The organism is Chromatiaceae bacterium, from assembly GCA_016714645.1.
GTDB lineage: Bacteria > Pseudomonadota > Gammaproteobacteria > Chromatiales > Chromatiaceae > M0108.
Genome location: JADKCI010000004.1, coordinates 344,209 through 459,551 on the forward strand (window position 1 = coordinate 344,209; position 115,343 = coordinate 459,551).

Genomic DNA, 115,343 nt, shown 5'->3' on the forward strand with positions numbered 1-115,343 from the left:
CGGGTCGTTTCCGGTGGGACTACCGTTGAACACGGCAGCCTGGATGGTCCATTCCGGATCTGGAGTCAGAATCACCTGGATAGCCGGTACGGGGTTGGGATAGGTCGGACCCGCGCCAGGAAGATTGGCGGACCAGATACCCAGCCATCCCCAGGAGCTGTTGACCAAAAAATCCGAAGAGGCATTCGTATTAAAGTTGATATCCGCCTCGATTTGCCCCAGCTTGATGGCTAGCCGACCATCGAAAAACTCTTGTTGAAACCAGAGTTCCCCAAGCTTTGTAACCGAAGGGGTATATTCGACGTTGGTAGGGGTTAAAAAAGCTCCCAAGTTACTCTGTTCGGCAATGCCTTTGCCCTGAGTCACATAGCCTGAAAGATGTAGGCTGGCGCCACTCCAACCGAACAGCTGCTCAAGATCCACGTCAACTTCGGGTACCAGCAGACCATCGTAGTACCATCCCTGTTGGTTGCCACCCGTATTCCCGAGGAGATCGGAGATTTGGGTGATGTCTATTTCAAGGCCGGATTTTCTTAGCTTTTCACGCCAGCCGCCCCAATCCCCGGATAATGTCGAGTCGAAGTATGCGTCCTCGGGTGGGGATGGGTGGGTATCGGCATGGAGTGCATACGAATAAAGTAGGGGGCAAGCAAACAACGGCAAGACGTAGGTCATGGCAAGCGAAGATGGGTGTTTGCGCATTGATTGTTCTCTTTATTGAATTCCCGAACGGCGTTGCCGTCAGGCCCCGCGAAATTCCATGACCACCGCTGGCATATTATCCTGAATGGAAGTCTTTCCGGTAAAGCGTCGTCAACAAAACAACAAGTTCCCCTGGCAGATTTTGCTGGCGCTGGTGCTGGCGGCCGGGTGCGTGAGCCAAGCAGGCGAAGTGTCCGCAAGCCCATCGCTATCCAGCGCGTCGGTCGCGAGCGGCGGCACTGATACGAGCAGCCAGGGTGGCGGCAGTGGCCTGGATCCCACCACAACGCCTGTCGCCCGGAACGGTCAACTCTCCGTGGTCAGGACCCAGCTCGTCAATTCCGACGGCGTGGCGATCCAACTGCGTGGCATCAGTACCCACGGCCTCCAGTGGTACGGCTGGGGCTCTTGCATCAACGACTCTGCCCTCGATGCGCTGGCCAGCGACTGGGGCAGCGATATCCTGCGCGTCTCGCTCTATGTGCAGGAGGACGGCTACGCGACCGACCCAGGCGGTTTCACCGCCCAGGCCGACACCATCATCGACGGGCTCATCGCGCGCGGGCTGTACGCGCTCATCGACTGGCACATCCTCACCCCGGGCGATCCCTGGTATAACCTCGAAGGCGCCAAGACCTACTTCGACCACATGGCCAGGCGTTATGGCGCCACGCCCAACGTCCTCTACGAGATCGCCAACGAGCCCAACGGTGTGGACTGGGCGAGGATCAAGGCCTACGCCGAGGGGTTGATTCCCTTCATCCGCGCCCGCGATCCCGATGGCATCGTCATCGTGGGCACGGAGGATTGGTCGTCGTTTGGGATTTCCGGCTCCAGCGGCCCGGAAGCGGTGATCAACAACCCCCTGACTTTCGACAACATCCTATACTCGTTCCATTTCTACGCGGGCTCGCACCATCGGGTGTATCGTGACGCACTCGCGACCGCGGCGGCGAGCTTGCCGGTGTTCGTCACTGAGTGGGGCGCCCAGAGGTTCACGGGGGATGGCCCCAATGACTTCGCGAGTGCCCAGCAATACCTCGACTTCCTGGCCCACAAGAAGATCAGTTGGACCTACTGGAACTTCTCCGACGATGATTACACGGGTGCCGCGCTGGTACCGGGCACCTGTCCGGAGGGTCCCTGGTCCGGAGACCACCTCAAGCCAGCGGGCGCTTGGGTGCGGGAGCGGCTCCTGCGTCCGGCGGATACCGTTCAACCCAAGTAACCATTGCCCCAATAGTAAGGAGGATGCCCATGGAAATTCTGGAACACCATGAAAAGATTCACGAGGCAGGCCATGGCCATCATTTCCTGCTTGATACCCGCGAGGAGTCGCGCAACGTCCCGGTTGCCTTGATCCTCCAGAAGGACATTCTGATTACGGTGCGAAGCGAGGAGTTGCCGGTGTTTCGCCTACAGCGCGCGCGGGCGCGGACCCGTCCGGGCTATGTCAGCAAAGGGGCCGATGCATTGCTGGACCTCTATGCCGCGGATGTGGAGTACGCGGCCCATGCCCTGGAAAACGTGTACGCCGAACTCGATCGGGCGGGCAGGCAGGTTCTGGGCTCCCATGCCAGCGACCAGGAGGCGTCGGAGATCCTGGCGGTGATCACCAAGGCCGAGGATCTCAACGGCCTGACTCGCCGCGACGTGCTCGATACCCGTCGCGCCTTGTCCTTCATGATGCATGAAAAATTTCTTTCCGAGGTCCAGTATGCCGATGTGCACGAGATCCTGCGCGACATCGAATCACTCGATGGGCACACGGCGTTCCTGTTCAACAAAATCAACTTCCTGATGAATGCCACCGATAGAGCCATCAATATCAATCAGAACCGGGAGATCAAACAACTCACCATCCTTATTGTCATTTTCATGCCGATCAATGTGATCTCGGGCATGGGCGGTATGTCCGAGTTCTCGATGATGACGGAGGGGATTCCCTGGCCGGTCGCCTATGCCGCCTTCGCCGCGGCCATGGTGATCATCGGCATGCTGACCTATACCGGGCTACGGATTTTCGAGGGCCGCCGAGCGCGCAGACGGTGACGGGTTCAGATAGGCAACCCGACTCGCTAACCTTCAACCATCGGCTAGAAAGCGTGTGTATCCCCAAGGCCGACAGGCCAACTCTATATACCCAGCGCTGGTCACTCGCCGGCCTATCGCAGGAGGGCCGGGTGGGGGCTGGCGGGGGTGTCGACAGCAGGGATACTGTCGTCAAGCCTACAGGGACGTATTCACGGTGTCCCCCGCCAGACACTACCCGGCCCGGAACACCTGAAACCCGGGTGTGTTGGATATATCGACCAGCGGTTCCTGTCGGTTTAGGGGATTTTCCTTGGGGCAAGAGGTCAGAAAGAACCGCTCCGTGAAGAAGGCGACAGTTACGGAGATACCAGGTCATCCCGAGGACAGTATGGCTGCACGCCCAGCGCTGCCGGCTATCACCCTGGCCGCCATCGGGGTGGTCTTCGGCGACATCGGCACCAGCCCGCTCTATGCCTTGAAGGAAATTTTCAACGGCCACCACCCCATTCCGGTCACCCCGGAAAACATCCTGGGCATGCTCTCCATGGTCTTTTGGTCGATCATGGTGCTGGTCTCGATCAAGTATCTGATGATCATCATGCGCGCCGACAATCATGGCGAAGGCGGCTCCCTTGCGCTACTCGCCCTGGTGACCGAACGCGCCAGAAATCCGCGCATGGCCTGGGCCATCACCCTGGTGGGTATCTTCGCCGCCGCCCTCTTCTATGGCGACAGCATGATCACGCCGGCGATTTCCGTCCTGTCGGCCGTCGAGGGTCTGGAGATCGTGACCACCCGGTTCGATCCCTATGTGATGCCGATCACCCTCATCATCATCACGGGGCTGTTTGCCATCCAGAAGCGCGGGACGGGTGCCGTCGGCCTCTTGTTTGGACCGGTTATGATCGTCTGGTTCGGCATTCTCGGCCTCCTTGGGGTAGTGGCGATTAGCCACCATCCGGGCGTCCTGATGGCGCTGCTACCGACTTATGCCATAGGCTTCATTCAGACCCACCCCTTGATGGCCTTTCTCGCCCTGGGCTCGGTGGTGCTGGCGGTCACGGGTGGGGAGGCGCTTTACACCGACATGGGCCACTTCGGTCGGTTACCGATTCGCCTGGCCTGGTTCGGTTTCGTGATGCCGGCTCTGGTCCTCAATTACTTCGGGCAGGGGGCTTTACTGCTCGCCGAACCCGGCGCCATCGTCAGCCCCTTCTTCTACCTGGTGCCGGACTGGGCGCGGGTACCCATGGTGGTGCTGTCCACCCTGGCCACCGTGATTGCCTCGCAAGCCGTGATCTCCGGGGCCTTCTCCCTCGCCCGCCAGTCGATCCAGATGGGACTGCTGCCGCGGATGCGGGTCGTACATACCTCGGGCTATGAAGAAGGACAAATCTATGTGCCCTTCACCAACTGGACCATTTGCCTGGCTGTCCTGGCCCTCGTCATCGGCTTCGAGAATTCGTCGAACCTGGCCTCGGCCTATGGCCTCGCCGTCACGGGAACCATGCTGATCGATACGCTTCTCATCGCCTTTGTCATGGTCTGGCTGTGGCGTTGGCACAAGCTGGTCGTGGTGCTCATTGCCGGCCTGCTGCTCACCATCGACATTGCCTTTTTTGCCGCCAACGCCATCAAGATTCCCAGTGGTGGCTGGTTCCCCCTCGCCATCGGCATCCTGGCCTTCACGGTGCTTACCACCTGGCGCCGTGGCCGCCGTCTCGTGGCCAACGAAATGGCCGAGCGGAGCGTCCCGATGGAGGAGTTTCTGCAATCGATTGGTGACGTGCATCGCGTCTCGGGCACGGCCGTGTTCCTGACCAGTTCCAAGGAGGGCGTACCCTCGGCCCTGCTCCATAACCTCAAGCACAATAAGGTGCTGCACGATCGGGTGGTACTCCTCACCCTGGAAACCACCCACACCCCCTACGTCAGCGCCATGAGCCGCGCGCAATTGCAGCCGATGAGCCAGGGCTTCAAACGCATCATCCTGCGCTACGGTTTCATGGAGAGTCCGGACGTGCCCGCGGCCTTGGCGCAATGCCAACTTCTCGGCGAACGTTTCAATCTGATGGACACGACCTTTTACCTCTCCCGGGAATCCATTGTGTTAACCAGGACCCAGCACATGTGGCCCTTGCGCGCCCGCCTCTTCGCCTTCCTGACCAAGAATGCCACCAGTGCCAGCGACTTCTTCCAGATCCCGGCCAACCGCGTCGTCGAACTGGGGTCGCAACTGGTGATCTGAAGCCCCCGCCCGTTACAAGCCGGCCGCCGGCGTCACGCCCTGGGCTTGCAAGGTCGTCGGCATGGACAGGTATTGGATCGCCTTGCCGCCAAAATCGACCTTGTTCAGGTCCACCTTGCGGATGGTCAGGTCGCCATAGGTGCGGAAGTAGGCGATGCGGTGCTGGAGGTCATAGACCGTTGCCCATTCCGTCTTGTCGTAGGTAAGCGTCGGTGCGCCGCCCGTCCGCGATGGGGTCTTTCCCACCACCGCGCCGAGGGGGATGTCCACCGCGTTCAGGAAGTGGAAGGCCAGGTTGGACCCTACGCCGCGGTCGCCACGGGGACGGCCGAAAAGGCCAGGGCCGTAGCCTTGAGGAAGCGGCTGGGCGGGGTGTAGTCACCAGGTAGCCCCAGTAATCCCGTGCCCTGACCGATGGGCTGGACCTCGACGGCCCCGAGCTTAAGGCCATCGACGTTGATGCGACAAGGGCGGCCAGCACGGTACGGCGGAGGGGTTTAGAGGGCCTGACGAGTCTCTTTTGGGTGCGATGAAGGGGATGGATGCAGGCGGAAAGGCGTCACTGGCCACTCATTAAGGGATCGACCAGGGGTGCGCACCGGGTTGACTGTCGGTAGCGGGTAAAAAAAGGGCTGTCATCACCAGGGCCATATTGAGGTGATCTGCACAATCCTGTCGGGTATTTCCAGCAAGGCCGCCAGTTCATCGATGTGGATGTCGGGCAGGCCATAAATATCATCAAGCAGTTCCTCGAGCCCATAGAGGTTGTAATCAGGCAAGTCTTCATCAGTCATCTGCTTCACATCCGGGACCTTGGTTCCAAGCGAATGCCCAACAATATTATCGGACGCAGCATGAGACCCTCATGACTGCCTGCGGTTCCTCAATGAGTCACCGGCTGATGAAATCCGCTTGAATAATCGATGACATCATGAGATTTCTTGTTCGTGGTAGTTCAGGATTCTTCCGTCATCACTTGATGCAACCGTATGAACTGCGCTTCCAACTCAGCCAGATATCGCTCGGCGGTGCTCAAGTCTCCGGCCCTGGCCGCCTTCTCGATCTCGAAAGCCACCTCCCGCAGGCTCTCACCGCCCACGTTGGCCGAGGCGCCCCTGAGGGTATGGGCCTGGCGTTCGGCCCCCGGCGCGTCCCCGGCCTCAGAGAGTCCTTCAGGGCAGTGATCCGCCGCGGGATGTCCTCCAGAAGGCTTGCGACCACCCTGCGGGCCAGTTCCGCATCACCCATCAGCCGGGCCCCTCATACCGGCACGGTCGAATACTTAGGTTGCCGGGCCGCTGACCGCATCACTGCCGGGGCCGCCGTCATCCGTCACGATGGTGCGTTCCTCCGTGTCATGGGGCAGCCATTGGCCGAGTGCTGCCGCCAGCGCCTGCCGCGCCACCGGCTTGGTCACGTAGTCATTCATGCCCGCCTCCAGGCAGCGCTCACGGTCGCCCTGGAGGGCGTGGGCGGTCATGGCGATAATCGGCAGGGTGAAGGAGGCAGGAACCCGGCCGGCCTCGGCCGCCGCGCCCTGCAGGTTGCCGCATTGAGCCTGCCACCTGATGAATTCATCACGCCGGATTTGTTGCGTGGCCTCGATCCCATCCATCACCGGCATCTGCACGTCCATCAGCACCAGGTCATAGGGCAGCAGTTCCAGGGCCTGGAGCGCTTCCGCCCGTTGGCCACGGCATCCGCCCGCAGACCCATTTGCTTCAGGATGCCCAAGGCCACCATCTGGTTGGTGATGTTGTCCTCGGCCAGCAGAATGCGCGCCTTGCGGCCCGCGAACCGGTGCGAGGTCTCACCGCCCGGTGGGTGGGTGGCGCTGGGAGGTGGCGTGGGCGCCACCTCCGGGTGATGCGTCAGCGCCAGGGCCAGCGCGACCTTGAGCTCCTGATGCCGAATCGGCTTGGTCAGATAGGCCGCACAACCGATCTCATGGCAGTGTCCGGCGTCTTCCCGCCGGCCCAAGGACGTCAGCATCACCATCCGGGTGGCGGCCAGCCGCTGATCGGACTGAATCATTCGGCCCAGGCTTTCGCCATCCATGCCCGGCATCTGCATGTCGATCACGGCTATTTGGCAGGGGTCCTGCTCGTCCAGCGCCCGATTGAGGGCCTGGAGCGCGCCGGGGCCATCTGCCGCCTCCAGCGGGCGCATGCCCCACGCGGTCAGTCGGGTGGTCAGCATGTTGCGGTGGGTGGCGTTATCCTCCACGATCAGCACCCGCACCCCCGGCAATGCGGCGGGCGGCATACTGGCCAAGTGGGCCCCCGTCTGTTTGCCGAGGCGGACGGTAAACCAGAACTCCGAGCCGGTGCCCTCCGCACTGGTGACGCCGGCCTCGCCACCCATCAGCCTGGCCAGTTGTCTGGAGATGGCCAGGCCCAGCCCGGTACCGCCGTACTGGCGCGTGGTCGAGGCATCCACCTGGCTAAACTTGTCGAAGAGCAGGCCGATCTTGTCGGCGGGGATGCCGATGCCCGTGTCGCGCACCGAGAAGCGCAGCACGACCTGCGCTTCATCCTCTTCCAGCAGCGAGACGCGGATCGCCACCTCGCCGGCCGGGGTGAACTTGACGGCATTACCCGCCAGGTTGTTGAGGATCTGGCGCAGCCGTCCCGGATCACCGCGCAGCAGCGTGGGCACCCCGGATCAGCGGCGCAGCGCATCTCCAGCCCCTTCTCGTGAGCCCGCAAGGCCAGCGTGGGCGGCGAAATCTTCCAATAAATTGGACAGATCGAAGTCCAGCCTCTCCAGGTCGAGCTTGCCGGCCTCAATCTTGGAGAAGTCGAGGATGGCATTGATCAGGCTCAGCAGGGATTCACCGCTGGTGCGGACAATCTCCGCGTAGCGCCGCTGCTCCGCGTTTAACGCCGTATCCAGCAACAGTCCGGTCATGCCGATGACGCCATTCATCGGGGTCCGGATCTCATGGCTCATATTGGCCAGGAACTCGCTCTTGGCGGCGCTGGCCCGCTCGGCCCGCGCCGCCATTGCGTTGGCCCGGGCCGTGGCTTGCTCGAGATCCAGGTTGGTCTCGCGCAAGGCCGTCTCCTGGGCGCGGATGCCCGCGTCGGTATGGCGCAGCAGGACATAGATGAAGCCCAGCAAGAGCGTCAGCAGCACCGCACCGCCCGTGCCGACCAGCGTCAAGAGGCGCGCGAAGGCCGCCTCGGCGGTCGCGACGTCTTGCGCGATCAGCAGCTCGCCGATCCCGGTGCCGGCGGCGTCCCGCAAGGGGGTGGAGGAGACCAGCCAGTCCTTCCCGTCGCAGGCGATCTCCCGGGCGGGTTGGTCTGGGTGGGCCGGGTCCTCGGTAACATCATCCGCCCGGGAGGCGAGGGCCTCGGGCAGGCGGCCGAGGGAGGCGTAGCTCACGACGTTCCCGGGCAGTTGGTCCCAGTGGGCCTCCCGCCCGAGCATCCGCATACCCTCTTCCCAGGTTTGGCGGACGAGCTGCGCCTTGCGGATCACCACGGCCAGATGGGCGCCGGATTCGGTGGTGATCGCCTGCAGCACGTCCTCGATCTCCTTGCCCAGTTCCACATAGCCGACCAGCGCCCCGTCGGCGTAGACGGGCTGCACCACCCGCAGGGTGAAGGTGCCCAGCGGGCTCAACTCGATGCCGGAGGTGGTCTTGCCGGTGCGTTCGGCTTCCCGCGTCGTGAAGCGCTCGATCCGGTCGCCATGTTTCTCCGGCTGGTGAATCCGCAGGAGGCAGACGCGGTTGGCGGCGAAGAAGGAGAAACGCGTCAGGTGGTTCTCCCGGTGCAGCGTCTCGAACAGGGGCTGCCAGTCGGCCAGGAGGCGGTCCGCATCACCCGCGCGCAGGGCCTGCTGCACCGCGTTATTGACGGCAAGCAGCTGGGTAACCATGGCCAGGCCGGAGGCCTGCTGGTTCAGGCTAATCCGCAGATCGTGGGCCACCTCGGCGGCACGGTTGACGATGGCCGCGGTCAGTTGTTGCTGATGCTGGCGCCAGAGGAGCGCCCCCGCCCCCGCCATCAACACCACCACCATGATCGCCAGGGGCGGCAGCAGTTGCGCCAGGACCGGCTTGGGCGTGGCGGCGACGCGCCGGGTAGCCGACAGCGCGACCATCACACCGATGAAAATGATCAGCATCAAGCCCACGGGCAGGGCTATTCTGGCGGCGACCTCCCATTGCCAGTCGCGGGCATCGATGTCCATGCCCAGCACGGCGAGCAAATCGCCGCTGCCCTTGTAGGCCCCGGCGCAGATAATCAGATCATCCACCCGCTCGACATAGGTGGTCTTGGGCTGGATCTTCTGGGTCGCCGGATTCTCGTATGGGTAATCGACCCAACCGCGGCCCTTGGTCAAAGCGATGTCTTGTATCTCCTTGCGGAAAGAGTTGCCCCCGGACCCGTCCTGTTGGTCGCGCAGGTTCTGGCCCACCCGTTCCGGTTTCACCGGATGGGCCTGCAGGGTCATGCCCTGGTCGTAGGCGAAGACGTAGAGGCTTTTCCGGCGAAACTCGCCCTGCGGGTCGTTAGCCTCCTGGAGAAAACGCTCGCGGCCCTGCTGCCGGTAGAAGGCCACGGCCTTGCGCACCAGGGCCTGAGCGTCGTCCGGGGTGACCAGGCCGGAGAGCGCCGTCGCCGTATCGGTGATCGGGATCAAACCCGAGACCCAGGTGCCCCACCGGTCGGTGACCGGCCCTTCGACGGCCTCGACCCGGTCCACGAACACGCGGTGAGCCACCGCCGAAACTTCGTCATAGCTCTGCCCGGGGGGGGAATAGCTCTCCGAGCCGGCCGGCTCACTGTCCACGAAGAAAAACACCGTACCCTCCGCCTTGCGACCCATCAGATAGACAAACCGGCATTGCGGGCTGGCGGCGCAAATGGCGGCCAGTTGTTCCTTGAGGCGCAGATATTCGCGGCTTTCCAGGTCCGCCGGCGTGCCGGTGAGCGCTTGGAGGTGCTCAACATTGACCGCCTGTACCGCTACCCGCAGCCGCTGCAGCAGGTCGGTGCGCAGCGCGCGGTCGGCCTGCACCACCGTCCACCAGGTGAACAGCGCCCCCAGGGTGAACATGGCCAGCAGTAGCGCCGCCGTCAGATGCGGCTGGTTCATACCCTGAAAACGGCTGGTCGCTGGATCAATCATGGTAAGGGCTCGGCCCGGGTCGGGGGTACCTCAGCCTGCCGGGGCGAGCCCCCCCATGGCGCGGGCCTCGTCGGCCACCGAGCGGTCGCGGTCTCGGCCCGGGGCTGTTCCGCAACGGCGCGCGGATAATCACCGTGGTTTAAGTAACTCAGGTTGAAGGAGTCGCTGGCGACCGCGCTCCACGGGACCAGGGGGTTGGCCACGCCGTTGCGAAATCTCGGGATCAATACCCTGTCACCCCGGGGCTGGTCCGGCATCAGGCCGCCCGCCTATCCAGGAAGTGCTGTAAGACAGCGTTGGTGGCCGCCAGCAAACGCTGGAATTCGGGGAAAACCTCGGCCCCCCGGGCCAGGTTGCCCACCCGCCCACTGTTCTCGAGCTGGAAGGCGACCTCATGGAGTGGCTCGTTGCCGATGTTGCCCGTGGCGCCCTTGATGGAGTGGGCGTGGTTGCGCAGGGCCTCGGCGTCGCCCCGTTCCAGGGCCGCGGCGATCTCGGTCAGGAGGTACGCCGACTCGCCCAGGTAGACCTCGGCAATCTCCGCGGCTAGCTCATCGTCGTTATCCAAGCGTTCCAGCAGGTCCTCGATGCGGAAAACCCGCTCGGGTGGGGCGGCAATCTCCGGCGGGTCCACTTTCCCGTCCGCGTCCGCCGCGGCGTCCTTCAGGTGATACGCCAGGGTGGCGGCCAGAAGCTGACGCTGCACGGGTTTGGTCAGGAAGTCGTCCATGCCCGCCCCCAGGCAACGTTTCCGGTCGTCCGCCGTGGCGAAGGCGGTCATGGCGATGATGGGCTTGTGCTTGCCGGTGCCGGCTTCGTGGAGGCGGTACAGGCGGGTCGCCTCCAGGCCATCCATTTCCGGCATCTGTACGTCCATCAGCACCAGGTCGTAGGGTACGGAATAGAGGGCGTCGAGGGCCTCCTGGCCGTTACTCACCGCATCCGCACGGTAGCCGAGCTGCCAGAGTATGGCCAGGGCGACTATCTGGTTGGTGACATTGTCCTCGGCCACCAGGATGCGGAAGGGCCGCCCGGAGGCGTGTCCGTCGGCGACCGCCGGCTGGCGCGGCTGGGTGCGGTGGCGGTTGCGCGGCGGGGTGCGTTCCTCGAACAGGCGCAGCAGGGTGCGCTGCAGGGCATTGCTTTTGACCGGCTTGGGCAGAAAGGCGGCGAAACCGGCGTGCTCCAGGGCCGCGGCGTCGCCGATCTGGTTGCGCGAGGAGAGCATGATGAGCTTGGGCGCACCGAATTCGTCGTTGGCCAGGATGGTCTTGCCGAGCGTCAGGCCGTCGGTGTCGGGCATCATCATGTCCAGGATGACGATCTCCACCGGGTGCTGATCGGCGACAGCCTCCTTGAGGCGCAGGAGCGCCTGGTCTGCATTGTCGGCCTGGTGGACCACACATTCGTAGGCCCCCAGGTACTCGCGGAAGACGCGCAGGTTGGTGGCGTTGTCGTCCACCACCAGGACGTGCTTGCCGACCAGGAGCTTGCTGCCAGGGTCGAGGGGCTTGACCGTGGCGTCAACTTTGAAGGGCAGGGCGAACCAGAAGGTGGACCCCTTGCCCGGGGTGGAGTCCACCCCGATGGACCCGCCCATCATCTCGGTGAGGCGCTTGGAGATGGCCAGGCCCAAGCCGGTGCCGCCGTAGCGCTTGGTGGTGGAGGCATCCACTTGAGAGAAGGAGCGGAACAGGCGGTTGCGGTGCGCCTCGGGAATGCCGATGCCCGTGTCGATGACCCGGAACAGCAAGTCGCAGTGCCCGGGGTCGGACCCCTCGTCGACCCGCTTGATCTCGATGGCCACCTCGCCGCGTTCGGTGAACTTGATGGCATTGCCCGTGAGGTTGACCAGGATCTGGCGCAGTCGCCCGGAGTCGCCGCGCAGACGTACGGGGATCTCGCGGGGCAGCAGGCAGGTGAACTGCAGGCCCTTTTCGTAGGCGCGCTGGGCCAGGATGTCGGCCACGTCCTCCACGGTGGTGCGCAAGTCGAAACCGGCGACCTCCAGTACCACCTTGTTGGCCTCGATCTTGGAGTAGTCGAGGATGTCGTTGATAACGGTGAGCAGGGCATCGCTGGAACTGCGGATGATCTCCACAAACTCGCGCTGCTCCTCGTCCAGGGCCGTGTCTAGGAGCAGCCCGGTCATGCCGATGACCCCGTTCATGGGGGTGCGGATCTCGTGGCTCATGCTGGCCAGGAACTCGCTCTTGGCCTGGTTGGCCGCCTCCGCGGCCTCCTTGGCCGCCACCACGGCCTCCGTGGCGCGCCGGCGCTCGCTGACATCGCGGATGCTGGAGCGCTGGCCCAGGCAGGTCCCGTCGGTGTCGTAGATGGGCTGCCAGGACAGGGCCACCCACAGAATCTCGCCGTGCTTGTGGACCAGGCGGAACTCCAGGTCGCTGCCCTGGCTGACGCTATAGCTCTTCAGGGCCTCGCGCAGTATCGGGCGGTCCTCCGGGTAGACCATGGGCAGCGGGTATTCCTGCATGTGCAGGCACTCTTCCACCCGGTAGCCGGTGAGGCGCTCCACCGCCGGATTGACCCACAGCAGTCGGCCCTGAGGGTCAGTCCAGTTCTCCCAGTCGTAGGTGAAATTGGCGATGGCGCGGAACTCCCGTTCCCCCTTGGCCAGGGCCGCCTCGGCGCGCAGGCGCTCGGCGATCTCTTTCTCCAGGGCGCGGTTCTTATCCTGGACCTCCTGTTCGCGGCGCGCCGATTCGGTGAGGTGGGCCTCCAGGGCGGCGGCATGCAGATTGAGCTGAAAGACCATCACCAACCCCCCCAGGACCAGGGCCGCCAACAAACCCAGGCCGAGCATCTGTTGCCAGGGCTGGAGGTTACCCTCCACCTGCGATACCGGCGCGATCTCCACCAGGTGCAAAGGGGTCCCCTCCACCGGGGCGACCGAGGCCAGCATGGGGACCGGGCCGTTGGGCCGCTGGGCGGTATAGTGCAGGGCCTCGCGGGGGGGTGGGCCAGACGGGATGCGCAGGCCTTCCAGCAGGGGGTTCGGTGCCCTCCCCACCGGTTCGAGGCCCGCGGCGGTGGCGCTCACCAGCAGGGGCGCGAAGGCCTCGGTCGCATCGCCATGGGTGAGCATGGCGCGGTAGAGGTCCTGGGGGTTTAGCCAGGCCAGGATCTGACCGGCGTACTGCTCCTTGAGGTAGTAGGCGCTGGAGACCAGCAGGGCCCGCCCCCCGTCCTGGGTCAGGATCGCGCCTTGGCGCAGGTGGGGGTCGAGAAAGCTCTTGAACTGGCGCGGGTCTGGGTCCTCGGCGTCCGCCAGGGTATCCGCCAGGGTATCCGCCACGGTGTCGCCATTGGCGTCGATGAGCAGGATGCGGCGGTAGATGGGTCTGCCGTCGATCTGTTTACGTTTGATCAGATTTTCGAAGCTAATATGGACGTAACGCTTGTCCGCCTTCTCGGTAATGCCGATGTCCTTGGCCTTATTGTCGAAATAGACAAAGAGTGGCGGGGCCAGGGCGAGGTTTTGCAGGTCGTCACGCCGCTCGGCGAAGAAGTACTCCAGGGCTCCGGCGCGCCGCTCGGTCTCCTGATGGACCTTGTCGCGCAACAGGTCCTGCAATCGGGCGGTGGCCTGGAAGTTGCTGTAGAGCAGGAAGGTGACATAGCCCAGCAGGGCAATCCCCGAAAGAACCGTAGCGACGGCATGCTTTTGCGACAGCTTGGCAGTGGGTTTGTCGGTCATGGCCTGAGGTTCGATCTCATGGGGGCTGGTCTGTCACGGTCCGGAGGGGCCCCGCGCGAGCCTTGAATGGCCGGGGATCGCACCTGGCTGGGCCCCGGGGGGGTGCTGGGTTGTGCCGCGGTCGCCACCGGGTCGGGGTGGTGTCGGTCCAGGGCAGCCGGGGGAGTTATTGCTTGACTGGGAGGAAGTTCGGGAAGTAGTCGCAGACAAAGGGGTAGTACTTGTTGACCAGTTCAGCGAAGCTGCCATCGGCGCGCATTTCGGCGAGCATCTTGTTGAACTCGTCGCGCAGCTTTGGTGAGTCCCGGCGGAAGGCCGGGGCCATGTCCTGCTCCTCGCTCACCGGGCCTATGATCTTGATCTCCCCAGGCCATTTCTGAAGGGCGACCAAGGCGTCGGGGACATCGAGCAGGGTGAGTTCGGACTTGTTGGCGATCATGGCCGGGGCCAACTCGTTAAGGCCGCCCTCGAACAGAGAGATCTTGGCGCCGGTCTTCTCGATGTCGTAAAGGCGCGGGTCCAGGCAAGTATCGACCTTGCCCATCAGAGACTTGTCCTTGAGCACTGACTTGGTGGCGAGGATGTCGTCCGCCAGGGACCGGGTGGGGCGGATGGGCGAGATCGCGGAGTCGGCCCGCGACACCAGCCACACCTGGTTGGGGAAGGTCACGCCGCCGAAGAGCACGGCCTGTTGTCGCCAGGGGATAATGGTCACGCCGTTGGCCAGCACATCACCTTTGATGGGGACCTCGGCCAGTACCTCGAACTCGTTCCCATGGGCCTTGATCTCCTTACCGGTGAGGTCGCCGAAGGCCAGCGGCCAGTCGGTTTTGACATATTCGTAACGTACCCCGATGCGCTTGGCGAAGCGCTGCATCAACTCCACGTCCATGCCATCGCCGGCACCGGTGACGAAGTTGGCGTAGGGGATGCCCAGGTGGCGCAGGACGCCGGCGTCCTTGACCTCGTCAAGGTCGATGGCGGCGGCCAGGGCCGCGGGTACCGTCAGGATGGCGGCCAGGGCCAAGAGGGTGGCGGCCGCAAAGTGGCCAAGGTGGGCTTGGGGGCTGGCGGTCATCGAGTCCTCCACAGCGCGTGCTGGGTGAGTGGTGAGGCAGGGAGGGAGGGGTAAGGGGACGGAATTCCAACCGTTTGGCGGACGATAACACCCCAGCAAGACTCGCCGCAAGGTCCCGCGCGAGCCAACCAGAGCTGCCCCCATGACGCCCCCTACCAAAGCCGTATCCAGCGCCTCCGCCGCCGGGAGGCCATCCTGCCGCGCGCCACCACCCTGCTGGAGAGTGCCTGGGTATCTCGGGTCGTCAGGTCTAAGTCGCCCGTACCAAGGCTGTCGGGACCCGGATCGGAGCGATCAGGAAAATACTCATTAAATCATTATACTAGGGGCCGCTACTTCATTACGCTAACGCCTCGGCGCCTTGAGCAGGGCGTCTTGGCCACCCTGATGGAACTCGATCCGTCTTGGCGCCGGACTTGGTCGGGTCGAAGCCCCGCAATGGGACCGAGAACTGGTGGGCATACGGGTCCCGGTCACCCACCAACTGCCGCGCCAGCGCCTAGAGATTCTGCTCGGCGCGGCGGATCGACTCCTGGAAGCAACCGGCGCCAGGTTGTTCAGTACCCGTACGTCGCCGCCCGGGCCCTCGGCGCCCATGGTGTATGAAGTGGGATAACATACAGGAGGGACCCGATGGCGGTGGTCGGGAAAAAGACGTAACGCAACTTGCCGCCAGACTTGTGGAGTGTCTGCCCGAGCACCATCCTTTACCGACCCTTCGCCTTAGTCACCTTTCCGAATTGAACATGATTTCGATACGGACAGCCTGACCTCGACGGTATGTTCGCGGCGGTCATCCACTAGCGGGACCTTAGAGTCGTTTCGCTCGACTCCATCCACCGTCACCCGCGTCCCGCCTTCTCCGCCGGCCACTTGGGTCACGGCGATCCGGTAGAGCGTCTCCCGATAACGGTAACGCAACTTGAACCCGGCCCAATCGGCGGGTAGGCAGGGCACGACATACAGGGTATCGTCCTCGAGCCGCAGCCCCAGCAGGGATTCCAGGATCAGCCGATACATCCAACTCGCCGAGCCGGTATACCAGCTCCAGCCGCCGCGCCCGATATGCGGCACGACGCCATAGACATCGGCTGTGATGACATAGGGCTCGACCTTGTAGGTTGCGATGTCCTCGGGCGAGCGCCCGTGGTTGATCGGGTTAATCATGGAGAAAAGCTCCCAGGCCTTCGCCGCATCGCCCAGGCGCGCGAACGCCATCGTTGCCCAGATGGCTGCATGGGTGTACTGCCCGCCATTCTCGCGCACGCCGGGCACGTACCCCTTGATATAGCCCGGATTCAAATCGGAGGTGTCGAAGGGCGGATCCAGGAGTTGAATCAACCCGGCATCCCGGCGTACCAGGTGTGCATCCAGCGCCGCCATCCCCGTGCGTGCACGCTCCGGATCGCCGGCCCCGGAGAGCACCGACCAGCTTTGCGCGATGGAATCGATCCGGCATTCGTCCTGACTCGCCGAGCCCAGCGGGGTACCGTCGTCGAAATAGGCGCGCCGGTACCAGCCGCCATCCCAACCATGCTCCTCGATGTTCGTGCGCAACCGGGCGGCCTCTGTCAGGCAGCGCTCCACGAAGGGCTCGTCGCCCTGCAGGCGCGCCACCGCGCAGAACTGTGTGAGCACCTCGTAGAGGAACCAGCCCAGCCAGATGCTCTCGCCCCGGCCCTGGATCCCGACCAGGTTCATGCCGTCGTTCCAGTCGCCGGATCCCATCAGCGGCAGTCCATGTTCGCCGAATCGCAGGCCGTGCAGGATGGCGCGTACGCAGTGCTGGTAGAGACTCGCCGATTCCTCGGACTGACCCGGGAGATCGTAGTAGGAGTCGTCCTGCCCGCTGACCAGGCGGCCCTCCAGGAACCGGGTCGTTTCATCCAGCACCTCGGTATCCCCGGTGGCCAGGACATAGCGGCAGGTCGCCAGCGGGAGCCAGAGATAGTCGTCGGAGCAACGGGTGCGTACCCCACGGCCCGAGGGCGGATGCCACCAGTGCTGGACATCGCCTTCCGGAAACTGACGTCCGGCGCACAGCAGCAGGTGCTCGCGCAGCAGTGCGGGCTCGGCATGGACGAGTGCCATCGCGTCCTGCAACTGGTCGCGGAATCCGAAGGCGCCGCCCGACTGGTAGTAACCGCTGCGCGCCCACAGGCGGCAGGCCAGAGTTTGATAGAGGAGCCAGCCGTTGGCCAGGACGTCGAGCGCGGGGTCCGGGGTGTCCACCTGCACGGCGCCCAGGGTATGCGTCCACTGCGCCTGGATCGCCTCCAGCGCGGAGCGGGCGGCGGACGCCCCGCGGTAGCGATTCACCAGTGTGCCGGCATCATCGGCACCACGCCGACCGGCCACGCCCAGCCGGAAGACGATTTCATGGGTTTGCCCGGCGGCCAGATCGACGCTCACCTGGAGCGCGGCGCAGGCATCCAGACCGGCACCAACCTTTCCGGAAAGCCGCAACCGCGTCAGCGCGGCCGGTGCCCCGAGGGTTCCGTTGCGCCCGATGAATTCAGTCCGGTCGCCGCTGACGGTCCGGGTAGGATCGTCCACGTCGAAAAAGGCGCGGCGGTCGGCAAATTCGGTGTTGTAGGGGTTATGCGCGAAGAGCGCGCCGCTGATCGGATCGATCTCGGTGATGACGTGCAGGGCCGACTTGGGACGCAGATCCCCGAGCACCCACTCCACATAGCCGGTCGCGGACAGCCGGCGCGCCTGATTTGACCGATTGCGCAGCTTGAGCACCGAGAACTTGATCGATGCGTCCACCGCGACGTAGACCCACAACTCCGAGGCGATGCCATCCTCGGTGTGCTCGAAGACGCTGTAGCCGAAGCCGTGCCGGCTGACGTATTCCGACGCACCGCCGACGGGCAGCGGCGTGGGTGACCAGAGGTGACCGCTCTCCTCGTCGCGCAGATAGAAGGCCTCGCCGCTCGCGTCGCTGACCGGGTCGTTGTGCCAGGGCGTGAGGCGGAACGCGTGGGCATTCTCGCTCCAGGTATAGGCCATGCCGCTCGCCGAGACGACCGTCCCGAAGTGCGCGTTTGCCAGGACATTGACCCAGGGTGCGGGTGTCGTCCGGCCGGGCGCGGTCGTGATGAGGTATTCGCGCCCGTCGGGGGTGAAGCCGCCCAGCCCGTTGTCGAAGAGGCGCTGCGCGGGACCGTCCGGCTCCGCGTCGCCGGCCGATTTGGGCTCGACGCCGCGACTCCATCCCGCAAAACGGCTGCGGGTTGGGCGTAGGAGCGGGACAGGCGCTTGCGGCGGAGCGCGCCGACCGAGCTGTTCGACCAGATTACCCCGTGTATCACTGAGGATGACCCGTGCCACGGTCTGGAAGAGGATGCGGTCCTCGTTGGAGATCTGATCGGCCGGGCGGACGAAGATGCCGCCGGGTCGGTCGATCACATGCGCCTCGGCGCCCGCGGCGATCAAACCCAGGATCCGATCCTGGAGCTGCTGGCGGTAACCGGCGCGATCCTCGTTCCAGATCACCAGATCCACCGTCAATCCCTTCAGGCGCCAATAGGCATGCGCCTGTACCAACTGATGGACCAGCTCGATGTTCTCCGGGTCGCCGATCTGCACCAGCACCAGCGGGACATCGCCAGAGACCGCATGGCTCCAGAGCCCGGATTGTCCGCGCCGATTTTGAGCGAGCACGCTCGGCTTGGCGCGCAGCGAGGCATTGGCATAGAGGATCGAGCTGGCCAGGCGTCCATAGAGCTGCACGTCGGACTGGCTGGCATTGATCTGGCGCAGCACCACCTGGCTGTGGGTCCAGGCCAGATCGAAGACGCGATCGGCGAGGCGCTGATCCCGGTATTTCTCGACCAGGCTCATGGCGACCTCGCGACTGTCGCCGATGCCGGTGACCCGATCGATGGTAACGAATTGATCCAGATCCAGGGTGATGGCATAGCGGATCACGGCCACGGGATCCAGCACCGAGCCCGCGCTGCCCGAGAGGGCCTCAAACCCGTGCATCGCCTGCGGATCGGCGACGGTGCGGTCGCGCCCGATGAAGCGCATCCGGTCCGTTTCATAGGAGGGCGCGCCGCAGTCGGCCCCGCGCACCACCATCAGGTGAAACATCCAGGGCGAGGACTCCTCCCGCGAGCGTGGCCGGCGGGTGCAGAGGATCGCCGGTTGCGGGTCGAGCAGCTCGGTCTGCACGAAGAGGTTGCTGAAGGCCGGATGCGCCGCATCCGCGGCGGGCGGGGCGAGCACGACCTCGGCGTAACTGGTGACCTCGATGACCCGGCGGTTGCGCGAGCGGTTGGTGATGCGCACCCGGCGCAGCTCGATGTCGTCTTCCGGCGAGACGGCGATCTCGGTATAGGACTCGATCCCCTGATCGCGACGGCGAAACTCGGCGCGACCCTCCGAGAAGATGGCCTCGTAGCTGTCCGGCTGTTTGAGCGTCGGCTGATAGGCGGTCGACCAGAAGTCGCCGCTCGCCAGGTCGCGCACGTAGCAAAAGGTACCCCAGTGGTCGCGGGTGGTGTCTTCGTACCAGCGAGTGACGGCCAGATCCTTCCAGCGACTGTAGCCGCCGCCCGCGTTGGTGACCATCACGTGGTAGCGGCTATTCGACAACAGCTTCACCTCGGGGATTGGCGTATTGGGGCTGGTGAACACGCGCATCTCCGCATCCTGACTGCTGGAGGTGGCGCGGATGTCGGTGGGCTCGCCGGTCGCGTGCAGATAGAAGGAGGGTGTCTTGGGGATGCGCTCCTGCAGCAGCAGAGCGGTCGCCTGAAACATCGGTGCCGCCATAAAGCGTCGCTGCATCGGACGGTCCAGAAGCAGATAGGCGAGCGACAGAAAACTCATGCCCTGGTGATGGGCCATGAAGGAGCGCACCACGGCGCTCGTCTGCCCGCGGGGGAGCCGGGACGGCGTGTAGTCGATCGCCTCGTAAAAGCCGTAGCGGCCTTCGAAACCGCTCGCGGTGAGCCGCTGGAGATTCCGGCACGCCGCCTCGGGCGCCACCATCAGCGCGAGCGCGGAGGCATAGGGTGCAATGACCAGATCCTCGGCCAGCCCGCGTTTGAGACCCAGGCCGGGCACGCCGAAGGCGCGGTACTGATAGTTCAGATGGAGATCGACCGTGTTGTAACCGGATTCGGACACGCCCCAGGGGACACCGCGCAGTGTGCCGTACTCGATCTGTCGGGCCACCGCCGTCCGATAAGTCCGGTCGAGCAGGGTGTTGTCGTAGGTTGGCATCACCAGCAGCGGCATCAGGTATTCGAACATGGAGCCGCTCCACGACAGGAGCGTCGACTCGCCGGCAGCGACGGTCAGCAGGCGGCCCAAGGCAAACCAGCTCTCCTGCGGCAGATGGCCCTGCGCTATCGCCACGAAACTGCCCAGCCGCGCTTCCGAGGCCAGCAGGTCGTAGAAGCTCGCATCCTGCCGCCGCTCGCCGACGTTATAGCCGATCGCCAACAGATGACGCGACGGGTCGTACAGGAAGTCATAGTCGGCCTGGGCCAGCTCGCCGGCTTGGAGGGCCAGGTGTTCGAGCGCGGCGATCCGCTCGCGGGCTGCACCGTCTGCATCCCGGTCCGCTTCGAGCCTGGCGAGCTGCCGGAGCGTCAGGGACAGATCGTGAGACCCTTCCGCTCCGACCGACACTGGGGTCGCCAGCGAGGGCGCAAGCAACAGCAGATCGTTCAGGAGGGCGCGGCATTGACGGTCCAACGCCCATGCCCATTCGTTCGCGGCGCCCTCGGTGTGCGCATCCAACGCCTGCGCCGCAGCCTCGGCTGCCGTTGCTAATGACGCGAGATACTGACGAGCCGTCGCCAGCGTGGCGGGCGGCGACTGCGAGGCCGACTTCAGGATCTGCCGCAATGGCATGAGCGCTGGGTGCGGGACGTCATTGCGATGCGGTTCGGGACCGGCTTCGAGCGTGTCCGCCAGAATCTCGAAGCTGTCCTCGATTCCCTCCAGCCAGCGAGGGTTGAGAACGGGGGCGTCGATCAGTGCGAGCAGACCAGGCTGCAAGGTCAGCAGATGACCCGCGAGGTTGCCGCTGTCCACCGACGAGATATAGAGCGGGGCGAGCGGCTTGAGTGTCTGGGTGTCGTACCAATTAAAGAAATGGCCGCGATAGCGCTCCATGCCAGCCATCGTGTCCAGCGTGTTAGTCGTGCGCTCGATCAGTCCTGAGACCGGCAGATAGCCGAAATCATAAGCGGCCAGATTCGCCAGCAGCGACATCCCCATATTGGTCGGCGAGGTGCGATGCGCGACCACGGCCACGGGATGCTCCTGATAGTTGTCCGGCGGCAGCCAATGGTCCTCCGGCCCGACGAACCGCTCGAAGAAGGCCCAGGTCTTGCGAGACAGGTTGCGGAGAAAGCGCACTTGGTCGATCGTCAGGCGGGCCTCGCGACGCGTCAAGGGGCGACTGATCCACCAGGCAATGGTGGGCGCGGTCAGCCAGAGCAACAGGATCGGCCCCGCGACGATCAGCAGGGCCGGGTTGAGCCAGGCCAGTGCCGAAGTCGTGACCAGGGCCAGCAGGGGTGCAATCCACATCGCCCTGTGAACGGTGACGATGCCCCGACGCGAGCGATCCAGGTCGCCCGACGAGGTCCATTCCAGCAGGTGTCGATGGCTGACCCGCATCCGCCAGAGGGTGCGGACCGTGGCATCCAGGCTGAAGTACCCCTCGTAAGGGAGACAGGCGACGGTGAAAAGCGCCTGGGCCAACTGCCGGACCGCCGTGCGGAGCGCGGCGGCAAGGTGATCACGCCAGCGCACGTCGCCCGGCTTTTGCAGGCCGTTCAGGAGTGCGGTCAGCAATGACGGAATCAGGGAGATGCCGAGCACCGCCAGGGTCCATAGCCCAGGGGACGCCGTGAGCGTCCAGCCCAGCACGAACAGCAGAGTCAGGGCCGCCGGCACGAGACTACGCCGCAGATTATCGGCCAGCTTCCAGCGCGACAGCGCCGAAAGCGGGTTCTGCCGCGGGCGTCCGTCGAGACCGGGAACGCGCGGCAACAGCCAGCACGCGATTTGCCAGTCGCCGCGAATCCAGCGGTGGCGTCGGCTCACGTCCGCGCTGTAACTCGCGGGATAGTCTTCGTACACCTGCACATCGGAGACCAACCCCGACCGTGCATGGCAGCCTTCCAGCAGGTCATGGCTAAGGATGCGATTTTCCGGAAACCGGCCTTCGAACGCCTGCTCGAAGACATCGACATCGTAGATGCCCTTGCCGATGAAGGAGCCTTCTTCGAACCAATCCTGATAGACATCGGAGACGGCGTGGGTATAGGGATCGATGCCGGCGTCGTCCCCGTGCAGCCGCGCATACCGCGATTGGTTGGCGCCGGGCAGACTGACGGCCACCCGCGGCTGCAGAATACCGTAGCCCTCCGAGACCAACTGCCGATCGCGGTCGTAGTGTGCCCGATTGAGCGGGTGTGCCAGGGTCCCGACCAGCTCCCGGGCCGCATCGCGCGGGAGTTGGGTGTCGGTGTCCAGAGTAATGACGTAGCGCACACCAAGCAGGATCCTCGTCTCGCCTACGATCGTCGCGAAGCGATCGGCGGCCCCGCCGCGCAACAGGGAGTTAAGATCGGCGAGCTTGCCGCGTTTGCGCTCGTAACCCATCCAGATCCGTTCTTGCGGATTCCATCGACGCGGGCGGTGGAAGAGGAAAAAGCAATCGCCGCCGTCGCGTGGGTATTTCTCGTTCAGGGCCTCAATCCCTTGGACGGCCAGCCGGAGCAGTGGCTCGTCTTCGGGCTGCGTCTGCGCCGGTGCATCGCGAAAATCGGTCAGGAGTCCAAAGAGCAGGCTGTCGTCCCGATTAGCCAGGAACCGGACCTCCAGCCCCTCGAGCCGCGCCTCGATGTCCACCGCGCCGGTGAGCATGGTCGGGGTCACCACCAGGGTGCGCGATTCCGACGGAATGCCGTCGGAAAAATCCAGGCTCGGCAGCGGATAGGGTGTCGCGAGCAAGGTGGCCAGCCAGTTCACCAGCGCCACCGCGAGCTGACTGGTGCCCAGCACGGCGGGCACCGCCAGGAGCAGTAGTAGCCAATTCGACAGGCTGTCGGGCTGCGCCAGCAGCGCCCCGGTGAAGAACACCGTCAACAGGAGGATCGCGCCCAGATAGAGGAACAAGGGAAACCGCCGACCCCGTCGCTGCAGCGACTCCAGGCTACAGAGGCGGGCCCGCGCCCGGTGCTCCAGTCGCGGCAATCCGCGATCGATCAGATAAAACCCCACATGCGCCGCGCGCTCGCCGGCGTCGTTCCCGACCGCGCCTTCGCGCGCCAGCTCGACCGCCCGGCGCGCCACATCCGCCTCGGACAGGGGGCTGTTCTTCGCGACCTTCTCCACGACGTGGCGATAACGGTCGCGGGTGGCAAAATCCATCCGGCCGTAAATCCCGCCCGGATCCTCGCGCAAGGTCTGCTCGACCAGGCTCATGGATTCCACAAACTCGCGCCAGTCCGTCGCCCCGAGGAAACGCAGACTGCCGATGCTATTGCCGATAGAGACCTGGTCGGCGGCCTGTTGCTGGTTCTCGACCTGCACCAACTGCTCGATGGTCAGGCCCGACTCGGCGAGATGATGCTCGATCCAGGTCAGCGGCAGGGCCAAGGCGGAGCTCTGCCCCTGCAGTCGACGCGCCAACTCCGCGACAAAGGCGCTCGACAGGGGCGGGGTCGGGCGCGCCATGTCGGCGATCACCAGGATCAGATTTTTGGGGTCCTGCTCGACCATCGCCATCATCCGATCGGCCCAGCCATCGGCCATGTTCTGGTCGGTTCGGCTGGCGGCGATGAGGACCGCGACACGGCGCAAATTCTCGATTAGCGCCAGTCGCAGCATGATCGGGATGGCCCACAATTCGCCCAGCCGCAGGGTGGCGACCGTCTGATAGGCCGCGACGAAACGGTTGAGGTTCTCCGGATCTACCCGACCATCGCCATGGGCGATGATCTCAAGCGCGAGGTCATAGACGCGCGGCAGTCCGGCGGATGGTCCCTGGAGCAGGCGCGGCAGTTGCCGGCTGTAGCCCTTAGGAAGATGTCGCTTTGCGGTGCGGATCTGATCTTCGATCAGATAAAAATTGTCGAGGAGCCATTCGCCGGCCGGCGCGATCCGACGGTTCTCCGTGACGGCGGCCATGAGTAATCGGCAGACGCCGATCAGGATGGTTTCGTTCTCGGTCAGGCGAGCGAGCAGAGAATCCGGCGGATGTCCGGGCATCAAGGCGTGGGCATCGGCCAGGCGCTTGCCGTGCTCTTCCATCTGCACGGTGCTGAAGAGCTCCGAGCGCAGCGGTGGCTCATCGCCGACAAAGCCTTTGATCGAACCCTTGCCGGGAAGCCATCGCCTGAATTGGAGCAGGGTATCGCGAATCGCCAAATGACCCTCCTTCAAGTTTCCCGTCTCCGATAGCTTGAGGATTGTGCTGATAAGACTCCGGGTGAATTACTTGTAATGCGATTTGAACGTATTGAAAGAATCCTTGAATGCCTCCCAGACATGCTCGGCTTCCGCTTTGACCTGCGCCCAGTTACTTTCGGTAGCCGCCTGCATCTCCGCTAGTTTTAGCTCGCCTGCCGCACGCGTAGCACGCAATGCCACGAGTTGCTCCTCGTATTTCACCTTGGCATCCTCCCTAATTTCATGCGCCTTCTCCTGGAGCGTGTCGATTTCGGTATTCCAGGCATCCAGTTGCGCTTTCATTTCCGCAACGGATTCGTCTTTTTTGATCATGGTTCTTGCTCCTGTTCCAGACTGTAGGTGTAAAGTGTCTCGTTCATCGAGGTGACAATGGCCGAAAACCGACTTTACGGGAATTAAATTTCTCCGGACGGGAGACCGGGTTTCGGTCTCTAGAGCGGTCGAGCTCAGACGTTCCTCGGCACGAACAACAGCAGCCCGCCGACCACGATCGACGCCACACCGGCCCAGATCGGAATGTTGACCGTCTCGCGGTCCTGGACCGTCAACTCGAGTGGCCCTATCTGGGCCTGCGTGGTTTCCTTCGTATAGCTGAAGCCGCCATATGCCAAACCCAGGCTGCCGCCGATGATCAATGCCACGCCTGCAATCTTGAGTGCGTTCATTTCGTCTCCCGAAATAGATAAAACTGTGTTCTAGTCAGATTGCGGGGCGATCCCTCGGCTCCCAGTCGAAAAGGGCGATGCGTGTTGAAGATTTAGGTTGACACGGCATCACCGGCCTGGTCTGTACGCCATCGCACATAATGACGAGGGTCGGCAGGTTATGTTTGTTAGCGCACTGAATGATCAGGTTTTCCGACGTAACCTTTGAAGTGAAGCGAGGCTCTCCCAGGGAACACCCCCTTGCCGAATGTTTCCGTTCCAGCCCGGCCAACGAGGAGACCGCACATGCATCCCGAGAAGAACTCCAATCCCTTCGACAATCGTCTTCTCGCGTCGTTGCCGGACGATGAGTATCGGCAGGTGCTGGCGAGCTGCGAGTCCGTCGAGCTTGCGCGCGACGAGGTGATCAACGAACCGGGCGAGCAGATCCGTCACCTCTACTTCCCCACCGATTGCTTCTTCTCTCTGGTGACGCCACCGATCGATCACGCCGGTCTGGAGGTCCGACTGGTCGGCAGTGAGGGGATGGTCGGAATACCACTTATCTTGGGGATCGAAGTGACGCTGCTGCGGACCGTTGTCCGTGGCGCGGGTCCCGCCTGGCGCATGACCGCGGAGCGGTTTCCGGTGACACTCGGAAAGAGCATCGCACTGCAAACTACGCTCAACCGCTACCTCTTCGTGGTGACGAACCAGGTCGAGCGGATGGTCGCCTGCACCCGTTTCCATGTGCTGGAAGCCCGTCTCGCCCGCTGGCTGCTGATGACCCAGGACCGGGCGCATTCGGATCACTTCCATGCCACCCATGAGTTCCTGGCCCTCTTGCTCGGGGTGCGCCGGGTCGGCATCACCAAGGCCGCGACGGCGCTGCAACAGCGCAATCTCATTCACTACAGCCGTGGCGACATCCGAGTTCTCGATCGGCCGGGCCTGCGAGCCGTTGCCTGCGCCTGTTATGGTCAGTCGGAAGCCTTGTATGAACGGTTCCTGGGCTGATCCAGCAACGCCTGGACTTGGGCTGTGAGCGGTGCCTCAATGCTCTGGGCATGTCCGTACGATAAGGCACTGTGGCGGCTGGCGTTGAGCAGATCCCGACAGTCCACCAAGCCGACCGCCGTCCGGCAGCGGGAAAGTCCGACAGGCTGCTAGCCGAAGGCGGTGGCGAAGAGGTCGAGCAAGGCAGCCACCCCCAGTGCCGGATGGGGCGGGCGTTGCCCGCGGCCTATGCCCTCAGATCAACAGGGAGTAGCCGAGCCCGGCCAAGGCACTGACGCCGATAACCGGGATGATACCGATCCTGTAGCGCCACAGGGCGAGGAAGGCGGCGAGGGTGATGCCCAGCGAGAACCACTCGAAGCGCCCGGCGAAGGGGGCGGAGTCCGTGGCTTCAGGCCACAACACCTGCCAGGCGAAGAACAGGGCCAGGTTTAGGATCACGCCCACCACGGCGGCGGTGATGCCGGTCAGCGGCGCGGTGAACTTCAGGTCATGCCGGGTCGCCTCGACCATCGGGGCACCCACCAGAATGAAGAGGAAGGAGGGCAGGAAGGTGAAGAAGGTCGCGACACTCGCCCCGGCGATGCCGGCCAGGACTAGGGCGTCGGGACCGAACAACTCCTTGGTCCAGCCACCGACGAAGCCGACGAAGGCGACCACCATGATCAGCGGCCCGGGGGTGGTTTCCCCCAGGGCCAAGCCGTCGATCATCTGCTGACCCGTCAGCCAACCGTGGGTCTCCACGCCACCCTGATAGACATAGGGCAGCACCGCGTAAGCGCCGCCGAAGGTCACCAGGGCCGCCTTGGTGAAGAACCAACCCATCTGGGTGAGCGGCCCGGCCCAGTCGTAGGCTAGGTATAGGGAACCCTCCACGAGGGTCCAGATCCCCAGGCCCACCAGGCTGTAGACCAGGGTGCGCGGCCAGGAGAAGCCGGCATGCTCCGGCGTCGGGGTGTGGTCGTCGATCAGGGCCGGGCCATGGCTCTTGTTCGAGGCGCCGTGACTGCCGCCGGTCTTGAACGCGTCCGGGGCAAGGCGTCCGCCAAGGTAGCCGATGATTCCCGCCGCCAGCACGATGTAAGGGAAAGGAATATTCAGCGCAAAGATCCCCACGAAGGCCGCCGCGGCCATGGCCCACAGGACCCCGTTGCGCAGCACCCGGGAGCCGATGCGCCAGGCGGCGAAGACTACGATGGCGGTCACCGCCGGCTTGATTCCATGAAGGATGCCCGCCACCACGGGCACGTCGCCATAGGCCAAATAGACCCAGGTCAGGGCGATCAGGATACCGAGCGACGGCAGCACGAACAGGACCCCAGCCAGGATGCCCCCCAGGGTGCCGTGCATCAGCCAGCCGATGTAGGTCGCGAGCTGCTGTGCCTCGGGGCCCGGCAGGACCATGGTGTAATTCAGGGCATGCAGGAAGCGATGCTCGCTGATCCAGCGCCGACGTTCTACCAAGTCCGTGTGCATCATGGCGATCTGCCCCGCCGGGCCGCCGAAGCTCACGAAGCCGAGTTTGAACCAATAGAGGAAAGCCTCGTACAGCGAGACCGGGGCGGGTGGCGCGATTGGCGGTGCCGGGGCCGTGTGCATCGCCTCTGGGGTTAAGGACATGGGGATACCTCTGGGATTGGGTCTTGGTTTGAAGACGGGGGGCGGGTCACCGCCACCCCGGCGCGCTAGGCAGGTCCAGCCGGTTGCCCACCCCCACCGGCAGGCCGGTGACACCCATGATGATGCTCAACACCCACTTAGGGGCGCTTGGCCCGGGACCGCTTGCGCCCCTGGAAGGCGGCGATCTGCTGGAGGATGGGCTGGAAGGGGATCTTGGCCAGGTCGCCGAAGCGGTCGCTGGCGGCGTCCAGGACCTGGTCGATGTCGGGGATGTGAACGGGCACCGACTGATCGGGCTCCAGGGCGGCGTGGAGGCCGCGCAGGCCACCGACCTGCACGCGCATGGCCTGGGCGTGAGGTAGGGAGGGGCGCTGGTCGGTGGCCTTGAGGGCGAAGCGGGCGTTTCGACGGACCAGGGCCAGGAAGGCCTCGCAGCGGGTCTGGGAGGCCGGGGCGCCGCAGCGCACGCCTTCGCGCTCGGCGATGCAGAAGCGCTGGGCGTGACGACAGTCGCCGTTGCGGGTGAGGAGGGTCTTCTCGTAGGGACAGCCCTGCTCCCTGATGGCCTGATAGGCCTGGCGGAACATCTCTTGGTCCATGGGTGGGCTCTGGCTCCTGGTCAGGTCCGTATCGGGGGCTGGGTCTCCCCCTTGTCGGTGAAGCGGTCGATCTGGCGCCGGTCACGCTTGGTGGGGCGGCCGGGGCGGTCGGCGAGGGTCCCCAGCTCCCGGCGCTCCCGCGCCAGGGCCTGGCGGCGCTCGCGGCTAGCCTCGCCTTCCGCGTAGAGGAGGGCGGCCTCGGCGGCGGGGCGGCGCTGGGGGGCGAGGGCCAGTACCAGAACCTCCCAGACCAGGGAGTCCTTGTGGATGATCAGGCGTGCACCGGGGCGGATGGGACGGCCGGGCTTGGCGCCCTGGCCCTCGACCTCGATCTTGCCGCCATTGATGGCCTCGGCGGCCAGTTGGCGGGTCTTGAAGAAGCGCGCGGCCCAGAGCCACTTGTCCAGGCGCTGCCCCTCGGCGGCGGCGGGCGCCCCGGTTCCCGGACCCCCTGGCGAGCGGGCGGCCTGGCTCATAGGCCGAGCCGGGGGTCGAGTTCGCCGCGGGCCTCCAGGGTCGCCAGGTCGTCGTAGCCACCCACGTGATAATCGTCGATGAAGATCTGGGGCACGGTCCGGCGCTGACTGCGCCGCATCATGAGGCGCATCTGCTCGGCATCCAGATCGACGCGGACCTCCTGGTAATCCACGCCCTTGCGCCGCAAGAGGTGCTTGGCGCGGTCGCAATAGGGACACAGAAGGGTGGAATAAATCATTACGGTGGGCATCTTGGTTGCCTGCGATTTTCGTTTTTCAAGGTCGGGAATGGCCTGGCCGGTTGAAATTGGCGCTGCGGGCCGGAATTAAAGTCTTATGTTTGGCACCTCGGGGTCCCCTTGCCCTTGTAATGCCCGGTCCCCGCTCCGTCAAGGCGTTTCATCACTCGCGCGAGGAGTCCCATGCCCAGCACCGCCCCCACCCTCATCCGTCTCGCGGACTACCGCTCCCCCGATTTCCTCATTGACACCGTGGCGCTGAGCTTCCGGTTGGCGGCGGCGGAGACCCAGGTGGCGGCCACTCTGGAACTGCGCCGCAACCCGGCGGCGACGCGGGGTGATGGCGGCCTGAGGCTGGATGGGGAGGGGCTCGAACTGGAAGGGATCGCCCTGGACGGCCGGGAACTGGTACCTCATGAATATGCTGTCGATGACGAAGCCCTGACCCTCTTCCAGGTGCCGGACCGGTTTCGCCTAGAGACGCGGGTGCGTATCCACCCCGACCGGAATACCGCCCTGGAGGGTCTGTATCTCTCCAATGGCATGCTCTGCACCCAATGCGAGGCGCAGGGCTTTCGCCGTATCACCTATTTCCTGGATCGCCCCGATGTCATGGCCCGCTTCTCCGTCAGCCTGGAGGCGGACCGGGGCCAGTATCCGGTCCTGCTCGCCAATGGCAATCCGGCCGGGACCGAGGAGCTGCCGGATGGCCGCCATCGGGCCTGCTGGGATGATCCCTTTCCCAAGCCCAGTTATCTCTTCGCTCTGGTCGCGGGGGATCTGAGTCGGGTCTCGGACCGCTTTCGCACCGCCTCCGGGCGGAAGGTGGCGCTGAATATCTGGGTTGAGCCGGAAAACCTGGATAAGTGCGGCCACGCCATGCGGGCTCTCAAGAATGCCATGGGCTGGGACGAGGACCGCTACGGGCGGGAGTACGACCTGGATGTCTATAACATTGTCGCCGTCAGCCACTTCAACATGGGCGCCATGGAGAACAAGGGCCTCAATATTTTCAACGCCAAGGCCGTGCTGGCAAGCCCGGATACGGCCACCGATCAGGACTTTCAGTGGGTCGAGGGAGTCATTGCCCACGAATACTTCCATAACTGGTCGGGTAACCGCGTCACCTGCCGGGATTGGTTCCAGTTGAGCCTCAAGGAGGGCTTCACCGTCTTCCGGGATCAGGAGTTCTCCGCGGACCGTGGCTCCCGGGGCGTCAAACGCATTGCCGACGTGCGCCAGTTGCGCGCCCGCCAGTTCGCCGAGGACTCGGGCCCCCTGGCCCACCCGGTGCGGCCGGAGTCCTACATCGAGATCAGCAATTTCTATACCGCCACCGTTTACGAGAAGGGCGCGGAACTGGCGCGGATGCTGGCCCAACTGCTGGGGCCCGCCCTGTTTCGGCGCGCCACTGACCTCTATTTCAGCCGCCATGACGGCCAGGCAGTGACGACGGATGACTTTGTCGCCTGCATGGAGGCGGTGAGCGGGCGGGATCTTGGCCAGTTCAAGCGCTGGTACAGCCAGGCGGGGACCCCGGAGCTTGAGATCGTCGGGACCCATGACCCCGCTGCCCAGACCTATGAAATGCGGGTGCGCCAGCAGACCCCGCCCACCCCGGGGCAGCCCCTCAAGCAGGCCCTGCATATCCCGCTGGCCCTGGGCCTGCTCGACCACCAGGGCCGGGATCTGGCGCCGCGACTCGCGGGGGAGACGGGGGTGGTCCGGGCGGGCACCCGGCTGCTGGAGGTGCGGGAGCCGGAGCAGGTCTTCCGCTTTGTCGAGATGCCCGAGCCGCCCTTGCCCTCCTTGCTGCGCGGCTTCTCGGCCCCCGTTAAGGTCCGTTTTGACTATAGCGATGCGGATCTCCTCTTCCTCATGGCCCATGATAGCGATGGGTTCAACCGCTGGGAGGCGGCTCAGACCCTGGCCCAGCGACTCCTGCTGGCCTGGGTGGCGGAGCCGGAGCGGCCGATCCCGGCGGGCTTTTTCGAGGCCGGCCGACGCGCCCTGACGGATCCGCGGGCGGAGCCGGCCCTGATCGCGGAGATCCTGACCCTGCCCAGCGAGTCTTATCTGGGGGATCAAATGGCGGTGGTCGCCGTGGAGGCGATCCATCGGGCCCGCGAGGCCCTCCTGTCCCGACTGGGGCAGGAACTGCGGGAGGAGTTCCGGTCGAGTTATGACAGGAACCAGGAGAGCGGACCCTACGAGCCCAGCCCCGAGGCCATGGGCCGGCGCGCCCTCAAGAACCTTTGTCTGGGCTACCTGGTAGCGGCGGGGGAGGGCGAGGCCCTGGGGCTCTGTCGGGACCAGTTCGCGGCTGGCCACAACATGACGGACCAGATCGCCGCCCTGCGGCTGCTGGTGGATGCGGGCAGCGCGGCCGGGGCGGCGGCCCTGGCGGCCTTTTATGATCAGTGGGCCGGCGATGCCCTGGTCCTCGATAAATGGTTCGCCATCCAGGCGAGCGCCAAGGGGCCGGGGACCCTGGAGCGGGTGCGGGGCCTGCTGGGGCATCCCGCCTACAGCCCCACCAACCCGAACCGGGTGCGCAGCCTGGTGGCCAGCTTCTGCGCCAACCCCGTGCCCTTCCATGCCCCCGATGGCGCCGGCTATGCCTTTCTGCGCGAGCGCATCCTCGAACTGGATCCCCTCAACCCCCAGATCGCCGCCCGCATGCTCCAGTCCCTGGTCCGCTGGCGCCGCTACGACGCCCATCGCCAGGGCCTGATGCGGGCGGAACTGGAAAGCATCCTGGCTGTCGGGAAGCTGTCGAAGGATGTCTACGAAGTGGCCGTCAAGGGCCTGGCCTGAGCGTGGATAAGGAACTGGAGAAGACCGAAATGACCCACGACCACCCCGCTTTGACGCGGGTAAACCTCGATCCCGACCCGCCCCTGGTGGACTACCTGGGCGCCATGGGTCTGGCGGATCGGGAAGCAAGAGCCCGCATGGGTGATTGCATACTGCTGTCCTGGTACGACCGGGACCGGGATTTCGAGTCGCCCCAGCACTCCAGCGAGTGCCACCTCGACTGCGCGACGCCCGGCTACGTGGACTATGGCATCCACCACGGCGCCACCCTGATGCTGGATATCGAGGACGGGCGTTTCGTCTTTTTCTACCTGTCCCTGGAGCTGTCGACCCAAAACACCTGAGCCTTCGGTATTTCGGGCCGGGTGGTGTCTCGCGGGGGACGCCGTAAATACCTCCCTGTAGGCTTGACGACAGCATCCTTGCTGTCGATACCCCCGCCAGTCCCTACCCGGCCCTGCCGAAGCGTGACTCGCGCAGGGTATAAGTCGGGTCGGCGGTTCCCGCCAGGCCCTGGGGCCTCAGACCGGTGACTCCACCCCGGGCCCGGGCCTTCCGGGGCCTTCGCGGCGGATACGCACCTCCAGGGGGTCGGAGGCACGTAAGTGAATATCACGCTGCGGGAAGGCGAGGGAAATGCCATGGGCGCGGAATTTGTCCAGAATTATCTGTTGCAGATCCGAAATGACCGGCACCCGATCCTCCACCTCCGAGACAAAACCGCGCGCCTGCAGCATCAAGGCGCTATCGCCAAAGCGTTCAAAAATGAAGCTGGGCTCCGGCTCCTTCAGTACCCGCTCATTGCCCGCCACCGCCTCCTCCATGAGTCGTATCGCCAGGCGCACGTCGTCGTCGTAATCGATGCCGACGCTGATGACGACCCGGTTCAGGGAATCGCTCAGGGTCCAGTTCAGCAGGTGGTTGGTGATGAATTCCTTGTTGGGGACCAGGAGCTCCTGGCGGTCCCAGTTGCGTACCGTGGTGGCGCGGATGCGGATCTTGGTCACGGTACCCGTGGTTTGGCCGATGGTCACCACGTCACCCACCCGCACCGGGCGCTCGAACAGGATGATGATGCCGCTGATGAAGTTGGCCACGATCTCCTGCAGGCCGAAGCCGATACCCACGCTCAGGGCCGCCACCAGCCATTGAACCCGCCCCCAGGAGATGCCCAGGGTGCTGGAAACCGTCATGACGGCGAGGGCGATGAGTATGTAGGCGGTGAGGGTCTTGATGGCGTAGCGGGCCCCGGAGGAAACGGAAAAGCGATCCAGCAGGAGGATCTCCAGGAGGGCCGGCAGGTTGCGGACGGCGATGGTGGCCATGGCAATAGTGGCGAGGATGAAGGCTACGCTGGCCAGGGAAAAGGTCTTGAGCTTCTCCTCGCCGTCCACCAGGCCCATGTAGGTCCAGAGGGCGATGTCCTGGAGTCGGGTAAAGGCGGGTACGACGTCGGACCAGATGGCCCAGAGGCCCAGCAGGGCCCCCACGAAGATAACGGCGTTGAGCAGGCGCCGGGTCTGCTCGTCCAGGGTCACCAATTCCATGCGCCGCTCCGCGACCGGGTGGACGGTCCCGGGGCTGGCATCGGAATCCCTGTGCTCCGGGGGATGATCCAGGGCGGCCTGCAGCGCCAGGCGGCGGTGAGTGACCCCGAGCCAGCGCAGGATGGATTGCTGCAGGATCACCAGAATCAGGATCAGCCAGAGCTGCTTGACCAGGGAACCGAAGAGGGTGGCGGCGGTATAGACAAAACCGGCAATAGCCAGCGCGGACAGCCCCAGGGGGATGGCGAGGATGCCGAAATACCAAAAAAGCCGTAGCCGGTTGGGCCACCCCTCCGGGTGCAGGGATAGGTAATTCTGCAGGACGCCCTGGGTGGGATGGATGAGCCGGCCCAGGAAGAGAGTCAGGCCCAGCATGAGGGCGATCAGGCTGAGACGTTGGAGCCCGAGGCCGAAAGTAGCGTTGGGATCGGCGAAGAGCAGGGCGACGACGAAGGCGATGGGCACCAGGAGCGCCGATGCCCAGGTCAGTTGGCGCCGGATCAGGCTCAGGACCGACCCGGTCCAGCGGAAATGACGGTCGGCCACCCCGCCGGGCATGCACAGCAGTTTGAAAAAGCGCAGCGAAAAGAAGCCCGATGAGACGGCAATCAGGGCGAAGCCAACGCCCTTGGTGAAGGTCGTCGCCGCTGGCGACACCTCCAGTCGCCAGCCCAGGTCGGCCATCAGGAGGGGCCAGCCCAGGGCCAGAAGGATGGTGTAGGCCAGCCCAGCGAGGGTATGACGGAAGCTGTCGGTCTGGACCCGCCGCAGGCGCTCGGCGCCGTTGAGAATGGCCAGCCTATAAAACCGCTGCCGAAAGATCAGCCAGACCAGGGGGGCCAGGGTGATCCAGAAGACCGGTGACCCGCTCGCCTCGTACAGGAGCACTTGGCCGACCTGCAACCAGTGGGCGGGTGTTAACAGCCAGGCCAGGCCGCGGGGCACCGAGGTGAAGCCGTCCATTCCCATGATGGGCGGGGCGCTGCGGGTCCACAAGAGATGCTGGGCCAGAAACTCCTGGTAGGCGTTGACGGTGCGCAGCAGTTCCTGGGCGGCGAAGTCCAGTTCGCCCAAGAGGCGCAGGTAGGCCTGGTTAGCCTCCTGGGCCTGGCCGAGGAGTTCCCGCTGACGTTCGAGCTGCTCCCGGACCTGGGCCCGCAGCTCGGGCGTGACTTCCGCGGCGGGTAGCGAGGCCAGGCGCTCATCGACCTGGCCATCCAGGTCGCGCAGGCGCTGCAGGTCCTCGTTGTAGCGGATCTCGCGCAGACTGGCGTCGGCGATACGATGTTCCCGCTCGCGGTTGGCCTGCTCGATCTCGGCGATATCCGGGAGTTGCTGGCGGCTGTTCAGCAGGACCTGGCCCATGGCCTCGGTGAGCCCGGAAATCTCCATCCGTTGTCGGGTGTTGCGGTATTCCTCCTCCAGCCGCTTGGCCTGGGCGCGGAGCTGAGTCAGTTCGGCCGTGACGGCGCCCTGGGCGCCCGTGGCCTCGCCGAGCTTCTCGGTCAGGTCGGCGTTAACCGCCGCCAGTTCCCCCACCAGAGGGTGCCGCCCCGAGGCGGCGACCGTAGCCGCCTCGGCCTGCCGCTTGGCCAGCTCCGCTTCGGCGAGGCGGCGCTGACTCAACGCCTCCCGGAGAAGGGCGACACGGGTCTGGGTGCTTTTGAGCTCCAGTTGGTGCTTGTCGCGTTCCGCCCGCAAGAGATCCTCGCGCACGCCCTGGGACAGGATCTCCCGATCCAGACGCGCCAGCTCGGCGCGCAAGGCGCGTTGGCGCGTGTCTTGAGTCAGGAGACGGGCCTCCTTGGTGGCCGCGGTTTCGCCTTCCGGGGCCGGCTGTGCGACCTCCGTCGCAAGATCATCCAGGGCCTTCCGGCTGTCCTGAATACTTTGCCGGGCAGCCGTCAGGGTTTGGGGCCAGTCCGAGAGGCTTTTGTCCAACTCGCCGAGGCGGGTGGTGAGGGTGGCCTCGTCGGCGCCCGCCTGGGTGAGATGCTGTTCGAGTTCGAGGATCGGGATATCGTCCCTGGGGGCCTGCGGCTTGTCGTCGGCTTTAGCCCGCAGGACCTCGATTTCCTTGCGCAGGCGCTGGATCTCGGTCGGCGCGTTCTCCAGGGTCTGGGCCAGGGCCGCCGCCTTGGCCTCCTGGTTGCGCATGACCTCTAGGTTGCTGAGGGCCTTGCGGTAGAGTTCGGTCAAACGCTTGGCGGTCTCGGCATCGCTGGCGCCCTCCAGTTCCTTGATGCGGGTCTCGATCAGGCGAATGGTGGTCGCGGGGTCTTCCTTGGCGGCGAGGATGTCGCTGACGACCTGCCGATTATCTTCCTCCCGCGCGGCGTCGGGCTTGGCCTTGCCCTCGGGCGCGGCCAGGGCATGACCGGCGCCCAGGCAGAGCCAGGCCAGCAGGAGGATCAGGGAACCGAGGCGGGTAAGGGGCAAGGTATGACTCCGTTGGGGTGGGCTTCCTATGGTCCCGCCACGGCTCCCGGGAAGCAAGCCGGCGAGGCGAGATGACCTTAGCCGAGACCCTGATTAGGGCCGCCAGGCGGGGTCTTGGCGGGGAATCCTCACCCGAGTTGGTGTTCAGGGCGAGGATTGCGGGCTTGGCAAAGGAAAACCTTGTCAATTTCCGCGCGGACTGGCTATAGTTCAGTTACGTTGCCCGCGCCAGCGACGCCAACAAGTAATAACCTTGCGGCGCCTTATTGTGTTTTTTTGTTTTAGAAAGGGAGGGGGAATCCGTGCTCGTGTCATCGGCCGCACGTTACCTGTGGTTGGCGCTGCTGGCGTCAGTCTTGATCCATCTGTCCGGTTGTTCCAGTACTGGCGAATCCGAAGGCAAGTCCGTTAAACAGACCTCCTCGGACGCGACCTTCCCGATTCCGCCGGGTATCGAGGATAACGTCGAATTCTGGCGCAAGGTTTATGGGGAAATGGATCGTTCCCAGGTCGTCATTCATGACGATGAATACATGAGCGTTATCTACGAGGTGGTCAATGTCCCCGGTAGTGGCGAGAGCCGCCGCGCCTACGTCAAGGGCAAGCAGCAGGAATACCGCGATCGTCTGGCGACCCTGGAACGTAAGGTCACCTACGGCGAGTCCCTGACCTCGGCGGAGGAGGAGATGAAGGCCGAACTCGAGGCCGTGGGTGGCAGGAATGCCATTTTTGGGGCCGCGGATCGGGTGCGTACCCAGCAGGGCATGCGCGAGCGTTTCCGCTCCGGTATGGAAATCAGCGGCCGTTACGACCAGGCCTTCCGCAAAATCTTCCGAAAGCACGGCGTCCCCGAGGACCTCGCCTTCCTGCCGCACGTTGAATCCTCCTTCCAGTCCCAGGCCCGTTCTGGGGTCGGCGCAGCGGGGCTCTGGCAATTCATGCCGGCCACGGGGCGCGTCTATTCCCTGCAGGTCGATCACAAGCTGGACGAGCGTATGGACCCCCTGCTGGCCTGCGAGGGTGCCGCCCGTTATCTGTCCGCCGCCCATCGCAAACTGGGTAGCTGGCCTCTGGCCATTACCTCCTACAACCACGGACAGGGCGGCATCGCCAAGGCCAAGAATCTTCATGGCAGCGACATCGGCAAGATCGTCGAAAATTACAAGGGCAACGCCTTTGGCTTCGATTCGCGCAACTTCTATTCCCAGTTTGTCGCCGCTCGCGAGGTCGCGGGCAACCCCAAAAAGTACTTCCCCGATGGCGTAGCCTTTCACAAGGCCCACGACAGCGATCGCCTGGTCCTCACACAACCCATATCGGCCCAGCAACTGGCCGGTTCTTACGGGCTATCCGTTTATCAATTGGACGACCTGAATCCTTCCTGGAGCAACGCTATCGTCAAGGGCAATGCCAGCATTCCGGCGGGCGCCAGCGTCTGGCTGCCGGCCGGGACCACCGAACGCGGTTCGGGACAATCGGTTGCGTCGGCGCCAGCTATGATCGCCCGGCAGGAGAAGTATGAGCCCGAATCCGCATCCGAGCCGGAATCCGAGTTTGTCAGTGTCACCCGGGTCACCCGTCCCGAGCCGGTCCTCGCCAAGGCCAGCGTAAAACCCGAGTCGGTCAAGGTCGCCCCCAGGGCCGATGCCAGGGCCAATACCACCATCGCCAAGGTAGATAACTCGGACAAGTTCGATTTCGACAGGGCCGAGCCTAAGGCCAGGTACGCCAGCCTCAACAAGTCCGACACGAAAGCCAAGCCCGATTTCGACCTGGATGAACCCAAGCCCAGAAGCGCCAACCTCAGATCCGATACGAAAGCCAAGACGAGTCTCGCCGTGGCCGATCCCAAGGCCAAGCCTGACAAGGAGCCACCCAAGACCCATGTGGTCAAGGCGAACGAGACCCTCTTCCAGGTTGCCGTCAAGTACGATATCAGCATGGACGAGCTCAAGAAGCTCAACAAGCTATCCGCCAAGGACAACACCATCAAGACGGGCCAGAAACTTAAGGTCAAGGTTAGCGACGACCCCAAGGCCACTGCCAAGGGAAAGGCGGAGGCCAAGCCGGCTCCGACCCTGGCCAAGGCCGATCCCAAGTCGGGCAAGGGTAAGTCCAACAAGGGCAAGGCCGAGCCGGCAAAGGCGCCATCCAAAACCCATGTGGTCAAGGCCAACGAGACCCTCTTCCAGGTTGCCGTCAAGTACGATACCAGCGTGGACGAGCTCAAGAAGCTCAACAAGCTTTCCGCCAAGGACAACACCATCAAGACGGGCCAGAAACTCAAGGTTAGCGGCTGAGCCCGCGGGAGGGCCCGAGGCCATCCCGTCCATCCCCGCAACCCCGGAGATCCCGCCTCCGGGGTTTTTCTTTGGCCCGCAGGCTCGTTCAGCCACCCGATCCACCCGCGTCAACCCGAGGCCCCTGTCATGAACTTCGTCGATCTCAAGACCCAATACGAGCGCATCCAGGCCGATGTCCAGGCCCGCATCCAGACCGTCCTGGAGCATGGGCGCTATGTCATGGGTCCCGAGATCACCGAATTGGAAGAGCGGCTGGCGGCCTGGGTCGGCGTCCGACATGGCATAGCCGTGGCCTCGGGCACCGATGCCCTCCTGATCGCCCTGATGGCCCTGGACCTGGGACCCGGCGACGAGGTCATCACCACCCCCTTCACCTTCATCGCCACCGCCGAGGTCATCGCCCTGCTGGGCGCCAAGCCGGTCTTCGTGGATATCGACCCGCGCACCTACAACATCAGCCCAACCGCCATCGCCGCCGCCATCGGTCCCCGCACCCGGGTCATCATGCCGGTCAGTCTCTATGGCCAGTGCGCGGATATGGACGCCATCAACGCCATCGCCGCGCGGCATGGGCTGCCCGTGATCGAGGATGCCGCCCAGAGTCTGGGCGCCACCTACCGGGGGCGAGCCTCCTGTGGCCTCTCCACCATCGGTTGCACCAGCTTCTTTCCCTCCAAGCCCCTTGGCGCCTACGGGGACGGTGGCGCTTGCTTCACCGATGACGAGGATCTCGCCCTGGCCATGCGCCAGATCTGTGACCACGGTCAGGACCGGCGTTATCACCACGTCCGCATCGGCGTCAACGGGCGTCTGGATTCACTCCAGGCCGCCATCCTCCTGGCCAAGCTCGCCATCTTCCCGGACGAGGTCGCCGCCCGCGCCCGCCTGGGTGCCCGTTACTCCGAACTCCTGGCGGGGGCGCCCTGTGTGACGCCCTTCATCGAGGCCCACAACACCAGTGTCTTTGCCCAGTACACGGTGCATCTGGAGGACCGGGAGGCCGTCGTGGCCCGCCTCGGGGAGCAGGGCATTCCCACCTCGGTCCATTACCCCATCCCCCTCAACCTCCAGCCGGCCTTCGCCGACACCGGGCCGCCCGCCGGCGCCCTGCCCGAGGCCGAGCGCGCCGCCGCCGGGGTTCTCAGCCTGCCCATGCACCCCTATCTTCAGGACGCCGAGCAGCGCCAGGTCGCCGAGGCCTTGCGCGGGGCCCTGAGGGCCTGAACTCCCTGGGGATGCCATCCGTACCCAAGCCCCCCGGTTAACCTGGGCCAGGCCTCTTCAGCGCGAATCCTGGCGTGGACGGGCGATCCGATCCAAAGATCATGCCCGTCCCCGTCCCGTCCCCGTCCCCGTCCCCGTCCCCGTCCCCGTCCCCGTCATCGGCATGATCTATCGAATAGAAAGAAACATTCGATTTTGAAAGCGCCCGATAGCCCCCTATCCTGGTACCCAACAATCGATAGGAGGCCGCTGACATGATCAAGACCCTGACCTTCGCCCTCGTCCATTTCACCGTCGCCTTCACCGTGGCCTATGCCTTGAGCGGCAGTCTGGTCATCGGCGGCGCCATTGCCCTGGTCGAGCCCATCATCAACACCGTCGCCTACTTCTTCCACGAGAAAATATGGGAGAGGATTCGGGTCAACCGCGAGGCGGTGGCGGCGGGCTTGCCCGCCTGAGCCCCGCCCCTAGGCCGCAAGATGACTCTATGGCCTGTATCGGGCGGGTCGGGTGGCGGCGGGCGGGGGTGTCGACAGCAGGGATGCTGTCGCCAAGCCAACAGGGAGATATTCACGGCGTCCCCCGCCCACCGCCACCCGGCCCGCCTGCCAGCCGCCCTCCATCCGCCACCTGCCACCCGGCCAGGAAGACCGAGAACCCTTCATGCCGGGATCAATTCACCCCTCCCGGGGCCCGGGTTTTGGGGAAGGCCACCAGGTGATCCACCGCGACCCGAATGCCAATGTGTTCGCCGATGGCATGGTTATGATGGCTCTGCACCATGCAGAGGATGACCTGACCGCTGGCCAGTCTCAGGCTGTAAAGGTATTCGGCGCCCCGGAAGGCGCGGTTGACGACCTCCGCTCGCAGGGGGCTGTCATCATCGTGGAGAATGTCATCCGGCCGCAACAGCACCTCGGCCTCTTGCCCCGGGACAAGACCGTGGGGGTCGCCCCCCGCGAGCAGGCCCAGTTCGGTCTCTACCTGGCGCTCATCCCACACCCGCGCGGGTAGCAGGACCCCCTGACCAATGAAGTTGGCGACGAAACGGTCTGCCGGCTTGTGATAAAGCTCGAAACCGCTTGCTACCTGATGCAGGCGACCGCCGAACAGGACGGCGATCTGGTCCGCCATGGCAAAGGCCTCGAATTGATCATGGGTCACCAGGATGGCGGTCACCCCGCCGCGCTTGAGCAACTCCCGCACCTCCCGAGCGAGTTGCTCGCGCAACGCCACGTCCATGCTGGAGAAGGGTTCGTCCAGGAGCAGAATATCCGGGCGGGGCGCCATGGCACGGGCCAAGGCGATGCGCTGCTGCTGGCCGCCGGATAGTTGATGGGGATATTTTTCCCCCGACCCGGGCAGGCCGATCAGCTCCAGCAGTTCCGCGACTCGTGCCTGACGCTCCCGGCGGTCCTGGTGGCGCAGACCGAAGGCGATATTGCGCGCCACGCTCAAGTGGGGAAAGAGGGCGAAGTCCTGAAACACCATGCCGGCGCGGCGCTCCTCCGGTGGCAGACCGAAACCCGGCCGCGCCACCAGGCGGCCCTGCAACCAGATCTCGCCGGTGGCGACGGGCTCGAAGCCCGCCACGGCCCGCAACAGGGTGGTCTTGCCGCAACCACTCGGCCCCAGCAGGCAGCCGATGTCGCCGCCATCCAGGTGCAGATCCACCCCCTGGACGATGGTGTTATCGCCGTAGGCGACGGAGACGCCTTTGATTTCAAGTTGTTTGGGCATGGCGGGATTGGGTGATGGAGCGACTCAGCAGGATGACGGGGAGCAGACCGGTGAGGACGATGGCCAGGGCCGCGGGCGCCGCGTCGGCCAGCCGCTCGTCCGCGGCCAGTTCATAGACCTTGACCGCCAGCGTATTGAAGTTGAAGGGCCTCAGGATGAGGGTCGCCGGCAACTCCTTCAGGACATCGACAAAGACCAGCAGCAGGGCCGTTAGAAGGCTGCCTCGCAGCATGGGCAGGTGCACCCGGCGCAGCACCCCGCCCGGGCGCAGGCCCAGGGAGCGGGCCGATTCGTCCATGGCCGGGCGGATCTTGCCCAGCCCGCTCTCGACGGTTTGCAGGGCGACCGCCAGGAAGCGTACCAGGTAGGCGAAGAGGAGAGCGGCCAGGGTCCCGCTCAACAGCAGGCCCGTGGAGAGGCCGAAGGTGGCGCGCATCCAGGCGTCCAGACTGTTGTCGATCCAGGCGAAGGGGATGATGACGCCGACGGCGATGACGGTACCCGGCACGGCATAGCCCATGCCCGCGATGCGCACGGCGGCGGTGACCCCGCGGGTCGGGTGCAGACGACGGCCATAGCCCAGGATCAGGGCCAGCACCAGGGCCAGAAGCGCCGCGGTGGCCGCCAGCCCCAGGCTATGGCCCATCAGCCCCAGGAAGGCGGTGTCGATGCGGGTGTCGGCCACCTGCCAGGCCCAGTTCGCCAGCAGGCCGGCGGGGATCAGGAACCCGCAGGTCACCGGTAGCAGGCAAAAGGCGATGGCCGCCAGCGCCCGTCCGCCTCGGAGCGGATAACGACGGATGGACTGATGTCGCTGGCTGGTTTGATGGTAGCGGGCGCCGCGCCGGGAAAAACGTTCCAGGGCGACCAGCAGGAAGACGAAGCCCAGCAGGAGGGCCGAGAGTTGGGCCGCCGCTACGGTATTGTTGAGGCCGTACCAGGTGCGGAAGATGCCGGTCGTGAAGGTGGCGACGCCAAAATATTGGACGGTGCCGTAATCCGCCAGGGTCTCCATCAGGGCCAGGGACAAGCCGGCGACGATGGCGGGTCGCGCCAGGGGCAGGGCGACCGTAAAAAAGGTCCGCCAGGGCCCATTGCCCAGGGTCCGGCTCACGTCCAGGACGCAGAGGGACTGGCTCAGAAAGGCCGCGCGCGCCAGTAGATAGACGTAGGGATAGAGCACCAGGGACAGCATGATGGCCGCCCCCTCCCGGGAGCGGACCTCGGGGAACCAATAATCGCCATAACCCCAGCCGAACCCGGCGCGCAGCAGGGTCTGGACGGGTCCCGCGAAGTCCAGCAGGCCGGTGTAGGTGTAAGCGATGATGTAGGCCGGCATGGCCATGGGCAGCAGCAGGGCCCACTCGAACAGGCCCCGACCGGGAAAACGGCACATGCTGGTGAGCCAGGCCGTGCCAACGCCGCCGATCAGGGTGCCGATCGTCACCCCCAGCATGAGCCAGAGGGAGTTGGTGACATAGTCCCGCAGCACCGTGTCCGCCAGGTGCCCCCACACCTCGCCGGCGGGCACCAGAAGAAAACCCATCACCACCAGGACGGGCAAGGCCAGGACCAGGGCCAGGGTGGTTACGCCCACGCCCCAGGGGCCGGGCCGGGAGGGATTGGGCCTGGATGCGGCGGACGGGGCGGTGGCGGTCATGGGGGGATGGCGTAGCCAGGGGGCAGGGCCCCCGGTCGGGTCGGGAAGGGTGGGATTATCCCCGACCCTCCGGGGCCCGTCTATTTCCAGCCCGCGCGATCCATCAGCCGCAAGGCCTCGCCATTGAGTTCGCCCAGACGTTCCAGGTTCAGGCTGTCGGCCTTGAACTCTCCCCAGGCGGCCAGGGTGGGGCCGACGGGAATACCCGGGCGGATGGGATATTCGCCATTGGTCTCCGCGTACCAGGCCTGGGCCGGATCGCTGGCCAGAAACTCCAGCAGCCTGATGGCCTCCGCCGGGTGCTGAGCGGCGCGGGTGAGGGCCGCGCCGCTGATGTTGACGTGCACCCCCCGGCCCGCCTGATTGGGCCAGAAGACCGCCAGCTTGCCGGCGGCCTCGCGCGGGTCCGTCTCGGGGGCGGTCAACATGCCGGCGAGATAATAGCTATTGGCGATGGCCAGGTCGCACTGGCCGGCGGCGGCCGCCAGGATCTGATCCCGGTCGCCACCCTTAGGCGGACGCGCCAGATTGGCGACCAGGCCCTTGGCCCAGGCCTCCGTCGCCTCGGCCCCATCGGCGGCGATGAGGGAGGCCACCAGGGACTGGTTATAGACGTTGTCCGAGGACCTAATGCAGATACGCCCTTGCCATTGGGGGTCTGCCAGGTTCTCGTAGCTGGACAGTTGCGCGGGCTGGACCTTGTCCCGGACGTAGAGAATAGGCCGTGCCCGCAGCGATAGGCCGAACCAGTGGCCCGCCGGGTCCCGGTAAGTCGCGGGGATGGCCGCCTGGAGTTGCTCCGAGGTCACCGCCTGGGTCACCCCCGCCTCCTTGGCCTGGAAAAGTCGCCCGGCGTCCGTGGTGATCAAAAGGTCTGCCGGGGAATTCACCCCCTCGCTCTGGAGCCGTTGCAGCAGGGCCTCCGCCTTGCCCGTGACCAGGTTGACCTGAATCCCCGTCTCCTGGGTGAAGCGGTCCAGCAAGGGCTTGATCAGCTCCTCCCCGCGGGCTGAATAGATATTGACCTCGGCGGCGAGGGCCGGGAGGGGCAGGGCGGTCAGGGCTGCTAGGCCGATGGCCATGAGGGAGCGGCGGGTAGGTGACATGGCGGTTGGTTCTCCAGGACCAGAAGTTGCAATGACTGAGGCGCGACGACGAGGGGTCATCCAGGTCGCCGAGGTGACTATTAATAACGCGAACCATTCTCATTTGCAAGCGGCTTTCCCCTCTGATCGGTAAGGAAGCCTCCGGAACCCTTCCGCGCGGGATCGATCCCGGATATCCTTCCCTCCTACCGGGTCACGGGCGCGGGCGGAGTGGATGCGCCTTGCCATCGCGTCAAAGTCCGTGGGCGATCAGCCTTATCGCCAAGATGGAGCTAGACCGCCGATACACCCATACTTATCGCAACCCAGCGAGTTTCGATGTCCAGCAGCCTCAAAATAAGCGCCTGTCCCCTGTTTGTTCCGCTACCCTCTGGCACCGCTTCGTACGCCCAGAAAATGATTGTCAACCCCGAGGTCGGGGTGAGCGGGGTAGCGACCAGGCTGGGCTACAAACCCGGTGACTGGGAGGATCTTGGTCCAAATAAGATGATGTTGAGGGCCGAGTACTCCCGCCACAACTGCACCTGTCCCCTCCCGGCGCGGGAGAATGACCGGGCCGATCTAGTGAAGGGTTGGGACCCGATGACCCCGCAAGTCGCGGTCCGCTTCTAGGCGGTTACCCCCATGAATCCTCCACGCACGGGGTCTGTTCGGCGGCAATTCCTGAGTCTGCGTTGGCAGGCCCTGTTTGCCCTGTCCCTAGTGCTCCTGGTGATCAATGGCACCCAGGCCGTCATGGCCTATCGCTATTCAAGGGCGCAATTCGAACTCCAGCAGTCGGGCATACGAGGGAATCAGGTCCGGCAGTTGCGCGGCCTGTTGGCCCATAACCTCGATGATTTGACCAGGCTGGTGAAGTTGTTATCGCTCCTAGGCACCGAGGAGGGGGGCCTTGCCAAGCACGATTTGGGCGAACGGTTGGCGAGCGGACTGGCGGGCGAGGGGATCCTGCTGGGCCTGGAATGGGATCTCCAATCCATTTATTGGCTCACCTCGTCCGGCGAGCAGACCCTGGTCTGGCCTTCGGAGGCACCGGCCCTGGGGGATGACCTGATTGCCGAACTTACCCGCAAGGACGACAGCCTAACTCAAGTGCTGGCTTGCCGATCGGAATGCCTCCAGTTCCTGGCCGCGCCCATCCTGTGGCGGGGGAAATTCGCGGGGACCCTGGTGGCGGGGCGTTCCCTGGCCGATGCCTTGCTCGCTTTCAATCTCCTCACCGGGGCCGAGGTGGCGGTGTTCTCCGTGACCGAGGCCTCCGCCGGCGGAGTGGCGCCGCCGCGCTTTCCGGCGATGACCCACCCAAGCCTGACCGAACCCATCATTCGCACCTTGTGGCCCGATCTGGTGGCGGTCTCCAATGCGACCCTTGCCCCCGCTAACGGCATGAACCATCAGATCCTCGGGGAGTTGGGGGGGCGGTGGTACGAGATTTTTAGTGTCGATCACCTGGTCCCTGGAGTCAGCGCCCTGGTGGTTAACGAAGTGACCGCGGAAAACCAGGCGATACAGGCCGCCACCCGCAACAGTGTGTTGTTGGGCCTGGTCGGTCTGGCCCTTTCGGGAGCCCTGCTGTTCTGGCTTGGCCACTTCTCGGTGGGGCGCCTGCGCCGCATCGCCATCGCCCTGCCCCTCCTGGCGGAGAAACGTTACACGGAATTGCGGGAGAGCCTGCCAGCCATTGGTGGCCGGCTGACTCCCGAGGATGAACTGGACCAGTTGAGTGAGACCGCCCAGGCCCTGACCGATCGTATGGAACTGCTCCAGCTTGATCGCGAGAAGGCCGAGAGCCGCCTGGTCTGGCTGGCGGATCATGACCCCTTAACGCAGCTATACAATCGACGGCGTTTTCGCGAGGATTTCGAAAGGGTCCTCGACCAAGCGCGGCGCTACGAGCACACGGGTGCCATCTTGTTCCTGGATCTTGATCAGTTCAAGGATGTCAATGACCTGAGTGGCCACTCAGTGGGTGATGTCATGTTGCAACGGGTCGCGGAACAGTTGATCAGGCTGGTCCGTCCGAGCGACACCCTGGCCCGCGTCGGCGGCGACGAATTTGCCCTGATCCTGCCGGAAAGTCGGGCCGCGGATGCCCAGGCCTGCGCAGAGCGTATCCAGGCCGCGGTGCACTCCATTCAGGTGCGCGATCGGGAGCGTATCCACCGGGTTACGGTCAGCATCGGTATTGCCCTATTTCCGGACCAGGGCCAAGACCTTCAGGAATTGCTAGCCAATGCCGATATTGCCTTGTTTCAGGCCAAGGAGAAGGGGGCTGGGCGCTTACATCTGTTTTCCCTCGATGACCGGGCGCGGGAGCAGGTGGATGCCCGGCTCACCTGGCGGGACAAGATCGCGGAGGGCCTCCGCGACGATCGTTTCGTACTGCACTTCCAGCCCATCGTGACCATCGCTACGGGCAGCATCCACCATTGGGAGGTCCTGCTACGGCTGCGTGACCGTCGGGGAAAATTGGTATGTCCGGACCGTTTCATTCCGGTGGCGGAGAAAACGGGCCAGATTCAGGCCATCGATCACTGGGTCCTGGCTCAAGCCATCCAGTGTCTGGGACGGGAACCCAGCCTGCGGTTGGGGATCAACCTGTCCGGCCGCGCCATGGATGACCCGGCCCTCCCGCTGGAAATCGAACGGTTGCTTGGGGAGCATCGGGTTGAACCGACGCGCCTGAGCTTCGAGGTCACCGAGACCGCCGCGGTATCCAGCCTCGTCAAGGCGACCGAACTCATGAAGGCTGTCCAGCGCCTCGGTTGCGGTTTTGTCCTGGACGATTTTGGCACCGGCTACGCCTCTTATGCCTATTTACGGCGGCTCCCGGTGGATGAGGTCAAGATCGATGGTGCCTTCATCCGGGACTTGGCCAAGAACCGGGAGGACCGGATCTTCGTCAAGGCTATCACCGACATGGCCCACGGCATGGGCAAGCGGGTGACGGCGGAATACGTCGAGACCGAGGCGATTTACGAGATCCTGGGCGAACTGGGCGTGGACTTTGCCCAGGGTTATTTTCCCGGTCGCCCCAAGCCGGAAGCCGAACAGGGCCCCTGGCCCCGGGCCGGTGCACGGTACAAGGGCTTCTGCATTCCCTAAGGGTGACGGACCGCCGATTCCTCACGCCAGCCAGATACGTTCCAAGGCCCCTCGGGACAGATTGCCGAGTTGGTCTTCCGCCTCGATGAAATAACGCATGTCGCCGGCCCCAACGGGCAGGTCGGCGGTGAAGTAGTCTGCCGTCACCCGGGCCCCGGTCTGGCTGGGATAGGGGCCCTGGTTGCGCATGGCCAGGCGGCTTTCTCCCGCCGGGGTGCGCAGCACCAACTCAACTCGTTTCAGCCCCGACACATCGGCGACAAAGGTGTGCGCGACGCCCTGGCGGGGCGCATCCAGGAGGCAGCCCTGGCCCCAACGCTGGCCGCCCGGATTCTCCGGCGTCACCCAGGGCGGGAAGATGGTAGGTCCGCCGTGGTCGTGGCCGGCCGCCACCAGGGCGTCGAGCGCCGGCTTGAGCAGGCCCAGTCCCAGGTTGGCGGCGTTGGTCACCTGTTGGTCCCAGACGTGCTGGCCGGTCCAGTACCAGTAGCAACTGGTCTCGGCGGTCAAGAGCAGGCGGATGGCCTCCGCCAGTTCCGGATGACCGGGCTCGCTGTATTCCAGGGTATGGACGGCATTCTGGAAGGCGGTGAGCACGGCCCATGAGTTCAGGTCCGGCGAGTAGGGCTGGTCGTAACGACTGAACCACTTCATGAATTGCGGATCGCCGTTATCGGCGCCGGCCCAGGAGCCTGGCTCGATGTGGCGCACCTGGATCGGGTCCGGTGGGAAGCGTTGCAGATAGTCTTCCACCGTGGTCAGTTCGAAGCGGCTGTCCTGGCGCAGCCATTCGACCAGGCGAGCCGTGTTGTGATGGTAATAGCTGTCGGCACCGCCGCCGTGATTGTCGCCGTCCGAGTGCAGCAGGAAGAAGGGCGGATGGGCGGGATCGTAGCCGCCGGTCTCGACGACGCGGTCATGGACCTGGCCGAGCACGTCCGCGTATTGCAGGGCGCCAAAACCGCCGCGGGCGTCCTCGTTGCCGATATAGCGCTCGGCGGGGACGGCGATGATCTGGTGGAGCTTGCCGTCCGGGTCCTCGTAGCCCACGTATTCAGGCCTTAGCAGGCGCGGTGAGATTTTCGATCCCGCCCAGATGTTGCGCATCTGCAGCCAGTCGTCCACCGGCGGATTGACCTGTTCGGCGGCATTGGGCGGCAACATGCCCTCGCCGATGCCGGCATAGGGGTAATCGCGACAGGCACGGAAGCGGTGGATGGAGTCATAGACCACCGCCGTCACCCCCGCCTCGACCAGGGCCGGGATGATGCGCGCATGGAAGGCGGTCTCCGGCGGAAACAGCACCCGTGACGCCGCGACGCCAAAGGCCCGCTGGATCAGGTCCCGGTGCCAGTGAATCTGGCGGACGATGTCCTGGTGCGGGATCAGGGGCATCAGGGGGTGGAAGAAGCCGAAGGCGGAAAAGGCGATGCGCGGGTTGCCGAGGGAGGTGGTGGCCCCGGCTAGTTGGCGCAGGGCGCTATTCCAGCCGGCGAAGCGGCCGCCGCAGAGCCCCTCGTCCCCGCAGCGATCCAGTTGCTCGATCAGGGAGCCGCTCCAACTCGTGGACAGCCCCGCATGGGGGAGGCCGCCGGCGACATATTGCCGCACGGCGGCCGGTATGAAATCGGTATAGTTGCCGCCCCGCGAGCCGAAAATCTGGTCCTTTTCACCATCCCAATAGTTGCGGTCGGTGGTGTTGTAATAGGGTTGGTGCATGTGCTTATGGATGCCGAAGTAGAGTTTGACCTCGGCACCGCCGGCCCCATGGGCACGGATGGCCACCTGGGGGCGGGGCGGGCGGATCAGGCGCAGGTCCCGAAAGGCCTTGATCCAGTCATCGCCCCGGGCCAGGCCCAGGTCGGCCTGGCGACAGCCCTCGATCTGGATGCCGACCCCTTCCCCCGTGAGCTTGCCCGCCGGCACCCGGGTGGCGTAATGCCAGGTCCCGGCAGCGGTGCGACGGGACTGGATCGCCTCGCCCTTGAGTAAGAGTACCCGGCCCGGCGCATGCAGTATCACCTGGGGAAAGGGGATCTCGCCGTCCGCGGTGAAGCCGACCTCGAAGGCCTCGTGCTCGCCATCGGGCCCGCAGGGGATGGCCTCGGGGCAGTCGATCTTCGTGAAACGCGTAAAGGTGCCCATAGGTTATTCCTGATCGTCGGTTGAGTGGGTCGAAAGGGGTTAAAACGACCTGCCGCGAGGCGCTAACGCCAGCGCTTCGGGGCCAGAACTACGGCTAGCTCTGGCCTAAGGACCGAGACGAGACCCGCGGCTAGGGTCTTTGCCCAGGCTAGGTGGTGGTGGGCAAGGCCAGCAACTGGGGTGCCTGCCCGGGTCGGGTGGCGGCGGGCGGGGGTGTCGACAGCAGGGATGCTGTCGCCAAGCCTACAGGGACGTATTCACGGCGTCCCCCGCCCGCCGCTACCCGACCCGGGCCTTCCGCTACCTGCCACCCGCCAAAGCGTGACGGGCGCCGGGTATATGATGACGCGCTATGGCTGCCCGCGCGCCCACGACCCACCTATTTTAACCGAGAACATCATGCGCTCTTCCTCCTCCGACCTCCCGCAGAGGCCCACCACCCGTAATCTCAAGCCCCTGATGCGCCTGCTGGGCTTCGTGCGGCCCTACTTCGGCCGGGTGCTGCTGGCCGTGTTAGCCCTCCTGGTGGCCGCCGGGGCCGTGCTGGCCTTTGGCCAGGTGATCCGGGAAGTGGTGGACACCGGGCTCAAGGTGGGCTCCGAGGCCGCCCTCAATCGCTCCCTCCAACTCTTCCTCGCCGTGGTGCTGACCATGGCCGGGGCCATCCTGGCCCGATCCTACCTGCTGAGCTGGATCGGCGAGCGGGTCATCGCCGATATCCGCGCGGCGGTCTTTGGCCGGGTCCTGGGGCTGGACGTGGGCTTCTTCGAGACGACGCGCACCGGTGAGATCATCTCGCGCCTGACCTCGGACACCACCCTGCTCCAGACCGTGGTGGGCTCCACCCTCGCCATGGCCCTGCGCGCCTCCCTGCTGGTGATCGGCGGGCTCGTCATGCTGGCCCTCACCAGCCCCCGCTTGACTGGACTGGTGCTGCTGGGCACGCCCTTGGTGATCTTGCCCCTCTGGCTGCTCGGCTCCCGCCTGCGGCGCCTGTCCCGGGCCAGCCAGGACCGGGTCGCCGACGTCGGGGCCTATGTGGACGAGGTGCTCCACGCCATTCGCACCGTCCAGGCCTTTTGCCACGAGGCCATTGACCGGCAACGCTACCGTGAGCGGGTGGAGGCGGCCTTCGGCACCGCCCTGCGCCGCGCCCTCCTGAGCGCCGCCCTGGGCGCCATCGCCACGGCCCTGACCTTCGGGGCCATCGGCGCCGTCCTGTGGGTCGGCGGGCGCGAAGTGCTGGCGGGCCAGATGAGCGGTGGCGAACTCTCCGCCTTCCTCTTCTATGCCGTGCTGGTGGCGAGTTCCATCGGCGGCCTGAGCGAGATCGTCGGCGAGCTGCTGCGCGGCGCCGGGGCCAGTGAGCGGTTGATGGAACTGCTGGCCACCGAGAGCGGCATTCGCGCCCCGGCTCACCCCCGGTCCCTGCCGCGGCCAGCCCAGGGGCGGATCGAAATCCAGGATCTGAGTTTCGCCTACCCGGCTCATCCGGACCTACAGGTCGTCAAGGACCTGTCCCTGCTGATCCAGCCGGGGGAAAAGGTGGCCCTGGTCGGCCCCTCGGGGGGCGGCAAGACCACCCTCTTCCAACTCCTGCTGCGTTTCTACGACCCCCAGACGGGCGCCCTGCGCTTTGATGGTCTGGATCTGCGTGACCTGGAACCGGGGGAGTTGCGTCGCCAGATCGCCCTGGTCCCCCAGGATCCGGTGATCTTTGGCGCCGACGCCTGGGAGAATATCCGCTACGGCCTGGATGAGGTGCCCGACGCGGCAGTGCGCCGTGCCGCGGACGCCGCCCACGCCAGCGAGTTCCTGGACCGGCTCCCGAATGGTTTCCACACCTTCCTGGGCGAGCGGGGGGTGCGTCTCTCCGGGGGGCAGCGCCAGCGGCTCGCCATCGCCCGCGCCATCCTCCGGGACCCGGTCCTGCTCCTGCTGGACGAGGCTACCAGCGCCCTGGACGCGGAGAGCGAACGCCTGGTGCAACTGGCCCTGACGGAGCTGATGGTGGGCCGTACCAGCATCGTCATCGCCCATCGCCTGGCGACGGTTCGCCAGGTCGATCGCATCCTGGTGCTCGATCAGGGCTGCCTGGTGGCGGCCGGCACCCACGAGGCCTTGATGGCCCAAGGCGAACTCTACGCTCGCCTGGCATCCCTTCAGTTTCGGGAGCAGGCCCATTAGCGGTGCGGCGGCATGACCCTTGCCAATAGTACCCCTTGATCCAGGCTACCTCGTTAGCAATCAGCTCCTGGGTGGATTGGAGCAGTCGTCAGGAGTGCCGTGTAAGGCCCAGACCGGTAGCAGGAAGGCTGCGGCGCCAGCACAGGCGGCCGAGATACCGAAGGCGGCAAGCGCCCCGACACCTTGGTACAGGGCGCCGAACAGCAGCGAGGCCGGTAGGAGTAGCAGCCCTGCGGTCAGGTTGAACCAGCCGAAGGCTGTCCCGCGCAAGGCCGGCGGTGCGAGGTCCGCCACCAGGGCCTTTTCCACGCCCTCGGTCGCGGCCATGAAGATGCCGTAGAAGGCGAACAGGCCGAACAGGGCGAGCGGTGTCCCGGGCGGCAGCAGTCCGAGACCGAGATAGAACAACCCATAGGCCAACCAACCGGCGACGATCAGGCGCACCCGTCCGATCCGGTCGGACAGGGCCGACAAGGGGGTCGAACACAGCGTGGCAACGAGCGACACCGCCGCCCAGGCCAACGGCACCTGGGCCTGCGGCAGGCCCAGTTCATGGGCGCGCAACAGCAGGAACATATTCGAGGAGTTGCCCAGGGTGAACAGGCCCACCACGACCAGATAGCGCTTGAAGGCGGGTGGCAATCCCGCCAGGCGCCAGGAGAAGGTCGGCGGCGTGAGGCGCGCCGCATCCAGTGGCGGCTCGCGCAGCGACAAGGCCATGATCAGGCAGGCGACGGCGGGGACAGCGGCGAACAGGATGACCTCCCGCAGTGTCCAACCAAGACCCAGCAACAGGGCCGCCAGCAGCGGTCCCACCACGGCGCCCGCGTTGTCCATGGCCCGGTGCAACCCGAAGGCCAGGCCGCGCACCCCGGGCTCAACACTGGCGGCGAGCAGGGCGTCGCGCGGGGAACTGCGCAGGCCCTTGCCGACCCGATCGCCGAAGCGCAGCAGTGCCACCCCGGGCCAACTGGTGGTGAACGCGATCAGCGGTCGCGCAAAGCCCGCCAAGCCATAGCCCCCCACCACCCAGGGCTTGGCCCGCTGGGTGCGGTCCACGATGACGCCAGAAAAGAGCTTCAACAGGCTGGCGGTGGCCTCGGCGATACCTTCGATGAGCCCCAGGGCGCGCGGACCGGCCATCAGCACCGCCGCCAGATAGAGCGGTACCAACGGATAGATCATCTCCGATGCCGAATCGTTGAGCAGGCTGATCAGGCCGATCAGCCAGACGGTGCGGGGCAGGGATCTGATGGCGTGGAGCATGGTGAGGCCTGGTGGCAGCATGGGGCAGCCGGGCGCGATCAGGTCCTGTCCACGCCCGGGTCGGGCGCGTTAATAAAGAGTATTCAGCCTGGCGATCCGTTGTCAACTCCAGCCAGTTGTACACCCACCGCCGCCTGATAATCCGGATGACGCTTGGCCATGTGGTTGGAGAGATCGCTATAGAGGGCATAGTTCGGCGTCAGGGCGCGGCCCTGGTGCTGGGCCAGCAAGTCACGTACCTTGAAGTAGGGCATGGCCCATGCGGACCTTTGGGTCGGGTCTCCGCGCGCGCACCAAGAGGCGCTTCGCCATGGCATGCAATGGCTGGGAGGCGGAGCGGCAGGGATGGGCCTCCCCCTAGGCGTTGCGATGCGATCGACACGGCCTGGTATCTCGGCTAATCTGGAATCTAATTCCAGATTAGCCGAAAAATAATGATGGAACCGTCGCATGCACCCTGGCCGCTACCCTCCAACGCGTCTCGGCGGGCTTCCTTGTGTTACTGGTCACGGGACCGCGTCAGGTCGGCAAGACCACGCTGCTGGAGCAGTGCGCCGAATCGGGCCGGGGTAGCGTCACGCTGGATGATCTGGATGAGCGTGATCTCGCGCGGCGTGATCCCGCCCTGTTTCTCCTGCGCCATCCGGCCCCGCTGATCATCGATGAGGTGCAATATGCCCCCGAACTGTTCAGCGCCATCAAGATTGCCGTGGATCGCTCCCGGCGGCCGGGACAATACTGGCTAACGGGGTCGCAAAAATTCCATCTGATGCAGGGCATCACCGAATCCCTGGCCGGGCGGGTCGCCGTCCTGGATCTGCTTGGCCTGTCCCGCGCCGAGATCCAGGGCCGCGCCGCCTCATCCCAGCCTTTCCTACCCGCGCCTACCTGACGCATTGGACCTCCCCCGAATCCCTGGAAGCGGGCGCCATGTCCGGCGCCATTCTTGAGACCTTCGTGGTTAGCGAGATCCTCAAAAGCTATTGGCACCAAGGCCGGGGCGTTAATCTGTATTGTTATCGCGATCGGGATGGCAGGGAGATCGATTTGCTGATCGAGCAGGACAACCAGCTTTACCCTATCGAAATCAAAAAGACCGCGACCCCAAGCCGCACCGTTTCGCGCCACTTCGACGATCTGGGCCAGCTCGGCCGCCCCCTCAGCTCGGCCGCCCCCTGGGTCATGGTGCCGTGCTCTGTCTGAGGGACAGCGCGATACCCTTGTCCGCCGAGGTCACTGCCATACCCATCTGGAGCCTGTGAGGCAACGCCTCGGCCAGGCCCACTGATCGGAGATCCGTTAATGCACACAACCGCACAGACCCAGCCCTCGGACACCACAACCCGGATGCCGACCTGGTTCATCCCCCATGGCGGTGGTCCCTGCTTTTTCATGGACTGGAACCCACCCCATGCCTGGAACAGGATGGCGGCCTTCCTCAAGGGGGTGGCCGCCACCTTGCCCCAGCGTCCCGAGGCTATCCTCGTTGTTTCGGCACACTGGCTGGAGTCCGGCTTCAACGTCACCAGTGCTCCCAGGCCGGAGCTTATCTATGATTATTATGGCTTTCCGCCACACACCTACGCCTTGCGGTATCCCGCCCCTGGGGAGCCCCGCTTGGCGTCACGCATCACCGAGCTGCTGGGGCAGGCCAATCTGGCCTCGCACGCCGACCCGAGCCGGGGCTTCGACCATGGGATGTTTATCCCGCTGATGCTGATGTTTCCCGACGCGGGCATCCCGGTCGTACAAGTCTCGCTGCGCCGGGACCTGGACCCCGCACGCCATTTGCTGGCGGGTCAAGCCCTGGCGCCCCTGCGCGACGAAGGCGTCCTGATCCTGGGCAGTGGTATGAGCTTTCACAACATGCGGGGCTATGGCGATCCCCGCTTCGGCCCCATCTCCGACCAGTTCGATGCCTGGCTGACCGCCGCCGTGCAAGCGGAGGCGGGAGAGCGCCAGCGCTTGCTAGTCGATTGGGCGCAAGCGCCCGGGGCGCGGTTATCTCACCCCCCGCGGGCGGAGGAGCATCTGCTGCCCTTGATGGTGGTGGCCGGCGCGGCCCCCGATCAGCCTGGACAGCGCGTCTTCAGCGACCGGGTGATGGAAACCACCCTGTCGGCTTTCCGTTTTGGCTGAGAGGTTGGGAAAAAAACCTCGCGTCCTGGCCGCCGCCCCGGTGGAGTGGTGAGGCGCAATCGCAGGATGGCTGGCAAGGCACCGGCTCAGGGTGCCGGCGCAAACACCTGTGACCAATCGTCCTTCATCGAGACCAGCACCCAGCCGTTCCGCGGCACAAGGTCCATGGCCTTATCGAGCCGCCCGAAGGGGCTCTGGCGATCATAGGCGTATTCCCGCTCACCATCAGTGTGATGCAGAATCAGGCCGAGCCGCCGTCCCGCCCCGCCGGTCGTCCATTGCAGCATCTCCAGGTCCCCGTCGGAATTGCCGAAGGCCAGGATGGGCCGGCGTCCGATGTGGCGCGCAATACCCACCGGCTTGCCGGCCCCATCATCGATGAAGATCACCTTGGGCTCACGCACCATAACCGCCTTGCCGTCGCGCACCGCAAAGGCCAGCTGGATCTGGGAGCCGATCACCTGCTCCGGCGGGATGCCATAGACCGCCTCGGACCAGGGGCGCATGAAGTCGGCCCCGCCACCGGAGACGATGAAGGTCTTGAAACCGTTTCCGCGCAGATACGCCAGGAGTTCCAGCATGGGCTGGAAGACGAGTTGCGTATAGGGCTGCTGGAAACGCGGGTGGCGGGCAGCACCCATCCAGTCCTGGGAGGTTGTCTCGAACTCGTCACCGGTCATGCCGCTGTGGGTCGCGATGGCGAGTTGCAACAGCCCCTCGGTCCCAGCGGCCCCCAGGGTCGCCAGGTCGCCCGCCAGGGCGGCCTTAAAGGGCTGCTGATCTTGCCACTCCGGGTGCGTGGGCGCCAGGGCCTTCACCCGATCCAGTATGAAGGCGAGTTGGGTGTACATGGGCTGCTCCACCCACAGGGTCCCGTCGTTATCGAAGACGGCGATGCGCTGGGCCGGCGGCACGAAGTCCTGACTCCCGGCGTTCGTCACGTCCGTGACGAAGCGGGTAATGGCCTGCTTGGCGTGGCCATCTTTCCAGGAGGGTAGCGGGTCAGCGGCCACGGACAGGGTCGCGAGGACCAAGGCGGCGAGTACCAAAAGTCGGTGCATTGGGTGTCTCCGTACTGTGCTATTTCATGCTTGCCCGTAATTCCACCAAGGCCTGGTCGAAGGTATCGACCCGAATCAGACCGAGCCGGGGGAATTCCAGATCGATGATGACGTAAACCGACATCGCCATCACCCCCGCGAAACCGAGGATGTGGAGCCAACTGCGCGACTTGCTGCCGGCCATACCAAAACCGGCCAGCAGTGCACTGGCCAGCGCCAACGCAATCAGCATGCCGTAGATGACGGAGGGCGGTGCATTTGTGCCGCCATCGTCCGCGTGGTGGTGATATCGAACATGTCGTTGAGCGCGGGCAACAGCAGCTTGATCGCATCCGGTGAGGCGCCCTCCCCTTGGCCCGCGGCGAGTGCCTGCGTCCAGATCGTCGCCTGCAAGGCCGTCGCCTTCGCCAGTTCTGCACGCGCTGCCTCGATATCCGGCAGTTTGCGGTAGACCGCCAGCCGGGCATCAAGATAATTTAGGAAGCTGTCGCGGATGGCCGGTTGGGCCGCGGGCAGCAGATCGAGCCGCAGCCAGGCGGTTCCGATGGCGTTGGTTTCCGCAACGATCAGGTCGCGTCGCGCGTCGAAGCGCGACGCGGCCCCCGAAAAGGTGAAGGCGATCAGCAAGCCCACCAGCGCGAAGACCGCACCCTCGACGGCGCTGGTCCCCGCCTGCGCACCCGCGGGGTCACTCGCCAGTCGCCGAATCCCGAGCCGTCGGCCCAATTCCAGCATTGCTACGACGCCAACAAACAGAGCCACCGCGAGGACTGCGGCCATCAGAATGGTGTTCATGGTGAGATTCCAGGTAAGGTTGATTGGGACGCATTGACACGGCGCCAGCGCAAATAGGGAATCGAGATGGCCGCGGAGGTCAGAATATAGGCGGCGACGATGACCGCGGTACGCGGACCGGGAAGCGCGGACGCCACCAGGACGGCGATCCCCAGGTGGCGCGTCGAGCAGGCAATCGCGAGTGCGGTGCGATCCGCCTCGGCCGGACCGCCGAGTCGATGGCCGATCGCCAGCGCGGCGACGATCAGTCCGGCCAGCGCCAGCATGCCGGACCACTTGACATCGAGCAGGACCTCCCAGTGCAGGATCAGGAGTAGGAGGGCGCAGGCGGTCAACAGCAGCCCGGCAATGGCCATGAGGCGATCCCCGAACCGGTCGGCAAAGGCTGGAAACCGCCACCGGATCAGCATGCCCAGGGCCAGCGGCAGGAAGAAGGATTTGGCGAACACCCATGCCACCCGCTCCGGATGGAGTTGGACCGGATAGCCAAACCAGGGGCCGAGCAGCGCCAGCCAGGCGGGGACCAGGACGATCGCCAGCAGGCTGGTGGTCACAACCAGGCTGAAGATATAGGCACCGTCACCGATGTTCAGGAGCTTGCGCGGCAGCAGCGGCGCTCCGGCCGAGACCGCCAGCACCAGCAGGCCCATCTCGACCCCCGGTGGCAGGGTCAGCAGCGTGACGAGCGCCAGGGCCACCAGCGGCACCAGCAAATACATGGCCAGCACCGAACGCATGAAAAGCATGGGTCGGCGCCAGAGGTAGAGAATATCCTTGGGTGTGCTGTCGATGCCGACGGCCAGGATGATGGCCGCGACGGACAGTTTGAGTAACAGGAGCAAGACTTCAGTCATCTGGTGCCATCGTCGTCGTCATTTTCGTTGTGGTAATCGATGCGATCACAGCGACCCAGATTCGCATGCAACGCGTGGTTTCGCTATCCAAGCTTCTGTCCGATCTTGGTAAGCATCGAAAGGGTCATGAGAAGATGCGGGACTGGGCGGCTGCCCAGTCCCTCCGGCGGGGCCTAATTGCCCATCGTTTTATTCAACTGCTCGTGGATCTTGCTCAGGTTGAACGAACCCGGCGTCTGACTCGGCGGAAACTCCTGCATCGACATCAGGAATTTGGCGGCCAGGCCCTGGATCGGGGCAATCACGAAGGCACGATCAAGAAGCCAGTCGTCATAGATGTTGGCGTTGTGCTGGGCCTTCTCGAAGGGGTCACGCCGTAGGTTGAAGATCAGCGGCACGCGCAACTCCACGAAGGGTTCGCGCCAGACGCCGAAGGCCTCTCCGCGGTTCTCCAGGAAGACGATCTTCCAATCCTGATAGCGCGCGGCAACGACCGCGCCGTCATCATTGACGTACCAGAATTCGTTACGTGGCGAGACCTTGGTCTTCCCGGTGAGATAGTCGAGCTGACTGTAACCGTCGAGGTGGTTCTTGTAGTGACGACCGTTGATGTCCACCCCCGTCAGCAACCGGTCTTTGATGTCCGGTGCGCCCGCCACGGCGGCGAAGGTCGGCAACCAGTCTTCGTGGGCGACGATGCCGTTGAGCGTGGTGTTCGCCGGGAAATGCCCGGGCCAGCGAACGAAGGCCGGCACCCGATAGGCGCCTTCCCAGTTGGAGTTTTTCTCGCTGCGGAAGGGGGTGGTGCCAGCATCCGGCCAGGTGTTGTAGTGGGGGCCATTGTCCGTGGAATACATGACAATGGTGTTGTTGGCCAGGCCCAGGTCATCGATGGTCTTGAGCAATTGCCCGACCTGGCCGTCGTGCTCAACCATGCCGTCGCTGTATTCGTCCTGTCCGGAGATGCCGCGATGCTCTGCCTTCACATGGGTGCGAAAGTGCATGCGGGTCCCGTTCCACCAGACGAAGAAGGGCTTGTCGGCCTTGGCCTGGCGGGTCATGAAGTCAATCGCGGCGGCGACGGTTTCCTCGTCGATCGTCTCCATGCGCTTCTTGGTCAGGGGGCCCGTGTCTTCAATCCGCTGCCCGCCCTGGCCGTCCGCCCAGGTATGCAGCACGCCACGCGGTCCGAATTTCTTCTTGAATTCCGGATTCTTGGGGTAGTCCAGATTCTCCGGCTCTTCCTCGGCATTGAGGTGATACAGATTGCCGAGAAACTCGTCGAACCCGTGCAGGGTCGGCAGGTGCTCGTCACGATCACCCTGGTGATTCTTGCCGAATTGACCGGTGGCATAGCCCTGGCTTTTCAGCACCGTGGCCATGGTGACGTCGGTCTTCTGCCAGCCTTCCTTCGCCCCCGGCAGGCCAACCTTGGTCATGCCGGAACGTACCGGCACCGACCCGCCGATAAAGGCCGCGCGGCCCGCCGTGCAGCTTTGCTGCGCATAGTAATCGGTGAAGCCGACGCCCTCGTTGGCGATCCGGTCGATATTGAGCGTCTGGTAGCCCATCATGCCGCGGTTATTGTGGCTGATGTTCCAAGTGCCGATGTCATCGCCCCAGATGACCAGGATGTTGGGCTTGTCGGCCGCGCCCGCGGGGCTGATGACGCCGAGCGTCGCCAGGGTCAAGACCAGCGCGGCCAGACCGCGCCGGCCACCTGGGCGGACCCGCGGGGCGGTTGATTCGATGGGTCGTTGCTTCATCTTCCTTTGTCCTTTGTTGGTGTTGAATGGATGCCATCGGAGTGGCCGTGTTCCGCGTCGGCCCGGTCCTGACTGGTGTGCCCTGGAAAACCGCGTCGCGACAGACTGGTGCTCGCGTTACGCGCCGAGCTTGTACTCCGGGCTCGCGGGGCCGAGCCGCAGGGTCAAGTAGGACGAAAGACCCTCGAAGGTCACCCCAGCCGCTCGCAGCCGTCGCAGCAAGGCCAAGGATGCCTCGTCCGCCTGGCGCAAGCCGCGCAGATCCAGGGTCAACCTGGCGGACGGGTCACCACAGGTCCGCTCGAACTCGGCGATCCCGTCGGCCTGTAACCGCCCGTCGACCTTGAGGGTCGTTCGCCGGTGGTCATCGACTCGTGTGATCCGAAACGTCATGCGCTGACACTACGCAGGAAGCTGGCCAAAGCCGACTGAATCGCTTGGGATGAAGGTAACCAACCGATAAGACTGTTGAAAGCATCAACCGGGGACGCCGCGAGGGGCCGCCCCGGGGCGCGAAGCGACGACATTTAACGAAGCGGGTCGCGATATATCGCTGATCACGACATATCGTGCCCTGCCGCTCGGCGACTAGGCGAATGACTCTGGCCATCGCATGGCCGACGACGGCCTGAGCAATCTCCGGTAGTCTTTATCGCGAAATATCATTACGCGCGCCGCTATCCTAGGAGACCCGCCAGAGATGGCTGTGAATGACCCAACACCGCTCGCCCACGGCCCTGGGGGAACCACACCGCTCGACTGGGCGGCCCACACCGAGACCAGCTTCGAGGATTTGCTGACGGACCGAGGCCAGCGCGCTGGACGCCCACATTCAGGGGGCACTGCGCCGGATCGCGCTGTTCCTGGGGCTCGACCGCTGCACCATCGGCCGCTTCGACGATGCGCGAGCGGAGTGGACCGTCACCCATTCCTGGGCACAGGAAGGCATCGCGCCGATCCCCTTGCCGCTCGCGGAGGCCCACTTTCCCTATCTGGCTGGGCAGTTGCGCGCCGGGCTCCCGACGATTGCGGAGCGGCTCGCGGACCTGCCGCCGGAAGCGTCGCTGGACCGGCGGTCGCTGGCCAGGAATGCCGGGGGGAGTTTACTTAATTCGGGCAGTCCGGAAGAATTAAGTAAACTGTCCCCGGAACTGCAACTGCCATTGCTCGAGCTGACTCGAGCCTCAGGGTCATACGTCAGAGAAAGCCTCAGCTCAGCGGGAACCGGGTTGCGGGCGGGAACCAGCCCCCGTCACCTACAACAGAAGGTTGCGTCAATTTTTCGTTTTACATGATCTGCGGTTGATGACAATTCCGCAGTTCCAGGGACGTTTACTTAATTCAACCCGTTGTCAGCCGCAATTGAGTAAACTGTCCCCGGAACTCCCCGGAACTCACGCGCACGTTTCCCAGCTTGGCTCCAGGCTAAATTTGAAGCGATTCAACCTTTTCCCGGTGGGCCTCCACCGAAGCTTTGACCACGTTGCGCTGGTCGTCCGATAGCTCGTCGAGTGCTGGTAACTCCTCCTCGAAGGCTTGGAAGCGACCAATCAGCCCCTCTAGAGAGATTCCATCTGTGACTGCACGACGAAAGAATAGCCGTGCAAGCTCGTTTAACTCCGGGTTCAATTGCGCACCTGACAGCACGCGATTTGTAATCCAGAGATAGATATCTACCATCTGCAATCCTATCGAATCAGCGCTTGTACTGACTGAGATTGCTGTGCGTGGAATCCCACGATGCAAAATGATGTTTTCGTCTACTCCATAGTGAAGGGGGTGATTCAAAAGGAATTTCCGTTCATTCGAATCGAGCCGCGCATAGCCGTCCGAAATCACCTGATAAAGGCTGTGTACTTCTTGCTGTGACCTATTGAACTGCTGTTGCTTATCAACAACTATCGTATAAGCATCTTTGCGGCGAGCCTTCCTGAGCCTCCGAGACATTGCATGCACAACGAACTGAAATCCAACTGTATTCGGCGATACGAACCTCGGATCTGGCGCGCCAAAATCCAAATCCAGGGGTCTTGCGATCCCAAAACGGAAAGCGTCAACCAATAGCTCTTTCGAGCGTGCATCGAGCTGGGACGCCTCTGCCCGTCGCTTTAACTCGGTTAGCAGCTCGAGTATATCTTGCTCATACTTTTCTACGCGCTTGACCGTGCATAGTTTCCAAGCTTGTTCGAGAATCGACTCATCCAGTAACTCGTTCAACTTAAACAACAAGAGGAACCGAAGGGGAGTCCAATACGCATCCCATTTCACCGCTTCATTCAAGCCCGCGTCGAAGACGGCCTCGAATAACTTCGTAACGGCAAAATCGGGCTTGACAATATAATAGTAGTCGAAAAAAAAGCGCATTTTCCGTTGGAGTTCGCATAGCGGTGGTGCTATGGTCGACAACCTGTCGATTCCCAGTTCGTTTGCATGGAGCGCCGGCACGCCAACCCGTCTTACCATTTCTTTATGCAGCCGCACTCCGAGCGCGTCCACATTTGTCTTGCTGGACAAGAGGCCGTAGCTTAGACGAGGCTGATTTGGATCGAATAAGTTGTTGCCGGTATTGCCTGATTCGTCAACGTGAAAAAACATAACAATAGCTCCGGTCGCCCAGGCGCTGAGTCGTAATGGCGTTCTTGCGTCGTTGATGTTGACTCAGGGCAAGACATCGCAGGGGTAATCGGGGACGGGCCACGTTTATTCGTCAAGAATGGTGATATCGATGGACGGAGAATCAAACATGGTCTGACCCATATTATGGACCCCTATTATGTCAAGACATTGGCGTTATGCCGCTGCGCTGCTCAACGACCGAAGCTTATCGAAGGTATCCGGGTATTGGTGCACCATCAGGATCAGCGCCGCGGCCTGTGCGTTGGGAGTTGCCCGCCCCTGCTCCTAATTCTCCAGGGTGCGCGTCGCCACGCGCAGCCGGCGGGCGAAGACCGCCCGCGACACGTTCAGGTGCTCCCGGGTCTCCCGAATCAGCGCCGCATCGACCCGTAGTGCCGGCAGGTTTTCCGCCTCGGCCGTGCGCAGGGTGATCTTGTCCTCCCGTTGCGCACGCATCGCTCCCACACCATCCATGATCTCGGCGAACAGATTGCGTTTGCCCGTCATCGTTTCGGTCTCCTCTGCGCCAGTTCGGCTTGAATTGCCTGCTTCAAGGCCTGCCTTTCATCGGGTCAGAGCCCTTTGTGCCACTTCTTGTCGTGTCCCGTTTTTCAAGCGATGGCTTGAATCCCCTTCTTCTCAATGACGGTCAAGAGCCGAAGCGCCGGGCCGCCGGGGCGCTTGATACCTCGCTCCCAGTCCGAGACGAGGTTCTTGCTGACGTTGAGGTAGCGGGCAAAGACCGGTTGAGAGAGATGCTCCCGCTCGCGTAGGGCGCGGATGGCCCCAGGCGAGAGGAGTTGGACCGGCGTCAGGCATGAGTCGTCGAACTCGCGCATGGTCTGATTGGAGATAGCGCCCACCTCGTGGAGGGCCTCCATGGTCTCGTGGACCGAAGCCAGCGCATCGCTACGGTACTGCTTAGTCATCGTCGTCAACCTCCGAAAATTGGCCGTTCCGGATCAGCGCCGCGATTTGCTCATCCGTCAACTCCAGGACGTGCCGCGCCGCCTTCTTGAATGCCGCCTGTTCCTCGTCACTGATATTGGCCTGCTGGTTCTTGGCGAAACCATAGACGAAGAACGCACGATGCGCCTGGCGGTAAAGGATCAGGGTCCGATAGCCCCCTGACCGCCCTTGCCCAGGACGCGCCACACGTTGCTTGACGACCCCTCCGCCGAGGTCGGCATCGATCAGACCTTGTTCCGCTCGCTGGATCGCATCGCGTAGCGCTACATCCCGGAGGTTCTGCTTGCGCATGAAGCGCTCGAACCAGGCGTTCTTGAAGATCCTCACGCGCCCCTGTTCTCCGTCACTTTATATCACACTAAGTATTATACCTAAAGACCGAAGGAGTAACATAGATGCTTGAAGCTCGGCAGCGGCCTGCGCCTCGCGCGGCAGGGTTCCAGCCCCCTGTAACTACAACTGGATGCGTTGCGGGGACTCCGTCTCAAGGCGCGAAGCGACGACATTCAACGAGGCTCGTCGCGAAATACCGTTTTTCACGAAATATCGTGGCCTATCCATTGGCGAATTGGCGACGGCCCCAGGCCACCAGATTGCCGGTGACGGCCTGAATAAACTCCGGTAAGCTCTGCCGCGAAATATCGTGATGCGCGCCGCTATCCCAGCACCCGCCGGAGGACGCCGTGAATGATCCAACACCGCTCGCCCGCCGCCTTGGGGAAACCACACCGCCCGACTGGGCGGCCCATGCCGAAAGCAGCTTCGAGGATCTGCTGACGGACCTGGCGGCCTCCTTCATCAACGTCGAAGCCAGCGCGCTGGACGCCCACATTCAGGCGGCACTGCGCCGGATCGTGCTGTTCCTGGGGCTCGACCGCTGCACCATCGGCCGCTTCGACGACGTGCGGGCAGAGTGGACCGTCACCCATTCCTGGGCACAGGAGGGCATCGCGCCCATCCCCTCACCGCTCGCTGAGGCCCACTTTCCCTATCTGGTGGCGCGGGTGCGGGCTGAGCTGCCGACGATCGCGGAGCGGCTGTCGGACCTGCCGCCGGAGGCGTCGCTGGACCGCCAATCGCTGCTTCGGCTCGGGCAGAAGTCTCTGGCGGTCTTTCCGCTGTCCGCCGACGCACAGGTGCTCGGCTGGGCCTCCTTCGGGGCGGTGCGACGGGAGCACGCCTGGCCCGATGACCTAGTGCGGCGGTTGCGGCTCATCGCGGGTATCTTCGCCAATGCGCTGATGCGGCGACGCAAGGAGACGGCGCTTAAGGAGGCCCTGGCGGAGAACGTCGCCCTGCGCGAGCGGGTGGAGGCGGAAAACGCCGTGTGGCGGGAGGAGGTGCTGCTCTGCGGCAGCTTCGACGAGCTGGTCGGCGAGAGCCCGGCCCTGCGCCGGGTCCTGCTGCAAGTCGAGCAAGTCGCACCAACGGACAGCACGGTGCTGGTGCTGGGCGAGACCGGCACCGGCAAGGACCTGATCGCGACCGCTATCCACCGGCGCAGCCGCCGGGCGGAACGCCCGCTGATCCGGGTGAATTGCGCCGCCCTGCCCGCAACCCTGATCGAGAGCGAGCTGTTCGGCCATGAGAAAGGCGCCTTTACCGGGGCCATCACGCGCAAGATCGGGCGCTTCGAGGTGGCGCACGGCGGGACCCTGGTCCTGGACGAGATCGGCGAGCTGCCGCTGGAGTTGCAGGCCAAGCTGCTGCGGGTCTTGCAGAGCGGTGAATTCGAGCGGCTGGGCGCGACGACGACCCGGCGCAGCGATGCCCGGGTGATCGCCAGCACCAACCGGGATCTGGAGGCCATGTCCCGGGACGGCAGTTTCCGCCCGGACCTCTTCTATCGCCTGAGCGTCTTTCCGATCACGGCACCACCCCTGCGCGACCGCAAGGAGGACATCGCGCTCCTGACTGCCTATTTTGTCGAGAAGCTGCGGGCCAAGCTTGGCCGGCCGGCGCTGCGCGTCCCGGACCGGGTGGTCACGGCCCTGATGGCCTATGACTGGCCGGGTAATGTGCGGGAGTTGGAGAATATCGTGGAGCGCGCCATGATCCTGTCGCCGGGCGCGACCCTGGTGGTGGACGCGCTCCCGTGCACCAGGACGGGCGCCCGGACAAGGGCGCAGGATCCGTCCGCCGGGACTGACCATCGCACTCTGGACGAGGTGGAGCGTGACCATATCCTGGCGATCTGTACCGCCTGCGACTGGCGGATCAACGGGACGGGAAACGCTGCGGAACGCCTCGGGATCAATCCCAACACCCTGCGCTCGCGGATGCTGAAACTGGGGATCGTGCGGCCGACAGGGTCCCGCCCCCGGCGGCCCTAGGCGCTGGTCGAAGTACACCGGCGCAAAGGAAGAAACCCATGACCCCACTCGATCCGCTTGCTAACCTGGCCGCCCCGGCACTGGTCTGGTTCTTGATGCTGACGGTGGGGCTGGAGCTGACGCCAGGGGACTTGCGGCGCGTCGTCGTCTTTCCCAAGGCCGTCCTGGTGGCGACTCTGGGCCAACTCCTGCTGCTGCCCGCCATCGCCGCCGTGCTGATTTGGGCCCTGCGCCCGGAGCCGACGGTGGCGGCTGGGATGATCCTGCTGGCGGCGAGCCCCGGCGGAGCGCTCTCCAATGTCTACACCTACCTGGCCCGGGCCAATCTCGCCCTGTCGGTGACCCTGACCGCACTCTCCACCCTCCTGGCCCTGATCAGCATGCCGCTGCTGACCGCCGCCGGTATCGCCCTGTTGCTCGATCGGCAGGACGCAATTCCGGTCCCCGTCGCGCGCATGGTCGGTCAATTGGTGCTGATGCTGCTACTGCCGCTGGGCCTGGGGATGGCGCTGCGGCACGGGTGGTCGGGGTTGGTGCGCCACGCAGGGCGGTGGTTGCGGCGGCTTAGCGGACTGGGATTGGCGATGCTGGTCGGCGCCATCCTCTATGCGCAGCGGGCAGATCTGGCGGGCGGCCTGGGCCCGATGGTCACGGCGGCGCTGGTCTTCTCCATCACCGCCATGCTGACCGGCTGGGTGCTGGGCTGGCTGGTCGGCCTCAATCGGCGGGACCGCTTCACCCTCCTGTTGGAGTTCGGCGTGCGCAACCTGGCCCTGGTCGCGCTGATCGGGATCACGGTGTTCGGGCGGGTCGAGATGGTGCTGTTCGCCACGCTCTTCCTGGTGGTGGAGATGCCCATCGTCCTGCTGCTGGCGGGGCTGCATGGACGCCGCGCGGGGCCAACGGACACCGCCGAGCTGGCGGGCCAGGAACCTGGTTCAGGTTCACACGACCGGGAGATGGACGCCCCGGCTCAATAACGGTTCAATAATGTCACTGGGATGCACCGCAGGGTGACGTCCACCCGCGCATGCTGTTATCGCCTCTGGAGGAACGCTTGAGTCACGATGTGATCTTCGGCCTCGCGGCCATCTCCCTACTGGGCGCTGTCTGCCAGTGGCTTGCGTGGCGCTCGCGCCTGCCCGCCATTCTCTTCCTGCTGCTCACCGGTATCCTGGTCGGACCGGTTGGGGGCTGGCTCGATCCCGACACCCTGCTTGGCCAGCTCCTGTTTCCCTTCGTGTCGCTCGCGGTCGCCGTGATCCTGTTCGAGGGCAGCCTGACCCTCAGATTCGCGGAGATCCGCGGCGTCCAGCAGGTGGTGCGGAGACTGGTGACCGGCGGGGTACTGCTGACCTGGGCGGTGGCCACGCTCGCCGCCCGATTCCTGGTCGGACTCCCCTGGGAGATCGCCACGCTCTTCGGCGCCATCATGGTGGTGACGGGTCCCACGGTGATCGTGCCCATGCTGCGCACCGTGCGGCCCTCCGCCAAGGTGGCCAGCATCCTGCGCTGGGAGGGGATCATCGTCGACCCCATCGGCGCCTTGCTGGCCGTGCTGGTGTTCGAATTTGTGGTCTCCTCCGGGCCCGAAGTGGCGCTGAGCGGGACCTTGCTTGCCTTCGTGGGCATGATCCTGGCCGGGAGTGTCTCGGGACTCGTCGGTGGTTATCTGTTGGGGGAGGCCCTGCGGCGGGACTGGGTACCGGCCTATCTCTACAATCCGACAACCCTGGCGGTCGTATTTTGCGCCTTCGCTGTCGCCGACTCGGTGATTGCCGAATCGGGGCTGCTCGCGGTCACGGTCATGGGGATCTATCTCGGCAACCGCAAAGGGGTGCCGATCGAAGAGGTGCTGGAGTTCAAAGAGAGCCTGTCCCTGGTGCTGATCTCCGGACTCTTCATCTTGCTCGCGGCGCGCCTCGACCTCGGCGAGCTGGCCGCTCTCGGCTGGGCGGTGGTGGGCGTCTTTCTGGCCATACAGCTCATCGCCCGGCCCCTGTCGGTGCTCTATGCGACCCCGGGCTCGGCTCTCAACTGGCGCGAGCGCGTGTTGCTCGCCTGGATAGCCCCACGCGGCATTGTGGCGGCGGCGGTGAGCGCGCTCTTTGCCCTGAAGCTCGGCCAGCGGGGCTTCGCGCAGGCGGAACTCCTGGTTCCGCTCACCTTCGTCGTCATCATCGGCACCGTGGTCCTGCAGAGCCTGAGCGCCCGCGTCCTGGCGCGGGCGCTCGATGCCACCGAGCCCGAGGGGATCGGCTTTCTGATCCTGGGTGCCAATCCGCTGGCGCGCCTCCTTGCCCAGGCGCTGGTCGAGCAGAAGATCCCGGTCCTGCTCTGCGACACCCTATGGGACAACGTCAGCCGGGCGCGGATGGCCGGTCTCAAGGCCTATTACGGCAGCCCGCTTTCGGAGCACGCTGAGGTCTACCTGGATACCACTGGCCTGGGGCGCCTGCTCGCAATCACCGCGGACTCGCACCTGAACGCGCTCGCCTGCAGCCGGTTCAAGGGGATGTTCGGACCAACGGAGGTCTTCGCCCTGCGGGTCGGCGGCCCCTCTACCGGCAACGGCCGTAAGGAGACGGCGCGCGAGGGTCCCACGGTCTTCGGGGAGGAGACGACCTATGTGGGCCTGGCCCAGCGGATCTATCGCGGCGCCGAGATCCGCCGCACCAACCTGACCGACGCCTTTACCCTGGATAGCTTCCGCGCCATGCACGGCGATCGGGCGACGCCGCTTTTTGCCATCGACCCCAAGGGGCGGCTCTCCGTCTTCACTGCCGGGACGCGGCTGGAACCTGGTACAGGCTGGTCGGTCCTGGCCCTGATCGACCCCTCCCCCGAAGCGGTGGCACCGAAGGGCTGATCCCTCGACCGGGGCTGGCGCCTTCGTACGGGGCGGTACGACGTGAGCAGGCTTGGCCCGATCACCTGGTGCGGCAGTTGCGGCTCATCGCCGTCGGCCGGAGCGTGACGACGGACGGCAGGTTGGTAACGCCTTTCCGGGAACCCCGCGCGCCCCACTTGCCCCTGGGGCGGGATACGGCCCCCGCGACAATTTGTCGCATACCCCTTCGCCAGTGGCTCCCTTGATAATCATCAATTGCTTATCACCAACCGATTAAGGGAGCATTTCGATGGGGCATCGCCTTCACCCGCTATCCACCGCCGTGGCGGTCGCCTGTGCCATGGCGGCGACCTGGCATCACGCCGGCGCCGAAAGCGCGACCGAACTGAGTGAAATCGTCGTCAGTGCCGAGACGCCTGGCTCCTTTCCCAGTTCCAGTATCGTGACGGGCCGTGCCCTGGAGGCCGATCGGGTCGGTACCAGCGATACCGCCAAGCTGTTGCTCCAGGTACCAGGCGTCAGCCTCTATGGGGCTGGCGGTGTCTCCAGTCTGCCGGCCATTCATGGCCTGGCCGACGACCGGGTGCGCATCGAGGTCGATGGCATGGACCTGATCGCCTCCTGTCCCAATCACATGAATCCCCCCCTGTCTTATCTCGACCCGACGGCGGTCGGCAGTCTCAAGGTCTATGCCGGCATCGTGCCCGTGAGCCTGGCGGGCGACAGCATTGGTGGCACCATCATCGCGGAATCGCCCGAGCCGGAATTCGCCGGCCCTGATCAAAAGTATCTTCTCAAGGGCACGGTCGGCAGCTACTACCAGAGCAACGGCAATGGTTACAGCGTCAATGTCGGGGCCAGCGCGGCCACCGATAGCCTCAGCATCGCCTACAGTGGCGCCTTGGCGAAGTCGCAAAACTACAAGGCAGGTGGCGACTTCAAGACCACGCGGGCCACGGGCCGCCTCGGGCATACCCTACCCCTGAATGAGGTGGGATCGACGGCCTATGACACCCGCAACCAAACGCTGGATTTCGCGTGGAAGAGTGGCATTCATAAGATCGAGGCCGAGATCGGCTACCAGGATATCCCCGAGGAATTATTCCCGAACCAGCGCATGGATATGCTTGGCAATGAGCAAACGAGCTTTAATCTGAATTACACTGGGGAGTTCGGCTGGGGCAATCTGGAGGCGCAGACCTACTACCAGTATGTTGACCATTTCATGGATTTTGGCCCGGATAAGCGCTTCTGGTATGGCCCCGCCTCGGGCAAGACGGCCGTCGATGGCACGCCCTGTTGGCCCATCAGCAGTACCTGCGCCGCGGGCATGCCCATGAACACCGAGGCCAAGACCCTGGGCGCCAGCCTCCAGGCCGACATCGATCTGACCGATACGCAGTTGTTGCGGCTGGGGGCCGAATACCAGGGCTACCGGCTCGATGACTGGTGGTCACCCTCCGGGGCCATGATGTATCCCGGCACCTTTTGGAATATCAACGACGGCCGGCGGGACCGGGTGGCGCTATACAGCGAATGGGAGGCGCGGCCCACGCCGCAATGGCTGACCTTGCTGGGTATTCGCTTCGAGCAGGTCGATATGGATACCGGGGATGTCCAAGGTTACAACACCACCCCTACCGCCCCCGGCAATCAATACCTGGAAGCCAAGCGCTTCAATGCCCAGGAGCATCAGGAAACCGACAACAATGTCAACCTGAGCGCCCTGGCCCGTTATCGGCTGGACGAGACCAAGAACCTGGAATTCGGCTATGCCCACCTGGTGCGCTCCCCCAATCTTTACGAGCGCTACACCTGGTCCTCCTGGCCCATGGCGGCGAGCATGAATAACTCCGTGGGCGATGGTAACGGCTATGTCGGCGACATCAATCTAAAACCGGAACAGGCCAATACCTTTTCGGCGACCTTCGACTGGCATGCCCCGGAGCGTGAATGGGAAATTCAGGCGACGCCCTATTACACCTATGTCACCGATTACGTTGATGCCATCAAGACGGCGGTTTGGCTTCCCGACGCCTTCAATGTCCTGCAATATGCCAACCAGAAGGCACAGCTCTACGGCATCGATATCTCGGGCAAGATGCCCCTCTTCAAGAATGACTTTGGCCGGTTTGGCCTCAAGGGCCTCCTGAGCTATACCAAGGGCGAGAACCTGGATACGAATGACGGCCTCTACAACATCATGCCGCTGAATGTGGCCCTGTCCCTGACCCAGCAACTGGGCGGGTGGGATAACGGCATCGAGGTGGTCATGGTCGATGCCAAGGATGACCTTTCCGAGGTCCGTAACGAGATTGAGACCCCGGGCTATACCCTTTTCAATCTGCGGGGCAGTTATTCCTGGACCAAGGTCAGGCTCGACTTTGGCATCGAAAACCTGCTCGACCGCTTCTATTCCCTGCCGCTGGGCGGCGCCTATCTGGGGCAAGGCAAAACCATGGAACTCAACCCCATCACCCCGGCCTGGGGCACCGCGGTTCCCGGCATGGGGCGGTCCTTCTATGTCGGGCTGAATCTCAAATTCTGATCAGGGCCCAGGTCGCCCCTCGGGAGGGGGTGGCCGTGGGTCCCGGGGACGGCGTTTGGCCAGTTTTCGCTGGAGTGTGCGACGATGCATGCCAAGGGCTTGGGCGGTGGCGGTGACGTTGCCGCCATGTTCCTCCCAGGTGCGCTGGATGTATTCCCACTCCAGGTGGCGCACGGTCAAGCGTTGTTCATGGACGACCTCCGCGGTATCCAGCCCCTCCTTGATCAGGGCGCGGATAATGTCCGCCACGTCGGCGGGCTTGGCCAGATAATGGATGGCCCCCAGCTTCATGGCGCTGACCACGGTGGGAATGCTGGCATAGCCGGTGAGGATGAGGATGCGGGCCTCGGGCGAGAGGGTCAGCAGGGGCTGGATGAGGTTGAGGCCCGATTGTCCGGCCAGATTAAGATCGAGGATGACGTAATCGTGATGCTGCTTCTGGCAGCAAATCAGGGCCTCCGCGGGCGTGGCCACGGCGGTGACCTGAAAACCCCGACGGGCGAGGGAGCGGGCGAGTACAGCCCGATAGGGGTCGTCGTCATCGACCAGGAGCAGATTTCTGGCTTCAGCCGGCATGAGGGGTCTCGCTCATCGCGACCAGGGGCAGGCACAAGTGGGCGGTGGTGGCGCCGGTTGCTGGCGAGAGGAAGCTCAGGCTGCCGCCCCGGCGCTCGACGGCGGCGCGCCCCAGGAGGAGACCCACGCCCATACCCTGGGTCGAGATGAGAGGTTGGTGCTGCTGGATGGCCTCCAGGGTCGCCGGGGGGATGCCGGTGCCGTTATCCGCCACCCGTATTTCGAGGGTGCTCGCCCTGGCCAGGGCCCTGACCTGGATCAGGCTGGCCTGGGCCTGGAGGGCGTTGTCGAGCAGGTTGGCCAGGGCGCGCTCGATGGCGATGTCCGCGGGCAGACCGCAGTGGTCCAAGTCCCGGCTGATGTCCAGGCGCAGTTCGGCCTGGGGATGCTGGCTTTGCCAGGCGAAGAGCAGACGCTGTAACCAGGCCCGGGCCGGTATAGCGGGCGGCTCGGTTCCCTTGGCGTGGCCCGCCCGCGCCGTCAGTTGGCTCAGGGTCTCCTTGCAGCGCTGGATCGGCGCCTTCATGGCCTGGACATCGGGGACCAAGGCGGCGGTCAAGCGACTGTCGTCCAGCAGATCGTCAACCAGGATGTTGAGGGTGGCCAGGGGCGTGCTCAATTCATGCGCCGCCCCGGCGGCCTGACTACCCAGGGAAATCAGCCAGTCGTCGCGAATGGCTCGTTCGCGGGCGGCGGCGAGTTCCTGGTCGCGGCGGCGAATGCTGGCGGTGAGTTGCAGGATGAACCAGACGACCATGACCGCCGACAGGGCGAAGACCAGCCACATGCCCACGAGGTGCAGGGTGCCGGCCATTTGGTTGTCGGCGATGTACAGGGGGACGTAATACTTCCAGAGAAAGGAATAGATCAGGATGGCGCCTAGGGCGAACAGCCAGGCCTGACGCTGGCCGAGCACCAGGGCGCCGATGGCGACCAGGGGCAGAAAGATGGAAATCAGCGGATTGGTCGCCCCGCCGGAGACAAAGAGATAGGCGCCCCAGGCCAGCAGATCAAAGGTCAACTGCGCCAGGGGCGAGAAGAACCATGGAACATCCAGGGCCGTGCCCAGGAACCTGGCGGCCAGCATGAAAACCAGGTTGATGGCCGCGATGACCCCAGCAAACACCAGCAGGCGGCCCGTGAGTGCGGAGGGGCCAAGGATGTAGGGACTGACCAGGGCCGCCAATGCCATGGCCATGACCGACAACCAGCGCAGTTGCAGCAGAGAGGCCTGGATGATGCGGGTCAGGGAGTCGATCATGGGCGGGGCGGGCGCTCGACGGGCAGTGCAGGGCGGGCAGGATGGGCCGGCGGGGGATTGTAGCATTGCGCCCGGATGCCGGGAGCCCGCTGGGCCTTCCGCGCCGGCATTCCACCATCAATCAGTAGGGGTAGTTACCTTGGAGTTGTTAAAGACCTACCTGGATGCCGGCTTGCTGGGGCTGCTCGGCTTCATGAGCTTTCTCACCCTGGCCTTCACCGTCGAGCGTTATCTCTATTTCGCGCGGGTGGATCTGGGGTCCTTTCGCCGGGTGGAAGATCTGGAGATCGCCCTGACCCGCCATCTCACGGTGATCGCCACGGTTGGCGCCAATGCCCCCTATGTGGGGCTGCTGGGCACCGTCCTGGGCATCCTCATCACTTTCCATGACATGGGTCAGGGGGGCGCTATTGACACCTCGACCATCATGGTCGGGCTGGCCCTGGCGCTCAAGGCCACGGCCTTGGGCCTGCTGGTCGCCATGCCCTCTATCGTCTTCTACAACGCCCTGCTGCGGCGCGTGGATGTGCTCAAGGCCCGCTGGGGTCACCGGGCGAGCGCCTGAGGTCCGACCATGAAGCGCATGGATCAAATCAATGTCATTCCCTTCATCGACGTCATGCTGGTGTTGTTGGCCATCGTCCTGACCACCGCGACCTTCCTGATCGAGGGGCGCTTGCCGATCCGCCTGCCAGCGGCGGAGACCCAGACCACGCCTTTGGATGTCACGCCCGTCGAGATTGCCATTGCCGCTGATGGCCAGATCTTCTGGGGTAACGAGACGGTGGGGGTGGGACCGGCGGCGCTCGTCGGCCTGGAGCCCCGATTCGATCAACTGGCCCCGGGGACTCCCGTCGTGCTGCGGGTGGATGCCCAGGCCCGCTTCGAGGCCTTCATCGGGGTCGTCGATCGCCTCAAGGCCCGCGGGATCGAACGGGTAAGCATCTTGACCCGCCGCTTGTAATGTCGCCCCTCTTCTGCCGCTCCTGCATCGGGTTGGGCCTTATGGTCTCGGCCCTGGTGCATGGGCTAGCCCTGTCTCTGGTGCTGAATCTGGAGCCGCCCGTCCCGGTGTCTGGCGAGGAAAAGGTGACGGAACTGGATCTGACCCTGTTCGCCGCGCCAGTGGCGAATGAGCCCTTGGCCTCCCTCGCGGAACCTCCGTTGCCAACCGAGCCCGAGCCCGAGCCCGAGCCCGAACCAGTCGTCGCCCAGGAAGTCTTGCCACCTGAGGCGGTCATCCCGCCTCAGGTCGAGAAACCCAAGCCCAAGCCCAAGCCAAAGCCAAAATTGCCGCCAAAACCGGTAAGGAAACCCGAGCCACCCATGAAAACCCCGCGCCCGGCCGCCCCTGCGCGGCAGGCGGTCCAGGCCAGACCCGACCCCCCCGCGGGGTCGGCCGCGGTCGCGGGCGAACAGGGCTCCCCCAACGAGCGGGCGCGGGCGGAAGGCGCCTACCTGGCCGAGTTGCAGCGGGCGATCAAACGGCAACAACGCTACCCGGAGGCGGCGCGTCACCGGGGTACCGTGGGTACCGCCACCCTGACCTTCGTCCTCCAGGCGGATGGCCGCATCGACCGGGTGCAGGTGTCCCGGTCCGCCGGGGATACTGAGCTGGATCAGGCCGCCGTGGAGGCCATCAAGCGGTTAGGGCGTTTCAAGCCCATCCCCTTGGTGTTAGGTCGCGATGGCTGGACCCTCAGGATTCCCATCCGATTCGATTTGCGTTAATCAACCCCGAACTCCGCCCCGCCGCAGGCCTTGCTTTGGCATCGCCAGCCCCAGGGCGCTCCCCGAGGCCCTACCTTGAGGGCCTTCGCCGGTTGGTCGGCGATCAAGACCCCGTCTTGTCCAGTAGCGCCCGCACGGCATCTCCAATGTCGTCGGCGTAAAGATCGCGGAAGAAGTGATCGGCGCCGTCGAGGACGGTCAACCGTACGCGCTGCCCATCGGCCAGAGGGAGTACCTTCGGAACCAGCTCCGCGGCGATCTTATCCTCGCTGCCGGCGATGACCAATACCGGGACCTTGATATCGGGAATCAGCCGAGGTGTGTCCAGGCGTGGGTCCGGGCCATAGTAGGAGAGCAGGGCCGCGGCGGTGGCTGAGGTGTCAGGGCAATAGAGGAAATCCAGATGCTCCATCATGACGCTGCCGCGGCCTGCGCTTACAAGCTGCCTGGCTTGCTCGAGCCGGGGTGCCAGTTCTTTACCGTAACGCTGGCGATAGTCCCTTTCCAGCTCAGTCTCGTTCCAGGTATCGGGGGCTATCAGGATCAGGGCGCTGATGGGTGCCTCGGGGTGCTCTGCCGCAAAACGGGCGGACTGGTTGCCGCCGCGGGAGTGCCCTAACAGGGCGATCTGGGTGGCGCCCTGATCATGGAGCCAGCCCAGCCAGGCGCCGATTTCCGCGACCGCATCCGTCAACTGGTGGGTATGGGCCCTATTGCATTCGTACATCCCGTGACGATTGTCGAGCCCCAGGCTCAGGGTCAAGGCTAGGGAGCTGATGCCCCGGTCCTTGAAAGCAGATTGCAGGCCCTGGAGAGTCTCCATGCCGCCATGGGCCAGGGTGCCGTGGGTCATGAGGACGACGGGGCCCTGGGGCCAGTTGGCGCCGGTGGTCTCCAGATTGGCATTCAGGGTCAGCCCCTGGTGCTCCAGGGTGACCTCTTCGCCCTGGACCGGCGTTAGCGAGAGGGCCAGGAGCAGCGCCAGTCCGGTGGTGGGGAGCAAGGATTTCATGGGGGGTAGTCTCCGTGGTTCGATGGATGGCCGGTGCCTTGAGTGGCCCCGGCAAAGTGTTATAGCCAACACACGCGGGGGTTGGGTTTTCCGGGCCGGGGCCGAGCGTGCCAGGTAAGGTGGGGACCCTCAGGGCCTTTCGCCAGTATTTTGCCCCTCCGTTCCGTCCGTCAGCCGCTCGGGGGGCAAATCCGCCACCCGGCCAAGGACCTGGCCCAGCACCGCTTGGGAGCGATGGGCAATGAAATCCCGCGACAGGCGCCGCTCACCAAACAGGAGATGCCGATGGGCGGCGCCATCCTGGTAGAGGATATCGGCCGACTGGGGGGAAAAGGCCCGGTGGCGGCTGATGCGGGCAATGCGCCCCAGGTTGACGCCGCGCCCGTCATCGAGCAGCACCAGGTGGGGGGCGAGCCCCCGGCTGGGATCGGGACGAGGGAAGTCGATGAGTGCCAGTAGCACGAAGGGGGTAGCGATCAGCCGCACCCCAAGCTGGACGGCACTGTCATTCAGCTCCACGAGGTAGATGGTCTCGCCGATGGCGGCCCGCAGCCGCTCGATCTGACGGCTATAGGCCGGGGAGGGCCAGAGCCCCTCGGGCCCCGCTTCATCATCGGTACCCCGGGGACTCGAATTGGCTTTAGCAAGAGGCAAATCAGCCATCACGGGAGGCCCCTTTTTGCCATTTGATCAACCCTGAATCAGTGCTCACCACCCCAAATAGCCTTGCCTAGGCGGCCATGCAAGGGATCTTTGCCACATCTCGGCGGGAAACACGGCCAGTACCGTCCCCTGGCACGAGTGGCGTTGAAGTCCAGATAAATCGGATTCTGGATCAGCATCAGAATACACCCTTGATAAGGTTGACGATCAGTGGATCATCGAATTCACGACCCCCGGTCGCTTTCCATGCCAGCCGCCCTTCTCGATCAACCAGGAAGGTGGTGGGCAAGCCCTTTACCGGCCAGTTCGCCATGGTCTGACTGTTGTTATCGAACAGCACCGGGAATTCTGGAGATCCCGCAAAGGAAAATACCGTCTCGGCTTCCTCGCCGACATTTACGGCGATTACCTCAAAGTCACCGGGACTGAAGAGGTTACGGACTCGTCCCAGTGAAGGAAATTCCGCGCGACAGGGCGGGCACCAGGTCGCCCAGAAGTTGACTAATACCACTCGTCCCCGGTAGCTGGCAAGGTCAACAAGCTGGCCATCCATGTCTTCCAGCCGCAAAGTCGGCGCTGAAGGGAGGGCGGGTATCGGCGACATGCCCGTGCCCTGGGCTTGCAGATGGGGGGCCGAGGCCAGGGCGGCCAGTGTCATGAGGAAGCGGCGGCGATTAATCATCGGCGCAGTGGAGCTGGTCGAGTTGGAGTTCATGGTCCCCCTTGTCATCGCGATATCGGGCTAGGATCCGGAAGGGGGGCTTGGGCGCCGACTTCAGGGTCGCCATCCCCATGATCCAGTCGCCCGGCTCAAAGGTAATTTCGGATTGGAATTGCGCCCAGCGAAAGGCGATACGGGCCGGTTCCGGAATATCGGCCTTTAGCCAGTCGGCTTCCCATTCCTCCGGCGCACGCAGAGGAATCTCCTTCCCATCGGCGCCAATCGCCCGCCAGGATTGCAATTGGGTAAGGATGGTCCCGCTCCCCTCATTGAGCATGCCGAACGAGAAACCACAGGCCTGGGCGTAGGGCTCAATGGCGCTATTGGCAAACCCGCGTCCTTCGTAAAAGGCTATCCGGGAGTCTACGCCCAAGGGATTAGCCATCAGACTCACCCTGTCGTGGACGGCGCGGTGCCGCCACTCGATATCCGTAGCCAGCGCGCCTGTTGCGAACAGCGATATGCCAACCATCGCAAGGGTGCGCGGCATCCGACCGAGGCAGGCGACGGGAGATCTCATTGCGATTCAAACTCGGTAAAGGCGCGATTCATGTTGGCACGGTGGAGGCTGTCGTAGTTTTCCAGATGCCGGAAGGCGGGCAGGTCGGCATAACGGGACAAGGTTTCGTCCATGGGCTCCATCTCCCTGGCCGCCGCGCCTAGGGTGTCCACCAGAAAGGCGTAGTAATCGCCGGTCTCGCGTTGTGCCTGATCGAGATCGCAAACGCGACCGTGCCCTGGCACGATGCGCTTCGGTGCCAGGGCCGCCATCGTCTTGAAGGCCTGATGCCCCTTAGTGACGCTGGAGGACGGCAGGATGCCGAGCAAACGGTCGACATAAACCAGATCGCCGGTGAACACCACGCCGTGCTTGGGCAGGAACACCATGGCATCGCCCGGATAGTGCGCATCGGTATATCTCAGTTCCAGGGTTTCTCCGCCGAGGTCGAGGGTAGCGGAATCGCCCGTGAGTAGCTTGGGGGCCGGCAACGGCGTCGTTCCCTGCAGGCGTTCGCCCAGAAAGCGTTCCAGCCCGGCTAATTGCTGGGCGCCCTGCTGTGATTGAGTAGCTCCCGTGCGCGCCATCGCCAGGATTTCGGCGCCTTGACTGGCGAAATAGGCGTTGCCCAGCCAGCGATGATCCTGACTACCCGTATTGACGACCCACCGCACCGGCTGGTCGGTCACCGTGCGGATGGCCGCATCCAGCTTCTCGGCGGCGATCCGACTGGCACCGGAATCGATCAGGATGACCCCGGTCGGCGTCACGATAAATCCGTAGTTGGCATTCAGGCCGTCATTCTCCTGGCTGCGTTGCCCGAGTGGGCCGACAATCGCGTAGATGCCAGTCGTCACGACTTCGACCTGCGGAACGTAGTCGGCGGTGCTTGCCGGTAGCGGCAAGCACAGTAAGAGCACCAGCGCGGACAGGTAGCCCACCAGAGACTTGATAAACTTCATGACACCTCCTTGATGCCCTGAGGGGAGGGCAGGGGTCGACTCGTCCAGCCTGCCTCGTTGAGAATGAAAAGGGTGGCCATCGGGGACTAGCGGTTGGGGTGATGGGGGGCGGCGCAGGCGCGCCACCAGACGGGGCAGAAAGGCCAGCACCGCCAACAGGGCCAAGGCGATCAGGCCCTTCTGGATCAGGCCCTCGCCGCCCGCCATGGCCTCGCGGCCGGCATAGCCCAGCCAGGTAAAGGCGAACGCGGGACCGGCTGTTGGGGTAAGGTGACCCAATGCTGGCAGATCCGTCGCGTTTATTCAACTACTGAGTTGATTGTTCTGGGCCGCGCCCGTGATACTCCGTCCGCGCCTGCTTGCCAACGCACCGCGTGCACTAGGACGAAGCGGCTGAATCCCTACACGGGAGCATTGCCAAGCATATCAGGACGCCGGCGAGCCGTGAGGTCGAGTTGGGGGGTAGACCCCGGTAGAAGTTCGCCTTGGCGTCGTCCGGGGTGAGTCCGCGGATGTTGAGGGCGGGATAGGCGCGCTGGGAGATGCCAAACTTGGTGACCCCGCCGGGGTCGCGGGGGTCATTGACCAGGCCGCCCTCGGCGGCGAGCACGTGGGCGATGCAGTCGGGGAAGGTATTCATGATGGCTCCTGGGTAATTGAGAGCCATCTTTCATGAGACGGACGGGTGTGTCGGGCGGGTTATGGACGGAATGGAAGTTAGGGGGGAGAATCCGCCAGGTGGAGAGGCGCGAGCCTTACCCCCACGACTTCCCCCCCACTTCGGAGCCGCCGATGCCTCAAGTCGTCTATATGATGCCCAAACGGCCCCGCCTCTTCTGGGACCCCCGCCTGGAACCCTTGGGGCTGGAGGATGAACCCGGGACCGAGGTGCCCTTGTTGGGCTACGTGAGTGCTGGCCGACCGGTGGAAACCCCCGAGGAGCAGGAAACCATCCGGGTCCCGAGCCACATGACCCGCAAGGCCAGCTATGCCCTGCGGGTGCGCGGGCATTCCATGATCGATGACCAGATCCAGGACGGGGATATCATCGTCATCGAACAACGCCAGACCGCCGAGAATGGCGAGACGGTGGTGGCGCTGATCAACGGCCACCAGGTGACGCTGAAGCGCTTTTATGTGGAAGCGCATGGGGTCCGCCTCCAGCCGGCCAATCCCGAGATGGAGCCGCTGTACCTCCGGCATGATGAGATCGAGATCCTCGGGATCGTCTCCGGGGTGGTGCGGATGACGACCTGAAGCGGGCCACGGGGCCCAGCGGGCGGACGCCCAAGGCCCGGGCAACCACGGCGGATTGGTCAACCAGGTTAAGGGATCGTCCCTGATCGTGGGCAACTCCGGTGACGCATCAGGTATCGTCATGGTGCGGAGAGTCTGAACTACAACTAAAGTTCCTAACGGGTGCGGCCAACAAAGCCCGGAAGACCTGCCGCCTCGGGGGAGCTTGCCAGGTACAACGCGTAGCCAACCTTTTCCCCGTAGTCCTCCGGGTCGGCCTTCTGGATGTCGGCGAGGGTAAGGTTCCCGGGAGCGTTGCCCTTATAGGTAAGTTGTTGATCGAAGATTACACGGGTGCGGAAGAAGCTGCCCCATTTGAACTCAGCAAAAATCGCGTTGTTGGGGTCTTTAACGTAGCCGTATTGTTGCCGCACTACCCAGGACAGGCTCCTGTAGATGTCGTTGTCGAGATCATTCACATGCTGTTTAAGGGTGTTTGGGTTTAAGGGACCCGCGCCCATGGCGTCGAAGGGATAGACCCAATTGTTGCTGGCCATCTCCTTCCAGAACCGATTCCCCTCAATGGAACTCCAGTTGCGCACCACCTCGACCGGGATTTCCACCTCCGGGTCCTTCAGGGCCCGCCACAGGGATATGGTCAGGTGATGATGATCAATAAGGTAGAACTTGCCACCGTTGCCGATGATGATAGGAACCGCGCGCGGCAGGAGATAATCTTCCAACTGGTCTTTGTCCTTTTCCTTGATCTTGGCGACCTTGGCGTTGACCTCGTCCATACCGACGGCGTTCTGGGTTGGCTTAAGCTCGCCGAGCTTGAGGCGCCCCAGGACACCTTGTGGGCTTTGCGCATCAATTTTCGGCAGAAAACGGAAAAGGTCATCATTTTTCTTGGCCATTTAGTCTTTCCTCTTTGGGTGGTTAACCCTTTGAAGGCCCCGATTCATGATGAGCACAGGTTCGAGGCCTGCTACGGGGGGTTAGAGTGAATTGAAATCCACCTTTTTGGTTGGGTTGAAACCTGGTGCGTTACCTGACTTAAGTTGCTGTGATTGGGCAGTTCTTAAGTTAAGTACTAACGGAGGGAAGGTCGGGTCTAGCAAATCCCACCGCACGTCGGGTGGGGTCAGGCTGGGGTCGGGGAGGAACATAGCATCGAAGAAAGGGGCTCTGCAAGGGCAGGGTGGGAGCCGAGGGTGGAAAAGGGGTGGAGATGCGGAGAGCAGGCCGCCGTTCGGGAGGGCACCGTGCGGGCCCTTTCGCGACCCTCGCAGGCACCTGGCCTTCCCCGCGCACTCCATCGTTGAGCCATAGTAATAGTTGGGACTCAGGTTTCGCCGCCTGGGGCAGATTCAGGATTTCACCCGACCGATGCGGTGCGCCGAGGGCGGCTGATAGGGGCTGCGGCTGGGAGCACGAACGCAGACCCGATCTTTTGGGGATTAAGACCGGGCATCTGCGACCTGTGGTAGATCAGGCGGTCGTCCCAGCGCAGACCCGTCTTTTAGGTTAGCAAGCCCCACGGCTGTCTCTCACCCGCCCCCACCCCCTGCCGCCCGTCCTCACCACCACTAGCGCCCTGCTTGGCCCTGCTCGCCCCCCTGGCCCTGGCCAATCAGGCGCTGCGAGTGGTCACCTGGAACCTGGGGACGGTGGGGACACCGGGCAGCGTTCCCTATCAGGCGGTGGCTGCCATACCAACCTGATCCTGGTCGCAGTTAAAGTGACAGGGCTTTCCCGCGGCGCAGGCTAGGCGGAGCGCCTCAGCAGCAGGCCCCGAAACCGTGCAGGGAAAGCGGCCCTGGGTCAGCAACAGGCCGCTGCCGTCTCCGGGTTGCCCGCAGTAAAGGGCAACCCGCCGCCACAGCCCGCGAAGACCCCGTAGTGCCGGCTGAAGTCGCCGATGAAATCGAAGTGCGGTCGCAAGCGCGTCTCCTGGAGCATACGCCAGGTGTTGCCGCAGACCGGGAATACCCGGCCGGCGTCCATGCGATGGTGCTTGTCCAGAATAAAGCGCTGCTCGTGTCCGGCGATATCCCCCCGGTAGACCACCGCCTGGCCGTAGTCCTCGCACGCCGGCTCCAGTTCCTCCAACTTGAACAGCCGGTAGGTGGCGGAATAGAAGCCGATGCCTTGGGTACGTGCCGCCAAGGCCGGGTCGGTGACGGCGATGGGGCGGTCTTCCACCAGGCGGGGGTCGGCGAACCCCTGACGCCTTGCGAACTGGAGAAAGTCGTTCCAGTACAGGGCGCCGCCCAGGCATTCGCCGTACAGCACTGGGTCGTCGCGCACCGCGGAGGGCACCCGGCGGTCGACGTAGACATCGGAGAAATACAGCTCACCGCCGGGCTTGAGCAGGGCTTGGGCCTGGGCGAGCACGGCGGCCTTGTCCGGGGAGAGGTTGATGACGCAGTTGGAGACGATGAGGTCGAAGCTCTCCCGCTCTAGCCCCAGGGTCTCCAGGTGCTCGATGCGGCCCTCGATGAGGCGGACATTGGAGCGGCGGTAGCCGTAACGGGCGCGGTGGTAGTCTTGGTGGCGCTCGGCCACGGCCAACTGGTCGGCAGTCATGTCTACGCCGACCACCTCACCGGCCTCGCCCACCAATCGGGAGAGCAGATAGAGATCCCGACCTGAGCCGCAGCCCAGGTCCAAGACCCTTAAGCCCTCCAGCAGGTCGGGGGCCACCAGGCCGCAACCGTAGTAGCGCCCGCTCACCTCTGGGTGGATGTCCGCCAACAGGGGCTTGAGATACTCGGGGACCGCGCCTGGGGTACAGCAGGCGTCGGTGCGCAGGTCGGCGCTGCCCCGGAGGACCTCGCCGTAATACCGCCTGACACTTTCGTGAAGGGTGTCTTTGTTGCGCATAGGGACTCTCGTCAAGGGTCAGTGCCGTCGCAGGCAGACGGCGAGGAAGCCCCCGAGCGGAAACCGCGGGGGTATCAGAGATTCGGCGCGCTGCGCGAGGGGTCCACCGCTCGGCAGGAACAGGGCAAAGCGGGCCGAGGGCTCGGGGGTCGGCGTCAGACCCTCTGCCCAGCCCAGGATCTCGCCCAAGAGGTCCCAACGGGCCCCGCGATAGCCTCCGCGCCCGTGCTTCGAGAGGTATAGCAGGCTGCGCCGGTGCAGCAGACCGAGTGCGACCGTCCGCCGGCTGACCCGCCACAGTTCCCGCAAGGCCTCGCCCGGTCCGGGGACGAAGCAGAGACTGGTCATGGCCAGAGCATAGTCGAAGGCCCCATCCGCGAAGGGCAGGGCACCGGCCCGGCCCTTGACCAAGGCGATGCGCGGGTCGCGCTGCCGGGCAAAGCGCAGGGCCGGCAGGTCCGGGTCCAGCCCCGTCACCTCCAGCCCGCGGTCGGCCAGGGCGTTGCTGAAGTAGCCGGTCCCGCTACCGACGTCGAGCACGGATTCCCCGGGGCGCGGGCGCAGCAGCTCGTCTAAGAGGGCGAGCTCCCGCCCGGCGATCCAGGCCCCGCGTGGGGTGGCGTACCAGGCGTGGTAGGCCGCGGGGTCCGTCATCGCAGCCCTCGAACTGGCGGGGGACAGGATCTGGCCCCAAGGGCAAGGCTAGGCATCGTCTGACGGTTCATCGACCACATTTTTGGGCCGTCCCATCCCGCAGGGCCTGAGCCACGGCGCCGCGCAGCCGGATCAGGTCGCCGTCCAGGGCCGGTTGACCGTGCCACCACTGGTAGTCCGGGGATTGATGGCCGGCCCCTAGGTGTACGTTGCGCAGGTGGTGCTCAGTCGCCTCCAGGAGGTCGGCCACCGCCGCCGCCCCGGCTGGGTGCAGGACGGCGACGCCCTGCGCCTCGGCGCGCTTGAGCCGGGCGATGTCGGCGAGGCGGTCCCCGGCGGCGAGTTGCTCGCGGACATAGCGGGGGGCATGGCAGGCGCCACAGACCCATTCCCGCACCGCCGGCCCGAGCCCCGGGTCCATGGTGTCGCCGTGGTCGGCCGCGTGCAGGTGGCAGTAGGCACAGCCGGGGGCGCGGTAGTTGCCGCGGTCCAAGGGTAGGGTCCAGTCCGGCCGGCCGATGGTCACCAGGACCCCGTGTTTAGAGGTGGCGTAGCTGTGAGCGACGGTGCCCTCGTGACAGCCGGTGCAGGCGGCGTCCTGCCGTGCCTTGGGCAGAGCGCCGTGCCGCTCGCCGTGGCAGGCGAGGCAATCGGCCGCGGCCGCGTGCGGCCCGGCGCGCCACTGGGCGACCAGGGCGGGGTCGCGGGTGGCGTGGCATCCGAGGCATTCGCCCTGGGTGAAGGGCCCTTCGTGGACGGTTGCCGACCCATCCCCGCCTTGCGCCGGGACCGTTTGGGCCAGCAGGGCCACCCCCAGGAGGAGGCCGCCGAGTCTAATTGCCGGCACTGTTGGCCTCCGTATAGGGCCCGGCGAGCCACAGGTCCCCCGGATCGCTGCGACGCCCGTCGCGGGCCTGCTCCGCCGTGCCCAGGGCGCGCAGCGCCCCAGCCTGGAACCGAATGTTCGTCAACGCCTTGTCCATGGCGGCATGGCCACGGGTCACGCCCTCGGCATCATTGTGGGCGGCGGCCTTGTAGCTGCCCAGATTGTCGAAGTACCACATCTCGAAATAGTCCCGCTCTAGGGCGGAGACGTTGTAGAAGGCCGATGCCTGGCCGTCGTAATAGCCGATGCGCGCCCGCTGCCAGAGGGCATCGGGGGCGTCCATCGGGTAGGGCGGGCGCTCGTCGGGACCAGGATGGAACAGGTCGTCGGCGCGCAGGCCCTTGAGCAGGTCCTCGGCGGCATAGAGTTTGCCCCAGGCCACCTTGCGTTCGCGGTCCAGCCCGGCGAGCCAGTCCCGCGACTGGCCCTCTTCGTGGCAATCCATGCAGACCCCCACCCAGCGCTCGCGCAGGACCCGGTTGCCGGAGGTGTTGGGGTTCACCTCCAGCAGGCCGAACTTCCACAGGCTCTTGTCCGCCACCTGATGGCGCCCGCCGTCCATGTGGCAGTAGGCGCAGCTTGGTGCCTTGTAGTTGCCTTTGGCAAGCGGCTTGCTCCAGTCCCAGGAGTCACCCTCCTCCCGGACGAGGCGCCCGTGGGCGGAGGCGAAATAGGTGTCGTCGTCCGGATGGGGTGGGCCCGAGTGGCAGGTGATGCAGGCCTCGGGGCGGCGCGCCTCCGCCGGGTCGAAGCGGTGCCGGGTATGGCAGGAGTCGCACTTGGTCGCCACCGAATGGCACTGCACGCAGGCCTGCACCTCGGCCTTGGGCTTGTCGGCGAAGTGCTTGGCGTCCACTGCCCGCTCCATGGCGAGCACATGGCTGGGGAAGCCGTAGCGGGCCTCGTCCTGGAAGTCGCCGTGCTGTTTGGCATGGCAGGCCCCGCAGACCTCGGGGGTTGGCAGGTGCAGGCGCTGGTGGTCGGCCCCGTGACAGTCCGGGCAGGCAACCGGCTCCCGCTCCTTGAGGTTGGCATGGCGGCTCGCACGCCAGTCGGCGACGATCCCGGGGGTGATGGCCTCGTGGCACTGGATGCACTGGCCGGCGGCGAACACCCCCTGCACGCTCTGGACGGGCGTGAAAAAGCGCTTCGGGTCCCACCACCCCTGCACCGGGTCGGGCGACCAGACCCGCGAGTAGAGGCCGGCGCCGGGACCGGACTTGCTCCAATGGACATAGAGAAAGCCCAAGGGGATTGCGACCAGCACCAGGGTCACCGGCACCCAGACAGTGCGCACCCGCCCGCCGCTCATGCCCGCCTCCGTTGTTGTCGCCACCAACGTCCCAGCCCCAACAGGGTCAGCAGGAAGATGGGACCCAAGGCCAGCCAGCGGCCGGATGCGGACCCAGGGCCCGATTCGCCGGGAGCTACGTCAAGGTTGGCTGCCGCTTCCCCAAGCTCAGGGGCCCGCAGGGCCACCGCCGGAACGTCCAAAGATGTCCCCAAATAGGCCGCGACCTGGGCCCGCGCCGATGTATCGGCCACTGGGCGGAGCATGGTGACGCGATACCTATCCATGCGCGCCACGAGGGTCGGCCAATCCGCCCCGGCATAGGCCGCCGGGTCTGGTGCTGCGTGGCAATCGCCGCACAGGGTGCGATATGCCGTGGGTGCCTTGACACCGGCAGCTAGCGGGCGCAGGGCGTGCCGCTCCAGATAGGCGAGCAAGGTGGCCCGTTCCTCCGGACTGGGTCGCTCAATGGGGCGCAGTCGATTGCCAAAACGCGCGGTCACGTCCATCAGCAGATCCATGCGGGGGACCACCTGGGACCATGCCTCGGCGCTATGCTGGCCGGGACCCGGCGCGAAATGGCACTGCGCGCAGTAACGGCCCAGCAGGCGGGCACCTGGGCCTCCGGGCTCCGGGAGGACCCCTGGGTCGAGCTCCGGCGGCATCCGCTCCGGGTAGGTGCGGCAGAGGTCGAGTCCCACCCAGTCGTGGTTCGCCCAGACCGGGCTGGCGGCGAGGAGACCCGCCAACATCAGGGGGCCAGGGACCCTCATGCCAGGGCCTCCCGGGCAGGGGCACCGGAGACCGGCCGAAAGGCCCGCCGCAGGGAGGCCAGCGGCGCCTGATCCGCCAGGATGGCTGCCGCCGCACGCCGCCCGGCGGACAGCGCGGTGACCACGAGATCGGGACCCTGACTGGCGTCGCCCCCGGCATAGACGTGGGGGATCGAGGTGCGTCCTTCGGCGTCGCAGCGGATGCGGCCCTCGGCGTCGGTCTCCACGCCCAGGTCTGCCAGCCAGTCCGGCGGTGCCGCCTGCTGGCCGAAGGCGGGGATCACCCGGTCGCAGGCTACCCGGCGCTCGCCGCCTGGGGTGTCGAAGGCCACGGCATCCAAGCCGTCGTCGCCCAAGATCGCCAGGGGTCGGTGATCAAACAGAAAGCGGACGCCTTCCTCCCGTGCCGCCCGCACCTCCGAGGGCGAGGCACGTAGCCGGGACTCTTCGCCCCGGTAGGCCAGGGTCACGGTCGCCCCGAGCCGCAAGGCCGAGCGGGCGCAGTCCATGGCGGTATCGCCGCCACCAAGCACCAGCAGATGCCCACCGTCCAGGTTCGGCGCCTCACCGGCGTTGACCGCCGCGAGAAAGCCCAGGGCCTCCAGCACCCGGGCGTGGTCCTGTCCGGGGAGCGCGACGGCGCGGGGTTGCTGGGCACCGATGCCGAGGAAGACCACGTCATGCTCGGCCGCGAATCGCAAGGCCCGAGCCCTGTCCACCGCCGTGCCTAGCTCGAACCGAACACCCGCGGTCTCCAGCCAGTCCCGCCGCCGGGCGAGCAGAGACTTGTCGAGCTTGAAGGGCGGCACCCCGGTGGCGAGCAGGCCGCCGATTTCCCGGTTGCGGTCATAAACGGTCACAGTCCAGCCCGCGGCGTTCAACCGCTCGGCGCAGGCGAGCCCAGCGGGACCGGCACCGATCACGGCGGCACCCTGACCGGTGCGATGGGCGGGGGGACCGGGCGGGGTCCAGCCGGCCGCCAGGCCGCGGTCCAGGATAGACCCCTCCACAGCGCCGATGGCCACAGCACCCTCCATGCGGCCCCGGGCACAGCCACCCTCGCACAGCCGGTGCTGGGGGCAGAGGCGACCGCAGACCTCCGGCAGGGGGTTGGTGGCCTGGGCGATCTCGGCGGCCTCGGCCCAGCGTCCCGCAGCGGCGGCGGCCAGCCAGTCGGGGATCCGGTTGCCCAGCGGGCAGGCGTTGCGACAGCCGGGGACGCCGCAGTCGAGGCAGCGGGCGGCCTGCTGTGCCATGAGTGCCAGCTCGGGCTCGGCGTGGGTCTCGCGCCAGTCGCCCAGGCGCTCGCCGACGGGTCGGTCAGGGATGGGCTCGCGGGCGGCGGGCGCTACTGGCGGCGCCCCCAGCAGCCGGCTGGCATCGCGCCGCACGCCGGGCTGAAAGAAGTTGCGCACATCGCGGATGGCCAGGGCATCGGTGGGACAGGAGACCACGCAGCGGGCGCAGCCCATGCAGTCCTCGATACCGGTGATCCGACCCTGGGCACGGCCCTGCTCCCAGACCGGGATACCCATGTCGCAGGCCTGGTCGCAGCGGCGGCAGTCGATGCAGCGCGCCTTGTCCATGTACACCCCGTAGAAGCCGGCATGGTTGAGCAGCCCGAAGGTGGCGCCGTAGGGGCACAGATAGCGGCAGTAGAAGCGGTTGCCGGTGAGCGGTATGAGAAAGAAGCTGCCGAAGTAGGTCAGGCCCAGGGTCAGCCCGAAGGCCCCGGCCAGGGAGACCGTCCAGGTGTTGGGGGGGAACTGGGTCGCGACCATCACCGCCGCATACCAGACGAAGAACAGCCACTTCACATGCCGCAGACGCCACACCCAGGGGCCGCGAAGGGTCTTGGTCCGGTAGGCAAAGCCGACGGTCTCGCGGATGCCCACGCAGGGGCAGCCAAAGCCGCAGATCACCCGCCGGCCGAACAGGAAGACCAGGGTCAGGACCAGGACGAAGCTCAGGGTCCCCGGGGTGTGCAGGGCGGGGAACACCGGCTGGGCCCAGAGGAAGCCCACATAGGGCTCGAAGAACGGGGTCAGCCAGGGGATCAGCCACCACAGGGCGGTGACCACGCAGACCAGGATGATCAGGCGCTTGCGGGTGTAGCGGTTGCGCTCCGCTCCAATGCGCCAGATCCCGAAGGCGAGGATGATCGCGTACTCGGTGTAGCGGTTGAGCCAGATAGGGCTCTCCCACAGGAAGAGCCATGACTCGTTAAGCCAGCCGAGGAAGGCCAGGGTGAAGGCGGCCATGACCAGGACCCGGACCCAGGCCGGATAGCGGGCGGCCAGGGTGTCCTGGCTGGAGGGGTCCGCAGGGCGGGGTGTGCGGACCAGAGTCGTCCCTTTGGCCACTGTCGCTGTCATGGTGCCGCTCCCCTTTGCCGCTTACAGCGCCACCACGGCGCGCCAGGTGGCCGCCAGGGCGTCCGCCCCGCGGTCGATGTCTTCGTCGGTGGTCGGCTCGCCGATGCTCAGGCGCACGGCACCCAGGGTGCGCTCGGGCGCCAGACCCATGGCGCCGAGGACGCCGCTTACCTCCGCCCCTTCGGCATGGCAGGCCGATCCCACCGAGGCCGCCACTTCGGGCGTGCGGGCCAGCAGCTCCCGGCCGCTCACCCTGGGGAAGGACACATTGAGCGTGTTGGGTAGACGCTCGTCGGGGTGGCCGTTGAGGGCCAACCCCGGGATGGCGGCGGTAAGCCGCGCGTGCAGTGCGTCGCGCTGTCTGCTCAGGCGCTCGGCGAGGGCGGGCAGGCGCCGTTGCGCCAGCGTTGTCGCCGCACCGAACCCGACGATGTGCGGGACGTTTTCCGTGCCTGGCCTCAGACCACGCTCGTGCCCCGCCCCGAACAGGATGGGCTCAAGGGGGGTGCCCGCACGCACGAACAGGGCCCCGACCCCCTTGGGGGCATAGCACTTGTGGCCGGCAAGGGTCAGCAGGTCCACGCCGAGGGCCGCGACATCGACCGGCAGCTTGCCGACGGACTGCGCCGCATCGGTGTGGAACAGGGCGCCGCGGCGCCGGGCCAGTGCCGCTAGCTCTGTGATAGGAGCGAGTGTGCCAACCTCGTTGTTGGCGTGCATCACCGAAACCAGGGCGGTGTTGTCGCGCAGAGCCGCCGTGAGCGCGGCGGGCGCGACCCGCCCATACCCGTCGACAGGAAGCACCGTGACCTCCCAGCCTAGGCCACGCAGATACCCCATGGGCCCAGCCACCGAAGGATGCTCGATTGCGCTCGCGATCGCATGCCGCCCCCGGCCCCGCAGGGCCCGGGCCGCCCCGAGGATGGCTAGGTTATTGGCCTCGGTCGCGCAGCCGGTGAACAGGATTTCCTCGGGCTGGGCCCCGATCAGGTCGGCCACCTGGGACCGCGCCAGGGCTATCGCCGCCCGGGCCTGGCGGCCGTAGGGATGGTCGGACGACGGATTCCCAAAGCCCTCACGCAGCCAGGGCAGCATCGCCTCCAGCACCTGAGGGTCGATGGGGCTAGTGGCGTTGTAGTCGAGATAGATGGGCGGGTTCATGGTTCGACAGGACGCGCGGGCGGCAGGTCGGCGCGGTCGATGCGTCGCACCGGCCCGGCCAGAGGGTGATCGGCGGAAAGGCCGAATCGCTCGTACACCGCGGGTCAGCCGAGCGCCTGAACGAGGTCGGCGATCAGGTCGTCCGCGTCCTCCAGACCCACCGACAGCCGCAGCATGGCGTCAGCGATGCCGCGCCGGGCGCGTTCCTCCGGCGTCAGACCGTGGTGGGTAGTGGTGCAGGGCTGGGTCACCAGGCTTTCGATACCGCCGAGCGACGGGGCGAGGCCGAACAGCGTGAGCCGATCCGCCGCCGCGCTCGCCGCCGCGCCGCCGCCCTGCACCGCGATGGTCAACATGCCGCCGAAGCCGGTCATTTGGCGGGCCGCCAAGGCGTGTCCCGGGAATGATGCGAGTCCCGGATAGAGGGCGCGCACCACCCGCGGATGGCCCTGTAAGGCTTGCGCCACGGCCAGCGCCGAGGTGTTCTGTGCCCGCACCCGCACCACCAGGGTCCGCAGGCTGCGCGCCAGCAATGCAGCGGTCTCCGGCGCCGGGGTGGAACCCAGGTTCTTAAGCCGGGGCCAGACCGCCTCGACCAGCGCCTTCGGCCCCATCAAGGCCCCGGCGGTGAGTTCGCTGTGGCCCCCCAGATACTTGGTGGCGCTATGCACCCCGAGATCCGCGCCGAGGCGCAGCGGTTGCTGGTTGATTGGCGAGGCGAAGTTGTTGTCCACCATCAACAGGGCGCCGTGGGCATGCGCACGGGCGGCGATGGCGGTGATGTCGAAGACCTCCGTGGTCGGTGACAATGGACACTGATGGGCCTCTGCGGTCGGTTGCGGCGGCGGCATGGTCGCCGTTCTCGGTTGATGAGTGTTGTCAGAAGACGAGCACTTGGTCCGCCGCTAGGGTGGATTCAGTCAACTCATCCAGGGTGCTGCGTCGGGCGCCCTCCACTAATTCGGCATCGGTGATGCCCCGGGCGTCCATGCAGGTCCCGCAGAGCAGGACCTCGCCGGTACGGCCGATCGACCTGGTCATGAGTTCCAGGTTGTAGTAGCCCTGGGGGACCTTCTGGCCGCTCTTGGCGCAAGCCACGGCGTCGGCCATCAGAAAAACGGTCACTTGGGCGCCCTTGCCGGCGAGGGTCTTGGCCAGGCGCAGACCGTTGAAGCTGCGCTCGGTGCCGTAGGGGGGGTCATTGAGGATGAACAGCGTCTTCATGGGGAGTTACTCCGGTTGGGTGGGATTCGATGCGCTGGGCCAGCCGTTGGCGAGCCAGGCGGTCATGCCGCCCTGGACAACTTGGACCCGGGCACCATGCCGAAGAGTGTCCCGCCGGCCAGGGTCAGGAGCGAGCCGGGCAGAAACAGCATGGTGGCGAGCGCGTAGACCGCCATGAAGACCAGGGGGCCGGCCCCCCCGGCCGCGGCGACCCAGTCCGTCAGGGCGGCGGCGTCCAAGTGTTCCCGGTAGACCAGGGCAAGGACGATGCTGGCACCCAGCGCTAGGGCGAGCAGCAGGCGTGCCGCACCCTTCACGACCGGCCCCCAGGCTGGTCGCCCGGGTTGGGCCAGGTCCGGCGATTGATGGCATAGCCCGTGACCGCCCCCCGGAAGGGCAGGGCCAGCATCCCCGGCAGGGCGTCCACCTCCCGCGGATCGCGGTGGTCAATGATGCCGATGGTCATGCCCAGATGCCCGGCGCGGGGCGCCTCACGGTAGGTGCCGAACAGCCGGTCCCACCCGGACAGGTTGAAGCCGAAGTTGGAGTTGGTCTCGTCCTCCTCGATCGAGTGGTGGACCCGGTGCATGTCCGGGGTGACGAGGAACCAGCGCAGCCGCCGGTCCAGTCGGCTGGGCAGGCCGACGTTGCCGTGATTGAACATGGCCATGCCGTTGAGAATGACCTCGAAGAGGATGACCGCCACCACCGGCGGCCCCAGTGCCAGGATGACCGCGAATTTGATCAGCATGGACAGGAGGATCTCGATGGGGTGGAAGCGCGCTCCGGTGGTCAGGTCATAGTCCAGGTCGGCATGGTGGACCCGGTGCAGCCGCCACAGGGCGGGCACGGCGTGGAAAAAGACGTGCTGGGCCCAAATCGCCAGGTCCAGGGCGATGACCGCCAGGGGGACCGCCAGCCAGGGGGCGAGGGGGAACTGATTGAGCAGCCCCCAGCCCTGGGCGGTGGCCGTCGCCGCCAGTCCCACGGCCGCGACGGGGAAGAGGAGGCGTATCAACACCGTATTCAGGACCACCAGCCCCAGGTTGCTGAACCAGCGCCGGACCTTGGAGACCGTCAAGGCCCGCCGCGGGGCGCGCCACTCCCAGAGGGCCATGACGGCGAAGATGCCAAAAAAGGGGCCAAGCCGGAGGGCCACCTCATGGGTCTGAATAAAGCTATCCACGGTCGTCTGCCTCAAATTCCCGGCCTGGATATAGCCGTGAGCCAAGTCTGGCAGAAGGGCGGCAGTCATTCAACCAAAAAGTTGAACGTAAGGATATCTCCGTGCGTCTGGGATCTTCGCGCGGCTCCGGGCCTTATCCGGGGCCTGGCAGACCGGTGTTACCGCCGTGATCCATCAGTGGGTCCGGACGGAACGGGCTAGCTTGATGGCCAGCAGAAACCAGGGCGTGGCGTGCAGGATCAGATCGAAGATGTCGATTGGGCGTGCCAATTCACCCCTGGCCAGCATCCCGAGCTTTTCCCAGAGGTGGGGTTCGGGCACAAAGGGCGCGAGCCCCAGGGTCAGGGCGGCAACGACGAACAGGGCGATAGGCAGGCGGTCGATCCAGGCGAGCATAGGGTAAAGTCCGAGGCTGATGGGAGGAGGACTCTGGACCCCGTTCGCGACGCGAGCCAGGTCGCCAGGCTCGGCCGCACAGAGGCGATTGAAGCCGTTATACTGAGCGTCCCGTCGTTATTCAACAAGGAAGTTGATCGCTCCCGCGCCATCCCAGCGAGTCCCGCCCATGCCCCTAGCCTCCAGCCCCAAGCAGGCCCTGTTCGCACATCTGGCGGTCGTAGCCCGCGCCCTGGGCCATGGGGCGCGCCTCGAATTGCTGGATTTTCTCGCCCAGGGGGAGCGGAGTGTCGAGGATCTGGCCAGGGTCGCCGGCCTCTCCCTCGCCAATACCTCCAAGCACCTGCAGCAGCTCAAGGCCGCCGGGCTGGTCCAGGCGCGACGGGACGGCAAGCATATCCGCTACATGCTGGGGGATGAGCGGGTCCTGGACGCCCTGGCGGTGCTGAGGGCGATCGCGGCGGCTCATATCAGCGCGGTGGAAGACCTGGTGACCAGCTACCTCAAGGGCCGCGATGCCCTGGAACCGGTGCCCGCCCAGGAGCTGCTGGACCGGGTGCGGGATGGCCTGGTGACCCTGCTCGACGTGCGCCCCCCCGAGGAGTATGACCAGGCCCACGTGGCCGGGGCCCTGAACGTCCCCCTGGAGCAGTTGCGGGAAAGGCTCGGGGAGTTGCCGAGGGACCGGGAGGTGGTGGCTTATTGCCGGGGCCCCTGGTGTGTCCTGTCCTTCGAGGCCGTGGCGAAGCTGCGTGAGGCAGGGTTTGCCGCCCGGCGCCTCCAGGACGGCCTGCCCGAGTGGCGCCGGGCTGGGCTGCCGGTGGTCGGTCATTGACCGCCCCCTCTTTGGCCATCCCCCGGCCCCCGATGAGCCGCCAGATACCTTGATGCCCCTCCCGCCGGCCCAAGATGGCTAGGTGGGATGGTCAGGAGAGGTAACTCATGTATAAACCCGGATCACAAACCGCTGGCCTCGCGGTGCCGCGGGGGCGATTGAGCCGCTTCTGGCATCTGGGGCGCGCGAGTGCCGATCTGGTTTGAGTTTGGCCTGGCCCAGACCGATCCGAATTTTGGCAATTTTCTCTACGATGCCAGCAGCGGTCGCATTGTGCTGCTCGATTTCGGCGCCGCTCAAGGCAGTCCCCTCCGCCCTGGCGGCCCAGTACCGGGCACTGGCGGCGGCGGCCGACGCCGATGACCCGGCCGGCCTGCGCGCGGGTGCCCTGGCGCTCGGTTACAGCGGCCCGGATGATCCCGTCCCATGAGGGGGTATTCAGCCAGCCGCGCCGCTGACTCGGCAAAAAGTTCATCCATGCCCAAGGCGGCCAGCGGATTATCGAGGCTGATTTAGTCAAAGATGTCGGCACGGTCCTGCTGGGCCGCTGCTGTCCATAGAACCCTCATCCGCCCTTGTTCCCGTTGTTGTTCAGCACCTCGGCGTGGAGAGCGGCAAAGCGAGCCTCGACCTCTTCGTTGCTGGCATATTGCCCATTGACGATCTGCCCCCGCGCCAGATCCACCTTGCCACGCAGAAAATCCTCATACTCCCGCGCCTGCTTTTGGCGCTGTACGAAGTCGCGCATCAGCTCGCGTAAGAGCTGCGAGGCTGGCCGATGGCTGGCCTTGGCTTCGGCCATAAAGTCGGCGCGCAACTCGGGCTCCAGTTTCATGGTGAACACGGCTTCTTTAGGCATGGCGAGCACTCCGGATATAAGATACTAATGAAGTATATTCTTCGTATTCACTTTTGGCGATGATGGACGAAGCCAAGCGTGGGCCGAAGCAGGCGGAGGATGGCCAAGGGGCACCGGAGCGGCTCTATAGCCCATAGCGCGGATAGCGCGGAAAGCTCATGCCCCAGGCTCCTCGAACGGATTGAAATAGCGCACCCCACTACGCTCGATATCCCGGACATTGCGGTTGACCAGTACCAGGTCATGCTCCAGCGCGGTGGCCGCCAGGAGTCCATCCACGACCGGGAAGGGGTCCGGGACGTTCATCCGTCCCCAGCGTTCCGCGATGGCCGCCGAGATAGGCAGGATGCGCCCCGACATCTTCGCGTACAGATCGGCCAGGCGCGCCTCAAGCCGCTTGGCCTGTGGGGCATCGCGCCGCCGCAAGCTGTCGATACCTCGGCGCAACTCGCCGATGACCAGCACCGAGAAATACAGCTCCCGCGCCTGAACGGACATACCAGCGGCGCACGCCAGGATTGGCCCGCTCGCCCTTTTGCAGTTCAGACCAGACGTTGGTATCGATCAGGGACCCCATTCCGGCACTCCCCGCCCCAGATCCCAGGGGCGCGTCAGGTCATCCTCGGTCAGCCCCTCGGTCACGCCGGCAATGAGTCGTTTCAGGGTGTCGTCATCCTCCGCGACGGGTTCCCACAAGAGCACGACGCGCACCGAGACGCCATCCGGGATCTCGGCGGGTATCTGGATTCGATGTTGTTGGGTGATGGTCTCGAATTTGATCGCCTGCATGTTGGTCCTATCGTAATGATGGGGTGATCGGCTGCGCGTCGTCTGGCCCGACTGGCGGCGGCCCGCTGTCGGCTGACGGCACCTCTGCCCGGCCTACGCCGACAGTCCTTCGATTCGGGGTGGCCTGCCAGTCATTTTCGCCTTTCCTGTACTGTACTGCACCGACTGCCAGCCTGGGCGGTTGACAAAGAACGTCTCATGCCCCTCCTTAACCCGCTCCCCCCGCACCGCGACGCCCACCGTCCGCGCCAACTGGCCGGCCGGTAAGGTCAGCACGCCGCTGGTGGCGGTGTAATCACTGCCGGCCTGGGCCGTGCCATTGGCGGTGGCGTACTTTACCGTCACGGCGGCGGTGGTCCCCATGAGGCCCCGGTGGATTGGCTGGGCAGGAACCAGCAATATGAGCGGGAGAGTGCCTGAGGGGCGGTTGCTGCGCTACCTTCAGTCAGCAGCCACCGGCTCTATTAAAGCCGCCCCGTCCTCCCGCACGGCATTGACCCGCTGACTCACCGGCCAGGACTGGAGCGCCGCCTCCGATGCCGGCGCCAGCAGGGCCTGGGCCGCCGCCGCCGTGCCCCCCAGCCAGGTCCCCCAAGACCACGGGGGCAGGATCAGCGGCATCCGGTCATGCACCGGCGCCACCTGGCCCTGGGCGGCGGTGGTCAGGATACAGGTCGTCCGTAACCAGCCGCCCGCCGGGATCGGCCAGGCCGCCCAGAGACCCGCCAACGCCAGCACCTGGCCCTGCGGGTCGCTGAAGTAAAAGGCTGCTTGGTCCGCCCCTGGGCTTGCCACTCGTAAAAGCCATCGGCGGGGATCAGGCAGCGGCGCTGCTGGAAGGCGGCGCGATAGGCGGGCTTGGCCGTCACCGTCTCCGCCCGGGCGTTGATGAGCGGTGCACCGCGGTGCGGGTCCGGGCTCCAGGGGGGGATCAGCCCCCAGCGCAGCCGGTGGAGCACCCGGGCCCCCATGGGCGACCGCCGCACCACGGCGATATCGGTGGTCGGGGCGATATTGAAGCGCGGGGCAAAGTCAGCAGACTCGGCCAGGTCAAAAACCCGGGTCAGTTCCTCGGGGCTACGGGCAAGGGCGAAGCGGCCACACATAGCGCCTAGTTTAGCCCCAGTGACGGCCTCACCCCACCCCCGGCAACTCTGCCCAACAAGTCGTATAACGCGGCGTCATCCGCTGCCGTTTCATCTGCCACGGCTGGACCAGCCCCTCGGCCAGGTAACGCACCGTGCCTCGCCCCCAACGGGTGTTGATCCCATCCAGGGTCGTCATGAGCCGCTCCCGGCGTTCCGGGGGGACCGCGCTGGCGGCGGCGAAGAGATCCCCCGTGACGGCGCCCACCGGTGCCAGATCCAGCAGGACCACCCCGGCGCGCTTATATGCGTAGCCCTCACGAAAAATCTGTCCCAGGGCGACCCGCGCGGCCTTGAGCAGCCGGCTGGTATCAGCGGTCGGCCAGGACAGAGGTACCGTCGCCCCGGGGTGATACTGCGGCGCCCCGGGCTTGAAGGGGTTGGTCCCCGCGAAGACTTGGATCATCCCTGCGGTTAAACCCTCCTGCCGGAGCTTAACCGCCGCCCGGGCGGTATGGCTGGCCACCGCCTCGCCGAGCAGGGCGAGGGTCGTCACCGCTAGCCCAAAGCTGCGCGAGGCGATGATTTGCTGCCGGGGTGGCGGTACCTCCTCCAGCGGTAAGCACGATATCCCGTTCATCTCCATCACCGTCTTGGCCAGGACGACGTTGAACTGGCGCTGGAGCTGGGCGACATCCGCCCGCTGGAGGTCGGCCACCGTCCTGATGTGCTGCTGCTTGAGCTGGGCGCCCCAGCGGCTGCCGATGCCCCAGACGTCGTCCACCGCCAATTCGGCGAAATACCCCGCCTGTTGCGCCGGGGCGAGGTCCAGAAGGTTGCACACCCCCGCCGCCTGAAAGTCCGGATGCTTCTTCGCCAGGCGGTTGGCGAGCTTGGCCAGGGTCTTGGTGGACCCCAAGCCTACCCCCACCGGTAGGCCGGTCCATTGCAGGACCCGCGCCCGCAGCGCCCGCCCCACGGCGGTCAGGCCCCTGGCCTCCCCCGGCGTGAAGCGCAGAAAGCTCTCGTCGATGGAGTAAATCTCCTGCTCCGGGCTGAACTGGCCGGTGACCGCCATCAGCCGCCGGCTCACGTCGGCATAAAGGGTGTAGTTGGACGAGAGGGCGATGCCGCCGTTTTGCTCCAACAGCTCGCGCACCTCGAACAACGGCTGACCCATCCTGATACCCAGGGCTTTGGCCTCCTCGCTGCGCGCCACGCAGCAGCCGTCGTTATTGGAGAGGACCACGACCGGGCGGTCGCGCAGGTGGTAATCAAAGACCCGCTCGCAACTGACGTAGAAGTTGTTGGCGTCGATGAGGGCGTAGGGGCTCATGGCAAGCGCCGCGCCGGGGGCGCCTCGCCCCAGCGGCCCGATCCGACCTTGCGCCCGGAGCCCGGGCGGGCACCCCCTATTGGCATTTGGGCTCTCCGATTAGTGTTACAGGAATCGGAGTATAGGACATAGATGGGGCAGGCGCTATTTGCCGGACACCCCCTTTTACGGGTGGCAAGCCCCCGCATCCCTCAAAGGCAACCAGAACCGTGGGAAGCGATAATTGAACTTGCTGACCGACCCACCGCACAAAGTGTGCGGACTTAGCGCACAGCGGATTCAACCTGGCCCACGAAATACTCGGCCGTCGTCTCAAGGAAACTCGGGCTTAGCGCACCCGCGAGGCCGAGCTCACGGATACCATCGACCTTTACCATTAAATTCGAGAATGCCAGGAACCCGCAGATTTTATTGAGCGGCTTGGGCCGCAGCATAAAGGTCGGGCGCTTAATCTCGCGTTCCACCTTGTCGCGTCGCGAGTCCGGGGCGACGATAAACAGCTTAATGTCCAGGTTCGGCTGGAGCGCCATCAAATCGCTCATGCGCAACAGGCCAGAATAGACGGTCGTGGTACATTCAATCTCGAAGGCCGCGAGGATAGAGTTACCTTTCAGCCACAAGACATCGATCAACTCGATCGTCTCCTGGGTCGCTTCATTAAACTGCGTCGGCAGTTCATCGACCATCCCCGCCAGGTCACTGAGCGGGACCCCGTTCCACAGTCGGCTACGGTCGTTCTTCGCCGCCCACACATTCAGGCCCATCTCGGCACCCAGCATCAGCAGGTTAGCCTGGATCGTCAAATGCTCCGTGGGGTGTTGGTCGGCGGTCTTCCCGGTAGGCGTCTCGGCGCCCTTGCCGTTGTCATCCTCCTCGTTATCCGGGACGGTAACCACGGTCTGCACAATCTTCTTGCCGACCTGCTGCTCGGCCAGGTAGAAAGGCTTACGTTGTAGCTTGGCCTGGCTCACGGGACGCCTTACCGGGTTCCCTAGTGCCTCCTCCAGGAGTCCAAGTATTACGGCGGCATCCTCCTGGGATTGGAAACGGCTCGGGCTGCCGCGCAAAAAAGCCTTGAATTTGCCGGCATCCTGATCATCGGCGTAGAACGAAACCAAGCCTTTGAGGTGGGCCATCGGCACCCCGGTTTCTGGCTCCAGGAGGATCAGCGGCCTGACGTCGAACTGCACTGGAAAAGACATCTCCGACCAAATGGCGTGCTTTTCCCGGCTGGGACCGAGCACCTCCACCGACCCGACCCAGCGCATCACCCCTGTCAGGTAACAGAGAAAGACATCCCCCGGCTTGATTTTGGCCGCCAGCTTTTGGCGTGCCGCCCGAAATCCACTGATATTCGCCCCGGCCGCCCGGAACTCCTGCCACGTCGTCCCCGTGAACAGGTTCAGCCAGTAGGTCTTGTTTGAGCTTGCCATCATGCGGTGTTCTCGCGCCGGGATTTTTCGCGTGCAGTATATTGACAGCCTCGCCGCCGTTTAACCACTTACCTAACCGGACCCCATGACCCCCGACCACTTCATCACCAAATGGCGGGACGCCACCCTCAAGGAACGCTCCGCCGCCCAGGAGCATTTCCTGGACCTATGCCCCCTCCTCGACGAACCCACCCCCGCCGAGGCCGACCCAACCGGCGCTTGGTTCTGCTTCGAGAAGGGCGCGGCCAAGGCCGGCGGCGGCGACGGCTGGGCGGATGTCTGGCGCCGCAACTGCTTCGGCTGGGAGTACAAGGGAAAGCACAAAGACCTCAAGCTCGCCTTCAAGCAGCTCCAGCTTTCACCCCGGCGCTGGAATACCCGCCGCTCCTGATCGTCTGCGATCTGGAACGCATCGTCATCCATACCGCCTTCACCGGGACCGTGCCCGAGGTGCATGTCCTGGCCCTGGAGGATCTGCGCGACGCCAGCCAGCGCCGGCTGCTCAAGTGGGCCTTCACGGAGCCCGAGCGCCTGCGGTCGGGCCAGACCACTGCGGCCCTCACCGAGGCGGCGGCCGTCCGCTTCGGCGGCCTCGCCCAGGCGCTGCGCGCCCGCGGGCACGACCCCTGGGCGGTTGGTCACTTCTGCATCCGGGTCCTGTTCTGCCTGTTTGCCGAGGATATTGAGTTACTGCCCCGGCAGATGTTTACCCGGTTGCTGGATGCTGGGCTTAAGGACCCGGCGAGCCTGTCCGGAATGCTGGGGGACCTGTTCGGGGCCATGGCCAGCGGCGGCCGGATCGGCTTCGAGCCGGTGGAGTGGTTCAACGGCGGACTCTTCGATTCGCGCGATGCCCTACCTCTGGAATTGGCCGACATCAAGATGCTACGCGCCCTGGCCGGGCTCGACTGGTCGGCCATCGAGCCGAGCATCTTCGGCACCCTCTTCGAGCGCGGTCTCGACCCGGACAAGCGCAGCCAATTGGGCGCCCACTTCACCGACCGCAGCTCGATCATGCGGCTGGTCGATCCGGTGGTGCTCGACCCCTTGCGGGACGCCTGGACCGCTCAGAAGGCCATGATCGCGGCCCTGATGGCGAAGGCGGCCGGGGCCAAGTCACCCGCCGCCCGCACCAAGCACCAGAACGCGGCCCATGGGCTCCTGCAAGGCTTCCTCGCGCGGCTCGCCCGCTTCCGGGTCCTCGACCCGGCCTGCGGCTCCGGCAACTTCCTGCTGCTGGCCTTGCTGGGGCTTAAGGACCTGGAACACCGGGTCATCCTGGAGGCCGAGGCCCTGGGGCTGTCGCGAGCCTTACCGATGGTTGGCCCGGAATGCGTGCTGGGGATTGAACTCAATCCCTACGCCGCCGAATTGGCCCGCGTGACGGTCTGGATCGGGGAGATTCAGTGGATGCTGTCTCACGGGTTCTCGTTGTCGAAGCACCCGATCCTCAAGCCCTTGCATACCATCGAGCAGCGGGACGCCATCCTGAACCCCGACGGGACGGAACCGGAGTGGCCGGCAGCGGATGCGATCGTCGGGAATCCGCCGTTCCTGGGGAACAAGAAGATGGTTGGTGCGCTTGGCGCCGAGTACGCAAAACGTCTCCGCCGTCTTTACAACGGCAGGGTTTCGGGCGATGCCGATCTCGTTGTCTATTGGTTCGAAAAGGCCCGAGCGCAGCGAGAGGCAGGCCGAGTGGTGCTAGTTGGTCTGGTCGCTACGCAATCGGTGCGCACGGGAAGCAGCAACAAGGTTCTGGCTCGTATCGTCGCAACAGGCGCAATCTTCGACGTCTGGTCCGACGAACCCTGGGTGAACGATGGCGCTGACGTTCGCGTCTCGCTGGTCGCGTTCGGTGGGAATGAACATGGGCGACCTATCCGATGCGAAGGAATGCTTGCCGATCGAATTTACTCAAGCCTGTCTTCGTCGCGTCCAGGGCAGGAGGGGTTAGACTTGGGGACCGCGCGACCGCTAAGGGAGAATGCCCGCGCTTGTTTCCAGGGGTCAAAGAAAATCGGTTCGTTCGATGTTGCCGATACTGTTGCAAGGGATTGGTTGAAGGAACCGAACGCCAGTGGCTTGCCAAACTCGGACGTACTTTTCCCCTACCGCAACGGGATCGACATAACCCGCCGGTCCCGCGATATCTGGATTGTGGACTTCGGCTTACGCTGCTCACTGGATGAGGCGTGCCTTTATGAACTGCCGTTTGAGTATGTGCTGAGAACTGTCAAGCCTGAGCGCGACGCAAACCGTCGAGAAACGCGGAAGAACAACTGGTGGCGTCATGGAGATGGGCAACCGGCTATGCGCGCGGCAGTCGCCAGATTGGTCAGGTACATCGTTACGCCGGAGGTCGCACGACATCGCGTCTTCGCCTGGTCGCCCCGTCCGGTACTTGCCGACTCCAAGCTCATGGTCATCGCCCGTGAGGACGATTGCACGTTTGGCATCGTGCATTCGCGGTTCCACGAAGCCTGGTCACTTCGTATGGGCGGTCGACACGGCGTCGGAAACGACCCAAGATATTCCCCATCCACAACTTTCATTACCTTCCCCTTCCCCCGGGGCCTGACCCCCGCCGACACCGCCGGCCCCACCGGCCCCACCGAGCCTCTCGACTCCGGCATCATCCTCCCACCCGTCGCCCCCGAGCGCCGCCCGGTCGCCCTGGCCATCGCCGAGGCCGCCCATCGCCTCTACACCCTGCGCGCAAACTGGCTCAATCCCCCGGAGTGGGTGGATCGCGTCCCCGAGATCGTTCCCGGCTACCCGGACCGGCTCATCCCCAAGCCCGCGCACGCGGCCGAGTTGAAGGAACGCACCCTCACCAACCTCTACAACGCCCGGCCAGCCTGGCTCGACCACGCCCACCAGGCCCTTGATGCGGCGGTCGCCGCCGCCTACGGCTGGGCGGACTACGGGCCGGAGATGGCCGAGGAGGAGATTTTGCGGCGCTTGCTGGCTATGAACCTAGCACGGGCCGCGGGCTGAGGGGTTGAGCCTGCGCAAGGGTCGGGTGATGGCCGCGCCGCTGTGCCGCACCGCTAGACCCGTAACGCTGCCGTATGCGCCCCCCTAATCATCATTCCCAATCGTCCCCAGCCCCGACCCATCCAACAGCGTCGCCCCGCTCGGGCCGCTCAGGTTGACGAAAAAGGTCTCATTCCCCTCCTTAACCCGGTTCCCCCGCACCGCGACGCTCACCGTCCGCGCCAACTGGCCGGCCGGGAAGGTCAGCACGCCGCAGGTGGCGACGTAATCACTGCCGGCCTGAGCCGTGCCGTTGGCGGTGGCGTACTTGACCGTCACGGCGCCTCTGGGTGGTATCCGGGGGGCGTGCCGGCTACCATGTCCAACAGGAGGTTCTGGATACCCCATCGAGACGAAGAGGAGAGCGCCATGACCCAATTGACCTTGGAAATGCCGGAAGAGGTCTTTGCCACCTTGCGTAAGAGTTCACAGGAGTTTACCCACGAGCTGCGCACTGCGGCCGCCGTCAAGTGGTACGAGTTGGAGCTCGTCTCCCAGGGTCGGGCCGCGGAAATCGCCGGCCTGACCCGCGCGGAATTCATCACGGCCTTGGGCCAGTACCAGGTCAGCCCCTTCCAGTACAGCGCGGAGGAGGTTCTGGAGGATCTGGCCGGTGTTGATTGAGCAAGTGGTCATCAACGCCTCGCCCTTGATTACCCTGTTTCGCGCCAAGCTGCATCCGTTGCTACCCCGGTTGTTTCCCGAAGTGCTGGTGCCGGACGCCGTTTGGGCGGAGGTGGTCAATCGCACCCATAGCGACCCGGCCACGCGAGGACTGCCGAAAGCCGATTAGGCCCTGCGGCGCGCCGTGGCCAGTCGCCCGGAAGTCACCGCCTGGGGGCTCGGCGCCTGCAAGATGCCGGGCTATGGTTGTCGGAGGCCCTGATCACGCGACTGGCGGCCGATGATACGGCGAAGTAAACCCGCCGCCCGGTAGTGCCTCCATCGGCGGGATAATAGTCAGCTTATCCTTATTCATCAGCCTACGAAGGGGTTGGCTGCCTGTCCACCCCCCTTCCCGCTAATCATCATTCCCAATCGTCCCCAGCCCCCGCCCATCCAACAGCGTCGCCCCGCTGGGGCCGCTCAGGTTGACGTAAAACGTCTCATGCCCCTCCTTAACCCGCTCCCCCCGCACGGCAACGCTCACCGTCCGCGCCAACTGGCCGGCCGGGAAGGTCAGCACGCCGCTGGTAGCGACGTAATCACTGCCAGCCTGGGCCGTGCCGTTGGCGGTGGCGTATTTGACCGTCACGGCGCCGCTACTGGCGCGCGTCAGGCTGACCTTGAACAGCGCATTCTTTCTGCCACTGTGACCCTCGGCGAGGGTGACATCCGCACACGAATACTGCCTGAGGATACTGGCGGAGCTGGAGGAGGCGGAAGCGCTCATCGCCGGGGGCAACCGCGAACCCACCGGCCGCCTGCGCGTCACCGTTCCGGCGGCCTTCGTACGACTCCATATCGCACCGCTGGTCCCGGTCTTTCTCCACCGCCACCCCAAGGTACGGCTGTCGCTCCACCTCTCGGACCCGCAGATCGACCTGATCGAGAAGGGCAAATAATCACCCCGATGCCGAGCAAGGTGGAATCGGGATCGACGACAGTGGCAGAAACATCGGCGTTGGCGCCGGGCGATCGAGTAAGGCGCCCTCAACCGGGAACAGGGGCTCGAAGCCATAAGCACGGTAGAATCCCAGCGCATCGGGCTTGGCGTCGACAACCACTCCGACACAGCCGATCTCGTCGGCGGTGCGGCTGGCAAGGGTCAAGGCGAACCGCAACAACGCCTGGCCGATCCCTCGGCCCTGTGCCTGCGCGGCGACCGCCAACCGCGCCACGCGCAGCACCGGCAACGGATACCGAGGCAGTCGGCGACGACGCTCGGCCGGGAGTGCGTCAATCTCGATCTCGGACGGCGAGACGGTGACGAAGCCAAGCATTGCGTCCCCGTCCACAGCGACGTAGGTCACGCCGATGTGGTGGCGAAACTGGTTCTGGCCAGCAAAGCGCTGGAAGAACCGGTCGAGATCCGGATTGCCGCTGGAGAACCGGCCACGATCATCGCCGGGTGCCAATACCCGGATCTGAACGCTCATGACGTTCCGTCGCGCTCCGGCTCCGGGTCCTCGCCGAAAAGCTCACGCATGGCCCGATTGGGTCCTTCGCCAGTTGCCAGCCGTTCCAACAGGCGCTCCCCCGACTCGGCGGTCACCACGAGCCGCGGCGGCACCTGGGCGTCTTCAGGAAGTTCGTTGAGTGCCTGCAGGTGATGCAGGAGGGCCTGTTCGATCACAAATCCCTTCTTCAGGCCCCGTGCCCGGACATAGCGTTCGAGCCGATCACGGGTTTCGGGGGAGATGTTGGCGGAAATTTGGGTTACGTTCATCTTGATTATCGCACGCCCTACAGAACTGTAGGAAAGTCTAGCACAAGGAGTCATGGAGGAGCGCCGGGAACCGCCCTGCGGGGCAGCTACCCCCTTCTTCTTTACCGATGAGGCGGCTCCGGCCGCCTTTTTGGGTGCCCGCGCGGCCCGCGCGCCTCACCCCTCATCCCTTCCAGGGCGCGGCGGAACGCGTCGCTGTTCTCGCCGCCGGACTTGAGATGGCTCGGCACCAGGGTCGGCGGGTGGCCCCGGCCGGAGACATCGACCCGCACCTCGGGCAGGAAGCGGGTCAGGTCATTGGCCAGGGCGTCCCCGGACAGGAGGGCGCTGGTCCAGATCGTGCTGTCGGTGATCGGGAAGTCCGAGAGGAGGGCATTGCGCAGGCCGCCGAAGGGTCCGCCGGGGGCGATGGTCACATAGGGATAGCCCAACTGCTTGGCCAGGGTGCGCAGATAGCCGGCATCGGCGCTGCTGGCGATCTCCTGGAGGGCCACCACCTCGGCATCGAGGCGCCCGAGCACGGCGGCCACCGCCTGATAGTGGCTGCTCCCAGGCGGCCCCAGCGTTTCCAGGTTCCAGGTCACCACCCGTAACGCCTGATCGGCCAGGGCAAAGGGGGCGGTCAGGGCCCGTTCAGGGGAGGGTACGCTAGCGTGCGGGAGCCAAAATGAGAATTGCTGGCAGGTGAGGCCTTCACCTTGCCCCATTACCCTTCTGCCCCTAAACTCGCCAGCAACCAAACCCGCCCAGGCGATGTCTCATGGCGTGGCCCTGAAACGCGAGGAATCCTGGGCCGATCACCAGGCGATCATGGCCTGACCCACGCTCTACACAACACGGGAGTGCCCCGTATGACCGAGCCCCTGTTTGAACTTGGCCAGGTCGTCATGACCCGGACCGCGCAACTGGCCTTGGATAAGCGCGGGCAACTGCACATCGTCCAGACCATGCTTAACCGCCACGCCCTGGGTGACTGGGGCGACCTGGACAAGGAGGATATTCAGGCCAACAACGCGGCCCTCCGGGATGGGGACCGGCTGCTGAGCGCCTACCAATTCGACGATGGCTTCAAGGTGTGGATCATCACCGAGGCCGACCGCTCCGCCACCACGGTCCTCCTGCCCGAGGATTACTGAGACCCTGCCATGAGCTTCCCGCGACGGCATCTCGCAGGCCTGGGGCGCTGGGGAAAGGGGGCACAGCCGTTAACCTGGTATCGCTATGGTGTCTTTAATGCGTTGGCGTAAACCGCCCCTGGATGCCTGTCCCTGTGGCGCCCCTCATGCCTATGCCGCCTGCTGCGGACGCTATCTGGATGCCGGCCAATTGCCGCCCACGGCCGAGGCCCTGATGCGCTCGCGCTACGTAGCCTATGTCCGGAAACGCTCCGACTATGTGCTGCGGACTTGGCACCCATCCACCCGGCCCGCCCATCTCGATCTGGAGACGGAATCGGTGCCTTGGCTGGGCTTGAAAGTCATCCGCGCGGTAGCAGGTGGTCCTGAGGACACCCAGGGCACCGTGGAATTTGTCGCCCGCTACAAAATCGCCGGCCGGGCCCATCGGCTGCGCGAGATCAGCCGTTTTACGCGTGAGGAAGGCCAGTGGTTTTATCTGGACGCCCAGGACTGACGCCCGTGGACCGCCTGCGCGGGGCCTTGTGGGGCCTGTTCGTTGGCGATGCGCTGGCGATGCCCGTCCATTGGTATTACGACATCACCGCCCTGCGGCGGGATTTCGGGACCATCCGCGACTATCAGGGCCCCAAGGCGCGCCATCCCAACTCCATCATGCCTCTGGCCAGTACCGGTCGCGCGGGACGTGGCTCCCAGGAGGGTGAGGTGGTCGGCGGCGTCATTCTCAAGGGCAAGAAGCCGTACTGGGGCCAACCCCATGTCCATTACCACCAGGGGCTGCGACCGGGTGACAACACCCTGAATCTGCTCTGTGTCCGGGTGCTGCTGCGGACCCTGAACGCCGCCGGACGTTATGATTCAGCGGCCTTTTTGCGCGATTATCTGGCCTTCATGACGGCCCCGGATAGTCACAATGACCTCTACGCCGAGTCCTACCACCGGGAGTTCTTCGCGAATTTCGCCCGGGGCCTGCCACCGGAGCGCTGCGCTGGCGCGGAAGGGCACGATACCGCCTCGATCGGCGGCCTGGTGGGGTTGCCACCGGTGATTTTCGCCACCTGGTTGGCGGGCGCCGACCCGGCGGCGGTGAAGACCGCCCTCCTGACCCATCTGCGCCTGACCCACCGTTCCCAGACCCTCGAACGCTATGCCCTGGCCTTGGGCGACTTGCTGGTGAGCCTGCTGCGGGAGCCTTACTCCCCGGTGGCGCCTCTGGCCCGCACCCTGGCCCAGGGGCTGGGCTTCCGGTTGGGAGACCTCCTCCAGAAGGTCCAGCGCAACCAGTTGGGGGATTTGGACGTCATCGGGGGCCTGCTGAGCCCGGCCTGTTATATCGATCAGTCGTTCCCGGCCGTCCTCTATCTGGCGGCCCGCTACGCCGATGATTTCGAGGCGGCGCTGGTGGCCAATACCAACGTCGGCGGTGACAATTGCCATCGAGGGGCCGTTCTGGGAGCGATTCTGGGCGCGGCCCTGGGCTACGAGGCGATCCCGGAGCGCTGGATTCAGGGACTGACGGCGCGCGCCGAACTGGCGGCGGAGATCGAGACCTTCATCGCCCGGTTCGAGTGGGCGTCCGCCGCGAGTGACTGCCTGCTACCAGCGGGCAGGTCCCAATCCCTATCGTCTCCGATCCAGGGCCCAGAGAGGCCTGGTTGAGACACCTCGGACCTAACCTCGGTCAGCCGGGGCTGGGGGAGGCCCTTTGACTCGGGAGCAATCGGGCATGCCTGCCAAAGCCATCGCGACTTTAAGGTCGCTGATCGTCGCCGGGGTCTTGTTGGCCTTGGTCCAACCCTCCGCCTGGGGTGAATCCCCGGCGCCCGCGCACCCTGACCACGCGGGGCATGAACATCCGGAGGAGGCCGCCCAGGATGATAGGTGGCATCGCCTGCAGGATTGGGTGATCGGCATCCTGGGGGGCGTCCATCCCCATGCCACCGATCATGACGCTGAGGGGCATCTGGAACCCCTGGCGGTGACCCTCTTCAGCGATCGGACGGAGCTCTTCGCGGAACTGCCGCCCCTGGTGGTGGGTGAAACCGCCGAGTTTCTGGTGCATCTGACCCGCCTCGCGGATTTCAAGCCCATCGAGGTGGGCGAGGTCCGGGTGACCCTCGCGGGCGGCGACGCCCCGGACGAGACCTTCATCGCCCCATCCCCCTCCCGCCCTGGGCTATTCCGGGTAGCGGTGTCCCCAGCGGCGGCGGGTGAGCGGCGGGTGCGCATCAGCCTCGCGAGTTCGGAGCTGCAGGACACGCATGACCTGGGCAACCTTACCCTCTACCCCAGCCACCTGGCGGCCGAGCATGTGGCTGGCGAGGGCGTTGCGGAGGAAGGCGGCGTGGTCCTGCTCAAGGAGCAGCAATGGCGATCGGACTTCGCCACCGCGGTTGCCACGCCGCGCCGGCTGCGCGGGTCCGTCCCGGCCACGGGACTGCTGCGGCCGAGCGCGGATGGCGAGGCCCAGGTCACATCCCCGATCGACGGCCATCTGAGGCCCGCGCCCGGAGGCTTTCCCTACACGGGGATGCCGGTGGACGAGGGCCAGGTCCTGGCCTATCTGGTGCCCCAGCTCGGGGGGGACACCGATGTGGCGGGCCTGGAGTTGAGCGTCACGCGGGCGGCCTCGGCCCGGGATCTGGCCCGTCAGGAGCGCGAGCGCCTGGATGCCCTCTGGCAACAGCGTTCCGTCCCCAATCGGGAGGTGCTTCAGGCGCGCAGTGCCGAGGAGGTGGCGGAGGCGGAACTCGCGGCCGCCAGCAAGCGCCTGGCGCAGGTTACGCGTACCCCGGAGGGCGAGGCGGCGGGGGTGCCGGTGCGGGCACCTATCGGGGGCCTGGTGGCCCAGGTTCAGGTTGCCGCCGGTGGCTTCGTGGCGGAGGGCGAACGGCTCTTTCATTTCGTGAACCCCGAGCGGTTCTGGCTTGAGGCCCGGGTCGCCGAGGCGGACATCGGCGCCATCCGCCAGCCCCAGGGTGCCTGGTTCCAGGTGCCGGGGTTCGCTACGGCCTTCGAGGTCTCCGCGGACCAGGGGGCGCGCCTGGTGGCCTTCGGGGCCCTGGTGGACGCCCAGAGCCGCACCGTACCCGTCATCTTCGAGTTTCCGCGACCGGATGCCCGGCTGCGGGTCGGTCAGGCGGTCAACGCCAGGGTCTTTACCGGCGAGGAGGAGGAGGCCCTGGCCGTGCCGGCCGGTGCCCTGATCAACGATGCGGGGGCTGATGTCGTCTATGTGCAAACCGGCGGCGAACGCTTCGCGCGCCGGCTGGTGCGCACCGGGCTGCGCGATGGCGATTACGTGGCTATTATCGAGGGCCTGGCCCCGGGGGAGCGGGTGGTGAGTCGTGGCGCCTATCGGGTGCATCTGGCCGCCGGGGCCCCCGCCGAGGCCGGTCATGGCCATGCCCACTGAGAGCCCATCATGATTGCCGCCCTCCTGCGCTGGTCCCTGAAGGACCGACTCTTCGTGCTTGCCGCCGCTCTGCTGCTCCTGGGTTACGGCCTTGACCGCACCCTGACCATGCCGGTGGATGTGTTTCCCGACCTTACCGCGCCCACGGTCACGGTACTGGCGGAGGCCCCGGGGCTGGCGCCCACCGAGATGGAGACCCTGGTCACCCTGCCTATCGAGGCCGCCCTTAACGGGGCCGCCGGGGTGCGCCGCATCCGCTCCTCCACCGGCATCGGCACGGCCATGGTCTGGGTGGAGTTTGACTGGGGGACCGATATCCCCCGGGCGCGCCAGGTGGTGACGGAGCACCTCCAGACCGCCCGCGCCTCCCTCCCCCCGGATATTCCGGCGCCGGTCCTGGCCCCGGTGACCTCCATCATGGGGGAGGTGATGTTCATCGCCCTGCGTGCCGAGGGGGACGCCCCTTCTTATGACCTCATGACCCTCAAGACGGTCGCGGACGGGAACCTGCGCCGGCAACTGCTGGCCGTTCCCGGGGTGGCGCAGGTGGTCATCACGGGTGGCGAGACCCGCCAGTATCAGGTGCTGGTCGATCCGGTGAAGCTGGCCAACTATCGCATTGGCCTCGATCAGGTCAGCGCGGCCCTGAGCGAGACCAATGAGAACACCTCCGCCGGTTTTCTGGTCGAGAACGGGCAGGAGTATTTGATCAATGGCCTGGGACGGGTGCACAGCCCGGACGATATCGCCGCGACGGTCGTGGATCTGCGCGATGGCGTGCCGGTTCGCATCGCCGACCTCGCTGGGGTGCGCATCGGTCCCGCCATCACCCGCGGCACGGCCGCGGCCAACGGCCACCCGGCGGTGGTGCTCGCCATTCAGAAGCAGCCCGGGGCCAACACCCTGGCCCTGACCGAACGCCTCGACGCCCGCATGACCGAGCTCCAGGCGGGTCTGCCGGCGGGCATGCTGATCGAAACGGGGCTCTTCCGCCAGGCGGATTTCATCCAGGCGGCGGTCACCCATGTGCGGGTGGCCCTGCGCGACGGCGCCCTCATGGTCCTGGTGATCGTCTTCGCCTTCCTGGGGAGTGCCGCGGCCACGGCCATCACGGTCCTGGCTATCCCCCTGTCCCTGCTGGCCGCCGTCCTGGTCCTGGATGCCTTGGGGGCCAGCATCAACACCATGACACTCGGTGGCATGGCCATTGCCGTCGGCGCCCTGGTGGACGATGCCATCATTGATGTGGAGAACATCGCCCGGCGCCTGCGCGAGGATGCGGCGCGCGCCCCCCAGGATCGGCGAGGGGTGACGCGGGTGGTCTTCGCCGCCACCCTGGAGATTCAATCCTCCATCGTTTTTGCCACCCTCATCATCATCCTGGTGTTTCTGCCGCTCTTTTTCCTCTCCGGGGTGGAGGGGCGCCTCTTGCAGCCCCTGGGTCTTGCCTATGTGGTGGCGCTCGCCGCCTCCCTCTTGATCGCCATTACCCTGACGCCCGTGCTGTGCTCCTACCTCTTACCCCGCACCCGCGCGGTAAGGGCGGGACAAGAGCCCTGGCTGGTGAGCTGGCTCAAACGGCTCTATGCCCCACTGCTGGCGCGCACCCTGTCCCATTGGCGTCCCGTGGCCGTGAGTTCCCTGGTGTTGGTCCTCCTGGCCCTGGTTGCCCTGAGTCAGGCCGGCCAGGCCTTTCTGCCCCCCTTTAACGAGGGCAGTCTCACTCTGCTCGCCAACACGCCGCCGGGGACCTCCCTGGAGCAGTCCGATGCCCTGGCGGCGCAACTCGAGGACGCCCTGCTGGCACAGCCGGAGGTCCTTGGCACGGCCCGGCGGACGGGCCGCTCTGATCTGGCCGAGCACAGCATGGAGGTCAACGGCACGGAAATCGAGGTGACCCTGAGGGATTCCGGCAGGGATATGGAGGCCATCCTGGCCGAGCTGCGCGCGCGCGTGACGGGGATTCCCGGCATGAACGTCACCATCGGCCAACCCATCTCCCACCGGGTGGATCACATGCTCTCGGGTACCCGCGCCAGTATCGCGGTGAAGGTCTTTGGCGATGACCTCTATGAACTGCGCCGCATCGCCAAGGCCATCGAGTCGCGGATGGCCGAGATCCCTGGCGTGGTGGATCTCATGGTCGAGCAGCAGGCGGACATCCCCTTTGTGACCATTGCGATCCGCCGCGAGGCGATTGCGCGCCATGGGTTGCGGGTCCGTGACGTCGCCACGACCATCGAGACGGCCTTCCATGGGCGGGTCCTGTCGAAGGTACTGGAGGGGCAGACCAGTTTTGATCTGGTCCTGCGGTATGAGGACGAGGCCCGCGAGGACATCCAGCGGGTACGCGAGACCCTGGTGACCACGCCCTCGGGGGCGCGCCTGCCGTTGCACGCCCTGGCGGATGTGCGCCGCGATCGGGGGCCCAATACCGTCAGCCGCGAGAATGTCCAACGGAAGATCGTGGTGTCCGCCAACGCGGCGGGGCGGGATCTGCATACCCTGGTGGACGAAATCCGCGGGGTCGTCGCGGACTCCGTCCCACTGCCCGGCGGCTACCGCGTCGAGTATGGCGGCCAGTTCGAAAGCGCGGCGCAGGCGACCCGGACCCTCTTGATCCTGGGCATTGGCGTGGTGATCGGGATCTTCCTGCTCCTGTATGTCGCCTTTAAATCCGGTCGTGACGCCGCCCTGGTGATGCTCAACCTCCCCTTGGCGCTCATTGGCGGCGTGGTGGGGGTCTTTGCCGCCGGTGGGGTCGTGTCGGTGGCCTCCCTGGTGGGATTCATCACCCTTTTCGGGATCGCCGCGCGCAACGGCGTCATGTTGATCGCCCACATCCGTCACCTGATCGAGGAAGAGGGTGTGGTCGATTTCCGGGAGGCGGTCCGACGTGGGGCCATGGAGCGGCTGGCGCCCATCTTCATGACCGCACTGGCCGCGGGCCTGGCCCTGGTCCCGCTGGCGCTGGCCGGCGGCGAGCCTGGCAGCGAGATCCAGACCCCCATGGCCATCGTCATCCTGTGGGGGCTGGTGTCCTCGACGGCCTTGAATATGGTCGTGGTTCCCGCCTTGTACTTGCGCTTTGGGGCCCTGCGCAGGGGCAGCCAACCGGAGGACCGGGACGGAGACCTGGGGTGATTAGCCGCCTTTTCCGCAGTGGCGGCAACAGTAGCTGCCTCCCCGGGGAGGGCCGAAGAGGCGGGGTTATCGGGTGCGGTGCTGCTCTCGCAGCATGAAAAGATAGAGACTTTCCACCTTGGTGCGTGCCCAGGGCGTCTTGCGGAGGAATTTCAGGCTCGAGGACAGGCTGGGGTCCTGGGTGAAACACCGCATGGGGAGGCGCTCTCCCAGGCCCTGCCAGCCGTAATGGGCGACTAGGGCGGTCACGATGGCCTCAAGGGTCAGGCCATGCAGGGGATTGCGGGGTTGAACCCGCCAGGGCGAGGGGGGTGAAGGTGGTGTGGTCATAATCGGCGGGCCTTGGGTGGTCCGGGGCGCGGCTAGCCGCCCAGCATCAGGGCCAGTTCCTGGTCGCGGGGCAGGTTGACGACGGCTACCAACTGATTTTTGGGGACCAGCAGGACCGCCTGGCTCTCCCAGCCCATGTCCGCCGGGGTACCGCCGACCCGGCGCGCTCGGTAGTAGCGGGCCAGGGTGATGACTCCCGGCAAGTCGCCGATCAGCCCGGTGATTTCCACCCGCAGGCCCGTCTCCTCGAAGGTCTCCTTGATGGCCGTGACCTGCAGGGATAAACCTTCGTCGGCGCGGCCCTTGGGGAAGCTGGCCACGCAGCCCGCGAAGCGGTTGGTGGGGCAGACGATCCAGATGCGCCCGTCGGGCTCTTCGATGATGAGTCCCGCCGCTGGCCGTTTGCCCTGGGGGTCAAAGGGCGGCTCCACCAGATCCGGTCGCTGGCCAGGGACCTGGGACCAGTCATGCAGGCTGGTGGGCGCCTCCCGCCAGGTCGCGAAGGGGGTGCCGTTCAGGGCCGCCGGGACGGGGCCCTCGGGTAGGAAGGTGCCGATCTGGTCCGGGAGGTGCCAATAGGCCTCGGGCCCTGGGCTATGGGGGCTCGTGATGATCACGGGCTGGCCCTGGCCATTGGGTTTGGGGTGAATCATGGGCGGTTGGACCTGGCCGAAGGGGCCCCGGTCAGCGACTCAGTAACTCCAGAACCTGCTCCAGTTCATGGCGAAGCTGGTGAACGATCTGTTGGCTCTGGGATGCGTCGTGCCTAGCGTTATCACCAGCGAGCTGCTGACGGGCGCCGCTGATGGTAAAGCCCTGATCATAGAGGAGGTTACGTATCTGGCGGACCATGAGCACGTCATGACGCTGATAGTAGCGGCGGTTGCCGCGACGCTTGACGGGGCTGAGCTGGGGAAATTCCTGTTCCCAATATCGCAGGACATGCGGCTTGACGCCGCAGAGTTCACTGACCTCGCCGATGGTGAAGTAGCGCTTGCCGGGGATCGGCGGCAGTTCGCCGCTCGTCTCGCCCTCGCTCGCGTTACTGATCGTTTCCAACATAAGCTTCCACCCGCGACTTGAGTTTCTGGCCGGGGCGGAAGGTCACGACGCGCCGCGCCGTGATGGGGATCTCCTCCCCCGTCTTGGGATTACGGCCGGGGCGCTGCTTCTTTTCGCGGAGATCGAAATTGCCGAAACCGGACAGTTTGACCTGCTCGCCCTTCTCTAGGGCAAGCCGGATCTCCTCAAAGAACAACTCGACCATGTCCTTGGCCTCGCGCTTGTTGAGGCCCAATTGTTCATAGAGGTATTCGGCCATATCGGCCTTTGTCAGTGCCATCGCGTCAATCTCTCAGTTTAGCCCCAAGTTCAACACTCAGCCGCTCCAGAACACGGCCGAGGGTCGTTTCTACTTCCTGATCGGTAAGTGTCTGAGAAGTGGCTTGTAAAATCAATCCCAGAGCGAAACTTTTTGTACCCTGGGGGATTCTCTCGCCCTCATAGACATCAAAAAGGATCAGGTCCCGCAGCAGATTGGAGGCCGCCGCCGCCACGCAGTCCCGCACGCGGTGGAAGGGCAGGTCGCGATCGACGAGGATGGCCAGGTCGCGGCGGATGGCGGGGAAGCGGGAGATGGGCGCGAAGGCGGGCAGGACGCCTTCCCGCAGCCCCGACAGCGTCAGTTCGAAGAGGTAGGCGTTGGCGTCGATATCCAGTTCCGCGGCCAGGGCCGGGTGCAACATACCCATGAGGCCGACGACCTGGCCCTGGCGCTCGATGCGCGCCGTCTGGCCCGGATGCAAGGCTGGGTGTTCGCTGGGGACGAAGCGGAAGTCACCGGCCGCGCCGGTTAGGGTCAAAAGGGCCTCCAGGTCGGCCTTGAGGTCGAAGAAGTCGGCGGCCTGGGCCGCCGCGCCCCACTGTTCGGGGAGGGACTTGCCCAGCAGCAGGCCGGCGAGCATGCCCTCCTGGCGCAGGCCCGCCGGGTCTTGCTGGAAGCGCAGGCCACTCTCGAAGAGGCGCAGACGCTCCTGCTGACGGGCCAGATTGCCCCGGGCGGCCTGGATGAGGCCGGGCCAGAGGCTGGTGCGCATGGCGGACATCTCGGGGGAGAGGGGATTGGCGAGCAGGAGGGGCCGCTGCTCCGGGTCCAGTCGCCGCTGCAGCTCGGGGTTGACGAAGCTGTAGCTGATGACCTCGTTGAAGCCGCGATCGACCAGGGCCAGCCGGGCGCGGTCGAGATCGAAGGCGGTCTCGGGTGGGGCCTTGGTGGCGGAGGAGGCGGAGGCATGGCTGGCGGGGATGCGGGTGTAGCCATGGATGCGGCCGATTTCCGCGATGAGGTCCACCTCGTGCACCAGGTCGAAGCGACTGCTGGGGGCGGTCACCTCCCAGCCCTCGGCCGTCGGGGTCAGTTCCATGCCCAGGCGGGTCAAGATGTCGGTGAGGGTGGCGTCGTCCAGGCTCAGGCCCAGCAGGCGGCGGATACGGTCGCGACGCAGGGCCAGTCGGGAGCGGGCCGGCACCTGCGCCGTGGCGACGGCCTCGACGATAGGTCCGGGTTCGCCGCCGGCGATGGCGATCAGGAGGGCGGTGGCCCGTTCCAGGGCGCGGACCTGGAGTTGGGGATCGACGCCGCGCTCGAACCGATGGGATGCGTCGGTGTGGAGGCCATGGGCGCGGGCCTTGCCGCTGATGTGGGCCGGGGCGAAGAAGGCGCTTTCGAAGAGGATGTCACGGGTCTCGGCGCCGACGGCGGTCTCGGCGCCGCCCATGATGCCGGCCAGGGCGATGGCCTTGGCGGTGTCGGCGATCACCAGGGTGCCGGGGTTCAGGGTGATGGTGTCGCCATTGAGCAGGGCCAGCCGCTCGCCAGGGTGGGCGAGGCGAACCTGGATGCCGCCCTCCAGCCTGGCCAGGTCGAAGCCATGCAGGGGCTGGCCGAGTTCCAGGAGCACATAGTTGGTGACGTCCACCACGGGGCTGATGGCGCGCAGGCCCGAACGGCGCAGGCGCTCGCGCATCCAGAGGGGCGTCTCGGCGCTTGGGTTGATGGCGCGGATGACGCGGCAGGCGTAGCGCGGGCAGGCCTCCGGGGCCAGGAGTTCCACGGGGAAGCGATCGTCGCGGCTGGGCGGTACCGCGGGGAGGGGGGGGACGCACACCGGGCAACGGTTGATGACGCCCACCTCGCGCGCCACGCCGGCGAGGCTCAGGCAGTCGCTGCGGTCCGGGGTCAGGTCTAGCTCGATGCAGGTATCGTCGAGGGTCAGCCAGGCGCGGAAGTCGGCGCCGATGGGGGCATCATCCGGCAGGGGGAGTATGCCATCCGAGGTCTCCGCCAGGCCTAATTCGGCGGCGGAGCAGATCATGCCGTGGGATTCGATGCCGCGCAGCTTGGCGCGCTTGATCTTGAGGCCGCCGGGTAGGACGGCGCCCAGGGTGGCCACGGGTACCCGCTGCCCAGCAGCGACGTTGGGGGCGCCGCAGATGATTTGCAGCGGCTCGCCCTGGCCAAGGTCGACGCGGCAGACGCGGAGCTTGGCGGCGTCCGGGTGGGGCTCGACCGCCTGGACCCGCCCGATGCGCACGCCGGTAAAGGCGGGCGCCGCGGGAA

The 115,343-nt window shown here is 65.2% G+C and carries 94 protein-coding genes and 9 pseudogenes (2 of these 103 only partly in view); 32 read left to right on the top strand and 71 right to left on the bottom strand.

The features are described 5' to 3' along the window. Positions 1-702, bottom strand: the 5' portion of a protein-coding gene (locus tag IPN92_13470) for a carbohydrate porin (protein MBK8639227.1). The gene continues 669 nt to the left of window position 1, outside the view; only the first 702 of its 1,371 coding nucleotides appear in the window; it begins with the start codon at positions 700-702; the stop codon falls past the left edge of the window. An 85-nt stretch (positions 703-787) separates the two neighbouring features. On the opposite strand from IPN92_13470, the gene IPN92_13475 reads away from it, so the two are divergent. The 3 genes from IPN92_13475 (at position 788) to IPN92_13485 (ending at position 4,984) form a co-directional block, all read left to right on the top strand. Continuing rightward, positions 788-1,930, top strand: a complete 1,143-nt coding sequence (locus tag IPN92_13475) for a glycoside hydrolase family 5 protein (protein ID MBK8639228.1) — start codon at positions 788-790, stop codon at positions 1,928-1,930. A 23-nt stretch (positions 1,931-1,953) separates the two neighbouring features. Next, entirely contained in the window at positions 1,954-2,754 is an 801-nt protein-coding gene (locus IPN92_13480) for a hypothetical protein (protein MBK8639229.1), read from the top strand. 370 nt (positions 2,755-3,124) lie between these two features. Further along, the gene (locus tag IPN92_13485) at positions 3,125-4,984 is read left to right on the top strand and encodes a potassium transporter Kup (GenBank protein ID MBK8639230.1); all 1,860 of its coding nucleotides are present in this window, start codon (positions 3,125-3,127) and stop codon (positions 4,982-4,984) included. A 12-nt stretch (positions 4,985-4,996) separates the two neighbouring features. Here IPN92_13485 and IPN92_13490 read toward each other — a convergent pair whose 3' ends face one another. From IPN92_13490 to IPN92_13545, 12 genes and pseudogenes are all read right to left on the bottom strand, one after another. Next, a complete protein-coding gene (locus IPN92_13490; protein MBK8639231.1) occupies positions 4,997-5,254 on the bottom strand; it encodes a hypothetical protein in 258 nt (85 codons plus the stop codon). A 32-nt stretch (positions 5,255-5,286) separates the two neighbouring features. Next, positions 5,287-5,445 carry a linear amide C-N hydrolase gene (locus IPN92_13495; GenBank protein MBK8639232.1) on the bottom strand — a complete coding sequence of 53 codons (159 nt, stop codon included), beginning with the start codon at positions 5,443-5,445 and terminating at the stop codon, positions 5,287-5,289. Between the two features lie 177 nt (positions 5,446-5,622). Further along, positions 5,623-5,778 (bottom strand): hypothetical protein, encoded by a 156-nt coding sequence (locus IPN92_13500; GenBank protein MBK8639233.1) that lies wholly within the window; start codon positions 5,776-5,778, stop codon positions 5,623-5,625. Between the two features lie 161 nt (positions 5,779-5,939). Next, a pseudogene (locus IPN92_13505) lies at positions 5,940-6,146 on the bottom strand (Hpt domain-containing protein). A 120-nt stretch (positions 6,147-6,266) separates the two neighbouring features. Further along, positions 6,267-6,982: pseudogene (locus IPN92_13510) on the bottom strand (response regulator). 294 nt (positions 6,983-7,276) lie between these two features. Further along, a pseudogene (locus tag IPN92_13515) lies at positions 7,277-7,642 on the bottom strand (hybrid sensor histidine kinase/response regulator). A 6-nt stretch (positions 7,643-7,648) separates the two neighbouring features. Next, complete coding sequence (locus IPN92_13520) at positions 7,649-10,129, bottom strand: cache domain-containing protein (protein ID MBK8639234.1); 2,481 nt, start codon at positions 10,127-10,129, stop codon at positions 7,649-7,651. Positions 10,130-10,385: 256 nt separating this feature from the next. Further along, positions 10,386-13,847, bottom strand: a complete 3,462-nt coding sequence (locus IPN92_13525) for a response regulator (protein MBK8639235.1) — start codon at positions 13,845-13,847, stop codon at positions 10,386-10,388. 166 nt (positions 13,848-14,013) lie between these two features. Next, the gene (locus IPN92_13530; protein ID MBK8639236.1) at positions 14,014-14,925 is read right to left on the bottom strand and encodes a transporter substrate-binding domain-containing protein; all 912 of its coding nucleotides are present in this window, start codon (positions 14,923-14,925) and stop codon (positions 14,014-14,016) included. Between the two features lie 723 nt (positions 14,926-15,648). Then, positions 15,649-24,333 carry a cyclic beta 1-2 glucan synthetase gene (locus IPN92_13535; GenBank protein ID MBK8639237.1) on the bottom strand — a complete coding sequence of 2,895 codons (8,685 nt, stop codon included), beginning with the start codon at positions 24,331-24,333 and terminating at the stop codon, positions 15,649-15,651. Between the two features lie 66 nt (positions 24,334-24,399). Then, positions 24,400-24,687 (bottom strand): hypothetical protein, encoded by a 288-nt coding sequence (locus IPN92_13540; protein ID MBK8639238.1) that lies wholly within the window; start codon positions 24,685-24,687, stop codon positions 24,400-24,402. A 134-nt stretch (positions 24,688-24,821) separates the two neighbouring features. Next, complete coding sequence (locus tag IPN92_13545; GenBank protein ID MBK8639239.1) at positions 24,822-25,040, bottom strand: hypothetical protein; 219 nt, start codon at positions 25,038-25,040, stop codon at positions 24,822-24,824. Between the two features lie 285 nt (positions 25,041-25,325). Between IPN92_13545 and IPN92_13550 the strand changes: the two genes are divergently transcribed. Further along, positions 25,326-26,036, top strand: a complete 711-nt coding sequence (locus IPN92_13550; protein MBK8639240.1) for a Crp/Fnr family transcriptional regulator — start codon at positions 25,326-25,328, stop codon at positions 26,034-26,036. A gap of 234 nt (positions 26,037-26,270) precedes the next feature. Here the strand turns inward: IPN92_13550 and chrA are convergent, their stop codons facing one another. The 4 genes from chrA to grxC all read right to left on the bottom strand — a co-directional run bounded on the left by chrA (position 26,271) and on the right by grxC (position 28,982). Continuing rightward, positions 26,271-27,635, bottom strand: coding sequence for a chromate efflux transporter (chrA, locus tag IPN92_13555; protein MBK8639241.1), 1,365 nt, complete (start codon positions 27,633-27,635; stop codon positions 26,271-26,273). A gap of 158 nt (positions 27,636-27,793) precedes the next feature. Then, positions 27,794-28,255, bottom strand: a complete 462-nt coding sequence (locus IPN92_13560; GenBank protein MBK8639242.1) for a hypothetical protein — start codon at positions 28,253-28,255, stop codon at positions 27,794-27,796. Positions 28,256-28,275: 20 nt separating this feature from the next. Continuing rightward, positions 28,276-28,731, bottom strand: a complete 456-nt coding sequence (locus IPN92_13565; GenBank protein ID MBK8639243.1) for an RNA-binding S4 domain-containing protein — start codon at positions 28,729-28,731, stop codon at positions 28,276-28,278. Further along, positions 28,728-28,982, bottom strand: a complete 255-nt coding sequence (gene grxC, locus IPN92_13570; GenBank protein ID MBK8639244.1) for a glutaredoxin 3 — start codon at positions 28,980-28,982, stop codon at positions 28,728-28,730. Before grxC ends, IPN92_13565 begins: the two co-directional genes overlap by 4 nt. A gap of 171 nt (positions 28,983-29,153) precedes the next feature. Between grxC and pepN the strand changes: the two genes are divergently transcribed. Together pepN and IPN92_13580 are read left to right on the top strand one after the other, a co-directional pair. Continuing rightward, the gene (gene pepN, locus IPN92_13575; protein MBK8639245.1) at positions 29,154-31,787 is read left to right on the top strand and encodes an aminopeptidase N; all 2,634 of its coding nucleotides are present in this window, start codon (positions 29,154-29,156) and stop codon (positions 31,785-31,787) included. Between the two features lie 29 nt (positions 31,788-31,816). Next, complete coding sequence (locus IPN92_13580) at positions 31,817-32,131, top strand: AF1514 family protein (GenBank protein MBK8639246.1); 315 nt, start codon at positions 31,817-31,819, stop codon at positions 32,129-32,131. A gap of 177 nt (positions 32,132-32,308) precedes the next feature. On the opposite strand, the gene IPN92_13585 is transcribed toward IPN92_13580, so the two are convergent. Further along, positions 32,309-35,773, bottom strand: coding sequence for a mechanosensitive ion channel (locus IPN92_13585; GenBank protein MBK8639247.1), 3,465 nt, complete (start codon positions 35,771-35,773; stop codon positions 32,309-32,311). A 308-nt stretch (positions 35,774-36,081) separates the two neighbouring features. Here IPN92_13585 and IPN92_13590 point away from each other — a divergent pair, with 308 nt between their 5' ends. The 3 genes from IPN92_13590 to IPN92_13600 all read left to right on the top strand — a co-directional run bounded on the left by IPN92_13590 (position 36,082) and on the right by IPN92_13600 (position 39,758). After that, complete coding sequence (locus IPN92_13590) at positions 36,082-38,073, top strand: LysM peptidoglycan-binding domain-containing protein (GenBank protein ID MBK8639248.1); 1,992 nt, start codon at positions 36,082-36,084, stop codon at positions 38,071-38,073. 129 nt (positions 38,074-38,202) lie between these two features. Then, complete coding sequence (locus IPN92_13595) at positions 38,203-39,300, top strand: DegT/DnrJ/EryC1/StrS family aminotransferase (protein ID MBK8639249.1); 1,098 nt, start codon at positions 38,203-38,205, stop codon at positions 39,298-39,300. Positions 39,301-39,554: 254 nt separating this feature from the next. After that, the gene (locus IPN92_13600; protein ID MBK8639250.1) at positions 39,555-39,758 is read left to right on the top strand and encodes a DUF2061 domain-containing protein; all 204 of its coding nucleotides are present in this window, start codon (positions 39,555-39,557) and stop codon (positions 39,756-39,758) included. Between the two features lie 214 nt (positions 39,759-39,972). Here the strand turns inward: IPN92_13600 and IPN92_13605 are convergent, their stop codons facing one another. The 3 genes from IPN92_13605 to IPN92_13615 all read right to left on the bottom strand — a co-directional run bounded on the left by IPN92_13605 (position 39,973) and on the right by IPN92_13615 (position 43,806). After that, positions 39,973-41,040: an ABC transporter ATP-binding protein gene (locus IPN92_13605; protein MBK8639251.1), complete on the bottom strand. Its 1,068-nt coding sequence runs from the start codon at positions 41,038-41,040 to the stop codon at positions 39,973-39,975. Further along, complete coding sequence (locus IPN92_13610) at positions 41,024-42,700, bottom strand: iron ABC transporter permease (GenBank protein MBK8639252.1); 1,677 nt, start codon at positions 42,698-42,700, stop codon at positions 41,024-41,026. The genes IPN92_13605 and IPN92_13610 overlap by 17 nt, the downstream gene beginning before the upstream one ends. Positions 42,701-42,780: 80 nt before the next feature. Then, positions 42,781-43,806, bottom strand: coding sequence for a Fe(3+) ABC transporter substrate-binding protein (locus IPN92_13615; protein MBK8639253.1), 1,026 nt, complete (start codon positions 43,804-43,806; stop codon positions 42,781-42,783). A gap of 624 nt (positions 43,807-44,430) precedes the next feature. On the opposite strand from IPN92_13615, the gene IPN92_13620 reads away from it, so the two are divergent. Next, entirely contained in the window at positions 44,431-46,911 is a 2,481-nt protein-coding gene (locus IPN92_13620) for an EAL domain-containing protein (GenBank protein ID MBK8639254.1), read from the top strand. Between the two features lie 21 nt (positions 46,912-46,932). On the opposite strand, the gene IPN92_13625 is transcribed toward IPN92_13620, so the two are convergent. After that, positions 46,933-49,056 carry a glycosyl hydrolase family 57 gene (locus tag IPN92_13625; GenBank protein ID MBK8639255.1) on the bottom strand — a complete coding sequence of 708 codons (2,124 nt, stop codon included), beginning with the start codon at positions 49,054-49,056 and terminating at the stop codon, positions 46,933-46,935. A gap of 399 nt (positions 49,057-49,455) precedes the next feature. Between IPN92_13625 and IPN92_13630 the strand changes: the two genes are divergently transcribed. Continuing rightward, positions 49,456-51,243 (top strand): ATP-binding cassette domain-containing protein, encoded by a 1,788-nt coding sequence (locus IPN92_13630; protein MBK8639256.1) that lies wholly within the window; start codon positions 49,456-49,458, stop codon positions 51,241-51,243. A gap of 60 nt (positions 51,244-51,303) precedes the next feature. On the opposite strand, the gene IPN92_13635 is transcribed toward IPN92_13630, so the two are convergent. Together IPN92_13635 and IPN92_13640 are read right to left on the bottom strand one after the other, a co-directional pair. Further along, positions 51,304-52,509: an MFS transporter gene (locus IPN92_13635; GenBank protein ID MBK8639257.1), complete on the bottom strand. Its 1,206-nt coding sequence runs from the start codon at positions 52,507-52,509 to the stop codon at positions 51,304-51,306. Between the two features lie 83 nt (positions 52,510-52,592). After that, positions 52,593-52,763, bottom strand: a complete 171-nt coding sequence (locus IPN92_13640; GenBank protein ID MBK8639258.1) for a hypothetical protein — start codon at positions 52,761-52,763, stop codon at positions 52,593-52,595. A 203-nt stretch (positions 52,764-52,966) separates the two neighbouring features. Here IPN92_13640 and IPN92_13645 point away from each other — a divergent pair. After that, positions 52,967-53,771: pseudogene (locus tag IPN92_13645) on the top strand (ATP-binding protein). A gap of 85 nt (positions 53,772-53,856) precedes the next feature. Next, a complete protein-coding gene (locus IPN92_13650) occupies positions 53,857-54,648 on the top strand; it encodes a dioxygenase (GenBank protein ID MBK8639259.1) in 792 nt (263 codons plus the stop codon). An 86-nt stretch (positions 54,649-54,734) separates the two neighbouring features. On the opposite strand, the gene IPN92_13655 is transcribed toward IPN92_13650, so the two are convergent. The 9 genes and pseudogenes from IPN92_13655 to IPN92_13695 all read right to left on the bottom strand — a co-directional run bounded on the left by IPN92_13655 (position 54,735) and on the right by IPN92_13695 (position 63,036). Continuing rightward, a complete protein-coding gene (locus IPN92_13655; protein MBK8639260.1) occupies positions 54,735-55,709 on the bottom strand; it encodes a haloacid dehalogenase-like hydrolase in 975 nt (324 codons plus the stop codon). A 19-nt stretch (positions 55,710-55,728) separates the two neighbouring features. After that, positions 55,729-56,504: pseudogene (locus tag IPN92_13660) on the bottom strand (DUF4239 domain-containing protein). Beyond that, complete coding sequence (locus IPN92_13665) at positions 56,501-57,358, bottom strand: hypothetical protein (protein ID MBK8639261.1); 858 nt, start codon at positions 57,356-57,358, stop codon at positions 56,501-56,503. Before IPN92_13665 ends, IPN92_13660 begins: the two are co-directional and overlap by 4 nt. 173 nt (positions 57,359-57,531) lie before the next feature. After that, positions 57,532-59,124: an arylsulfatase gene (locus IPN92_13670; protein MBK8639262.1), complete on the bottom strand. Its 1,593-nt coding sequence runs from the start codon at positions 59,122-59,124 to the stop codon at positions 57,532-57,534. 117 nt (positions 59,125-59,241) lie between these two features. Beyond that, positions 59,242-59,517, bottom strand: coding sequence for a hypothetical protein (locus tag IPN92_13675; protein ID MBK8639263.1), 276 nt, complete (start codon positions 59,515-59,517; stop codon positions 59,242-59,244). A gap of 1,032 nt (positions 59,518-60,549) precedes the next feature. Beyond that, positions 60,550-61,719 (bottom strand): DUF3800 domain-containing protein, encoded by a 1,170-nt coding sequence (locus tag IPN92_13680; protein ID MBK8639264.1) that lies wholly within the window; start codon positions 61,717-61,719, stop codon positions 60,550-60,552. A gap of 195 nt (positions 61,720-61,914) precedes the next feature. Then, positions 61,915-62,247: pseudogene (locus IPN92_13685) on the bottom strand (transcriptional regulator). 104 nt (positions 62,248-62,351) lie between these two features. Continuing rightward, on the bottom strand, positions 62,352-62,669 hold the full coding sequence (locus IPN92_13690; GenBank protein ID MBK8639265.1) for a DNA-binding transcriptional regulator: 318 nt from the start codon (positions 62,667-62,669) through the stop codon (positions 62,352-62,354). Next, positions 62,662-63,036 carry a type II toxin-antitoxin system RelE/ParE family toxin gene (locus IPN92_13695; GenBank protein ID MBK8639266.1) on the bottom strand — a complete coding sequence of 125 codons (375 nt, stop codon included), beginning with the start codon at positions 63,034-63,036 and terminating at the stop codon, positions 62,662-62,664. The genes IPN92_13690 and IPN92_13695 overlap by 8 nt, the downstream gene beginning before the upstream one ends. A gap of 356 nt (positions 63,037-63,392) precedes the next feature. Here IPN92_13695 and IPN92_13700 point away from each other — a divergent pair, with 356 nt between their 5' ends. From IPN92_13700 to IPN92_13715, 4 genes are all read left to right on the top strand, one after another. After that, entirely contained in the window at positions 63,393-65,042 is a 1,650-nt protein-coding gene (locus tag IPN92_13700) for a sigma 54-interacting transcriptional regulator (protein ID MBK8639267.1), read from the top strand. Positions 65,043-65,080: 38 nt separating this feature from the next. Next, the gene (locus IPN92_13705) at positions 65,081-66,022 is read left to right on the top strand and encodes a bile acid:sodium symporter (GenBank protein MBK8639268.1); all 942 of its coding nucleotides are present in this window, start codon (positions 65,081-65,083) and stop codon (positions 66,020-66,022) included. 50 nt (positions 66,023-66,072) lie between these two features. Then, a complete protein-coding gene (locus tag IPN92_13710) occupies positions 66,073-67,911 on the top strand; it encodes a sodium:proton antiporter (GenBank protein ID MBK8639269.1) in 1,839 nt (612 codons plus the stop codon). A gap of 271 nt (positions 67,912-68,182) precedes the next feature. After that, complete coding sequence (locus IPN92_13715) at positions 68,183-70,441, top strand: TonB-dependent receptor (GenBank protein MBK8639270.1); 2,259 nt, start codon at positions 68,183-68,185, stop codon at positions 70,439-70,441. Here IPN92_13715 and IPN92_13720 read toward each other — a convergent pair whose 3' ends face one another. Continuing rightward, complete coding sequence (locus IPN92_13720) at positions 70,442-71,017, bottom strand: response regulator (protein ID MBK8639271.1); 576 nt, start codon at positions 71,015-71,017, stop codon at positions 70,442-70,444. Then, positions 71,007-72,278 carry a HAMP domain-containing histidine kinase gene (locus IPN92_13725; GenBank protein ID MBK8639272.1) on the bottom strand — a complete coding sequence of 424 codons (1,272 nt, stop codon included), beginning with the start codon at positions 72,276-72,278 and terminating at the stop codon, positions 71,007-71,009. The genes IPN92_13720 and IPN92_13725 overlap by 11 nt, the downstream gene beginning before the upstream one ends. A gap of 139 nt (positions 72,279-72,417) precedes the next feature. Here IPN92_13725 and exbB point away from each other — a divergent pair, with 139 nt between their 5' ends. The 3 genes from exbB to IPN92_13740 are packed head-to-tail and all read left to right on the top strand — an operon-like array spanning position 72,418 to position 74,009. Further along, the gene (gene exbB / locus IPN92_13730) at positions 72,418-72,843 is read left to right on the top strand and encodes a TonB-system energizer ExbB (GenBank protein ID MBK8639273.1); all 426 of its coding nucleotides are present in this window, start codon (positions 72,418-72,420) and stop codon (positions 72,841-72,843) included. Positions 72,844-72,852: 9 nt separating this feature from the next. Next, the gene (locus IPN92_13735) at positions 72,853-73,242 is read left to right on the top strand and encodes a biopolymer transporter ExbD (protein MBK8639274.1); all 390 of its coding nucleotides are present in this window, start codon (positions 72,853-72,855) and stop codon (positions 73,240-73,242) included. A gap of 41 nt (positions 73,243-73,283) precedes the next feature. Then, positions 73,284-74,009: an energy transducer TonB gene (locus tag IPN92_13740; GenBank protein MBK8639275.1), complete on the top strand. Its 726-nt coding sequence runs from the start codon at positions 73,284-73,286 to the stop codon at positions 74,007-74,009. 103 nt (positions 74,010-74,112) lie between these two features. Here IPN92_13740 and IPN92_13745 read toward each other — a convergent pair whose 3' ends face one another. From IPN92_13745 to IPN92_13770, 6 genes are all read right to left on the bottom strand, one after another. Further along, complete coding sequence (locus IPN92_13745) at positions 74,113-75,021, bottom strand: alpha/beta hydrolase (protein MBK8639276.1); 909 nt, start codon at positions 75,019-75,021, stop codon at positions 74,113-74,115. A gap of 129 nt (positions 75,022-75,150) precedes the next feature. Beyond that, entirely contained in the window at positions 75,151-75,675 is a 525-nt protein-coding gene (locus IPN92_13750; protein MBK8639277.1) for a hypothetical protein, read from the bottom strand. Positions 75,676-75,862: 187 nt separating this feature from the next. Next, on the bottom strand, positions 75,863-76,366 hold the full coding sequence (locus IPN92_13755; protein ID MBK8639278.1) for a TlpA family protein disulfide reductase: 504 nt from the start codon (positions 76,364-76,366) through the stop codon (positions 75,863-75,865). Continuing rightward, the gene (locus IPN92_13760) at positions 76,359-76,790 is read right to left on the bottom strand and encodes a hypothetical protein (GenBank protein MBK8639279.1); all 432 of its coding nucleotides are present in this window, start codon (positions 76,788-76,790) and stop codon (positions 76,359-76,361) included. The genes IPN92_13755 and IPN92_13760 overlap by 8 nt, the downstream gene beginning before the upstream one ends. Positions 76,791-76,921: 131 nt before the next feature. Next, entirely contained in the window at positions 76,922-77,866 is a 945-nt protein-coding gene (locus IPN92_13765; GenBank protein ID MBK8639280.1) for an MBL fold metallo-hydrolase, read from the bottom strand. A gap of 379 nt (positions 77,867-78,245) precedes the next feature. Continuing rightward, the gene (locus tag IPN92_13770) at positions 78,246-78,533 is read right to left on the bottom strand and encodes a hypothetical protein (GenBank protein ID MBK8639281.1); all 288 of its coding nucleotides are present in this window, start codon (positions 78,531-78,533) and stop codon (positions 78,246-78,248) included. Between the two features lie 125 nt (positions 78,534-78,658). On the opposite strand from IPN92_13770, the gene lexA reads away from it, so the two are divergent. Further along, a complete protein-coding gene (gene lexA, locus IPN92_13775) occupies positions 78,659-79,123 on the top strand; it encodes a repressor LexA (protein MBK8639282.1) in 465 nt (154 codons plus the stop codon). Positions 79,124-79,278: 155 nt separating this feature from the next. Here lexA and IPN92_13780 read toward each other — a convergent pair whose 3' ends face one another. The 13 genes from IPN92_13780 to IPN92_13840 form a co-directional block, all read right to left on the bottom strand. Further along, complete coding sequence (locus tag IPN92_13780; protein MBK8639283.1) at positions 79,279-80,019, bottom strand: ParB/Srx family N-terminal domain-containing protein; 741 nt, start codon at positions 80,017-80,019, stop codon at positions 79,279-79,281. 907 nt (positions 80,020-80,926) lie between these two features. Next, on the bottom strand, positions 80,927-81,988 hold the full coding sequence (locus IPN92_13785) for a methyltransferase domain-containing protein (GenBank protein MBK8639284.1): 1,062 nt from the start codon (positions 81,986-81,988) through the stop codon (positions 80,927-80,929). An 18-nt stretch (positions 81,989-82,006) separates the two neighbouring features. Continuing rightward, positions 82,007-82,642 carry a class I SAM-dependent methyltransferase gene (locus tag IPN92_13790; GenBank protein ID MBK8639285.1) on the bottom strand — a complete coding sequence of 212 codons (636 nt, stop codon included), beginning with the start codon at positions 82,640-82,642 and terminating at the stop codon, positions 82,007-82,009. 67 nt (positions 82,643-82,709) lie between these two features. Beyond that, complete coding sequence (locus IPN92_13795; protein ID MBK8639286.1) at positions 82,710-83,489, bottom strand: hypothetical protein; 780 nt, start codon at positions 83,487-83,489, stop codon at positions 82,710-82,712. Continuing rightward, positions 83,476-84,840: a hydroxylamine oxidoreductase gene (locus IPN92_13800; GenBank protein MBK8639287.1), complete on the bottom strand. Its 1,365-nt coding sequence runs from the start codon at positions 84,838-84,840 to the stop codon at positions 83,476-83,478. The genes IPN92_13795 and IPN92_13800 overlap by 14 nt, the downstream gene beginning before the upstream one ends. Beyond that, on the bottom strand, positions 84,837-85,592 hold the full coding sequence (locus IPN92_13805) for a hypothetical protein (GenBank protein MBK8639288.1): 756 nt from the start codon (positions 85,590-85,592) through the stop codon (positions 84,837-84,839). Before IPN92_13805 ends, IPN92_13800 begins: the two co-directional genes overlap by 4 nt. Further along, entirely contained in the window at positions 85,589-87,967 is a 2,379-nt protein-coding gene (locus tag IPN92_13810; GenBank protein ID MBK8639289.1) for an FAD-dependent oxidoreductase, read from the bottom strand. Before IPN92_13810 ends, IPN92_13805 begins: the two co-directional genes overlap by 4 nt. Before the next feature lie 21 nt (positions 87,968-87,988). Continuing rightward, positions 87,989-89,128 (bottom strand): cysteine desulfurase, encoded by a 1,140-nt coding sequence (locus tag IPN92_13815; protein MBK8639290.1) that lies wholly within the window; start codon positions 89,126-89,128, stop codon positions 87,989-87,991. 104 nt (positions 89,129-89,232) lie between these two features. Continuing rightward, a complete protein-coding gene (locus tag IPN92_13820; protein MBK8639291.1) occupies positions 89,233-89,979 on the bottom strand; it encodes a PLP-dependent transferase in 747 nt (248 codons plus the stop codon). A 28-nt stretch (positions 89,980-90,007) separates the two neighbouring features. Further along, positions 90,008-90,352, bottom strand: coding sequence for a DsrE family protein (locus IPN92_13825; GenBank protein MBK8639292.1), 345 nt, complete (start codon positions 90,350-90,352; stop codon positions 90,008-90,010). Between the two features lie 62 nt (positions 90,353-90,414). Next, positions 90,415-90,669 (bottom strand): hypothetical protein, encoded by a 255-nt coding sequence (locus tag IPN92_13830; protein MBK8639293.1) that lies wholly within the window; start codon positions 90,667-90,669, stop codon positions 90,415-90,417. Further along, positions 90,666-91,607 carry a sterol desaturase family protein gene (locus IPN92_13835; protein MBK8639294.1) on the bottom strand — a complete coding sequence of 314 codons (942 nt, stop codon included), beginning with the start codon at positions 91,605-91,607 and terminating at the stop codon, positions 90,666-90,668. The genes IPN92_13830 and IPN92_13835 overlap by 4 nt, the downstream gene beginning before the upstream one ends. A 105-nt stretch (positions 91,608-91,712) precedes the next feature. After that, positions 91,713-91,934: an RND transporter gene (locus IPN92_13840; GenBank protein ID MBK8639295.1), complete on the bottom strand. Its 222-nt coding sequence runs from the start codon at positions 91,932-91,934 to the stop codon at positions 91,713-91,715. A gap of 169 nt (positions 91,935-92,103) precedes the next feature. On the opposite strand from IPN92_13840, the gene IPN92_13845 reads away from it, so the two are divergent. Further along, on the top strand, positions 92,104-92,769 hold the full coding sequence (locus tag IPN92_13845; GenBank protein ID MBK8639296.1) for a metalloregulator ArsR/SmtB family transcription factor: 666 nt from the start codon (positions 92,104-92,106) through the stop codon (positions 92,767-92,769). A 253-nt stretch (positions 92,770-93,022) separates the two neighbouring features. Next, positions 93,023-93,199 carry a hypothetical protein gene (locus IPN92_13850; GenBank protein MBK8639297.1) on the top strand — a complete coding sequence of 59 codons (177 nt, stop codon included), beginning with the start codon at positions 93,023-93,025 and terminating at the stop codon, positions 93,197-93,199. 135 nt (positions 93,200-93,334) lie between these two features. Here the strand turns inward: IPN92_13850 and IPN92_13855 are convergent, their stop codons facing one another. The 7 genes and pseudogenes from IPN92_13855 to IPN92_13885 all read right to left on the bottom strand — a co-directional run bounded on the left by IPN92_13855 (position 93,335) and on the right by IPN92_13885 (position 98,274). Further along, a complete protein-coding gene (locus IPN92_13855; GenBank protein MBK8639298.1) occupies positions 93,335-93,628 on the bottom strand; it encodes an antitoxin of toxin-antitoxin stability system in 294 nt (97 codons plus the stop codon). 156 nt (positions 93,629-93,784) lie between these two features. Then, a pseudogene (locus tag IPN92_13860) lies at positions 93,785-94,205 on the bottom strand (type II toxin-antitoxin system VapC family toxin). After that, positions 94,193-94,417 carry a hypothetical protein gene (locus tag IPN92_13865; GenBank protein ID MBK8639299.1) on the bottom strand — a complete coding sequence of 75 codons (225 nt, stop codon included), beginning with the start codon at positions 94,415-94,417 and terminating at the stop codon, positions 94,193-94,195. Before IPN92_13865 ends, IPN92_13860 begins: the two are co-directional and overlap by 13 nt. 93 nt (positions 94,418-94,510) lie before the next feature. Further along, on the bottom strand, positions 94,511-94,780 hold the full coding sequence (locus tag IPN92_13870; GenBank protein MBK8639300.1) for a hypothetical protein: 270 nt from the start codon (positions 94,778-94,780) through the stop codon (positions 94,511-94,513). Between the two features lie 78 nt (positions 94,781-94,858). Further along, positions 94,859-95,523 (bottom strand): annotated as a pseudogene (locus IPN92_13875) (SOS response-associated peptidase). 28 nt (positions 95,524-95,551) lie between these two features. Continuing rightward, a complete protein-coding gene (locus IPN92_13880; GenBank protein ID MBK8639301.1) occupies positions 95,552-96,838 on the bottom strand; it encodes a Y-family DNA polymerase in 1,287 nt (428 codons plus the stop codon). Between the two features lie 263 nt (positions 96,839-97,101). Further along, on the bottom strand, positions 97,102-98,274 hold the full coding sequence (locus tag IPN92_13885) for a hypothetical protein (protein MBK8639302.1): 1,173 nt from the start codon (positions 98,272-98,274) through the stop codon (positions 97,102-97,104). A gap of 82 nt (positions 98,275-98,356) precedes the next feature. On the opposite strand from IPN92_13885, the pseudogene IPN92_13890 reads away from it, so the two are divergent. Then, a pseudogene (locus tag IPN92_13890) lies at positions 98,357-101,271 on the top strand (class I SAM-dependent DNA methyltransferase). Positions 101,272-101,355: 84 nt separating this feature from the next. Here the strand turns inward: IPN92_13890 and IPN92_13895 are convergent. Beyond that, positions 101,356-101,658: a hypothetical protein gene (locus tag IPN92_13895; GenBank protein ID MBK8639303.1), complete on the bottom strand. Its 303-nt coding sequence runs from the start codon at positions 101,656-101,658 to the stop codon at positions 101,356-101,358. Positions 101,659-101,679: 21 nt separating this feature from the next. Here IPN92_13895 and IPN92_13900 point away from each other — a divergent pair, with 21 nt between their 5' ends. Further along, positions 101,680-101,934: a UPF0175 family protein gene (locus IPN92_13900; GenBank protein ID MBK8639304.1), complete on the top strand. Its 255-nt coding sequence runs from the start codon at positions 101,680-101,682 to the stop codon at positions 101,932-101,934. After that, positions 101,924-102,103: a hypothetical protein gene (locus IPN92_13905; GenBank protein MBK8639305.1), complete on the top strand. Its 180-nt coding sequence runs from the start codon at positions 101,924-101,926 to the stop codon at positions 102,101-102,103. Before IPN92_13900 ends, IPN92_13905 begins: the two co-directional genes overlap by 11 nt. 228 nt (positions 102,104-102,331) lie before the next feature. On the opposite strand, the gene IPN92_13910 is transcribed toward IPN92_13905, so the two are convergent. Beyond that, entirely contained in the window at positions 102,332-102,703 is a 372-nt protein-coding gene (locus tag IPN92_13910) for a hypothetical protein (GenBank protein ID MBK8639306.1), read from the bottom strand. On the opposite strand from IPN92_13910, the gene IPN92_13915 reads away from it, so the two are divergent. Further along, positions 102,639-102,875, top strand: coding sequence for a hypothetical protein (locus IPN92_13915; GenBank protein MBK8639307.1), 237 nt, complete (start codon positions 102,639-102,641; stop codon positions 102,873-102,875). The genes IPN92_13910 and IPN92_13915 overlap by 65 nt on opposite strands. On the opposite strand, the gene IPN92_13920 is transcribed toward IPN92_13915, so the two are convergent. The 3 genes from IPN92_13920 to IPN92_13930 form a co-directional block, all read right to left on the bottom strand. Next, positions 102,876-103,409 carry a GNAT family N-acetyltransferase gene (locus IPN92_13920; protein ID MBK8639308.1) on the bottom strand — a complete coding sequence of 178 codons (534 nt, stop codon included), beginning with the start codon at positions 103,407-103,409 and terminating at the stop codon, positions 102,876-102,878. Beyond that, positions 103,406-103,699, bottom strand: coding sequence for a hypothetical protein (locus IPN92_13925; GenBank protein MBK8639309.1), 294 nt, complete (start codon positions 103,697-103,699; stop codon positions 103,406-103,408). Before IPN92_13925 ends, IPN92_13920 begins: the two co-directional genes overlap by 4 nt. A gap of 101 nt (positions 103,700-103,800) precedes the next feature. Continuing rightward, on the bottom strand, positions 103,801-104,406 hold the full coding sequence (locus IPN92_13930; protein ID MBK8639310.1) for an endonuclease/exonuclease/phosphatase family protein: 606 nt from the start codon (positions 104,404-104,406) through the stop codon (positions 103,801-103,803). 144 nt (positions 104,407-104,550) lie between these two features. Between IPN92_13930 and IPN92_13935 the strand changes: the two genes are divergently transcribed. The 5 genes from IPN92_13935 (at position 104,551) to IPN92_13955 (ending at position 111,394) form a co-directional block, all read left to right on the top strand. Next, positions 104,551-104,835: a hypothetical protein gene (locus tag IPN92_13935; protein ID MBK8639311.1), complete on the top strand. Its 285-nt coding sequence runs from the start codon at positions 104,551-104,553 to the stop codon at positions 104,833-104,835. Between the two features lie 97 nt (positions 104,836-104,932). Further along, the gene (locus IPN92_13940; protein ID MBK8639312.1) at positions 104,933-105,331 is read left to right on the top strand and encodes a YchJ family protein; all 399 of its coding nucleotides are present in this window, start codon (positions 104,933-104,935) and stop codon (positions 105,329-105,331) included. Positions 105,332-105,336: 5 nt separating this feature from the next. Then, complete coding sequence (locus tag IPN92_13945; GenBank protein MBK8639313.1) at positions 105,337-106,494, top strand: ADP-ribosylglycohydrolase family protein; 1,158 nt, start codon at positions 105,337-105,339, stop codon at positions 106,492-106,494. Between the two features lie 67 nt (positions 106,495-106,561). Further along, a complete protein-coding gene (locus tag IPN92_13950) occupies positions 106,562-108,250 on the top strand; it encodes an efflux RND transporter periplasmic adaptor subunit (protein ID MBK8639314.1) in 1,689 nt (562 codons plus the stop codon). A gap of 9 nt (positions 108,251-108,259) precedes the next feature. Continuing rightward, positions 108,260-111,394 carry an efflux RND transporter permease subunit gene (locus tag IPN92_13955; protein MBK8639315.1) on the top strand — a complete coding sequence of 1,045 codons (3,135 nt, stop codon included), beginning with the start codon at positions 108,260-108,262 and terminating at the stop codon, positions 111,392-111,394. Between the two features lie 66 nt (positions 111,395-111,460). On the opposite strand, the gene IPN92_13960 is transcribed toward IPN92_13955, so the two are convergent. The 5 genes in view from IPN92_13960 to pheT are tightly spaced (at most 32 nt apart) and all read right to left on the bottom strand, a layout consistent with a single transcriptional unit that may run on beyond the window. Continuing rightward, a complete protein-coding gene (locus IPN92_13960) occupies positions 111,461-111,724 on the bottom strand; it encodes a DUF2132 domain-containing protein (GenBank protein MBK8639316.1) in 264 nt (87 codons plus the stop codon). Between the two features lie 32 nt (positions 111,725-111,756). After that, positions 111,757-112,377: an NUDIX hydrolase gene (locus tag IPN92_13965; GenBank protein MBK8639317.1), complete on the bottom strand. Its 621-nt coding sequence runs from the start codon at positions 112,375-112,377 to the stop codon at positions 111,757-111,759. Positions 112,378-112,408: 31 nt separating this feature from the next. Next, positions 112,409-112,786 (bottom strand): MerR family transcriptional regulator, encoded by a 378-nt coding sequence (locus IPN92_13970; GenBank protein MBK8639318.1) that lies wholly within the window; start codon positions 112,784-112,786, stop codon positions 112,409-112,411. After that, positions 112,767-113,066: an integration host factor subunit alpha gene (gene ihfA / locus IPN92_13975; GenBank protein ID MBK8639319.1), complete on the bottom strand. Its 300-nt coding sequence runs from the start codon at positions 113,064-113,066 to the stop codon at positions 112,767-112,769. The genes IPN92_13970 and ihfA overlap by 20 nt, the downstream gene beginning before the upstream one ends. A 4-nt stretch (positions 113,067-113,070) precedes the next feature. Next, on the bottom strand, positions 113,071-115,343 hold the 3' portion of the coding sequence (pheT, locus tag IPN92_13980; GenBank protein MBK8639320.1) for a phenylalanine--tRNA ligase subunit beta. The gene runs 106 nt beyond the window's last position; only the last 2,273 of its 2,379 coding nucleotides appear in the window; its start codon lies off the right edge, out of view; it ends in the stop codon at positions 113,071-113,073.

Excerpts from the sequence above, each read along its gene's own strand:
- IPN92_13475 (MBK8639228.1), top strand. The coding sequence starts at position 788 with ATGGAAGTCTTTCCGGTAAAGCGTCGTCAACAAAACAACAAGTTCCCC.
- IPN92_13480 (MBK8639229.1), top strand. The coding sequence starts at position 1,954 with ATGCCCATGGAAATTCTGGAACACCATGAAAAGATTCACGAGGCAGGC.
- IPN92_13485 (MBK8639230.1), top strand. The coding sequence starts at position 3,125 with ATGGCTGCACGCCCAGCGCTGCCGGCTATCACCCTGGCCGCCATCGGG.
- IPN92_13500 (MBK8639233.1), bottom strand. The coding sequence starts at position 5,778 with ATGACTGATGAAGACTTGCCTGATTACAACCTCTATGGGCTCGAGGAA.
- IPN92_13520 (MBK8639234.1), bottom strand. The coding sequence starts at position 10,129 with ATGATTGATCCAGCGACCAGCCGTTTTCAGGGTATGAACCAGCCGCAT.
- IPN92_13525 (MBK8639235.1), bottom strand. The coding sequence starts at position 13,847 with ATGACCGACAAACCCACTGCCAAGCTGTCGCAAAAGCATGCCGTCGCT.
- IPN92_13530 (MBK8639236.1), bottom strand. The coding sequence starts at position 14,925 with ATGACCGCCAGCCCCCAAGCCCACCTTGGCCACTTTGCGGCCGCCACC.
- IPN92_13540 (MBK8639238.1), bottom strand. The coding sequence starts at position 24,687 with ATGATCAAAAAAGACGAATCCGTTGCGGAAATGAAAGCGCAACTGGAT.
- IPN92_13545 (MBK8639239.1), bottom strand. The coding sequence starts at position 25,040 with ATGAACGCACTCAAGATTGCAGGCGTGGCATTGATCATCGGCGGCAGC.
- IPN92_13550 (MBK8639240.1), top strand. The coding sequence starts at position 25,326 with ATGCATCCCGAGAAGAACTCCAATCCCTTCGACAATCGTCTTCTCGCG.
- chrA (MBK8639241.1), bottom strand. The coding sequence starts at position 27,635 with ATGCACACGGCCCCGGCACCGCCAATCGCGCCACCCGCCCCGGTCTCG.
- IPN92_13560 (MBK8639242.1), bottom strand. The coding sequence starts at position 28,255 with ATGGACCAAGAGATGTTCCGCCAGGCCTATCAGGCCATCAGGGAGCAG.
- IPN92_13565 (MBK8639243.1), bottom strand. The coding sequence starts at position 28,731 with ATGAGCCAGGCCGCCCGCTCGCCAGGGGGTCCGGGAACCGGGGCGCCC.
- grxC (MBK8639244.1), bottom strand. The coding sequence starts at position 28,982 with ATGCCCACCGTAATGATTTATTCCACCCTTCTGTGTCCCTATTGCGAC.
- pepN (MBK8639245.1), top strand. The coding sequence starts at position 29,154 with ATGCCCAGCACCGCCCCCACCCTCATCCGTCTCGCGGACTACCGCTCC.
- IPN92_13580 (MBK8639246.1), top strand. The coding sequence starts at position 31,817 with ATGACCCACGACCACCCCGCTTTGACGCGGGTAAACCTCGATCCCGAC.
- IPN92_13595 (MBK8639249.1), top strand. The coding sequence starts at position 38,203 with ATGAACTTCGTCGATCTCAAGACCCAATACGAGCGCATCCAGGCCGAT.
- IPN92_13600 (MBK8639250.1), top strand. The coding sequence starts at position 39,555 with ATGATCAAGACCCTGACCTTCGCCCTCGTCCATTTCACCGTCGCCTTC.
- IPN92_13605 (MBK8639251.1), bottom strand. The coding sequence starts at position 41,040 with ATGCCCAAACAACTTGAAATCAAAGGCGTCTCCGTCGCCTACGGCGAT.
- IPN92_13610 (MBK8639252.1), bottom strand. The coding sequence starts at position 42,700 with ATGACCGCCACCGCCCCGTCCGCCGCATCCAGGCCCAATCCCTCCCGG.
- IPN92_13615 (MBK8639253.1), bottom strand. The coding sequence starts at position 43,806 with ATGTCACCTACCCGCCGCTCCCTCATGGCCATCGGCCTAGCAGCCCTG.
- IPN92_13620 (MBK8639254.1), top strand. The coding sequence starts at position 44,431 with ATGAATCCTCCACGCACGGGGTCTGTTCGGCGGCAATTCCTGAGTCTG.
- IPN92_13625 (MBK8639255.1), bottom strand. The coding sequence starts at position 49,056 with ATGGGCACCTTTACGCGTTTCACGAAGATCGACTGCCCCGAGGCCATC.
- IPN92_13630 (MBK8639256.1), top strand. The coding sequence starts at position 49,456 with ATGCGCTCTTCCTCCTCCGACCTCCCGCAGAGGCCCACCACCCGTAAT.
- IPN92_13635 (MBK8639257.1), bottom strand. The coding sequence starts at position 52,509 with ATGCTCCACGCCATCAGATCCCTGCCCCGCACCGTCTGGCTGATCGGC.
- IPN92_13640 (MBK8639258.1), bottom strand. The coding sequence starts at position 52,763 with ATGCCCTACTTCAAGGTACGTGACTTGCTGGCCCAGCACCAGGGCCGC.
- IPN92_13650 (MBK8639259.1), top strand. The coding sequence starts at position 53,857 with ATGCCGACCTGGTTCATCCCCCATGGCGGTGGTCCCTGCTTTTTCATG.
- IPN92_13655 (MBK8639260.1), bottom strand. The coding sequence starts at position 55,709 with ATGCACCGACTTTTGGTACTCGCCGCCTTGGTCCTCGCGACCCTGTCC.
- IPN92_13665 (MBK8639261.1), bottom strand. The coding sequence starts at position 57,358 with ATGACTGAAGTCTTGCTCCTGTTACTCAAACTGTCCGTCGCGGCCATC.
- IPN92_13670 (MBK8639262.1), bottom strand. The coding sequence starts at position 59,124 with ATGAAGCAACGACCCATCGAATCAACCGCCCCGCGGGTCCGCCCAGGT.
- IPN92_13675 (MBK8639263.1), bottom strand. The coding sequence starts at position 59,517 with ATGACGTTTCGGATCACACGAGTCGATGACCACCGGCGAACGACCCTC.
- IPN92_13680 (MBK8639264.1), bottom strand. The coding sequence starts at position 61,719 with ATGTTTTTTCACGTTGACGAATCAGGCAATACCGGCAACAACTTATTC.
- IPN92_13690 (MBK8639265.1), bottom strand. The coding sequence starts at position 62,669 with ATGACTAAGCAGTACCGTAGCGATGCGCTGGCTTCGGTCCACGAGACC.
- IPN92_13705 (MBK8639268.1), top strand. The coding sequence starts at position 65,081 with ATGACCCCACTCGATCCGCTTGCTAACCTGGCCGCCCCGGCACTGGTC.
- IPN92_13710 (MBK8639269.1), top strand. The coding sequence starts at position 66,073 with ATGCTGTTATCGCCTCTGGAGGAACGCTTGAGTCACGATGTGATCTTC.
- IPN92_13715 (MBK8639270.1), top strand. The coding sequence starts at position 68,183 with ATGGGGCATCGCCTTCACCCGCTATCCACCGCCGTGGCGGTCGCCTGT.
- IPN92_13720 (MBK8639271.1), bottom strand. The coding sequence starts at position 71,017 with ATGCCGGCTGAAGCCAGAAATCTGCTCCTGGTCGATGACGACGACCCC.
- IPN92_13725 (MBK8639272.1), bottom strand. The coding sequence starts at position 72,278 with ATGATCGACTCCCTGACCCGCATCATCCAGGCCTCTCTGCTGCAACTG.
- IPN92_13735 (MBK8639274.1), top strand. The coding sequence starts at position 72,853 with ATGAAGCGCATGGATCAAATCAATGTCATTCCCTTCATCGACGTCATG.
- IPN92_13740 (MBK8639275.1), top strand. The coding sequence starts at position 73,284 with ATGGTCTCGGCCCTGGTGCATGGGCTAGCCCTGTCTCTGGTGCTGAAT.
- IPN92_13745 (MBK8639276.1), bottom strand. The coding sequence starts at position 75,021 with ATGAAATCCTTGCTCCCCACCACCGGACTGGCGCTGCTCCTGGCCCTC.
- IPN92_13755 (MBK8639278.1), bottom strand. The coding sequence starts at position 76,366 with ATGATTAATCGCCGCCGCTTCCTCATGACACTGGCCGCCCTGGCCTCG.
- IPN92_13760 (MBK8639279.1), bottom strand. The coding sequence starts at position 76,790 with ATGGCTAATCCCTTGGGCGTAGACTCCCGGATAGCCTTTTACGAAGGA.
- IPN92_13765 (MBK8639280.1), bottom strand. The coding sequence starts at position 77,866 with ATGAAGTTTATCAAGTCTCTGGTGGGCTACCTGTCCGCGCTGGTGCTC.
- IPN92_13770 (MBK8639281.1), bottom strand. The coding sequence starts at position 78,533 with ATGGCTCTCAATTACCCAGGAGCCATCATGAATACCTTCCCCGACTGC.
- lexA (MBK8639282.1), top strand. The coding sequence starts at position 78,659 with ATGCCTCAAGTCGTCTATATGATGCCCAAACGGCCCCGCCTCTTCTGG.
- IPN92_13780 (MBK8639283.1), bottom strand. The coding sequence starts at position 80,019 with ATGGCCAAGAAAAATGATGACCTTTTCCGTTTTCTGCCGAAAATTGAT.
- IPN92_13785 (MBK8639284.1), bottom strand. The coding sequence starts at position 81,988 with ATGCGCAACAAAGACACCCTTCACGAAAGTGTCAGGCGGTATTACGGC.
- IPN92_13790 (MBK8639285.1), bottom strand. The coding sequence starts at position 82,642 with ATGACGGACCCCGCGGCCTACCACGCCTGGTACGCCACCCCACGCGGG.
- IPN92_13800 (MBK8639287.1), bottom strand. The coding sequence starts at position 84,840 with ATGAGCGGCGGGCGGGTGCGCACTGTCTGGGTGCCGGTGACCCTGGTG.
- IPN92_13805 (MBK8639288.1), bottom strand. The coding sequence starts at position 85,592 with ATGAGGGTCCCTGGCCCCCTGATGTTGGCGGGTCTCCTCGCCGCCAGC.
- IPN92_13810 (MBK8639289.1), bottom strand. The coding sequence starts at position 87,967 with ATGACAGCGACAGTGGCCAAAGGGACGACTCTGGTCCGCACACCCCGC.
- IPN92_13815 (MBK8639290.1), bottom strand. The coding sequence starts at position 89,128 with ATGAACCCGCCCATCTATCTCGACTACAACGCCACTAGCCCCATCGAC.
- IPN92_13820 (MBK8639291.1), bottom strand. The coding sequence starts at position 89,979 with ATGCCGCCGCCGCAACCGACCGCAGAGGCCCATCAGTGTCCATTGTCA.
- IPN92_13825 (MBK8639292.1), bottom strand. The coding sequence starts at position 90,352 with ATGAAGACGCTGTTCATCCTCAATGACCCCCCCTACGGCACCGAGCGC.
- IPN92_13835 (MBK8639294.1), bottom strand. The coding sequence starts at position 91,607 with ATGACTGCCGCCCTTCTGCCAGACTTGGCTCACGGCTATATCCAGGCC.
- IPN92_13840 (MBK8639295.1), bottom strand. The coding sequence starts at position 91,934 with ATGCTCGCCTGGATCGACCGCCTGCCTATCGCCCTGTTCGTCGTTGCC.
- IPN92_13845 (MBK8639296.1), top strand. The coding sequence starts at position 92,104 with ATGCCCCTAGCCTCCAGCCCCAAGCAGGCCCTGTTCGCACATCTGGCG.
- IPN92_13850 (MBK8639297.1), top strand. The coding sequence starts at position 93,023 with ATGCCAGCAGCGGTCGCATTGTGCTGCTCGATTTCGGCGCCGCTCAAG.
- IPN92_13855 (MBK8639298.1), bottom strand. The coding sequence starts at position 93,628 with ATGCCTAAAGAAGCCGTGTTCACCATGAAACTGGAGCCCGAGTTGCGC.
- IPN92_13865 (MBK8639299.1), bottom strand. The coding sequence starts at position 94,417 with ATGCAGGCGATCAAATTCGAGACCATCACCCAACAACATCGAATCCAG.
- IPN92_13870 (MBK8639300.1), bottom strand. The coding sequence starts at position 94,780 with ATGGGGACCACCGCCGCCGTGACGGTAAAGTACGCCACCGCCAATGGC.
- IPN92_13880 (MBK8639301.1), bottom strand. The coding sequence starts at position 96,838 with ATGAGCCCCTACGCCCTCATCGACGCCAACAACTTCTACGTCAGTTGC.
- IPN92_13885 (MBK8639302.1), bottom strand. The coding sequence starts at position 98,274 with ATGATGGCAAGCTCAAACAAGACCTACTGGCTGAACCTGTTCACGGGG.
- IPN92_13895 (MBK8639303.1), bottom strand. The coding sequence starts at position 101,658 with ATGGGGTATCCAGAACCTCCTGTTGGACATGGTAGCCGGCACGCCCCC.
- IPN92_13900 (MBK8639304.1), top strand. The coding sequence starts at position 101,680 with ATGACCCAATTGACCTTGGAAATGCCGGAAGAGGTCTTTGCCACCTTG.
- IPN92_13910 (MBK8639306.1), bottom strand. The coding sequence starts at position 102,703 with ATGAGCGCTTCCGCCTCCTCCAGCTCCGCCAGTATCCTCAGGCAGTAT.
- IPN92_13920 (MBK8639308.1), bottom strand. The coding sequence starts at position 103,409 with ATGAGCGTTCAGATCCGGGTATTGGCACCCGGCGATGATCGTGGCCGG.
- IPN92_13925 (MBK8639309.1), bottom strand. The coding sequence starts at position 103,699 with ATGAACGTAACCCAAATTTCCGCCAACATCTCCCCCGAAACCCGTGAT.
- IPN92_13930 (MBK8639310.1), bottom strand. The coding sequence starts at position 104,406 with ATGGGGCAAGGTGAAGGCCTCACCTGCCAGCAATTCTCATTTTGGCTC.
- IPN92_13935 (MBK8639311.1), top strand. The coding sequence starts at position 104,551 with ATGACCGAGCCCCTGTTTGAACTTGGCCAGGTCGTCATGACCCGGACC.
- IPN92_13940 (MBK8639312.1), top strand. The coding sequence starts at position 104,933 with ATGCGTTGGCGTAAACCGCCCCTGGATGCCTGTCCCTGTGGCGCCCCT.
- IPN92_13950 (MBK8639314.1), top strand. The coding sequence starts at position 106,562 with ATGCCTGCCAAAGCCATCGCGACTTTAAGGTCGCTGATCGTCGCCGGG.
- IPN92_13955 (MBK8639315.1), top strand. The coding sequence starts at position 108,260 with ATGATTGCCGCCCTCCTGCGCTGGTCCCTGAAGGACCGACTCTTCGTG.
- IPN92_13960 (MBK8639316.1), bottom strand. The coding sequence starts at position 111,724 with ATGACCACACCACCTTCACCCCCCTCGCCCTGGCGGGTTCAACCCCGC.
- IPN92_13965 (MBK8639317.1), bottom strand. The coding sequence starts at position 112,377 with ATGATTCACCCCAAACCCAATGGCCAGGGCCAGCCCGTGATCATCACG.
- IPN92_13970 (MBK8639318.1), bottom strand. The coding sequence starts at position 112,786 with ATGTTGGAAACGATCAGTAACGCGAGCGAGGGCGAGACGAGCGGCGAA.
- ihfA (MBK8639319.1), bottom strand. The coding sequence starts at position 113,066 with ATGGCACTGACAAAGGCCGATATGGCCGAATACCTCTATGAACAATTG.